This window comes from uncultured Aquimarina sp., assembly GCF_947492965.1.
GTDB lineage: Bacteria > Bacteroidota > Bacteroidia > Flavobacteriales > Flavobacteriaceae > Aquimarina.
Window position 1 is genome coordinate 692,056 of sequence record NZ_CANLOZ010000002.1, and the last position, 115,343, is coordinate 807,398.

Sequence of the window (115,343 nt, forward strand, 5' to 3'; positions counted from 1 at the left end):
AGAGACATTTTACGCTCTTCTCTATCTAAAGTTAAGATTACAGCTTCTACTTCATCACCCACTTTTACGAAATCCTGTGCTGATCTTAAGTGAGTAGACCAAGACATTTCAGAAACGTGGATTAATCCTTCAACTCCTTCTTCAACTTCGATAAACGCACCGTAATCAGCGATTACAACTACTTTACCTTTAACCTTATCTCCAACTTTCAGCTCATTATCAAGAGCTTCCCAAGGATGCGCTTTCAATTGCTTAAGACCTAATTGGATACGAGTCTTAGCCTCATCAAAGTCTAAGATTACAACGTTTAATTTCTGATCAAGTTCAACGATCTCATTTGGATGATTGATTCTAGACCAAGAAAGATCAGTAATGTGGATAAGTCCGTCAACTCCTCCAAGATCAACGAATACACCGTAAGAAGTAACATTCTTAACAGTACCTTCTAATACTTGACCTTTTTCTAACTGACCAATAATTTCTTTCTTCTGCTCTTCGATATCTGCTTCGATAAGCGCTTTGTGCGATACTACAACGTTTTTGAACTCGTGGTTGATTTTAACAACTTTAAATTCCATTGTTTTACCTACATATGCATCATAATCACGGATTGGTTTTACATCAATCTGAGAACCTGGTAAGAACGCTTCGATTCCGAATACGTCTACGATCATTCCTCCTTTAGTTCTACACTTAACAAATCCATTTACGATTTCACCAGTATCATGAGCGTTATTTACTCTATCCCAAGCCTTAATTACTCTAGCTTTACGGTGAGATAAAATTAACTGACCTGTAGCGTCTTCACGTACATCAATTAAAACCTCTACCTTATCACCTACTTTAAGATCTGGGTTGTAACGAAATTCATTTAATGAAATTACACCTTCACTCTTTGCATTGATATCAATAATAGCATCACGATCTGTAATATTAATTACTGTTCCCTCTACTACCTCATCATTTAAGGTGTCTACAAAATTTTCTGCAACTAGCTTTTCAAACTCTTCTAATTTAGAATCTGCGATTGGGTCGATACCTTCCTCGTAATTGTGCCAGTTAAAATCTTTTAAAAATTGCTCAGGATTTTCTTGTTGAGGAGAAGCCGCAGGAGCTGCCTTTGGAGCCTCTACTTCCTGAACATCTGTGTTTTTTGTTTCTTCAGACATTGAAGATAAAATTTGTATCCTGTATTTGTTTGAGAATCAACACGAAAACTTATACAGAAGCGTTAAATTAAATTATATTTATCCTTTTCTATTCTCTTAATCGTCAAAAAGGGCTGCAAAAATACAATTTAATTTATTAGGAAACAACATATTAAGATAAAGATCTAAAAACAAATTTTGAAAATTATAAGCTTGAGATTTATAGATTCTAGACCATCATAAATTTAAAGTTGCGAATAATTTCTCCATTTTCTCAGTTTCTGCAGGAGCAGGAGCATTACGATCTACTATTTTACCGTCTGGATCAATAAGAATAAAACGAGGAATACTATATGAATAAGTATCTGTTACTAGAAAATATTCTCTCATAAAATCGGATTTAGTAACATTTCCTGCGTACAATTGTATAGAATTCTCTAAGTTTTTCTTTTTGATCAAATTTTTCCATTTCGACTTATTCTTTGGTTCATCAATAGAAATTCCAACAAACTTTATTTTTTTATTCTTATACTCCCTTTTAAATTCATCTAAATAAGGAAATTGATGTATACATGGTTTACACCATGTGGCCCAAATGTCAATATAAATGTAGTTTCCTTTAAAATCAGATAGCGAAACCATTTTTCCATTATAGTGTTCATATTCAAATGAAGGAGAAGGCTTTCCTTTTTCTAATTGTTTTAGTCTTTCATATTTATTTTGGTATATTTTTTTGTGATTGGGATTAGAAGAAGTCATTAAAAGTGGAAAAATATTTTCAATTGTCTCATTAGTTTCTCCAGGATAAAGAAGTAAACCACTATGATAATACATAAAATCATCTTTTATTAGTCCATCTGGTATCTCCTTTAAAACCTCTGAAAATGATTTAAACCCAACATTTTCAAAAATCTCCTTACTATAATAATTACGTTTTATTTGCTCTAATTTTCTATTATAGTGCTCTTTAACTAAAGATTTGTAACTACCAATGGTTTCATACCTAGATGCGTCAGATAAATCTGAAACATCTAAACCTTCAAAATAATTATTAGGTAATGAATCATTAAGAACAAAACGAACGTATTTATGTAACTCAGCCAAATAATTCCATTGATTACTTCTTAGTTCCTTTTCTTTAAATTTTGGAGTTATCGTAGTAGTCCTATCCAAAATATTTTGGATAGCATTTTTCAGAACCAGACTTTGCTCTTTTACTTGTACTGGTTTATTATAATATTGAAAAAAGTTAATACTATCTTTTAAAGATTGAATTACACGATTTTTAGTGACCAAAAAGTTATTTTCATTGGCTCCTTCTCCTTCATAGTAAAACGTTTTCATTTTATTTTCTTGATCCGCATTTAAATACAGCTTATTTCCTTTTTCAAGATATAATTCTACCGTTTTTCTTCCTAGATTGAAATGAAAATAATTAATGGTATCGATTGGGATTGTATCAGAAAAAGAACCATCTGACGCAATTGGAACACTTTTTTTTAGACGATCTCCTACTACTATAAGAGTATCTATTTTTTTTGAATGCTTTATCTGTCCAGAGAAAATAGCATAATCAATAGGGCTTTCTTTTTGACAGCTAATAAAACTGATACAAATAAAGAGAATTCCATAGAATTTATTCATAGTTTGAGTTTTGTGGTTAAAAAACAAACTTACAACTAAGTTTTTAGTTAAAAATAGAATTACCAAAACATACTAATATTTAATAATCTCGAATTCACTTCTTCGGTTGATCTGATGATCTTCCTCCGAACAATTCTTTGCATTACAATCAATTAAGGGAATAGACTCTCCGAAACCTTCAAACTTCATTCTTCTCGCATTTACATAACCAACTAAGGCAAGATAATTACGTGTTGATTCTGCTCTCTTTTCGGAAAGTACCTGATTATATGAATCTGTACCCCTACTATCTGTATGTGAAGAAATTTTAATATAAACACTTTTATATTTCTCTAACTTTAAGGCAAACTCATCTAGTACCTTTTTAGAATCCGCTCTTATATTCCACTTGTCATAATCAAAATAAATAGGCGGAAGATCGAAATATAGTTTCCCATTTTTTTCTATCACTGGAGGGCCTACCTTATCATTTAACAAGGTGTTACGTAATTTTTCTCCTGTTAAGTTTTCCTTGTTGGCAACTATGTCTTTGTTAGGAGCAGTTGTATTATTTTCATCATTACCATTTTCCTCTGCTACAGAAACTATTTCTTTATCCAGATAAATCACATAAACTTCATTCTCTTTTTCCTTTACTATAATTGATTTTGTTTTGCTATTGTAGCCTTTTGCAGTAGCTGTGAAATCATATCTACCAGGAAATAAGGATATGGTAAAAAATTCTTGTTTGTCTAGCTTACCTTCATGCAATTGATTTTCTAAATTCGAAACAGATATATCCGCATCGGGTATATAGGAATCTGAAGCAAAATCTTTAACCGTGAATCTAGCTTTATATTCCTTAAGAAATATTTCTCCTATCTGAGAAAAGGAATAGATATCATCATCTGTTTTATTTTTTCTATTTGAAGCAAAAAAACCATCTGTTTCATTATAATACGTAAGAGAAAAATCATCGTACCTAGAATTAATAGGCGCTCCAAGGTTAACAGGTTTTATGAAAACATTATTTTTTCTTTCTGATACAAAGAGATCCATCATCCCTAAACCTGAATGACCATTAGAAGAAAAAAACAAATGGCCATCTTTCGATATAAACGGAAACTGTTCTCTATTATCCGTATTGATAGTGGCACCAAGATTTACAGGCTCATCATACGTACCATCTTGATTAACAAGCACTCTATAGATATCAAAATCACCATATCCACCAGGCATGTTAGACGAAAAATATAATATCTTACCATCTGAGGAAAGTGATGGATGTTCTACAGAATAGTTTGTATTATTAAAAGGAAGCTTTTCTGGAGTTTGCCAAATACCATCTATCTTGGTTGATTTATATAAGAATATTGAGTTATTTCCTATACTATCGTATTTCTTTTTGCCTTTTTCAGAATTACTTTTAGAAAAGTAAATGGTGTTGCCGTCTTTGGTAAAACAAAAATTACCTTCATGCAATTTAGAGTTAATCTCTCCCGAAATTTTTTCTATATCAGTTGTTGGTATATTTTTCTCATTCACCTGAACCTTATAAATATCTAAAAACGGACGATGAGTCCATTTATAGCTTTTATCCATAAAACCATTAGAATTCCTATCAGAGCTGAAATAAATGGCACTATCTACCTTAACTGCAGCAAACTCTGATGCATTGGAATTAATTTTTAGAGGACTAATGGTATAGTCGTCATCTTTTAGTTTAAAGGCCTCAATAACAGCTATGGCACTTTCTCTATGTAATTCTTCTGATTTGTTTTTCTTATACAAAGCCAGAAACTCAACTGCTTTTTCATATTTTCCTAAAGCAGAAAGTACTTGATACATTTTAAAATTATACGAATTATCGTAACTCTTATCTTTTGCATAAAACTTTCCAGAAGTCAAGATTTTAAGATACCGATATGCCTTTTGAAACTGAAAAGTATTATAATATGAGGTAGATATCTTTTCTAATATATCTTTTCTATACCCTTCTCTATTGAGTTCTTCCTCATATTGCAGCGCTGCATTGATATAGTCTCCTGTTTCAAAAAAACGATCTGCTCTACTCTTTCTTTGGGAAAAAATAGTTTGTCCGATCAATAGGACGAATACAAATAGTAACTTAGTTTTCATATTTTAATAAAATCTTGGAGATGTATATTTATTGCTAAGATTGAGTAAATCGAAATTATAAAGAAGAATAATTTCATGACTTCCGTTATTATACCCACTTAATTCACTAGTACTAAAATCATATGCATATCCCACTTTTAAATTTCTGGTAATATTAAATCCCGCCAGCGCAATAAAAGCATCTTCATAGCGGTAAGAAACTCCTAGTTCGAATTTATTATAGATTAAGGAATTTAAAGAAATATCAAAGGTTAATGGTGAATCCAAAACCTGTTTGATTACTAAAGACGGTTTCAGTTTTACCTCATCAACCAAATCAAAAACAAAACCAGTAACCCCATATAAATGGGTTTTTGATCTAGATACACCTACTCCATCTATATCAACGTCATTAGGTAGTAAATTTGGCGATGAAATTCCGGCATAAAAGTTATTAGAAAACAAGAATAGGCCTGCTCCCAGATTAAGTTGCAAAGAAGAGTTGTTATCGGAAAATGCAGGATCATCGGACACATCAGATCCTATGGCATTAAACTGAAAACTTGTAATACCAGCTTTTAAACCATATGATAACTTAAATTTATCAGAAATACGAGTGATATATGCAAAATCAACATTAAAATAATTATTATTGGTACGAATCGCTTCTCCAATTCTATCATTTACATAGTTTACGCTCAACTCTATCTTTTCGTTTAACGGGATATTACCAAAAACATTTGCTGTTTCGGGTGAACCTTCTATTCCAGTCCATTGTTTTCTATATAAAAGACCGGTAGAAATAAGCCCTCTTTGGTTAGTTACATAAGCTGGATTTACCGTACTCATGTTATACATATACTGGGAATATTGTGGATCCTGCTGTGCATACATCACCGAGCAGAAAACAAGTGCTATACTTAAAATTAATCGTGATCTCATGAACTATTTATCTGCTTAGGTAAAAACTTCCTTGAATTGGAAAATTATTTTCAAAATTGGGAGTAAAAATATAGAAATAGGTTCCAGAAGGAAGATCATCTCCTAATCGCAAAGAAACGTTACTTTCTCCTCTAAATTCTTCTGTATCTCTATTCCCTTCATATACTAAAGCTCCGTATCTGTTGTATATTTTTAAATCAAAATCTGGAAATGCAATTGGAATATTAAATTGATCCTCTATAAACAGATCAAAAGTGTCATTTTGGTTATTTCCATCTGGAGATACTCCATCCTGAAAATCCAACGCACATAATTCTCCATTAGAAAACCGTTCTCCCATATTTAGGATATTTATTTGTACCATTACTCGTTCTGATTCACAATTATCAGCATCAACCGTAGCTATATAAAAAACCTGATTATCGAAGAGTAAAGGGTTATCAATAATTGGCATATCACTTTCTAGACTAGCATACCAATTATAATTGAGTACATCGACCTCTATATCATCTAGCCTTTTAGCATCCAGAATACAAAACTCTTGATCAGGTACATTTGGTTCGGGCAAATCAATTATCTGCACTTCAACATTCAATGAAGATTGATCACAAGGAGCAGAATTGGGGATAACATATCTAAAATTGTATATCATGTTAACCTCATTATCCGGATTAGGAAGTAGATCAAATTCCACCACACCTTCGGGAGTTAGCGCACCGGTATTTTCAATATCCTCAAAACTTCCAATTCTAGGAGTATCATTATCTAGCAGAGTAAAAAGATTCACACGACCGTCTATTTCACAAAAAGAAGCACTACGATTATTTCCTATTTCTACAGGCTCTACTATTTCTATAGTTACTGTAGCTTGATCAGGTAACGCACAACCACCATTTCCCAGTACGGTGTAGACATACTCACCTGCACCTAGTATTGGTAAACTTGTATCGGATGCATCAAAAACTCCTAAATGATCTGGTGAGGTATATCCGAAAGGACCTGTCCATATTCCTATTGGATCTGGATTTCCCTCTAACAAATCAAAAAGAGTAATTGTCAAATTATCAGAACACAAAGTAGCATCCGTACCATTTCCTGCACCTGCATTAGCTTCTGTAAACACAGTAAATGAAAGCGTAGCTTGATCTCTACATCCATTCTCACTAATAGTACTATAAGTAAATATGAACATTTGACTAGACGAGATGTCGGGAATAGTAAATATATTATCAATCACATCTCCATCACTATTTGTCCAGATACCATTTTCGGAGACAACTTCTCCATTAGTAACCAGTAGACTACGTAGATCTAAGGTGTCCTCTGTTTCACAAAAATTTAAACCAGATGTGTCCTCTCCTGGATAATCTTTATCATAAAGCACAATAGTAACATCTGTAAAAAGACCTTCACAAGGATGAACTTCACTTTCTAAAGGAACACAGAAATCAGGAAAAATTTTCACTTCTTGCCTAACTGAAGAACACAATTTTTTGGGGTCTACTTCATATCTAAAAACATAAGTACCAGAAGGAGCTCCTCTTAAATTAACAACTCCTCTGTGTCTTTGGTCAACTGGGGTGATTTCTTCGTTTTGAAAATTCTCTCTTAATCCCAAATCCGACGGCCCACTTATTAAAGTCCATTTTACAAAATCAAACGGAACGCTTTCATCTGGATAATCATAAAGAACTCCATTCTCTTCTGTAAACTCTAGAAAACTATAAAGATCAGTTGTTGGTTCGATAATATCATCAGAACAAAATTCTGCCGGAGCATCCGATTGTTTAAAAGGTCTTAACTCTTCATAAAACGTAAAAGAAACATTTGTACTAGCATCAGAACAAGCTATAGAACGTTTATCCACATTATAAGTAAAGCTAAAACTTTGACATCCAAACCTTGGATTTGTGTTCATAAGATTGTCATACAGAGTTCTTAGATTAATTATAGAATCGTCTGGATTGGTAATTTGATCATCATCAAGTGTCCATGTACCCTCTTGATCTTCTAATGCCAAAAATCTGTCATCTCTTAAATTAATATCGCCATCAAAACTTCCATTTCTCAATTCTCCTTCACAAATATTAAGACTAGCACCAAATCCTGATGAAACCTGCCTAACCACTGAGACTTTCACATTGGTGATTTCTGCATCCGAACAAAATGGATCTAAACCAGGAACGGTATATGTAAACTCAAACTCCTCTTGATCCACCAAATCTCCTCCTGGAACATACACCACGGTAGTACCAAAATTAGAGTTTGATAATCTTACTACTTTATCAGGATCACCTACATAATTCCATTCACCATTTCTATGAGGTGAAGGCACTCCTTCTAAAGATGCTAATGCGGTAAACAGGTCAATATCAAATAGAATTTCATCTCTACAAGGATCATGAACATCACAAACCTCAATATTTACCTCATTGGGACCAGCAGGCGGCAATGCTTCTCCAGAATATGGTCCTAGGACAAAATTAATTGTAGCGGATAATTCGTTGGGACAAGAAGAATTCCTTAGGATGAAAACATAATCATTCTCCATCTCTGATGCATCATCTAAATCCCATAATCTTACATTTCCTGTAGCTTCGTCTAATACAAAATTAAAACCTGGATCAAACCAAGTGTCTCCTGGTTGTGGAACAATACCTGTTTCATTATATAAATTAATTATTCCATCGGGGTTACCATCATTATCAAAGTCAATGGTTTCCATATCACAAACAGTTATTGTCTGTGTAGTGTTACATTGAGCAAATAGTTTTTTTGTGACCCCAAAAAACAGAAATACAATCAAAAAGTGTTTTACGTAATATTTTTTCAAGATGAATTGGTTTAAGTGTAAGTATCATTTCATCACATTTTGTTACTATCAAAAGTGAAATAAAATTGATTAATATTCTAAAAGTATGTAAATATTAAAAAAAGTGATTTAAAAACACTATGATTTATATTAAGATTGATGCCTTTTTTAGTAACGAAATTTTCCCCTTCATCAAATAAGAGAGAAAAAAGGTACATAAAAGAATATACCAAACAAGATTTTCATAAATGAATTAATCATTTATGAAGTATCAAATCAATTATTCTAAAAGTTCGTTTAAAACTTATCGTAGCATCACTATGATAATTTGGAAGTAAAACACATTAAAATCAGTTAGTGTCTATCTTTTAAAACCTCAACAATATCATTTAATTTATATCCTTTTGCTTGTAACAAAATTAAATAATGAAAAAGTAGGTCTGCGCTTTCATCTAAAAACAATTTTTCATTATCATCTTTAGCTTCAATAACAACTTCTACAGCTTCTTCTCCTACTTTTTGAGCAACCTTATTGATCCCTTTTCTAAATAAAGATGCTACATAAGATTTTGAATCATCTTGATTTTCTTTTCTGTTTTGAATAACATTTTCTAACTCGGTTAAAAAGCCAAAAGTCTGTGTGTTATTTTGAGCCCAACAGGTATCATCACCTTTATGACAAGTCGGACCTACAGGATCCACTGTTATTAATAATGTGTCTTTGTCACAATCATTTTTTATATCTATCAGATTTAAAAAGTTGCCACTTTCTTCTCCTTTTGTCCATAATCGTTTTTTAGTTCTACTAAAAAAAGTAACCTTTTTTGTGTCAACTGTCTTCTGATAAGCTTCTTCATTCATGTACCCTAACATTAGTACATTTTTCGTTAAAGCATCTTGTATAATTGCTGGCACTAATCCATCATTATTTTTATCGAAATTTATTTCCATCATTAAGTTTTATAACTTCACAATTGAAGTGAAATATATTGATTGTATGTTATTTTGGTATAAGCTCTCCCGAATGTAAAAGCATAATGTAATTATAATCTAACGGGAATGTCATTCTTTTTTAATTCTTTCTTTAGATCTTCTATTTCTATTTCCTTGAAATGAAAGACACTAGCAGCCAATGCTGCATCTGATTTACCTTCCTTAAAAGTATCCACAAAATGCTTAATATTTCCTGCTCCTCCAGAAGCAATAATAGGTATATTAAGTTCTGTAGATAATCTTGCTAATGCTTCATTTGCGAAACCATCTTTAGTACCATCATTATCCATTGACGTAAACAAGATTTCTCCAGCTCCTCTTTCTTCCACTTCCTTTGCCCAATCAAAAAGATTTAATTCCGTAGGTACTTTTCCTCCAACCAAATGTACTTTCCATTCTCCATCTATTTGTTTAGCGTCTATCGCTACAGTGATACACTGACTTCCAAATTTACCGGCTAATTCATTAATCAATTGTGGATTTTTTACTGCAGAAGAATTCACTGAAACTTTATCTGCTCCATTTTTTAGCAATATATCAACATCTTCCACGGAAGAAATCCCTCCTCCTACAGTAAATGGAATATTTACTTTTTCTGCTACTTTCAGCACTAAATTTGCTAATGTTTTTCTTCTCTCTTCTGTTGCAGAAATATCTAAAAATACTAATTCATCTGCTCCTGCTTTAGAATAGATATCTGCTAATTCTACCGGATCACCTGCATCTCTTAAATCTACAAAGTTCACTCCTTTTACAGTACGCCCGTTTTTAATATCTAAACAAGGTATGATTCGTTTTGTAAGCATTACTTATCGTTGTTTTTTATATTTAAGTCCATACCGTCGTAAAAACCTAAATCTTTGTTTTTTAATTGTTTTGTCCAAAATGCAATTTGCCCAGTATGATATGATAAATGCTCTGTCACATGAATAGCAATACCAATTCCAGAAAAATTAAAACCTTGCACTTCTCTTTTTCTTTGATACTCTGCGGTTGAACAAGTATTGATGATCTTTTTAGCTTTAGTAATTGTAGCAGTTAATTTGGTTAACAATTCCGATTTGGACAATCCATCGGTAATACTAAATTCTGCATCTCGATCTCTATTATCTTCTAAATTCCCTAAAGACGAGATTGCGTATTGTGTAATATTACCACATAAATGTAAAATCAAATTACCAATACTATTCGAAGATTCATTAAACCGTTTCCATATATCCTCTTCAGAAAGTTGATCAAAGCTAATGGTAATCATTCGGACACTTTCATCTAATCTGTAGATGATTTGTTCTTTAAAATCCTGAATTATCTCTGAATCCATTGTTAGTTTATTTGAAGAATATAGTTTTCTAATTGTTTTAAGCTAATTCTGTTCTCATATATTGCTTTTCCGATGATGGTTCCTTCACATCCAATCTCTGCCAATTTAGGTAATTCATCAAACGCCGAAATTCCACCAGAGGCAATTAATTTTATATGCTCGGAATTATCCAAGATCTTTTTATAAAGATCAAATGAAGGTCCTTGTAACATACCATCCTTACTAATATCAGTACATATTACATAAGAAACTCCTTCTTTTTGGTATTCTTGAATAAATGGAATTAGTTCTTTATCGCTTTCTTCCAACCAACCACTCACTGCAATTTTCTCATGATGAGCATCTGCTCCAAGAATTATCTTATCATTACCAAACTTAGATAACCAAGATTTAAAAGTTTCAGGATTCTTCACTGCAATACTTCCACCTGTAATTTGGTTTGCACCACTTTCAAAAGCAATCTTAAGATCTTCGTCCGTTTTTAGTCCACCACCAAAATCAATTTTAAGACTTGTTTTAGATGCTATTTGTTCCAAAACTTTGTGATTGACTATATGCTTCGATTTAGCACCATCTAAATCTACCAAATGTAAATACTGAATTCCATGTGCTTCGAACTCTTTTGCTACTTCTAATGGACTTTCATTATATATTTTCTTGGTATCATAATCTCCCTTAGAAAGTCTGACACATTTTCCATCTATAATATCTATTGCTGGTATTATTCTCATTTTTCTCTTTGGTAAATAGTTATTGTTTATTAGTTGTTGGTTTAAATTTATAGCTTTAAAAAATTCTCTAAAATTTTCTCTCCAACAGTACTGCTCTTTTCAGGATGAAACTGAGTTCCATAGAAATTATCTTTTTGCAATGCTGTACTATAGGTTATTCCATAGGTAGACTCCGCAATTGTAGTTTCAGTAACGGGAGCATAATAACTATGTACTAAATAAATATATTCGTTTTCGGATATATCATTAAAAAGTGAAGATTTTAAAGATGTTATTTGATTCCATCCTATCTGGGGGACTTTTACATCCTTCTGAAATCTAATCACATCTGTATCAAAAATGCCCAAACCTTTGGTATCACCTTCTTCTGTATAATTACACATCAATTGCATTCCTAAACAAATCCCTAAAACTGGTTGTTTTAATTCTGGAATTAGTTTTTCCAAACCAGAAGCACGAAGTTTTTGCATAGCACTGCTCGCTTCTCCTACTCCTGGAAAAATAACTTTATCAGCCGCTTTAATCTCCTCTGGATCATCACTCAGAATGGCCTCATATCCTAATCGCTGAATTGCAAACTTAATGGACTGAATATTACCGGCTCCGTAATTTATAATTATTATTTTCATTTATATTGTCATTCCAGCATAGTCTGGAATCTTTTTTAATTTAAACCTTCTACTTTACTGTGGATTCCAGCCTGCGCTGGAATGACAAAAGCATTGGTTATAACATTCCTTTCGTACTTGGTAGAATCATTTTTTCAGGATCTCGCTTTACTGCCACTTTAATTGCTTTGGCAAAAGCTTTAAAAATAGCTTCAATTTTATGATGCTCGTTGGTTCCTTCTGCCTTTACATTCAAATTGGCTTTTGCACCATCGGTAAAGGACTTAAAAAAGTGATAAAACATTTCTGTTGGCATTTTACCAATCATTTCTCTTTTAAATTCTGCATCCCAAACGAGCCAGTTACGTCCTCCAAAATCTATTGCTACTTGAGCCAAGCAATCATCCATTGGCAAACAAAAACCATATCTTTCTATACCCAATTTATTGTTTAGAGCTTTACTAAAAACTTCTCCCAAAGCAATTGCTGTATCTTCAATGGTATGATGTTCATCAACTTCTAAATCTCCTTTTACTTTAATCTCTAGATCCATTTGTCCATGACGTGAAATTTGATCTAGCATATGATCAAAAAACTCCAGTCCTGTAGAAATATCACTTTTTCCAGTTCCATCCAGATTTAGCTTAATATAAATATCAGTCTCATTCGTTTTTCTAATTATTTCCGCTACTCTTTCATTTAGTTTTAAAAACTCATAAATCTCTTTCCAATCTGTTGATGTTAGCGCAATACTTTCTAAAATAGTCTTCTTATCTGTTTCTATTTCATCTGCGCCAAGTTCTGGATCTTCAGATAAGAAAATTCCTTTAGATCCCAAGTTCTTAGCTAATTCCATATCGGTAATACGATCACCCAATACAAAAGAGTTTTCTAGATCATACTTTTCTTTATCAAAGTATGCTGTTAACAAACCTGTTCTTGGTTTACGCGTATCTGCATTTTCATGAGGAAATGTCTTATCGATATGAATTGCACTAAATACAACTCCTTCCTTCTCGAATGCTGATAATACTTTATTATGTGCCGGCCAAAAAGTATCTTCTGGAAAGGAATCCGTTCCTAATCCATCCTGATTAGTGACCATTACCAATTCATAATCTAATTCACTGGCTATTTTAGCCATGTATTGAAAAACTTTTGGGTAAAACTCTAGTTTCTCCAAACTATCTAATTGATAATCTACTGGTGGTTCCAAAACAAGTGTTCCATCACGATCTATAAATAATACTTTCTTTTTCATTTTTTTGTCATTCCAGTAAAGGCTGGAATCTATTTTTAATTAAACATTTTGTTATTTATGGATTCCAGATCAAGTCCGGAATGACAATTACAAACTCTTTAATGCTTCTATTAATTTTTGGTTTTCTATTGTCGTACCCACTGTAAATCGTAAGGTATTTTCACAAAGTGGTTGTGTTGTTCGATTTCGGATCACAATTCCTTTTTCTAAAAGTTGGTTATATCTACTATTAGCATCATCTACTTTTACCAAGACAAAATTAGCATCTGATTTGTAGATCTTCTCAATAAAGCTAATTTCCTCTAAGGCAACCTTTATCTTTTCTCGTTCTTTTAAAATATTGTCTACCTCTCTTTCTACAGATGCTACATCCTCTACTCTTTCTAATGCCTTTCGCTGTGTTAGTTCATTTACATTATATGGTGGTTTAATTTTATTTAAAACCCCTATAACTTCTTTAGAAGCATAACACAATCCAAGTCTAATACCCGCCATTCCATATGCTTTAGATAATGTTTGTGTAATAATAAGATTAGGACATTCTTTGATTTTACCAATCCATGTTTCTTGAGATGAAAAATCAATATAAGCCTCATCAATAACAACCAACCCATTAAAGTTTTCTAAAATATCTACTATACTCTTTTCTGAAAAAGAATTACCAGTAGGATTATTTGGAGAACATAAGAATATCATTTTTGTTTGGTGATCAACTGTATCGAATATCTTAGCTACATTAGGCTCAAAATTATCATTTAGAAGAACTTTTCTGTTTTCTATATCATTGGTGTTTGCTAATACATTATACATCCCATAAGTTGGTGGCAATGTGATGATATTATCTACTTTTGGTTCACAAAACGCTCTAAACAAAAGATCCAAAACTTCGTCACTCCCATTTCCTAATAAAATACAATCAGTTGATATGTTTTTTTGCTCACTTAATACAGCTTTAAGACTTCTTTGTTGTGGATCAGGATATCTGTTTACCCCATTTTCATAAGGGTTTTCGTTTGCATCCAAAAAAATCATTTCCGAACCATCTGAAACATATTCATCACGAGCAGATGAATATGGCTGTAAATCTTTTACATTTTCGCGAACTAATTGGTCTATATTGAATTTTATCGTTTTCATTATTTATTGTGCTTCTTTATTTATTGAAATAACTTAAAGAGAAATACAAATGCAATTGTTATTATTATAATTAGAATGCCGAAAGCTATAGACAAAAGGATCAATACTGCTATAAACTTTAAGAACTTTAAAAAAATTTGTCCAATACTATAATCACCTAATTTTTTATAGGTATAAGAGTAATAAAAGATGACAACTAAAGAACTTACCATGTATATGTAAGGTGAAGTAATTAATCCAAGTAAAAAGAAGAGTGTTCCTGAAAATAATGCTAATCCTAATAAATAGGAGTTAATTACTAAATGTTCTCCATAATTATATTTTTTCTTTCCAAATACTAAGAATGATAATAAGGCATAAAAAGGAATCATTAGAAAGGCAATAAAGTTGAAATATTTAAGCATAAAGTTTTGAGTTCCTTTATTTATCTCATGTTGCTCTTGTTTGTATTGTAAAAACTGTTCCTGATAAGCCGTTGATTCTTTATCTAATTCAGGTTGTGTAATAGAAAATATTGTTTCATACATTGCTTCATTTTGCGCGGATAACATTAATTCGATATATTTCTCAGAAAAAAAGTTAAACGTAAATGTTGCAACTGCAGTACCAATTACCAGAAACGCAAATGGATTCATATACTTCTTTCTTGTTCCTGAAATATATTCTGAAATAACCTTTTGTGGAGAAGTAACTATACCAATCAATGTTCTAATAAAGAGATTGTCTAGCCCTAGAACATTACTGAAAAAATCACTTTTTAATCCTTTAAAAGTAATTCGTTCTCTTATCACTTTTGCGCCACAAGATTGACAGTAATCTGAATTTTCAGATATGAGATATGAACAATTTCTACAACTCACTAATTTCCAATTTTAGTTTATATTCTTTATAAAATTATTATCTAACCATTTTTCAAACTCTGTAATCGCAAGGTCACTGCATTTTTATGCGCTTGTAAACCTTCTGCTTCTGCCATAATTTCGATAGCATTTCCAATATTCTTTATGCCTTCTTTAGATAATTTCTGAAAGGTCATAGATTTCATAAAACTATCTAGGTTTACACCACTATATTGTTTAGCATATCCGTTTGTAGGTAATGTATGGTTAGTTCCTGAAGCATAGTCTCCTGCGCTCTCTGGAGTATAATTACCTATAAAAACAGAACCTGCATTGGAGATATTATTGATATAATACGCTTCATCACTTACACATACAATAAAATGCTCTGGACCATATTCATTAATCAATTCTAAAGCCTCCTTATCATCTGCAACATAAATCAATTTAGAATTTGCTATGGCAGCTTCTGCAATTTCCTTTCTTGGTAATACATCACATTGTTTCGCTACTTCTAACTCTACATGCTCTATCAAATCTTTGGAGGTAGATACTAAAATCACCTGACTATCTTTTCCATGTTCGGCCTGACTTAATAAGTCTGAAGCTACAAAAGAAGGATCTGCTGTATCATCTGCAACTACTAACAATTCGCTAGGACCTGCCGGCATATCTATTGCTACACCGAACTTAGTCGCTAACTGTTTGGCAACGGTTACAAATTGGTTTCCAGGACCGAAAATCTTATATACCTGAGGAATCGTTTCTGTCCCAAAAGTCATTCCTGCTATCGCTTGAATTCCACCTACTTTAAAAATCTTAGTTACTCCACAAAGATTTGCTGTATACAGGATAGCAGGGTTTATTTTTCCTTCTTTATCAGGAGGCGAACACAGCACAATTTCTTTACATCCTGCTATAGTTGCTGGAACTGCTAACATTAAAATTGTAGAAAATAATGGAGCTGTTCCGCCTGGAATATAAAGACCAACCTTTTGAATAGGTCTTTTCTCTTGCCAACAATTAACACCATTTGCAGTTTCAATAGAAACCTTATCCGTTTTTTGTGCTGCGTGGAAAGCTTCAATATTAGATTTGGCAATAAGAATAGCATCTTTAAGATCAGATGAGACACTGTTCTTAGCTGTTTCTATTTCTTCCTTACTAACTAAAGTAGTACTAAGAGAAACCTTATCAAACTTCTCTGTATATTTATTAATAGCAAGATCCCCATCTTCCTTTACCTCATTAAAAACATCTAAAACAACGTCCTCAATATCTGCTACCGTTTGAGTTGGTCGTTTTAAAATTTCCGACCACGTACTTTTTTCTGGATTATATATTTTATTCAAAACAATCAATACTTTTTGATCTCTATTAGTAAGAGATATTAATCATTATAATTCTTTCTGAAAATGATATGCAATTTTCTTATACCCTTGATTCTCCCAAAAATTATGTGCTTTTTCGTTACCTAAATAACAATTTAACTCAGAAGCGATGCACCCTTTAGATTTGGCATAATCAAAAATCCAATTCATCAAAAGCTCACCTATGCCTTTTCCTTGATATTCTGGAAGAATAAATACATTATCTGGCTCTACATGTCTCCCAATATAATATTTGGTAAGAAACCACAACCCAGAAATACCAATTAAAGTTTTATCATCATATACACCAACACACTCGTACCCTTGAAGAATCATTTCTGCTAACCTATTTGACAAGATTTCTCTACTGATATTAGGATTGAGTTGTTCTAAAAAAGGAACAATGATTTGGATATTTTCTTTAGGTATAAGAGTGATTGATATCATAATACCATTTTTTCAATTGGACATACCAGAATCCCTTCAGCTCCTTCTGATTTTAATTCATCCAAGATATCCCAAAACTTATTTTTCTCTACCACAGTGTGTATAGAACTCCAACCTTTTTCTGCCAGCGGTAATACTGTAGGACTTCGCATACCTGGTAAAATATCCACAATACGATCGATTTTATCATTTGGAGCATTTAGCAAAACATATTTAGAAGCTCTTGCTTTAAGTACTGCTTGTATTCTGAATTGTAACTTAGCTAATATCTCTTTGCTTTGTTCACTAATCTTAGGAGAAACCGCTAAAACTGCTTCAGAAGTAAGCATAACCTCTACTTCTTTTAGATTATTCTTGAATAGTGTGCTTCCACTAGACACTATATCACAAATTGCATCAGCTAGACCGATATTCGGCGCTATCTCTACCGAACCTGAAATCTGGTGGAGATCAGCAGAAACACCTTTCTCCTTTAAATATTCAATGACAGTATTGGGATAAGAAGTAGCAATTCTTTTTCCTTCCAAATCCTGAATAGAATTATACTCCATATCCTTTGGAACCGCAAGTGATACTTTGCACTTAGAAAAATTTAATCTCTCCGCAATATCGATATCCTTTCCTTTTTCTACCAATACATTTTCACCGATAATAGCAATATCCACTACTCCATCTCTTAAATATTGTGGAATATCTCCGTTTCTAAGAAACATAACTTCCATAGGGAAATTTCTAGTGGCTGCCTTCAATTGGTCTTTTCCATTATCTATAGAAATTCCACAATCTTTAAGGATCTGAACCGAATCTTGGTTTAATCTTCCACTTTTTTGAATAGCAATTCTAATTTTTGACATGTTTTTGTTGTTGTGTTTGGTCAGTTCAAAACAAGTTTAAATAAAAAACCCGTTTGACTTTGCTCAAACGGGTTACTATATATGATTCACTTTTACACATATCAACTTACCACGCTTGGGCGGAAATGTAAGAATGATGATGATGTAAAAGTATGTTTTTCATTTTTTCTAAATCTGCAGCGAATTTATAAAAAAAAAGTTTTACTCAAAATGTATTTCAGCTTAATTTTTTGCAATTCATCTTTTTTTGATGCATAAATCATTCTGCTTTAACAGATTAATTAAAACATTTCATAAATTTAAAAGAGTAATACTAATCATCAACCTATGAGAAATTTAATTTCCTTTTTAATTTTTATCCTATTTGCATTACTGGCCATGTGGTGGTACTATTCCTGCCCTATCTGTTTAGGAGATAGAGATAGTAATTCCACCATTGTCAAACAAATAGATCCTGAAGCAGAAGCCAAAGCAAAAAAAGCATACGAAGACAGTATTGCTTTAGCTAATGGATTATTTGCATTTGATATCGACAACAACGATATCTTCAGGTATCCTGCCAATCTTCAAATTAACAATTCTAATCTCGATGTATTCATTCCCGAAAAACTAAAAGGTTTTGAATCTAAAATAGCTGATTATATAGGACAACACCAAGATCAGGAATTAATTATATACGGTTATGAAACTTCTGCCGAAAAAGAAGCTGATAGCCTTACAGGTATTTCCAGAGCTAATTTTATTAAGAATATTTTGATTGATGCAGGAATTAATGGTGATCGCCTTGTTTCTAAAGCAAAATTACAAGAATACTCTTATGATGAAAATGGAAAATATAATGGTGGAATTCTTTTAAACTTCCATACACTAGATACATCTAGATTAGAAGAAGTAGAAAAAGGTATTGCCAATAAAACATTGTATTCAGATTTTGGGTCAAAAGAATTCAAACCGGATGCAACCCTTGCCAATTATGCGCTCGAGTTAAAAAGTTATCTTACCAAATACCCAGCTAAAAAAGTGTTGATCACTGGACATACAGACGATATTGGTGATAACAAATCCAATCAGTACTTTGGGTTAAAAAGAGCTGAAAATGTAAAAAAGTACTTCATCTCTCAAGGGATCTCTGCAGAAAAGCTTTCTTCAAAATCCAAAGGAGAAACAGACCCTATCGTTCCTAATGATAGCGAAGAAAACAGAGCAAAAAATAGAAGAATAGAAATAACTGTAAACTAAATACCAACGATAACAATGTTAGATTTTTTAAACGAAGCAAACTGGTGGTGCCTATTACTATTATTATTAATCGCTTTCCTTTTAGGATGGTTATTATCTAGGTGGTCACTTAAAAATAAATACCAAGCAGAATTAGATAAATGTCTAAAGGAAAAGGAAAAACTTAGAAATGGAAGTTATAAAAAAGCTAATACTACATTCTCTCAACCAATTCCTGTAGAAGCGCCTAAAGCAATTGAAACAACAGATATAAAAGTTGAAACGGAAGCTGTTGAAAAACCAAAATTAAATTTTGAAAGTTTCGGTAAAGCTGATGAAACTCAAAAAGATGATCTGAAAAGAATAAGTGGAGTTGGTCCTTTTATAGAGAAAAAACTAAATAGTATTGGAATATTTACTTTTGATCAAATCAGTAGGTTTACCAAAGAAGATATCGAAACAGTTACCGAACTGATTCAATTCTTCCCAGGTCGAATAGAACGGGATAATTGGACCGATCAAGCAGAAAAACTAAAAAATCAGAAGTAATATAAATTACCTCTAATCAATATTTGCCTTTAAGCGGTGAACGCTTAAAGGCATTTTTTTTGAAATAAAGAATAATAAAAAAGTGTTAGATTTACGTGATCTAATTAACTCTCTATTATATGTCATTATCTACCTTAGATTGGATTATCATTATTTCATTTTTTATTGTTTTTGCTATCATTGGTATTGCTGTTTCCAAAAAATCAGGTAAAAGTGCTAGCGAATTTTTCTTATCCGGACGTAACATGCCTTGGTGGTTATTAGGTATTTCTATGGTAGCTACCACATTTTCTGCGGATACTCCAAATTTGGTAACTGACATTGTTAGACAAAATGGAATTTCAGGAAACTGGGTTTGGTGGGCATTTTTACTTACTGGAATGCTAACTGTATTCGTATATGCTAAATTATGGAGAAGATCAGAAGTGCTAACCGATTTGGAATTTTACGAAATTAGATATAGCGGAAAAGCTGCCGCCTTTCTAAGAGGTTTTAGAGCTATTTATCTGGGTGTCTTTTTTAATATTATGATCATGGCATCTGTGTGTCTCGCAGCTATAAAAATTGGTGGTATTTTATTTGGACTAGCGCCTTGGGAATGTGTATTATATGCTTCAATCATTACTGTAATTTACAGTGCATTAGGAGGGCTAAGAGGTGTGATTTTTACAGATTTTCTTCAGTTTATTGTGGCAATGATAGGATCAATTGCAGCAGCTTATTATCTTATTAACCTTCCTGAAGTTGGAGGATTATCTAATTTGTTAGCACATGAAAATGTCAGTCCTCAGCTTAATTTTTTACCCGATTTTAATGACTCCAATTCTCTTATAACGCTATTGATAATACCATTAGCTGTCCAATGGTGGAGCGTTTGGTATCCTGGTGCAGAACCCGGTGGTGGTGGCTATATAGCGCAAAGAATGCTCTCTGCCAAGGATGAGAAAAATGCTGTCGGTGCTACCCTGCTATTTAATATTGCACACTATGCTTTACGTCCATGGCCTTGGATCCTAATTGCTTTAATTTCATTAGTGATTTTTCCAGAATTAAATTCTATACAACAAGCTTTTCCTAATGTAGACTCTGGAATCATTGGACACGACCTTGCATATCCAGCAATGCTAACCAAATTACCAGCTGGTTTATTAGGGCTAGTTGTAGCTTCGTTAATTGCTGCTTTTATGAGTACTATTTCCACCCATCTTAACTGGGGATCTTCATATATCGCTATTGATTTTTACAAACGCTTTATGAACCCCAATGCCAGTGAAAAAAAACTAGTTAATGTTGGACGTATAAGTACCATAGGCCTTATGTTATTTGCAGCATTAATTGCATTGGCTCTAGAAAGCGCATTAAGTACTTTTAAAATACTATTGCAAATTGGCGCGGGAACAGGCTTAATTTTTATTCTAAGATGGTTTTGGTGGCGTATAAATGCCTATAGCGAAATAACTGGGATGATTGTTTCATTTATTATTGCACTTTGGTTTGAATTTATCCATGAGCATATATTTGGTTCTCGTTTAGAAGGATATCAAGAATTAGTAATCGGAGTAATTTTAACAACAATAAGTTGGGTAGCCGCTACTTTACTAACCAAACCCACTAAAAATGAAACACTGATTAAATTTTATAATAAAGTAAAACCTTTCGGTAATGGATGGAATGGTTTTAAACAAAAAGTAAGAAAAGATAATATTGGGTTAGATGATAGTTCGGATAAATTTACAATTGATCTAGCCTCTATGTTATTAGGTGTATTGCTTGTATATTGCTCGCTATTTGGCACTGGATATCTTATTTATGGTAATCTCATAGGTGCCCTGATATTATTTACTATTACAGCTGTAGCAGTAATTGTTCTTTTAAAAATAAGAAGGAAATGATTATCGTTCTAAATAATAAAGTGCTTCCACATATTTATTAGAAGACTCTTCTGCGTCTTTTTTAGACGTGATTTCTTTTACTACACCCGCTATTTTCATTTGTCTTTCTGGAAGTTTCTTGAATTCTTTAGAATGCGCAATGATACAACTTGTAGAGGAATTGATATCTGATATTTCATAAACATTGTAGGTATCTATGATAGTAATCATACTAAAAGTTGTTACTTTTCCAGCTACAATGGGAACCATTATAAAACCATTAAAATTTGATTTGGAAGCAATCTTTTTGGGTATTCCCGTGATGATCACATTTGATGATAACTCGATCGACTCCATCTCCTTAGCATCTATAACTTCCCTGGTTTTATGTGAATTATAAATCAATTGTAATTCATCTGACAAATACGATATTACTCTGTTTCTATCAGAAACTTCTAATTTAGAAGTCGCTACATCCAGAAATAAAATCATTTTTTGTTTATCATTAAACAAGCCAGAAACCTTACCCAATTCGGCAGTAGAGATCACACCATCCTCTGCTTTCGTTAGTATATTGTAAAATCTTCCTCCGTTATCTAAGGATTTAATTGCTTCTTCAAAATTATCAAATGGAACTATCTTTCTCATTAAATCAACAAATTACAGATGAAGAAAGTTATATAACAACTTTCCAATAAATTCTCCAAAACAGTATAGCAAACCTACAACTATTAAAGACACATATAAAAACGTAAACAATCGTTTCTTTTTGCCATTCTTTTCATTTTCTAAAGAAAGAAAACCAGCAAAACTCAATAAAGCAAAAAACATATAGTTCATAGTATAATCTTGTTTTATTTATAAGTATCTAAATGATCCAAAATGTTACAAAATTAAAAACCCATCTTACACTTAGTTGAAAGATGGGTTTAAAAAGTTTGCAGTTACCTAACCGCAATAAATTCTGTTATGTTTTACTGGTTTCCAAGAATTAAAGGCATACCATCCTTCCCAGATCCTACTACAACAACTTTCGCATTAGGAGATTTTGCTAATTGTAATGTAGCTTCGATTCCTTTTTCCTTTAGAATTTTATCTGTTAAAGAAGCACTAAGAATCTGGTTGGCTACAGCTTTACCTTCTGCATCAATCTTTTGTCTCTCCGCCTCTTTTTTAGCTTTCTCTAATCTAAACTCATACTCCAACGCTTCTTGCTCTTGCTTTAACTTTCTTTCTATCGCTTCTTTAATTGTCGGAGGTAAAGTAACATCACGTACTAAAACTTCATTTAACTGAATATACTGATCTCCAACAATCTTTTTAGTTTCTTCGAAAATTTCTTTTTGAATCGCATCTCTTTTACTAGAGTACAACTGTTCTGGTGTGTATCTACCTACTACACTACGTGCTGCAGAACGAATTGTTGGAAGTAATACTCGCTGTACATATTCCTCTCCTTTCTGCTGATGCAACAAACCTAGTTTCCCATAATCTGGTTGAAACCAAGCAGAAGCATCTAATTTAATCTCTAGACCATTAGAAGATAATACTTGCATTTTTTCAAATACTTCTTGTTGTCTAACTTCATATACTATTACTTTATTCCATGGCGCTACTAGATGAAATCCCTCTCCTAATGGTGGTGCATCCGTTACTACTCCGCCTCCAAATGTTTTATAAAGAACTCCAGCTTCTCCAGATCCGATAGTAACTGTTGACTTCGACACAAACACAATAGTTAATACAATGATGATTAGAATAGGTAATCCTATTTTAGGTAATTTTTCCATGATAATTTTTTAGTTTTTTAATAATTAAATAAGCCCATTATATTTTCTCATAAACCACTCGATACTTAATAGCGCTATGAGTATTGCTAAGAGATATTTCCAATCTATTAAAGATACGATATTTTCCTTGCTCTTCTGAACCGCTTTGTACCTTTCATCTGCCATAAGATTTTGTATCAAAATATCATCTTGATTCATAAAATAAGCCTTTCCGTTCGTATTAGTCGCTACTTCAGTAAGTTTTGTTACATCTGCATTTAATAATTGTTGTTCGACATTATAATCCAAAATACTAAAACTCCCCGAACGGCTTATATTTTCTCCAATTACCGAAACCGTATAATCATAATTCCCGGAAGACAAACTACTTAAATCAACTTCATATGAATTATTCTTTAATAACATAGGAATTGTTTGCGATTGCTCTGTATCTTTGTTTTTTAGACTGATACTAAGATTTCCTCTATTGTCAAATTCATAGTTCTTGGTAAAATATTCCGCCTTTATTTTTATACTGGAATTTCCATAATAAAAAGATTCTGCAATCGTATTAAGTCTACTTTTTTTCTTGTTAGAAGCAAGATATTGAATTAGTTTACCCAAGAATTCATCAAAAGTTTCAAAACTCTTTGTATCCAAATAAGATTGTGCTCTCCATCTCCAAATACCTTCTCCAAACAAAACCGCTTCTCTGGTACCATTATCTTCTACAGTTGCTAGTAAGGGTTCTTCGGTACTGATATTACTTATATTTCTATGAAGTACCACATCATAAGAAGAATTCATGGCAATCTCTCCAAATGTTCCTATTAATGGTGGATAACCACCGAAACCAATATCATCTAATAAAAAAGTTCCGTAATTATTATTGAATCTTGGAAGATAATACTCTGTTTGCCTTGTAATTTCCTGCTTGTATAAATTTTGAGCTTTGTTTAAAAACACCCAATCTGTTTTAGAGCCAGTAATAGTAAAGTGATTTTTCTTAGCATCTGTAATCTTCTTATAAACACTGCTAAATCTTGTATTAGGTTGATATAAGATTATTAACTGATAATCTTCTATATCTCGAACTTCTGCTGGCTTAAGGATCGTGATACTTCTTCTCTCGTTACTTTCTACACTCTTTTTTATAGCTCCAAGATCTGGATGCGTCATATCACTAACCAAAAGAATATTCGTTTTTTGATCAATTACCTCTACTGCAAAATCTTTGTTATTATTAACAACATTCTTTTCATTTTCTAACGGCACTAATCTAGCGGTATATTGCAAAACTCCAGCTTTAGAAGCTCCTAACGTTAAATTTATAATTTCCGAATTATTATCTTTAGAAAAAGAAACTGGCTGAGAATAAATTGTATTCTGACCTGATTTTATTTCAAATTTTGTTGATACATCATCTATGCCTGAGTAAGTAAGAATCACTTCAACTGGGAATCTATTCTTCAAATAAGAATATCGATTTACGTTTAATTGTTGAATTTTAGTATCTACAACTTTTGCTGTATCTCCAACAATTACTGGAAAAACCTGTTGTTTATACGTTTTACTACTGAATTGGTAGTCTGCCCCATATGTTTGATTACCATCGGTCACCAAAACTGTTGGTGCATTGGAGTTTTTATAAATCTGATCTAAATTTCCAAGAGCATTCGAAATATTTGTTTGTTTTTTATCGAAATTCAAATTCAATGTATCTTCTAAACGATCTGAAAAAGTATAATACTTTACATTAAACCTATCTTGAAGTTCTTCCGAATTTTGAAATTTATCAACAAGTTCAATAACCGGTTTATTTTGACTCAAATGTTTTATAGAGGATGAATTATCTACCGCAATGATCAAAGAAGGTTTTTCGATATAGCTCGATTTTTTGCGAAACGTAGGGTTGATTAATAAAATCAACAGTGTAAACACACTCAAAAAACGTAATAAAGCAAAAAACAGATGCTTTTTTGTTCTGTTTTTTGCTTTATAAATATACTGAAATATAGAAATAATTAGTGCAATTATTCCTGCTGCGATAATCAATCCTATATTATGTATCTGCATTCTTTTTTGTTACAATCTTAAAATTTAAGATTTCATATTTCAAAACGAAAATTAATCAGATTTAATTTAAAAGATCTTAAACTTATTAAAAAACTGAAGATTTAGGTTAACATACCACCATCTACATTTAGTACTTGACCTGTAACATATGCACTTAAATCACTAGCTAAAAATAGACAAGCATTTGCAATATCTTCTGGAGAGCCACCTCTTTTTAGTGGGATTGCTTTTCTCCATTCATCTACCACCTTATCATCTAACTTTCCAGTCATTTCCGTTTCTATAAATCCAGGAGCAATTACATTACTTCTAATATTTCTAGATCCTAATTCTAACGCTACCGATTTCGAAAATCCAATGATACCTGCCTTAGAAGCAGCATAATTAGCCTGACCTGCATTTCCTTTTACTCCAACCACAGAACTCATATTAATAATACTTCCTTTACGTTGTTTAAGCATTGTACGCTGAACCGCTTTGGTCATATTAAAAACACTTTTAAGATTTATTTCGATTACTTTATCGAAATCCTCCTCGCTCATCCTCATCAATAAGTTATCCTTTGTAATCCCAGCATTATTAACTAACACATCAATACTTCCGAAGTTTTCTAATACATCTTTAACCAAACTTTCTGATTGTTCAAAACTTGCAGCATTACTCTGATAAGCCTTTGCTTTAACTCCTAAATCGTTTAATTCTTTTTCTAATTCTGTTGCAGCATCTACCGAAGAACTAAATGTAAATGCAACGTTAGCACCATTTTTTGCAAAAACCTGTGCAATTCCTTTGCCAATACCACGTGTAGCACCTGTGATAATAGCAGTTTTACCTTGTAAGAGATTCATTCGCTCTGTAATATTTTTTTGGTATCACATATCATATCGCTATAATATGCCTGATTTGTGTGTTCAAATATAAGAATAACTCTCAGGCATACAATAATAAAAACATTGATTTATATAGGGTTTTGAACATATAATATGATCTCTAAAACACATTAAAGCTCCAATACTTTACTTCATTCTGTTTAGAGCACTGAATATCTTGAGGTTAATAAACTTCATTGTGCAGCTCCTGAAATAAAAATAAAAAACCTTGATCTATGAAAGATCAAGGTTTTTAAAAATTATATTTGAACTTATAATCAATGATGTGCAACTGCTTCTGATCGATAAGAAGATAAATCCTTCTGAAACGTATTATAAGTTTTCATTACTCCAAAAATCTCATCTCCTACCTCTTTTGATAATCGACCAGCCTCTTTTAGTAAATCTGTGGTATTCATTAACGTTTGTGATAACTTGCGACCGTTATGATCCAATTCTAAATACTGTTGATGCATATCTGGAGTGCATGGCTCGCAACGGTAAGAGTGTAAATCAGAAAGCATAGCAGAAAGCTCTTCTTTCATTCTGCTCAACCTAAGCGTATGCTTTTGTCGATTTGGAGAGAGTGTTAAAGTAATGTCATTTTCCATAATGGTTTGGTTTTAAAAGTGAGTGTCTTAAATTTACCAATAAATATGAAAAGATCAAAGAAATCCAGCAGTATAGCTTTGTGTTTTATGTTTTTGTTAAACATTTAAACAAATTGTAGATAAATTATTACAAAATCTCTAAAAAACTACAAAAACAATAATTTATTCGAGGGAAAATCCCCGTCATAAAATCATAACATCATCGAGTTAAAAGACAATGAATTCTAACAAAATATATAATTGGGGTATCTTAGGTTGTGGTAAAATAGCACATAAATTTGCTCAAGATTTACAAAGTATTCCTAACGCAAAATTACAAGCTGTAGCTAGCAGAAATATTGAAAAAGCAAAAGATTTCGGAGATGCTTATGAAACACCAACCCACTACGGAAGTTATATTGAACTTGCCAAAGACGCTAAAATTGACATCATATATATTGCTACTCCGCATGCCTTTCATTACGAAAATACCATGATGTGTCTTAATGAGAAAAAAGCCGTTCTATGTGAAAAACCTTTCGCGATGAATAAAGTTCAAGTTTTAGAAATGATACAAATGGCTAAATCACAAAATACATTTCTGATGGAAGCACTTTGGACATACTTTTTACCACATTATGAATTTGTTTTACAAACTTTAAAAGCAAATCAGCTAGGTCAAATTAAGTCTCTGAAAGCTGATTTTGGATTTGCTAGTGCGTTTGATCCTAATAACCGAATATTCAGAAAAGAACTAGGAGGTGGCAGCTTATTAGATGTTGGGATATATCCTCTATTCGCTGCTTTAAGCATTATAGGAATTCCAGAAAAAATCGAAGCTTCTGCCAATTTTGGCGAGACTGGGATAGATGAAGATTGCAAGATAATGCTTCATTATGAAGACAATGTATCTGCTGATCTATTCTCTTCTGTTGTTCAAAAAACTGAAACAAAGGCTATTATTCAACTAGAACATGGAACGATCATAATAAATAGTCGTTTTCACGAACCATCTTCCGTCACCATTACTAAAGATGGAGATTCCAAATTATATGAATTTCCAGTAGTAACTAATGGATATAATTATGAGGCAATTCATGTACAGAATATGTTAGAAAGAGGAAATATAGAAAGTACCGTAATGTCTTTTGAAAAGAGCCTACACCTTATCGAATTACTAGATAACGTTAGAAAAGAAATCAAACTAGAATATTAGATAGAAGTAATACAATTCACAAACCCTGTAGAAACAGTTAATATTTTTTTATTAATAAAATAAAAAGCTATTAAGTAAACTTCTTCATAAAAAAATTAATAATAAATAGTAACATTTTAGTGATATCGTGAAGTATTAAAAAAGCACCGTATTAGAAGTGTTTTATTATTCTTTAATTAAAATTAAAACTATTATGTTACAAAACATCAAAAACCTAAGAGGTACAAAAACATTATCAAAAAACGAACAAAAATCGGTAAAAGGAGGAGATACACCACCTTGGTTAACAGACATCGTAAATGAATGTCTAGAAAACAATCCATACATAGATCAAAGATGTTGTGTTAATCCAAGACAATTGTTTTGCATAGAGTTTTAAAAGCCATTAAAAAAAGCGCTCTAAAATTTAGAGCGCTTTTCCATTTGTGTGAAAAAAAAGAGTGTTTATTTAGCTCCCCACTCTGCAAGGGAATCTTTATTTAGTTTTACGTAATCCGCATTATTTGCTTTCTCTGCTAATTGTAACGAAGTTTTAGCAGCTTTTATTGCCCCAGCCTTATCTCCGCTCTTAGCTAATATTAAAGAATGCTGTCTGTGATACCAGAAAGCATCAGCTCTTCCAGCCACAGCTTTTTCAATGTGTACTTTTGCTTTTGCTATATCTCCTGTTTCTTTATAAAAAACAGCCGCTTGATAATGATCATTAGCAGAAGGACCTGCCATGATCTTTTCTATACTCTCTGTAGCTTTTTTCTTTGTAGGAACCTCTAACTTTATAGCAGCTTCAGTATTCTCCCATAAAATATTAATTAAAGCACTATCCATCGTAAAATCACTTAACATAATAGTAAATGTTTCTACCTTCATAGGAATTTTAGTCGCTTTTACTTTTACAGTAGCAGCTACTTTACTATCATCCCATTGGCGTGGTGTACCCCAATTATTAGCATCGCTATAAAAAATAACTTCCCAACTCTCCTTTCCTGGTTTTGTGAAAATAGCGTAAGTACCTTTTTTAAGGTCTGCTCCTTCTACTTTTACATCATCACTAAAAGTTACCTGTGTATTCTTATTAGCACCTGTTCTCCATAATTTATCAAAAGGAACTAAGTTTCCAAAAATAGTACGTCCTTTCATGCTAGGACGAGAATATTCAATAGCTACATCAGTTAACCCAACAACTTGCTCAATTTTTGATAAAGGACTTGGCTGTGGAGTTTCTACCTGCGCTTTTACACCTAATGATAATAAAGCCACAGAAACAAATAAGACGATCTTTTTCATTGTAATTGTATTTAATTTTATTCCGTTAATTAGTATTACTGGTAACGAAAATAATAATTACACATACATTAAGAGTTAACAAAAACTTAAAATAAGGAGTGTTATATTTGCCATCATTTTCAATTGTATGATGCGTAAATATATAGCAGAGATTATAGGAACTTTCACCATGATATTTTGTGGTACGGGAGCAATGACTATTAATGAAGTAACTGGTGGTGATGTAACTCACGTAGGAATTGCTATCACCTGGGGATTGATTGTGATGGCCATGATTTATTCGTTTGGTGACATTTCTGGGGCTCATTTTAATCCTGCGGTTACTGTCGCATTTGCCTTTGCAAAAAAATTTAGTTGGAAAGAAGTTCCTAAATATATTCTAGCGCAATGTATTGGCGCTATCGCTGCCAGTAGTGTTTTATTATTTTTATTCCCGGAAAGTGAGTTTCTTGGTGGTACACTACCATCTTTCGAAGCGTATAAAGCATTTGTTTTAGAATTACTCCTTACCTATTTCTTAATGCTAGTCATTATAAATGTATCTACTGGATCTAAAGAAGTTGGTATGATGGCTGGTATTGCTATTGGTGGTGTTGTACTTTTAGAAGCTATGTTTGCAGGTCCCATGACGAATGCTTCTATGAATCCAGCTAGATCACTCGGACCAGCACTTTTATCAGGACATTGGGAACACCAATGGCTGTATATGACAGCACCAATAATAGGCGCTATTTTAGCTGTTCTAACTTGCAGATTAACAAAAGCTGATAATTGCTGCAACGACTGTTAACCTGATATATCTAAAATCCGGTCGTTTTAAAATTAACTTTATTTAACATATCTTTATTGCTTATTAATTTTTATGCAATTACAAACTACAGATTTTTGTACGATAGAGTTATATGAAAAGTTTGCTATTATAACCGTTAATAATGGAATTACGTTTACTTTGGAAAAAGCTAATATCATTAGAAAGGAACTACGTAGTTTTTATAAAGACAAAAAGTTTGTTTTAATCTCAAACAGACTCAACAATCACGAAGTATCTATTGATGTATACAAACAAGGTCAACTATCAAATATGAAAGGCCTTGCTATTGTTTCAAAAGAAAAAACAGATCGTGATAAAGCTCTTGAAGAGCAAAAACTGTTCGATAAATCATTTGTGTTTTTTGATTGTTTAGAAGAAGCTAAATCTTGGGCTATTTCTTATTTTTAATTTTGTTTAACTTTTTTAGTTAAAGAATTAAACAAAATCATTGTACCTTTATCCTAATAAAAAGGTATACAATGAAAATTTATACATTACAGACGAAACAGAATCTTCCGATCTCCTTGCAAGAAGCCTGGGATTTCTTATCTGATCCGAATAATCTAAAGACCATTACACCCGATTATATGGGTTTTGAAATCTTATCCGGAGCTGATAGAAAAATGTATGCGGGACAAATCATACAATATATAGTAACACCTATCGCAGGAATCAAAACCAAATGGGTCACAGAAATCACACATGCTATTGATAAGGAATACTTTGTGGACGAACAACGATTTGGCCCCTATGCTTTATGGCATCATAAACATTTTATTAAAGAAATTCCTGGAGGTGTAGAAATGGAAGATATTATTGATTATAAAGTCCCTTTTGGCATTTTAGGTCAATTGGTACATCCCTTTTTGGTTAAGCCAAAACTAAAAGAGATATTCGAGTATCGTGAGCAAAAGTTAATTGAACTTTTTGGAACCTTCAAGCATAACACAAAACAAGAAACAGCAACAGTTTAAGAATAAAAAATAATATGAGAAAAAATATTTTACTAATTGGTGGAAGTCACGGAATTGGTTTTGAAATTGCATTAAAGCTTTATAAAGATCATAATATATATATTGCATCTAGAACCTCTCAAAATTTAGGGAATTTAGAGGTGACACATATTCCATATGATGCTTCTACCGATGAAATTGATACTTCTTTACTTCCAGAACAATTAGATGGTTTTGTATACTGTCCAGGTAGTATCAACCTAAAACCTTTTAAAATGCTAAGTCTAGAGGCTTTTCAAGAAGATATGCAGATTAATTTTATGTTTTTAATAAAAATCATGCATGCTATTGTTCCTCATCTAAAAAAATCCGAGCAAGCAAGTATTATCTTTTTCAGTACCGTGGCGGTAAAAGTAGGTATGCCATTCCATACAAGCGTAGCAGCTGCCAAAGGAGCTATAGAAGGTTTTGCTAAAGCGCTAGCTGCCGAATATGCTCCGAAACTAAGAGTTAATGTTATTGCTCCTTCTCTAACCGATACGCCTTTAGCCGAAAGGTTATTAGGAAATGAAAAGAAAAGAGAGAAAATGGATCAACGCCACCCACTTAAAAGAGTTGGAGAAGCCGAAGATATTGCCAATATTGCTAAGTTCTTATTAAGCGATGATAGCAGCTGGATCACAGGACAAATCTTAGGTGTAGATGGAGGTATGTCTACTTTAAACGTTAATTAAAATGTCTAAAAAAGTAAACATTTTCTGGTTCAGGAGAGATCTTAGGCTTGATGATAATATTGGTTTCCTTGAAGCACTTAAAGACGAAAATCCTGTACTGCCCGTATTCATTTTTGATGACGAAATATTGGACAAACTTCCAGAAAACGATGCGAGGGTATCTTTTATATTCGAAACTTTGCAAAATATGAGAAAAGAGTTACAAGAAAATAATGATAGCTCCATTGCTTTTTTTCACGGGAAGCCTTTAGATATATTTAAAGCATTAATCAAGGATTACAAGATAGAAAAAGTATACACCAACCGAGATTATGAACCTTATGCGAAAGAAAGAGATGAAAGTATTAAAAAGTTATTAGACGATAATTCTATTAAGTTTAAGACATTTAAAGATCAAGTGATTTTTGAAATAGATGAAATTGTAAAATCCGATGGTGATCCCTATGTCGTATATACGCCTTACAAAAATAAGTGGAAAGAAGAATTTGATGAGTCAAAATTAAAAATCCATTATACCAGTCAGCATATTGATAATCTTATCAAAAACACCCGACTGCCTAATTTATCATTATCTGATATGGGATTTAATAAATCCAACATCACAGTTCCTGATTATACTGTTACGCCTACACTAATTGAAAACTATGAGGATACACGGAATTTCCCTGCTAAAGAAGATGGCACATCAAGACTAGGTCCACATTTGCGATTTGGTACGGTTAGTATTCGCAAAATGGTAAAAAAAGCTATAGCAGAAAAGAATGAGGTTTTTTGGTCTGAATTAATCTGGAGAGAATTTTTTATGCAAATTCTATGGCATTTTCCACATACAAAGGATAAGGCGTTTAGACCTAAATACGACCGAATCGAATGGCGAAATAATGAAGAAGAATTTGAGAAGTGGAAAAAAGGTGAAACAGGATATCCATTGGTAGATGCAGGTATGCGACAATTAAATGAGACCGGCTACATGCATAATAGAGTACGAATGCTTGTTGCTAGCTTTTTATGTAAACATCTTCTTATAGACTGGCGTTGGGGTGAAGCATATTTTGCAGAAAAATTATTGGATTACGACATGTCAGCCAACATTGGAAATTGGCAATGGGCTGCTGGGTCTGGAGTAGATGCTGCTCCTTATTTCCGAATTTTTAACCCAACAACACAAGTAACCAAATTCGATAAAAAACTAGAGTATATCAATACATGGGTACCAGATATTAATGAACTTACATATCCTAAACCCATGGTAGATCACAAAATGGCTAGAGAACGCTGCTTAAAAGTATATAAAGAAGCAGTTGCCTGATAACCAAATTATAACATTTCTTTAAAAATGCAGATAGCTATTTTTTGTAATTTAAGGGTCACAAATTATTAAAATTAAAACCAATGAATACACAAGAAGTAGCTAATCGTCTGGTAGAACTTTGCCGTCAAGGTGAGAATATGCAGGCATTAAAGGAATTATACGCAGATAATATTATTAGTAAAGAAATGCCTGGAGCTCCAAACCCAGTGATACAAGGTAAAGATGCTGTAACCAAAAAAAGTCAGGAATGGTATGCTACCGTAGAAGAATTTCATGGCGGAGAAATTTCTGATCCAGTGGTTGCGGACAATCATTTCTCTTGCAGAATGAAAATGGACTGTACTTTTAAAGGTCAAGGAAGGATGCAAATGGAAGAATTAGCTGTATATAGTGTAGATAATGGAAAAATAGTAGAAGAACAGTTTTTCTATTCAATGCCTTCGTAATAGATCTATATTTTCTGTAAAATCTAAAAAAAAACAAGTTTCACTTCTGATGAAGCTTGTTTTTTTATTAAAATTTATTCCAAATCTTAATCAGATTATTTTTTTAGAATTCTTTTTACCACGATCTTATCTAATGTAACATGATACATCCCTTCTTGTAAACCTCCAAGATCGATCACGTTTTGAAAACCATTATTGAGTATGGTTTTAAAAACGGTTTTACCAGTAATATCGCTAATTTCAACCAACGTATTTTTAGTGATTCCATGTACTGTAATAAGATTATCGACCGGATTTGGAGTCAGAATAACTTTAGAAGAATCCAAAGGTGCAATATCCGAAACAGACAATATGTTTGATTCTATATTTATCATTATAGGCTCCATAGTACTCCAGGGACGATCGGTCCAAGACCACACTAAAGAACCATGCCATTCATTTTCTTTTAAGACAACTCCTAAGTACTCTGCTTCTACTCCAAAAGTGTTCTCAGGATAATATTCTGCAATAACAGCTTTTTTGTCCACTTTTTCAACATAATAAAAATTATGAAATGGAGAACCATTCTCTCCTGCCCAATTGTAATAATGAATATTGTAAAAATCTAGGTAACCCCCAGATTCACCTCCAATTTCTTCAAGTTTTTGATCCGTATAATAATTTTGATATCCCAAATCAATATCTTCTACGTTTGTAAGAAAACCTAATGCTCCATTTGTTATCATAACATTAGGTTCTATTCTTCTAATCGCTGCAGATGCTTTATTAATAAATTTTTGAATATCTACAATTGAAACTTTCTCTATAAATCCCGGCCAATGAGACCCAAACTCAGTAGTCATACCTTCTGCTTCATTAAAAATTTCCCAAGCATACAAACCAGGATGATCTCCAACAGCCTGAACCAAAGGAATCAAGGCATTAGTAAGATATGCTTCCATATTCTCATCCTCAGTGAGTACTTTTTTATTAGCAACAGCGTCGACATTCCACTGATCTTTTAACATATCAAATGACCAAAGACATATTTGTACTTGTAACCCTTTAGAAGCTGCCAGATCTAGTATTTTTATAACATCCTCATGAAAAAAAGCTGGGTTATTTGTTACTTTTTGATCCATATCATAAACTGGATTCGTCGAACCATTTGTATGATACCACCAACGCAAAACATTCCCACCAGCATTAACTACCTTATCCATAACCAAACTAAAAGTATCTAAATCTGGATGGTATTCTGTTCCATATTCTGGATCTACTCCTATATCCCTACCAAATGAAACCCAAGCGATATTTATACCATTTACGAACTCCGAAATATTAGCATTAGATTGCTGTTCATAATTATTATTGATTGTAGTAGTAGATTCCTCTGGAAAATCAAAAAATTCCTTTGGATTTAAAATTTCAGGACTCTGCTTAATAGCTTTAATGACATCTTCTTTGTAATTCTCATGATTATGCCAAGGTTTTTTAGAACGTTGTGAGAAAAGTTGGCACGCGAGTAACGTGACCATTAACGTGATAATAGTTTTCATGTAAGTTGATTATTTTGTTAGTGTAATTGCCAACGAAAAAAAACAACAATAATTATACGTTCTTCATGAAATAACAATTCCTTAAAAAGAAGTGGGTTTTTAAAAAATCTAAAACAATAATTGCTTCACCTTAGCTAAAGCAGGATTACGATTATCTTCTTTCCATATTACAGACAACTCAGCTCTTTGAGAAATCCTTGGAATTTCTAAAAATTTCACTTTCAAATCAAAACCATACTGTAAAGAAGTAGGTACAATAGCCACTCCAAGACCACTTTCTACTAATTTAAAAATAGTTTGCGCATGAACAGATTTATGGGATACAATTGGTGTAAAACCTTGATCTTCGCAAATACTCATTATTTTATCATAATAAATAGAACTATAATCTGAAGAAAATAAAACAAAATGCTCCTTAGATACTTGAGCCACACTAGTAAAGTTTTCTTGATTCAAAAAATGATTTTTTGGCAGCACCAATGAAAAAGTATCGGTTTGCACCTGCTTAATACTAACTCCATCTGGAACTCTCGCTAATCTTACAAAACCGACATCCAATTGATCACTTAATATTCCATTTACCTGATCATAATTAGACATTTCTTCTAAACTAAACTGAATCTTAGGAAATTCTTTATTAACATTTATTAGAAGATTAGGAATAACAGTTTGCATGGCGGAGCCCAAAAACCCAATTCGTATCTCCCCTTCACTACCCTTATCTATTAAAGCTGTTTGCTTTACAGTAAAATCAATATGATTAAAAATGTAAGATATTTCTTTTTTCAAATACATTCCTGCAGCGGTCAAACTTACGTTACGTTTATTCCTAATAAAAAGTTCAGCTCCGATAATCTCTTCCATTTGCTTTATTTGTCTGCTTAACCCAGGCTGAGAAATAAACAGGCGCTCTGCAGCTTTTCGAAAATGTAATTCTTCAGCCACTGCTAAAAAATAAGTAAAATGTCGAAGTTCTAATTGATAACTCATAGTTATTAATTATTGATTAAATTAGTATTTATAAGTATTAAAAATACATATTATCTTTATGTACACAAATAAAGAATCGTACAAAATGTCTAAAATATCATCACACTTCCACTTTGGAGAAGACTATTTAACTGCTGGAAAAGCAATAAAAATAGCTAGAAAAGAACTAAAAGGGGTAATTTCTAATGATGCGAGAGAAAAAATAAAAAGGAGCAGACACATCGTAGAAAACATTGTTGAAACGGGAAAGCCTGTGTATGGGATCAATACAGGATTTGGACCGCTTTGTACTACGATGATTTCTAAAGAAGAAACTAAGATATTACAAACCAATATACTACAGAGTCATAGCGTGGGCGTTGGAGATCCAATTGATCAGGAAATTAGCAAACTCATGCTAATCCTGAAATTACAATCCTTAGCCAAAGGGTATTCTGGAATTGCAGAAAAAACTTTAGATCGTATTTTATGGCATCTTGATAATGATGCTATTCCGATAGTACCTTCGCAGGGATCTGTAGGAGCTTCTGGAGACCTAGCTCCCCTTTCTCATTTATTTTTACCTCTAATTGGTTTAGGAAAAGTAATCTATAAGGGTACAGAAATTAGCACATCAAAGTTATTTGAGCTTACAGGTTTACAAGCTATCGAATTAGGACCAAAAGAAGGGTTAGCTTTGATTAACGGAACGCAATTTATTGCTGCTCATGCCGTTAAAGTTATTGAAAAACTACATAATTGTCTTTCTCAAGCGGATATTATCGGAGCAATGATGATAGAAGGATTGCAAGGTTCTGTTAAACCTTTCTATAATGAATTACACGCTTTAAGACCATTCAAAGGTACCATTCATGTTGCCTCCAGAGTAAAATCTTTATTAAAAGGTTCTGAAATTATGGAAGATCATATTGATTGTGACCGTGTTCAAGATCCCTATTCTTTGCGATGTATTCCTCAGGTACATGGAGCTTCTCGAAACGCTTGGCTTCATCTTAAAGAATTATTGGAGATAGAATTAAATTCTGTAACTGATAATCCCATTATTATCAATGAAGAATTAACTATAAGTGGCGGGAGCTTTCACGGACAACCTTTAGCTATGGCAATAGATTACGCTTGTATTGCTGCATCCGAAATAGGAAATATCTCAGACAGACGTATATATCTCGCTTTAGAAGGAAATTCTCCTGGCGTTCCAAAGCTATTAATGGAAGACACAGGTATTAATTCTGGATATATGATTTTGCAATACACAACAGCGGCTTTAGCAAGTGAAAACAAAGGATTATGTTTCCCTTCTAGCGCAGATAGTATTCCAACCTCTTTAGGTCAAGAAGATCACGTAAGTATGGGATCTATTGGAGGAAGGAAAGCTATGCGAGTGATTGATAACGTAGAAAAGATACTAGCAATAGAACTTTTAACCGCTGCACAAGCATTCGAATACCGAAAACCGATGAAATCTGGTCCTATCTTAGATGAAATCCATAAAATGGTGCGTACCAAAGTTTCTTTTGCAGAAAAAGATCGGGTTTTCTCAGATGATATAGGAAAAGGAATTGATATTATTAGAAACAATAGTCTCATAAACCTAGCAAATGAAGTAACCGAAAAGAACAACTTATCCTTAGAAACCAAGTTTTCTTCCTTATTTGAAACATATTAATTATGGAAAAACATACACTTATTGGGCCTATTTCCCAAGTATTACCGATGGATAATATTCCACTAAAAGGTGCTCTAAAAAATGAAGAACTTCGTGTAATTGAAAATGCAGGAATTCTAATAGAAGATGAGTTAATTCATTCCGTTGGCGATTATCAAGCAATCAAGGAAATTGCACTTAAATTGAATGCCAAGAGCATTGAATTACATACAGATTATATTTGCATGCCTGGTATTATAGATGCGCACACGCATATCTGCTTTTCAGGTTCCAGAGCTAATGATTATGCTATGCGAAATTCGGGAAAGACCTATTTAGAAATCGCACGAGCTGGTGGAGGTATCTGGGATACGGTCACTAAAACAAGAGCCGCAAGTCAAGAAGAATTATGCCATTCGGTTATAAAAAGAGCAAATTGCTTGCTTAAAAACGGGGTTACTACCGCAGAAGTTAAAAGCGGATATGGACTTTCCATATCAGAAGAATTGAAAATGCTTAGAGCAATCAATCAAGCGAATTCAAATTCGGAATCCGATCTTATACCAACCTGTTTGGCAGCACATATGTTACCAAAAGATTATGATGGTGATCATCATACTTACCTCGCCGAAATTGCCGAAAAACTATTTCCAATTCTAAAAACTGAAAACCTAAGCAATCGAATTGATGCATTTATAGAACAAAGCGCTTTTTCTAACGAACACATCGAACCTTATTTTCATAAAGCAAAGGAAATGGGATTTGATATCACTGTGCATGCAGATCAGTTTACAACCAGCGGTAGTGAAATAGCCATAAAATTTGACGCTATTAGTGCTGATCATTTAGAAGCCAGCACAGAAAAGGAAATAGAAAAATTAGCAACAAGCAATACTATTGCAGTGGCATTACCAGGAGCATCCATAGGTTTAGGGTGTGACTTTACTCCTGCCAGAAAAATTTTGGATCAAGGAGGCGCTTTAGCAATAGCGAGTGATTGGAACCCTGGCTCTGCACCTATGGGTGATTTACTAACACAAGCTTGCATTCTAGGAACCTTTCAAAAACTTAGCAATGCAGAAGTTTTAGCCGGCATAACTTGCAGAGCTGCTGCAGCATTAAAACTAAATGATCGAGGTAGTTTAGCACCAAAAATGCTTGCAGATTTTTGTCTATTTCCGTCTCATCATTATAACGAAATATTATATCATCAAGGCAAACTCACTCCTTCACAAGTATGGAAAAGAGGTGAAACTGTGTATTCTAAATAACCAATCGATCAAAAAATCTAGTAATTAAAAGTCAATTACAATTCATTATCATGACTGCATTCAAAGAGCAAATAAAAACAGGTATCCCACAAACTCTTCCTAAAAAAAAGGAATTTAACACAACCATAAGCAGAGCTCCAAAAAGGAAACAAATATTATCAATTGATGAAAAGAAACTAGCACTTAAAAATGCTCTGAGATACTTTCCTTCAAAATGGCACGAAGAATTAGCTCCAGAGTTTCTTGAAGAACTAAATGAATATGGCAGGATTTATATGTACAGATTTATGCCCGATTATGATATGTACGCCAGACCTATACATGAATATCCTGCAAAAAGTTTACAAGCCGCTGGAATTATGCTCATGATACAAAATAATTTAGATCCTGCAGTTGCTCAACATCCTTATGAACTTATTACCTACGGAGGTAATGGCGCAGTATTTCAAAACTGGGCACAGTATTTACTAACAATGCATTATCTAGCAACAATGACTGATGAACAAACACTGCACATGTATTCTGGTCATCCAATGGGATTATTTCCTTCTTCTAAAGACGCTCCAAGAGTTGTAGTTACAAATGGAATGATGATTCCAAATTACTCAAAACCAGATGATTGGGAAAAATTCAATGCTCTTGGAGTTACTCAATACGGACAAATGACTGCTGGAAGTTATATGTATATTGGTCCTCAAGGAATTGTGCACGGTACTACAATCACAGTAATGAATGCTTTTAGAAAAACTCTCAAACCAGGAGAAACTTCTGAAGGAAAAATTTTCTTAACTGCTGGATTAGGTGGAATGAGCGGAGCACAACCAAAAGCTGGTAATATCGCTAAATGTATCACCGTATGTGCAGAAGTAAATCCTGCCGCTGCACAAAAAAGATATGAGCAAGGTTGGGTAGACGAAATTATAGACAATTTAGATCAATTAGTAAATCGTGTTAAAGAAGCAATTTCTAATACTGAAGTTGTTTCTATAGCCTATAAAGGAAATGTGGTTGATATATGGGAACAATTTTATGAGGAAAATATTTATGTCCACTTAGGATCCGATCAGACATCATTGCATAATCCATGGTCTGGAGGATATTATCCTGTAGATATGAGCTATGAACAATCTAATGAAATGATTGCCAACAATCCTGATGGTTTCAAGGTAAAAGTTCAGGAATCTCTAAAAAGACATGCTTTAGCAATAAATAAGCATACAGCCAAGGGAACTTATTTCTTTGATTATGGAAATGCATTTTTATTAGAAGCATCAAGAGCTGGTGCGGATGTAATGAGTACTAACGGAGTGGATTTTAAATACCCTTCATACGTCCAAGATATTTTGGGTCCTATGTGTTTTGACTATGGATTTGGACCCTTTAGATGGGTTTGTACATCTGGTAAGTCAGAGGATCTGGACAAAACGGATCAAATAGCCATTGCCATAATGCAAAAAATAAAAGCAGAAGCACCAGAAGAAATCCAACAACAAATGCAAGACAACATTACATGGATTGAGGAAGCAAAACAAAATAAGCTTGTTGTAGGCTCTCAAGCAAGAATTTTATACGCTGATGCAGAAGGAAGAATAAAAATCGCTGAGGCGTTTAATAAAGCTATTAAATCAGGTGATATATCTGCTCCTATTGTTTTAGGAAGAGATCATCATGACGTTAGCGGTACAGATTCTCCATATAGAGAAACGAGCAATATTTATGATGGTAGTAAATTTACCGCTGATATGGCTATCCATAATGTCATTGGTGATAGTTTTAGAGGTGCCACTTGGATATCCATTCATAATGGAGGTGGTGTTGGTTGGGGCGAAGTAATCAATGGTGGATTTGGACTTTTACTCGATGGATCTAATGAAGCTTCAATCAAATTAAAAAACATGCTCTTTTATGACGTGAATAATGGTATATCCAGAAGAAGTTGGGCAAGAAATGAAGAGGCCATTTTTGCCATAAAAAGAGAAATGAAACGTACACCAACACTTAAAGTAACGATTCCTAATAAATTAAATACTAATATTTTAGATAAAATATTTTAAAGCTTACATTCAAAATAATTATAATCAAATAGATCTAATAAATTTATAAACATGACTAGTTACGAAAAGACCTCTGATGATATATGGAAAGGAAGAACATCTGACAAGGAACTATACCTGCATGAAAAGGTGCAATGCATCGATCTTGAAAAAGAGGAATTAACTAGAAATCAAAATATTGGATTCTCCATATTAGGATATGAATGTGAAGAAGGAGTTAAAAGAAACCAAGGTCGTATAGGTACAGTAGCTGCTCCTGATATTATTAGAAAAATGATGGGGTCTTTATCAAATCACTTCAAGAATGATGTGGATATCATTGATATTGGCAATGTAAACTGTGTTGATGATGATTTAGAAAAAACTCAAAGTTTTACTTCAAATAAAATAAAACAATCACTTGAAAAAGAGTATTTTAATATAGTTTTAGGAGGTGGTCATGATTTAGGATATGCGCATTATAATGGTCTTAAAAAACATCTCCCAAAAGCCACTATCGGAATCATCAATTTGGATGCTCATTTTGATTTAAGAGTCCCTAACAAAAAAGGAAATTCCGGTACTCCATTCTACCAAATAGCAAATGAGAACGATCATTTCAAATACTTATGCTTAGGCATTCAGGAAGAAGCAAACAATAGGATTTTATTTGAAACCGCTCGTGAATTAGGTGTAAACTTCATCAAAAACACAGAATTTACTATGAGCCATATAGATCATATAGACAAAACCCTCACCAATTTCATTAATACTGTTGATTATGTGTACCTCTCTATAGATTTAGATGGCTTTTCTTCTGCATATGCTCCTGGTGTGAGTGCTCCTTCTCCATTTGGATTCTCTCCTTCTATAGCATTACACACTATCGAAAAGATTTGTAATTCTAAAAAACTTATTAGCGCTGACATTGTAGAACTTAATCCAGCTTATGATGTTGATAATTGTACCGCTAGATTAGCAGCAAGGTTAATTTATTATATCATGAAGTATATTTCTACTTTATAACATGATTCGCAATTCCTTTTCTTTATCTTTACTATTAAGAATCGGAATTACTTAAATGGAATTAACAGCTAAAACACTTATTTATATTCATGCTTTCTTTGGTAGTATTGGATTATTATCTGGATTTATAAGTTTAGTTGGAAAAAAAGGAAGATTTTACCATAAGAAAGGTGGTGTAGTTTTTTCTATAAGTATGCTTATAAGTTCATTGATTGCTATACCAATCACATTGCTACCAAATCATAAAAACTTATTATTACACCTACTTTCTATTTTTACTATCTATTTGGTTGTTTCTGGAAATCGTGTACTTAAGTTTAAAAGAAATCATACCCTAGGTAATACGGACATTATTATTACTTCAGTAATGGGTATTGTTTTTCTGGGAATGATTGCTGTGGGAGTGTATTATCTAATAAATGCGATACCTAAGAGCGCTTTATTTTTCTTTTTTGGAGGATTTGGCATTATGGCCACTATAAGAGACATAAAACTCTACAAAACCTTTAAAACAAATCCTACAGCTTATTTATCCAATCATCTTGGTAAAATGTCTGGAGCTTTTGGAGCAGCCGTAACAGCATTCCTTCTTGCCGCCTTAGACTCAAGCACTCTGTGGGTTTGGATAACCCCATCTGTAATTACTTTACTTTTTGTTACCTTTTGGAGAAGAAAAATCTCAAAGACCTAATGTTGTAACAACATTTCTAGTAAATCGTCTGATTACTAAATCTTTTCCTGTATGGCTTTTCAAAATATTATCGAACGTACGTTGCGTTATTTCGTAGCATTTTTCATTTTCGTATATGGAGCTGCAAAACCTTTACAATTTCAAAACAACAATGGATTTCCAGATAAACTTGTAAGTGAACTTACAGGAATGGAACTTATGTGGTCTTTTTTTGGATACACTCAAACACTACCTATAATTATTGGATTATTACAAGTAACAGGAGCTATATTTCTATTATTTCATAGAACAAAAATCATTGGTATTTTACTACTAATTCCAATTATGACTAATATCGTATTATTTGATATTTTTTACGAAGTAAAGACCGGTGCTACGGTTAATGCAATTGTATTTCTTGTAATTCTTTTCGTCCTTTTAATTTTTGAAAAGAATAGGATTTCCAAAGTAATACAGATAATTAGTTCCAAAAAAGAAAAGGATCCAAAGCGAATCCCTCTATTTATGATTAGTGCAGTATTTGCTGCTACCTTATTTTTTGTGTATACGTATCTTCAAAACACCATATAAATTGCTGCTATAAAACCTAAAAAGCTCTTCTTGGTAAATCTCTGTAGGTAACCGTTAAACCCTGATATTGTCCTTGCCAAGCATTATCATCACCTACCCAGCCGAAATGACTTCGAGGACCATTTACAAACTCATCCACATCGTTAATTTGGGTTCTTCCGCCTTGTACTCCAAAACATCCTGTATTATTAGCTCCTACCCAAGAAGTAGGTGTTATTGCCAACATGGTGTGTTGTAAAACTCCACCATGATCCCAAAACCCAATTACAGAGTTTTCACGAACTTGAACTTCTCCACCAACTCTAGCTGGCAAACCCATATCAGGAAAAAAGAATCGTTCTGCTTCTACAGAAGAGATATTCTGTAACGGATCTGGATAATCTCCTGTAAAATTTCCATTAGCTATTAGCCATCTGTAGACGAAAGTATGGCATATTTCAGAATCAGGACTCATTCCTAACTCTGGAACATATGTGCCTAAAAAAATCCCCATTGTTGTTTATTTAAAAGGTTCTAAAAGTTTTTATGGTTGAAATAAATATGAAAATAACATATTTAAATTCACCTTTAAAAATACAAAAAAACTCCAAATTTTGTAAAACAGCAGGTAATTAAAAAAGGGAGAAAAATCATATCTCTAAAAACTTAAATATTAAGAGGACGTATATATAAATACTTTTGTATCTTAGAACAATACATTAATTCTCTTAACGATATACACATCGATCATCTTGAAGATTTTTTAAAAACGGCACTAAAAATTTCTTTCTTTCAATGAAAGTTAGGATGATTAATTATGTTCTATGGAAGCTATTAATTTTTATCAAATATCAGTTTTTCTACTACAAGGGTTTGTTGTTTCGTCATTGGTATTGATATTGTTCCATTTTCGCAAAGTCACTGGTAATGGTTTACTTTTTACCGCACTTGGGATGTTTCAATTCATACAGGTATTCACCGCGACTACTATGTATTTCGAGATATATGATGGTATTACTGTTTCTCCTGGCTCTTCTGTACTCTTCTCTGTTACTCTATTTTCAGTTTTAATATTTTACATAAAGGAAGATGCATTACTGACCAGAAGACTTATTTATGCCTTAGTCATTGCTAATTTGATGATCGTAATTTTATTACTGTTATTCAGCATCAACTTACAAGACTCTAAGATACATCAGGTGTCTTTTAAAATGATCTCTGATTTTTTTAACACAAACATCTTTTTGTTGATTTATGGTACGGTATTATTATTTGTCGATTCTATATTACTCATTTTCATATATGAATATATCTCTAAATATATCGAAAATCTATTCTTTCGCATATTCTTAACGATGCTTACCATCCTCACTTTCGATGCGATTCTCTTTAGCGTAGTAGGCTTTTGGAACAATAGTAATATGATATCTTTTTTAATATCTGGTTTAGCTTCTAAAATTACTATGAGTTTTTATTATGGGATTATTTTTACTGTGTATTTAAAATACATACAAAAAGAAATCAACGAAAATACCTATGCCACTTTTAAAGATGTATATCATTCTCTAACCTACCGTCAAAAATTTGAAGAAGCTGAAAAAGTTATTCAGCTCAGTGAAAATAGATATCAAACTCTAACTGATATATCTCCGGTAGGAATTTTTATGACAAAAGCCAATGGAAAAACTACTTTTGTAAACGAAAAATGGTGCCAGATTTCTGGAATTTCTCAGCAAGAAGCGATGAATGATGGGTGGTTAAAAGCGGTTCACCCAGAAGATCGAAAAAAACTAAAGCAAGGATGGTATCAAGACTCTAAGAAAAAAGATTCTTCTCATGCAGAATATCGTTTTTTACGTCCTGATGGAACAATAAAATGGGTATTGGGTCAAGCAATTCCAGAATATAATGAAAAAGGAGAAGTGATCGGCTATGTTGGAACTACCACAGATATCACAGATTTAAAACTCTATGAAATAGAACTTAACAAACTAAAAGATAAAGCCGAAGAAAGTGATCGATTAAAATCTGCATTCCTTGCTAATATGAGTCATGAAATCCGTACTCCGATGAATGGGATATTAGGATTTGCCGAGTTATTAAAAGAACCAGTACTTACTGGTGATGAGCAACAACTATACATTAGTTTAATCGAAGAGAGTGGTGCTCGAATGCTAAATATTATTAGAGATATTATTGATATTTCTAAAATCGAATCCGGACAGGTAAAAGTATTCTTATCTGATTTAAATGTAAATGAACAAGTAGGTTATTTATATAATTTCTTTAAACCCGAAGCAGACAGAAAAGATCTGGAACTTTCCTTCAAAAATGGACTGCCTGATAGTGATTCTATTATTAAAACGGATAAAGAAAAGTTTAACGCAATACTTACAAATCTTGTCAAAAATGCACTTAAATACACTCCCGAAGGCTCTATTACCTTTGGTTATGAATTAGAGGATGATTTTTTACAGTTTTATGTAAAAGATACTGGTATGGGAATAGCTAAGGATAGACAAAAAGCCATTTTTGAACGTTTTGTACAAGCGGATATTGAAAATAATTATGCTATTGAAGGAGCTGGTATCGGTTTATCCATTGCTAAAGCATACAGCGAAATGTTGGGTGGTAGTATATGGCTGGATAGTACAAAGGATATCGGAAGTATATTTTATTTTACTATTCCTTACCGGAAGGAATAGTAAAATAAAGAAATGATTTATTAATTATTCTGTCGGAATTCTTTCATCTACAAATTTTAAAGGCATATCACCCATAAGATCTATCATATCTAAGATATCTCTTATCGTTTGCTCCTCTTCCATTTGTTCTTCTACAAACCATTGCAGAAAGTTTTCTGTTCCAAAATCTAGAACACTTCTACATTTAGCAACTATTTTGTATATAGACTTGGTAACACTAATTTCCTGCTCTAAGGCAGATTCGAATACTTCTTTTAAAGAGCTATATTCATGAGCATTTGATAGATTTGCCACTTCTGGAGAGTACGCAGCACCTCCAGCATCGTTGATAAACCTAAAAATTTTCATCATATGCTCTCTTTCTTCTTCAGATTGTTTGTAGAAAAAATCAGCACTTTTTAGCAAACCCTTTTGATCACACCAAGAGGCCATCGCTAAATATACAGATGATGCATGTTGCTCTTTTGCAATTTGAGCATTAAGCAAATCCATTACTTCTAAATTGATACTGATCTGTTGTCTTGCTATATTTTCCATCTTTCTGTGTGATTTGTCTATTAATTTTTATTTAAAATTAAACAAAAAAAGAAAGAGAAAATAATACCTCTATCAATTTATAAGAAGTCTAAATATAAGTAAGATTAGGCGGTAACAAGAATATCTTGCAATTCTATCATCGTAAAAGTTCCATGAATTAGCTCCACAAAATCTAACACCTGAAGTGTATCTAATAATAATACATGTTGTTTATCACAAAACGACAGAAGAGTGGTATCATTCTGATTAAGCATATATGCTATATGTTCTTTGGTAGATAATTGTTTTGCTTTGTATCGAAGACTCAATAGTTGACAAAAGGATACTTTTATTAATTTATGACCAAAATCAATATAAAAACAACGATCTTCAGCAGACTGATAAGAAGTATAATATTTTGAGGCAAATAGTAATTCCATATTCCAAGAACAAAACTAAATGTTATTTAGATCTATTCCAAATATAAATAACAATTTTATAACTTTTCATTATTTAAATAATATCATTCTTGATTCTCAAACATCAATGAAACAAATTCTGCAACACAGGCTGGTTTCCTAACACCTTCGATTTCGACAGAACAATCCCAAGTAATCTTTAATCCTTTCTTAGTATATGGCTCTATCTCTGCGATACTGCTATGCAATCGCAATCTACTATCAACAATAACAGGATGTGGGAATCTAACTTTATTTAAACCATAGTTTACACCCATTTCTAAACTTTCAACAATCACAAGATCCATTAGCATCTTGGATAAAAGTGAAATCGACAAAAAACCATGAGCAATTGGTTTTTTAAACGGTGACTCCTTTTCAATACGATCTAAATCAACATGTAACCATTGATAATCTTGAGTTGCGTCTGCAAAAGAATTAATCATTTCCTGAGTAACAGTAACCCATTCTCCTATTGGCAACTTCTCTCCTTTGTGAGTTTTAAATTCTTCAAAATTTTTACAAATAAGCTGTTCCATATATTTACGTATAGATTCATTTACCTAGAAACGCCTCCATCTATGGTCAAACAAATTCCTGACACATAAGAAGCTTCATCAGAAGCCAAATATAAATATCCATATGCAATATCCATTGGTGTTGCAGCTTTTTGTAACGGTATTTGAGATTTTATTCCATCTATATGCTCTTTGGGGATTTGATCAGTCATTTCTGTTAGCGTAAAACCTGGCGCTAAAGCATTCGCCGTAATACCATATTTTCCAAGCTCCATAGTCCATGTTTTAGACATGGCAATCACGCCTGCCTTAGTTGCCGAATAATTTGTCTGTCCAAAATTTCCTCTTAGCCCTACATTCGATGCTGCAGAAACTATTCTACCGTAGCCAGCTTCTTTCATATACTTAGAAATAACCTGAGTACAGAGAAAAACTCCTTTAAGATTTACATCTATAACGGCATCCCATTCGGCTTCGCTCATTTTATGTAATGTACGATCTTTCGTAATTCCTGCATTATTTATTAATATATTAATTTTTCCATATTTCTGATATATCCTTTCTGCTTCTATTTCAATTGCATTTTTATCAGTTACAGAAATATTTGTAAACTCGGCTACTTGACCTTGATCAGCTATTGTACTTGCTACATCCTTACCTTCCTCCAAAAGATCCCAAATAATTACTTTAGCACCTTCGCTTGCAAATAAGGTAGAAATTGCTTTTCCAATTCCTCTGGCTCCGCCTGTAATAACAGCTACTTTATCTTTTAATCTCATCTCGTTAATAATTATATCGATATTATTAAGAACACTGAATCACTACTTTCCCTTTTACTTTTCGATTCATCATCTCCACTAAGGCCTTAGCAGCATCCTTTAGCTCATATACCTTATGAATATGAGGTTTCAATTTTCCTGCTTCTAGCCATTTCATTAATTGTATCGTATTATCCATATTCATTTTAGGATTCTTCATCGCAAAACTGCCCCAAAAAACACCCACAACTGAACATCCTTTTAACAAGGGTAAATTTAGTGGGATTTTAGGAATTGGGCCAGCTGCAAAACCTACCACCAAGTAATGCCCTTCCCAAGCCATAGAACGTAATGCTAGTTCAGAATAGTCTCCTCCCACCGGATCATATACCACATCTACTCCTTTGCCATCAGTTAACTCTTTCGCTTTAGATTTAAGATCTTCTGTGGTATAATTAATAACCTCATCGGCACCATACTCCTTACATAGCTTTAATTTATCCTCAGAAGAAGCAGCTGCAATTACTTTAGCTCCCATTAGTTTCCCTAATTCAATGGCAGCAAGACCTACACCTCCTGAAGCTCCAAGAATTAACAATGTATCTCCTTCCTTTAGATTCGCTCGGTCTTTTAATGCATGGTAAGATGTCCCATATGCAATCATAAATGAAGAGGCTATTTCAAAAGACATTTTTTGAGGTTTTTTAAAACACATATTTGCTGGCATTGCTACTTCCTCCGCATATCCGCCTTTCATTACAAATCCAAAAACCTCATCATTAACCTCTAAATGTTTCACTTCACTACCCACTTCTTTAATTATTCCCGAAACATCACTTCCTGGAACAAATGGTAACTCTGGTTTAAACTGATACAACCCTTGAATAATCAAGGTATCGGGAAAATTAACTCCACAAGATTTTATCTGAATAAGAACTTCATCTTTCTTTAATTTCGGACTTTCTACATCCTCAAAAACTAAATCAGAAGGAGGTCCATAATTTTTGCACACAATAGCCTTCATAATTATTCCTCTATAACTTTTAGCACTAGTTTCCCCATTTTGTCTCCAGAAAAAAGGCGCAAAAAAGTATCATGAAAATTTTCAATTCCTTTATACACGTCTTCTTTACTTTTTAGTTTTCCTTGTGCTAGCCAACCTCCCATTTCTTTAGCTGCCTTCCCATAATCCTTTGCATAATCCATGACAACCATTCCTTGCATAGTTGCTCTATTTACTAACAAAGACAAATAATTTTTGGGGCCTTTTACATCATTCATATTATTATATTGAGAAATTGCTCCGCAAATTACTATTCTTGCATGCATTCTAAGTCTTGATAAAGCTGCATCTAAAATTTCACCTCCTACATTATCAAAATAAACATCAATTCCTTTTGGACATTCCCTTTTGATTGCATCATAAATTTCTTCAGACTTGTAATCTATAGCTCCATCAAAACCTAGTACCTCTTTTATGTATTTACATTTTTCAGTCCCTCCAGCTATACCAATTACACGACATCCTTTAATCTTAGCGATTTGCCCAACAATACTGCCAACAGCTCCTGCAGCTCCAGAAACTAAAACAGTATCTCCTTCTTTAATCTTACCAACTTCGAGAATACCAAAATACGCTGTCATTCCAGGCATACCTAGCGTTCCTATATACATTGGTAAAGGCGCTAAGCTTGGATCTACAGGATACCAATTTTCACCATTCGTTACTGTATACTGTTGAACACCTCCCCAACCTGTTAAAAAATCACCTTCTTTAAACTTTGGATGATTATTTGACTTTATCACTTTACCTATAGATCCAGCTCTCATTACATCATCTAACTCTACAGGTTCTATATATGATTTTCCTTCTCGCATCCAACCTCGCATTGCAGGATCCAATGATATGTAATGATGTTGTATTAGAACTTCACCTTCTTTTGGTTCTGGAATAGCTTTATGTTGCAATTCCCAAGTATTTTGATCTGGTAGTCCTTCTGGTCTATTTTTTAAGATGATTTGTTTATTCATGTGTATTGTTTTATTTCTCTATGAGTTTAGTTCTTTTCTGTATAAATAGTTTATCTTAAAATTTGTTTACAAAGATGTTCCTCCATCTAATGTTATGGTTTGTCCTGTTATGAACTTTGTAGCATCAGATGCTAACCACACTACCGCTTCTGCTATTTCTTCTGCTTGACCATATCGTTTCATAGGAATTACACTTTTAAGCATATCATCCATATCTGGTCTTACAGATAATAATTTATTAAGTAGTGCAGATTCTGTATATCCGGGACATACTGCATTGATTCTAATGTTTTTCGTAGCGTATTCTAATGCAGCTGACTTTGTCATTCCAACTACGGCAAACTTACTAGCACTATATGACAGGTTGTTTAATGATGCTTTTAGACCAGCCAGAGAAGCTATATTTACAATATTTCCATGACCTTGTTTCATCATTTGCTGTAGTGCTAATTTCATACAATAAAAAACTCCTGTTTGATTGACGGCAATCACATTATCCCAGTCTTGCAATGTATATTCTGCTGTTTTAGACATATTTCTAGGACCAATTCCTGCATTATTAACCATTACATCCAACTGCCCGAATTGATCAACTGTTTTCGTAATAAGAGTTTCTACCTCTTCATAACTTGCCACATTCGCTGGAATCACTGCAGCTTTTCCTCCTTCATCGAGTATTTGATCCGCTGTACGTTTTGCTTTTCCTTCTTTTATATCCGATACTATGACCGTTGCTTTGTGTTTTGCAAAATGTTTTGCGGTAGCAGCTCCAATACCAGAACCTGCTCCTGTTACGATAACTATTTTATTTTGTACTTGCATATTCGTTTACTTTTGATGAAGTTGTTTCTTAATGATTTGCGCATAAAATAAGACGAGAGTCTAATAAGGATCTGCTTCTCATTTCCCCTGGATAAGCCTTATGACTAATCATTCCCATAAATTCTTCTTTACTTTCATATTGTACAATTAATATTTTGTCCCATTCTACAGTATCTTCAGGTCCAATTAATCCATAGATCGGTTTTCCGTTGTAAACTATTTCAGCGTTTGTTGCTTTAAAAAAGGGAAGTGCTGCTTTCATATACTGAGCATATGCTTCTTCTCCAGTTATTCCCTGCTCTTCTATAATATCTTTAAATTTCAATAGATTAATCATTTGAAAAGATCCTTCGATAGGTAATTTCAAAAAATCACTTAATTGTTTTTCAGTTATACTAGTATAGGTTTTCATAAAGTTGATATTTACAATCTTATTTCTTTTAATCCTTCATACTTGTTATAAATTTCGCTGTAATGTTCTTTTATATTATTTAAAATAAAATCATATGGTACATCTTCAAAATGCCCATAATCCTCTAAATACTCCATAAAAGCACCTCCTTCATTATCAAACTCTTGAAACATGGAATCTTCTTCTCCATTAAATTCTAGTGGTGCTACATTACATTTTTTACACAACTCTTTATTAAATGCTGGAGAAGCTTTTAACCATTTTCCATTAAGAAAGACATTAATCATTCCGTGCGGTGTTAATTCATTCGTTCCAATTTTTTCAATCAATCGCTCCACACCTATGTGGTTTTTTACCTTTGCTAAGTGTATTCTTGCAGGAATTCCAAGACCTCGTAATCCTGCGATTAATATGATCGATTTATCTAAACAATGCCCACTATTTCTTTTTACTAATGCACTTGCCTTATACGCTTCTTTTTTTAAACGGATATGATAAGGATCATAACGCCACCCATCTCTAACTTTCAGATATAAACCAACCGCTTTTTCCTTTTGTGTTAGCTCTTCATTATCAAACTCCTGTATCATATTTTTAATATCAGCACTTTGATAATCGTAATAGTATGTTTCCTCTAAATAATTCATTTTTTCCAGTATTAGTCAATCTTTTTTGTTTGGATTGCCCTCCATGCCAACGAACATAACAAAGCCGATGCCTGATCCAATTGGGCAAAACGCGGGTCTGTTGTTAATCCTTTATCATACCTGTAGTAAATTTGCTGGGCAATCACTGCAATTTTAAAAAGTCCGAAAGCATAATAGAAAATCAGATTATCGACAGTATTTCCACTTTTCACTGCATATTTCTGAACAATTTCACTTCTAGTTGGATTGCCTTCCATTATGGTAGGTGAAGGAATTCCTTTTTTTACAAATTCATGATCACTCTGCATTGTCCAATATCCTAAAGATGTGCCTAAATCCATTAAAGGATCTCCTAGCGTTGCCATTTCCCAATCCAAAACAGCATTTACCTCATTCCAGTTCTCATCTTTAAAAACAATATTGTCGTATTTAAAATCATTATGAACTAAGCTGTATGTATACTCTTTTGGCTGATGTGTCTCCATCCATTCCATTACTTTTTGCGCTTCTGGAACATCTTGAGTCTTTGCGGCTACATATTGCTTACTCCAATTAGATACCTGACGCTCCACATATCCCTCTGGCCTACCAAGATCTTCTAACCCTGCTTTATTATAATCTATCGCATGTAATTGAACAAAAGTATCTAACCAAGATTCTGCTATTTTCTTAAAACTTGTATCATTAATATTTCTCTTTTTTGCTTCTTGAATGCTTAGAATAATTCCTTCCACTTTTTCCATCACATAAAACTGGCATCCCAAAATACTTTCATCATCAGTATAAGCATGCATCTTGGGAACTTTTGGAAACGCCTTATAAATACCGGACTGAACTCTAAATTCTCGTCCCATATCGTGTCCTCGTTTTATGGCACCAAATGGAGGACGTCTTAACACATACTCCTTATCTTCTATTGCTACTAAATATGTAAGATTGGAGTAGCCATGAGTATATTGCGTAACCTTCCATGGACTCTCTATACTCTGTATAAGGTCATTTTTTTGTAGAAATGATTTTAATGCTTCTTCATTAAGTTCCTCTCCTTTACGAACATCTTGCATGATACTAATCTTTAAAAAGCGTTGATTTTATATATTACTCAGCGTATTTTTTTATAATACTTTTTCCTAATTGGTACATATGCACTTCATCTGGTCCATCTGCTAACCTTAACATTCTTGCAGCAACAAAAAAATGTGCTAAAGGAGTATCTGGACCCACACCTTTTCCACCATGAATTTGCATGGCTCTATCAATTACTTTCAATGCCATTTTTGGAGCTACTACTTTAATCATAGCAATTAAATCTTTGGATAATTTATTCCCAAATTTATCCATCTTATCAGCTGCAGAAAGTGTCAATAATCTAGCCTGCTCGATATCACATTGTGATTTTGCAATTTCTTGCCGAATACTACTGTAATCTTTAAATGTTTTTCCGAAAGCTATACGTTCTGAAGCTCGTTTTGACATTAGCTCTAAAGATCTCTGAGCCATTCCGATAAGACGCATGCAATGATGAATACGTCCAGGACCTAGTCTTCCTTGTGCTATTTCAAAACCTCTTCCTTCTCCCAGAATCAAATTTTCTTTGGGAACACGAACATTTTCTAGTAAGATCTCTGCATGCCCTTCTGGTGAATCATAAAAGCCGAAAACCGATAAAGGTCTAATTATTTTTAATCCAGGTGTATTCATAGGTACTAAGACCATACTTTGTTGTTGATGCCTTGGAGCTTGTGGATCTGTTTTACCCATTACGATGGCTATTTTACAATTAGGGTTCATTCCGCCAGAAGACCACCATTTCCTTCCATTAATCACATAATCCTTTCCATCACTCACAATGGAAGTTTCGATATTTGTTGCATCCGAAGAAGCGACTTGAGGTTCTGTCATTAAAAAAGCAGAACGAATATCACCATTTAACAAAGGCGCTAACCATTGTTTTTGTTGATCTTTTGATCCATACTTTGCCAAAACTTCCATATTCCCAGTATCTGGCGCACTGCAATTAAAGATTTCTGAAGACCATAAAATACGTCCCATAATTTCTGCTAGAGGAGCATACTCCAGATTTGACAATCCTGGACTTAGATCTTCGTACGCTTTGGGTAGAAATAAATTCCATAAACCTTCCTCCTTGGCTTTCTGTTTTAATGATTCCATACCAGGCCATGGTTTCCAAAGATTATCAGGATGATACAGAAATTCATTGACCTCCTTTTCTACAGGCAGAATATACGTATCAAAAAACGAAGTAAGTCTCTCTTGAAGATCTATAATTTTTTCTGAGTAATCGAAATTCATATACTCTCTATTATTAGCTATAATTATTATTTCAAAATCTATCTCTCAAGATTAACCTGCTATCATATAACCTCCATCTGCAGTATACACTCCTCCAGTCATATAAGCTCCAGCATCTGAAGCTAGTAAACAAACAATCCCTGCCATTTCATCTGGCATTCCCATACGAGATGAGGGCAATGATTTTTCTATTTTATTAAGTAGCTTTTCATTTTGCCAAAGAACAGCACTGAATTTAGTTTTGATAAGTCCTGGACAAATTACGTTCGCTCTGATACCATATTGTCCCCATTCTTTAGCTTGATTCTTAGTTAACATCAGTAAAGCCGCTTTACTCGTACTGTATAAACCCAAACCAGCTCCTGGATGCAAAGCTTCTACAGAGGCTATATTAATTATACTACCACCTCCTCTTTCTTTCATAGAAGACAATGCCAGATTAGATAACAGCCAAGGTGCTTTTACATTTACATCCATGATCTTGTCGAATACTTCCTCTTCAGCTTCCTCAATTGGAGCATAAATAGGATTAATAGCCGCATTGTTTACCAAAATATCCACTCCACCATAATGTTCTATGGTTTTCTCTATTAGCTCTTTACGTTGATCGGCTTTACCGATGTGACAAGCAATTCCAATCGCTTCTAAACCATTGTTATTGAATTCTTCTGCGACGTTATCAACCGCTTCCTGATTTCTACTACTTATAACCACTTTGGCTCCATATTCTGCCAATCCTTGAGCGATTGATTTTCCAATTCCTTTGCTAGAACCAGTTATGATAGCTACTTTTCCTTTTAAATTGAATGATTGTTGTATACTCTTCATTAGATGTTTAATGAATTAATAATTTTTAAATTGTGGGATAAATTAATGTAAGATCTCTTTTTCAGTTGCTACTGTAAGTACTTCTTCATTCGTTAGAATTTCTGCTAATCCAGTAGTCTTTGGCAACTCGTATTTATAATAAAACCGCATTGCATGAATTTTACTTTCATAAAACTCTTCTGAATATTTTAAAGCGCCAGAAACCAATGTGCTCTTAGCAAAAGTTGCTGTTTCTAGCCAAACCCAAGCTAGGGTGATATTACTTAAAAATTCCATAAAAGGAGAAGCATCAGATAAAAACCTTTCGTAATCGCCTTTTTTAGCAAAACCGACTAAAAATCCAATTACTTTTTGAGCTAATTGAAGTTTACCACCAAGGGTATTTGCATATTTTCTTAGATCTTCGAACTTAGATGCATTTTCTATAGTTAGCATTACTTCCTTAGTAAGTAATTCTAAAGCCTTTCCATTTTCCATTAAAAGCTTTCTACCTAGTAAATCTTGAGATTGTATACCTGTAGTACCTTCGTAAATTGGAAATATTCTTATATCTCTATGATATTGCTGCAATATAAAATCCGCGCAAAACCCATATCCACCTAATACCTGTAGACCATTAGAAACAGCTTGTGCTCCCATCTCTGAAGGATATGTTTTTACCATCGGAATGATCAATTCTAACAATAAGCTATATTTTTCTTTTTCTAAAGGATCTGTAACAGTCTCTTTAAGATCATAATATTTTGAAGCTAACAATACCAAGCTTAGTGAACCTTCTGCAACTACTTTTTGCAATAAAAGCATTCTACGAACATCAGGGTGATTGATAATTAACGTCTGGCCTTGTTCAGGGTCTTTTTTTCCTGTACTTGCTAGCTTTCTTCCTTGCGGACGTTCTTTTGCATATTGTAATGAGGCATGATAAGCAGCTGTAGCAATTGCCGCTGCACCTCTTCCTACAGCGATTCTTGCACCGTTCATCATCAAAAACATATATTTCAGTCCTTGGTGTGGTTCACCAACTAACCAGCCTTTACAATCATCTGCATCGCCAAAACCTAAGTGCGTAGTACAATAACCGCGTTGACCCATTTTTTGAAAATCTGCAACCGTAGTAACATCATTACTAATAAGTCCTCCTTTACCATCAGGTCGTTTTTTAGGTACAATAAATAAGGAAATTCCTTTTGTTCCTGCTGGAGCTCCTTCAATACGTGCGAGTACCAAATGGACAAAGTTTTCTGCATATTGATGGTCTCCTCCAGAAATAAATATTTTCTGTCCTGAAATTTTATAAGAGCCGTCATCCTGTGGTGAAGCTTTTGTAACCACATCCGAGAGTGAACTACCAGCTTGGGGCTCCGTTAAACACATTGTTCCTCCCCAATCACCAGATAACATCTTAGGAACGTATGTGTCATTCAATTCTTTATTAGCAAAATGAATGATGAGTTCTGCCGCTCCTAAGGTTAAGCCTACATAACCAGGTAAGTGATTATTGGCTGCATCCTGAATAAAAGAAGAGGCTGTATAAACCATCATAGGCATTTGCAATCCTCCAGCCTCATAGTCAAAGGTTCCTGAAATGAGTCCCATTTCTCCACCTTTTTTCATCATTACTTCTACCTGTTTATGAACCACTACTCCACCATTTTTGTGATACGCAGGTTTTTCATCCATTTCCTTGAAATACGGAAATAGTTCTCTATCCGAAAATTCTTTTACCGAATCTATAAACAAATTCAACGAATCTTTATCATGATCGGCAAAACGTTCTTGCTGTAATACCTCTTCTAAATGATGAACGTCATATAAAAAGAATTTTAAAGTATCTATATCTACATATTGATTAGCCATTGTACGAAGTTTTAAGAAGTTGATTGTTGACAACTCATTAAATTTCGTGAATATTTAATACATTCTCATTAAACATGTTTAATAAATGAGAAATTTAAGATTTCCTTAGGTTTTCGATATAACAAAAACAAGCTCTATTGCTGACTAAGACGTTTTCTTATTTTTGAAAGTCCTACTGGTGTTAATCCTAGATAAGAAGCAATCATATATTGGGGAACTCGTTGAAAAAGTGAAGGCCTTTTTTCCAACAACTGAAGATATCGTTCCTGATTTGACAAATTTTTAATGCGATTAATTTTTTGAAAATTATTTATATAGGCCTTCTGCATTGACAATCGCCCAAAGCGCTCTAATGCATGAGAATGATCAAAAACTTTTAATGCATCACTTTTAGATATCGCATAAACTACTGAATCTTCTGTAAGTTCCAAATATGATTCTGAAGGTATTTCTTCTATATAAGGATATAAATCTGTAAAAAAAGTGTTCTCCGTATAAAACTCCATAACCCTTGTTACACCATCTTCTACAGTATAATAGGTGGCACAACCTTGCTTCATATAATAGAAATCCCGGATATATTGCCCTGGTTTTACGAGAAACATTCCTTTTTTATATGTTTCTTTTTTATAAAACTGAAGCCCAAATTCCATATCCGAATCGCTAACTGGTGTAAAAGACCGTATTTTTTCTTCTAAATCTTTCAATACTTATGGCTATATCAACGAAAGAACAAAATATTTATATAAAGACCAAGTATTAGGAGAGGAATGAGTTTATGGTATAAAAAAAAGGCCACTTACAAGAAGTAACCTTTTTCGACTATTTATAAACTACAACTAAACAATTTATTATTTACGGATCGCATAACTAGATGCTCCGGGAAGGTCTCTTAAAAAATCAACTGCACTTTTTAAAATAAGCTCAATAGAAGAATAAAGGTGATTCATAACTGTGTGATTTAAAGATTAAACAAGATAAATATACATAGTTATTAACAATTTAACAAAAAAATTGTTTAAATTATGTTCATAATTTGTTTATATGTACTAATATTAGGATTAAATTCAATTAAAATCATATTAAAAATTAATTTTGTAGTCTAAAACTTTCAAAAAGTGTTAATAACTATGTTAATAACTGTATTTTATGTTGAAAACAATGAAGGTAAACCTCAACTAAGTTTAAAAAACTAATGCTTTAACAGTTCATAAACCGTTGCTCATGATTAAAAGTGGAATTATTTCTAAAGAATATCAGTATGTACATTTTGATAAAAACTTGTAGTTTTTAATAATTTTTGTTCTTAAATTAGAGGTAAATTCCCCTATTATCAACACACAATCTTTATAAAAAACTGTATGTCAAATAATTAAAAATCAAACATAGACTTGATTTATGGAGCAACCAAACCTATCTTTTATTACTAAACTCTCTAATGGAGATAAAGTCTTTGAAGAAAAAATCTTTAAAGTAATTCGAAAAGAATTTCCTGAAGAAAAAGAAAAGTATTTTTTAAGTATAAAATCTAGAAATTATACAAAAGCAGCAGAAGATGTTCATAAGCTTAAACACAAGATTAGCATCTTAGGGTTAGAAAAAGGATATGATGTTGCAGAGAAATATGAAGACAATCTGAAAGAATCCTCTGAAGTACTAAAAGAGGAGTTTGAAAATATCTTAACTAATATCACTGCTTATTTAGCAGAAACTCTATAAGGTCTTGTCATATTACTTTTTTAAACTATAGTGGTATGCTATTTGACCCAACTGTCCAACAATTTTCACAGAGTCTTTCATGGATAATTTGGAACCATCAGCATGTATCCATCTTTTAAGTGGTTGTTCGCATATATATGAAATTGCTTTTTTCTTTCCGTAAAATTTTCGCATTCTCATAAAAATCTCAACGTCGAATAACCATCGAGTAATAAACTTTTCTTTAAACAACTCGTTAAAAACCTCTTTATCCATTATTTTGGCGCCACACTGAGTGTCATTAAATGACATGCCTAATATATTACGAATGATCAGATTAATAGTTTTACTAATTATTTTACGTCCTGATTCCTTGGTGATATCCGCTCCCATCCTACTCATTCTGGATCCACTTACAATTTTAAAATCAGAAGAGGCTATTGTTTTTACCAAGTCATCAAAATCCTTGAAATCTGTAGAAAGATCGGCATCTAGATATCCTATATAATCTAACTGTTTATCTTTTGCCATATGTAATACTCCTTGTCTCACTGCCTCACCTTTTCCACCATTTTTCTCGCAATTATAAACACTTATATTATCTTCTCTCCCTTTTTGTAACTCTAATAAAACATTAAGTGTATCATCTGTACTTCCATCATTAACAAAACACAAATGATATCCTAGATTACTATTCGTAAAATCAATAAATTCCTTACTTAACAATCTTTTTTCTTCATTGTAGCACGGAATTACCACTCCCACACAATTTCTTTGTAGTATTTTACCTTTGGAATCATCGCTAGGAATCCTGTCTTTCTTCACCCCTAAAATCCTACCTATTCTAACCGAAACTTCATTCAATGATAGAGGTTTTTTCATATAATCATCGATCCCTAAATCAAAACCATTAATGATGGTATCTTCATCGTTATTCCCGGAAAGTACTAATACTTTTACATCAGGTTTTTTCTCTCTTTTTACGGTTTCTATCACTTCTAAACCAGACATTCCATCCATATTAATATCCACGATGATAAGATCAGGGTCAAAAGAATCAAAAAGACGTAATCCTTCTTGTCCGCTATCCGCACATTTTACTTCATATCCTAAATCCGTAAGATGTTTCTCTAAAGATAATAGTATTAGTTGCTGATCATCAATCGCTAAAATTCTTTTCATTATATATCTAATTTAAAACTTATTATAAAATCTTAATCGAGCCTGTACTATTTGGATTTGTGGAAGTATCTGTTAGCGACAAAATCACTAAAGATATTATTAGTTGTTTTATAAATTTAGGGAATTTTCACCTAAACACACAAGTAGATAATTTTATTTTCAAAATATTTGTGTAATTCAAGTTACAGTTTTTATTCGAAAAAATCAATTAAAGATAGTTTTATAATAGTTAGAAAAACAGTAGTTAATCTTTCAGTAACCTGTACATTTGCAAAATGTCATTTACAGATCAAAACCAGCAGGTATTTTTAAAAAAACTAGGTATAGATAAGCTTAATCCTATGCAAGAAGAAGCAGGATTGGCAATTAGTTCCAGCGATAATGTCATTTTATTGTCTCCAACTGGAACAGGAAAAACTATTGCTTTTCTGTTACCTATCTTTGCCAATCTAGATGTTGATTGCCAAGAAATCCAAACGATTATAGTAGTTCCGTCTAGAGAACTTGCGATACAAATAGAAAAAGTTGCCAGAGATATGGGAACTGGATTTAAGATCAATGCCGTCTATGGAGGAAGATCGGGCTCACAAGATAAATTAGATTTAAAACATCGTCCTGCGATTCTTATTGGAACTCCCGGTAGGATTGCCGATAGACTTCGACGGGATAACATCTCAGTAGCTCATCTTACCACTATTGTTTTGGATGAATTTGATAAATCATTGGAAGTAGGTTTCGAAAAAGAAATGATAGAGATTATCAATGCATTACCCAATATCAAGAAAAAAGTACTTACTTCTGCCACGCAAGAGTCTACAATACCAGATTTTGTGAGACTTCACAATCCAATAAAAATCAATTATCTAGATCAAGCCACCTCTCAATTAACGCAAAAAAGGGTTATCTCTGAATCTAAAGACAAATTACCAGTATTAGTAAAAACAATTAAACACATTGGAAATCAGCCAGGAATTATATTCTGTAATTACAAAGATTCTATACAACGTGTCAGCGCATTTTTAAAAGAGAACAAGATAGATCATGGTTGTTTTTATGGAGGTATGGAACAAAAAGATCGAGAACGAGCCTTAATAAAATTCCGAAATGGAACACATCAAATAATCGTTGCCACAGATCTTGCTGCAAGAGGAATTGATATTCCCGAAATCAAATATATTATACATTATCATTTACCTATGAAGCGTGAGGAATTCACACATAGAAATGGTAGAACAGCAAGGATGAATGCTAATGGTACTGCTTATATCCTGCAATGGGAAGAAGAAATACTTCCTGATTTTATAGATGAAGTTGAAGTAGAAGAATTGATAGATGCTCCCATTCCGGAGAAATCTGAGTGGAAAACATTATTTATTTCTGGAGGAAGAAGAGACAAAATATCCAAAGGAGATATTGCTGGTCTTTTTATAAAACAAGGAAAGTTACACAGAGATGAATTAGGCATTATTGAAATCAAACCTGATTGTGCTTTTGCAGCCGTAAAGGCTTCTAAAGCAAAAAAAGTAATCGAACAGGTTACAAATACTCGACTAAAAAAGAAAAAAGTTAGAGTGACCATGATTTAAAGGATTAAAATAAAAAGAGGAACTAAACAGTTCCTCTTTTTGTTTTTTTCAATATAAGTATATCTTTTTTACTTATGAGTCCATTCTAATAATCTTAGCCCCTATGGCTCTCAATCGATCATCAATATTTTCATATCCTCTATCTATCTGCTCAATATTATGAATCGTAGATGTTCCTTTTGCGCTTAAAGCCGCTATTAGCAAAGAAATTCCAGCTCTAATATCTGGAGACACCATAGTGGTTGCTTTTAATGTAGATTTAAAATCATGACCAATAATAGTTGCTCTATGTGGATCACATAAAATGATCTTAGCCCCCATATCTATCAATTTATCTACAAAAAACAATCGACTTTCGAACATTTTCTGATGTACCATTACTTCTCCTCTAGCTTGTGTAGCTACAACAAGTACAATACTTAACAAATCTGGAGTAAATCCAGGCCATGGAGCATCAGCAATTGTCATAAAGGATCCATCTATATAACTTTCAATTTGATAACCATCAGTATGAGCTGGTATGTAGATATCATCTCCTACACGTTCTATAGTGATACCAAGTTTCCTAAATGTATTTGGAATAATACCAAGATTATCCCAGCTTACATCCTTGATCGTAATTTCACTTTTGGTCATAGCAGCAAGACCGATCCAAGAACCAATCTCGATCATATCAGGCAATACTCTATGTTCGCATCCACCTAAAGATTCAACTCCTTCGATAGTTAGCAAATTAGATCCAACACCTTGAATCTTACCGCCCATGGAGTTAATCATTTTACAAAGTTGTTGCAAATACGGTTCGCAAGCAGCGTTGTATATTGTTGTTTTTCCTTTAGCTAATGCTGCAGCCATTACGATATTAGCCGTTCCTGTAACAGAGGCTTCATCCAATAACATATAAGTACCTGTAAGACCTTCTGGAGCTTCCACGCCATAAAAACGTTCTTCCTTGTTATACCTAAACTCTGCTCCTAAATTGATAAATCCTTCAAAATGAGTATCTAATCTACGACGCCCAATTTTATCTCCTCCTGGTCTAGGGATGTATCCTTTTCCAAAACGGCCCAATAACGGCCCAACTATCATTATAGATCCTCTTAATCCACTTCCTTCTTGCTTAAATTGCTCACTCTCCAGATACTCTAGATTCAGCTCATCACTTTTAAAGGTATATTTACCCTTTCCAAGTTTCTGAATTTTTACTCCTAAATTTCTAAGAATCTCTATTAATTTGTTTACATCTCTAATATCTGGAATATTAGAAATCGTAACTTTTTCTGGAGTTAATAATACTGCACAAAGAATTTGTAAGGCTTCGTTTTTCGCTCCCTGAGGTGTAATTTCACCTTTGAGCTGATGCCCTCCTTCTATCTGAAAAGTACTCATAAAAGTTGATTGGTTAAGGTAATGTTTTGGTTAATAACGTTTTTTTCCTCGGTTATTACCACCGCTTCGATAATTCTTTTTTCCAGAACCTCCACGATAGTTTTTCTTTTTTCCTCTAAGTAGATCAGTAGAAGTACTTAAATCCTCACTACTATTACGAAGATCTATTTTACCATCACTTAATTCCAAAAGATGATTAAAAATTGCCTGATCATCAACCGTATCTTTATTCCAGTTGAGATAACATTTCTTCATATGATTGGCAATTGTATATGTAAGCGCAGTTTTTAAATCTCCTTCTTCCCAACTTATTGCAACATCGATCATTCTCTTGATATTATTACCGTAGTATCGATATTTTGGGAAATTCTGAGGATATTCTAAAGGCTCAGGCCTTTCTTCTAACTTTTCTTTTGTGAGTATAGGATAAGGAGCTTCTACATCCAGTTTAAAATCACTCATAATAAAAAGCTGATCCCATAGTTTATGTTGAAAATCTGGAACATCTCTTAAATGAGGTTGAAGATTTCCCATAACCGCTATAATGGCTTTTGCTACTTTATTTCTCTCTTCTCTATCTTCTATTTCAACAGCTTGATCAATCATTTTTTGAAGATGACGACCATACTCTGGAATAATCAACTTATCCCGATCGGTATTATATTCTAAATTATTTATACTCATATGATTGTTAAAGTCTATAAAATGTATAAGTAGTAGTCTTGAGCATCTACAAAAAGGAATGGTAAGTAATATATCCTGACTTTTAGGCGGCTCAATATTTGTTTGCAAAATACTAAAATAATATTAGTATGCTTAAAATGAATCTAAAAATATTCATTCTTATAGAGAAATTACACCTTCTACTCTATCCGCTACTTCTTTATACTTAGAAATAACATGGTCCGGGTTTTTCATGCGAACGTTTATAGAAACACTAGTGTATTTTCCATTTTTGGACTGTTTGGTAGTAATCACAGCGCCAAGATTATTAAAAATCTCTTCTACCTGATTCACTTTTTCAGTTTCTGTAGGAACGATAAACTTATACAAATAGTTTGTTGGCCAAAGGGCCGTATCTGCTAATTGGGCTTTTAATTTTTTATAAAATTCTTCAGATTTTGAAGGGTCACTCATCTATTACAAAATTTTTGGGCAAAGATACACCTTCTCTTTTATATATTAAGAAGTGATATATTACTCTTTTAGTCTTTTAATTAACAACCGATATTGCTCCATTGTATCCATATCATCCGTCTTATTTTTACCATCTAAGGTAATAACTTTATCCTTATATTTCTTAATAATATATCTTGCTCCAAAATCTTCTTTAAGCTCTGATAATTCTTCAAAGTAAATGCTAGAAAACATTGCTGGAACTCCTATTTTAGCTTGCATTGCTGTAGCTACAATCGCATTTGGATTTTCGGTATAATGCTGTATCAAATTATTGAAATGCGCAAGATCTATAAAAGGTTGATCAATTAAAGATATTAATACTGCTTTATATTTCTTCGTTGCACTCATTATATGTCGAACTCCTGTACTTATAGAAGTTCCCATTCCAGATTGCCAACTTTGATTGTACAAAATACGAACTGGTAAATGTTCTATTTCCTTATTAATGAGATCAAAATTAGCTCCTAATATGACATAAGTTTCTAATTGAGATAATTTTTGAACCTTTTTGATTTCAGATACTATCAAAGATTCTTCTTTCCAAGGTAACAATTGCTTTGGAGATCCCATTCTGGTAGAAGCTCCTGCTGCTAATATGATATGCGCTATTTCTTTAATGATCTTTTACTGTATTATGAGCGAGATCATTGGAATAATCACTGTGAATACCTCCTATTTTTTCGTGTAACGGAATAGGCCTCTGATTACGAACAACAGAAAGTATTTCTGCAATAATAGAAATAGCTATTTCTTGTGGAGTTTCTGCTCCTAAATTAAGTCCGGCTGGCCCATGAATACAATCCATAAACTCATCTGTAACTTCAGGAAAATATTCTATAAATGCAGACAGCAATTTTTCTCTTCTTCTAGAAGGTCCTAACAAACCTATATACACTGGACTTGTATCTTTAATTGCTTGCAGATACAAAAGATCTTTCGCAAAATTATGTGTCATCAACACAATTGCAGTTTGTTTATCTACCTTATCAATTATTAAATCTTCAGGAGATTTATTAATGATTCTATTAGATCCAGGAAAATCATCTATAGTCTTAGGATTTTTTGGAGAATTTACCACCTCTACTTCCCATCCAGTTTTATGGGCTATTTCACTCAATACTACTGCATCATGCTCAGAACCAATAATTACTAATCGAAAGCATGGTTTCATCTCTCTTTTAAAACAATGAATTCCATTAGTATCATCTATTGACATTAATTCAAAATTGTCATAGAATCTAAAGCTATGAGTAGCATCAAAAGACAAAGTAGATCCCATAAGGAGTTCCGTATTCTCTTCTTTTGCATAAAAAGAACTCATCTCAAAAGATGTTCGAGATTGTAAATATGACTCTATTTCGTCTATATTTTCGGAACTAATTAGAAAAGGTTCTATCAAAATATATAAAACACCTTCACAACCCAAACGATACCTTCCGTTATAGGTCATAACCTTAGCTCGTCCAGAATCAAAAACGGATTGAGCTTGCCTTAACACTTCTTTTTCTACACATCCGCCACTAACCGCTCCGGTCATCTGTCCATTTTCCAGAATCAACATTCCAACTCCTGGTCTACGGTAAGACGAGCCATCAATATCAACAACTGTTGCCATGACGGCTCGCATTCCTATTTTCTTTGCTTCTTTATAAGAAGCTATTATTTCTTTAAACTCATGAGTCATATTCTACCCAAGCAATTCTTTTTCCTTCATATTTTTTACAAAAGGTTGTTTTGTCATCCGAACACCTTTTGCGGCTTTTATAGCATTAGCAATTGCAGCTCCTGCTGGTGGTAATGTAGGTTCACCTAATCCTGTAGGCGCAACATCACTTTCGATAAAATGTGTTTCTACAATAGGTGTTTCATTCATTCTAATTAAACGATATGTATTAAAATTAGTATCCTGAGGTTTACCATCTTTAAAGGTGAAATCTCCATACATAGCATGCCCTATTCCATCGATAACTCCTCCTTCTATTTGGTTTTTAGCTCCTAAAGGATTTACAACAATACCACAATCAACCACACAAGTTATCTTTTTTACTACAGGTTGATCATCTTCTATGACTACATCTGCTACTTCGGCTACATGTGTATTATGACAATAATAAGAACTAAACCCTTGAAATACTCCTTCAGGTTTTTTACCCCACTCAGATTTTTCAACTGCGGTTTTGATCACTTGTTCCAATCGCTCTGGAGAATATTGAATTCTTTCATCATCATGACCTTTCACATTCTGCAATAAGTCTAGTCGCAATCGTATATTATCTACTTCCATTACTTCAGCTAGCTCATCAAAGAAACTTTGCTCTGCAAAAGCAAGAAAATTCGTGTATGGCGCTCTCCAAGCTCCTATGGTAATATTACTATCATATTTAGCAACGTCTACCTGATAATTTTCCACTGCTCCCGCAGGAAAGAAATTAGGAATTAAGCCATACATATTAGAATTCACTGCAGCTTCTTTTAAGTGATAACCTGTTAATTTACCATCTTTTATCGCAGCACTAATTCTATATTTTATTGCTGGTCTGTAAATTCCTGCAGACATATCATCTTCTCTAGAATACACCACCTTAACCGGTTTTTTGGCGATATTGGAGATTTCTGCAGCTTCTAAAGCAAAATCCCCATATAATCTTCTACCAAAACCACCACCCATTCTGGTCATATCTACGGTAACTTCTTCTGGCTTTCTATTTAATAGTTCCGCTACTCTTCTTGCCGTCCCTGCTGGTGTTTGAATAGGTCCAACCAAACGCACTTTTTCTTGGGTTACATCTGCAAAGAAATTCATAGGTTCCATGCAATTATGCGGTAGAAAAGGAGATTCATATGTTCTCTCTAAAACCTTGTCTGCATTTGCAAAAGCTTTTTTAACATCTCCGTCTGCCCTCATCGTATTAAACTCATTCCCATCCAAAAGAGCAGTTAATGCTTTATCATGATCTTCTGTATTCTCTAGTTTAGAATCATCTTTCCACTTTGCTTTCACGATCTTTTTAGCCTTCATCGCTGACCAAGTATTTTCAGCCATCACAGCAATCTTATCACCGAACTTAAATATATCGATAACACCTTTTACCGTTTTAGCTTCTGTAGCATCAAAATCTTCTAGTTTTTTACCAAATGCAGGCGGTCTCACTACACTAACGTATAGCATTCCTTCTTCCTTATAATCTAATCCATATAGAGGTTTACCAGATACGATTTTATCGATGTCTACATTTCGAATATCTTTTCCGATAATGGTAAAATCTTTAGGATCTTTTAAACTTATATCTTCAGGAATCTCCAAAGAAGCTGCTTCTTTAACAACTTCTCCGTATCCGAGTTTATCTCCGTTGCTATTGGTTATCACTCCTTCTTTAGTAGTACATGTAGAAGGATCTACTCCCCACTTTGCCGCTGCAGCATTCACTAGCATTTGCCTGGCAGTAGCTCCTGTTTTTCTTAATGGTTCCCAACCATGCCTTAAAGATTGACTTCCTCCAGCCACTTGTCTAGTAAAGTTTTTGGTATCTAATGCACCTTGCGCTACTACAACATTATCCCATGCGACATCTAACTCTTCTGCAATTAACATCGGCATCGAAGTTTTTACTCCCTGCCCAATCTCTGGATTTGGAGAAAAAATAGTGACCATTCCATTATCTGCTATTTTAATAAATGCATTAAAATCATTAAAATTCAAATCAGCAATATCTACAGGAGGTGCAGCTTCTGGTTTACAAGCCTGAAATAGGTTAAAACCAATTAACATTCCTCCACCAGCCAATGCGGATGTTCTTATAAATGACCTTCTACTAACAGAAGGTGTTGTAATACGTTTCATTTTTTTGGATTTAAATTGGTTAACTTAGCTTACTTGCAGCTTTTTCTACAGCTTTTTCTATTCTATTATAGGAAGCACATCTACACAGATTTCCACTCATAGCAGTTCTAATCTCCTCTCTATTAGGATTTGGATTCTGCTCTAAAAACGCTGCTGCAGTCATGATTTGTCCGGCCTGACAATATCCACACTGAGGAACATCTATTTCTTTCCAAGCTTGTTGAATTGGATGCGAAACGTCTTCAGATAACCCTTCTATTGTAGTTATTCCCATTTCAGCAGCTACAGATACTTGTAACAGACAACTTCTTGTAGCTACTCCATCAGCGTGTACTGTGCAAGCGCCACATTGTCCAATTCCGCAACCAAATTTGGTACCCACTAAATCAAAATGATCTCGTAGAATCCATAATAATGGTGTGTCCTTATCTGCATCAACAGAAAGTGATTTACCATTTACTTTTAGATTATAAACAGGCATGAGTTTAATTTTTAAAGATTTGTATTTAATTAGTCTAAATAAGCTAAAAATCCATTTTCGCTTTTTTAAAGTAATAAAAATAAATACTGGGCAATTCAACTTTAACAGAGCTTTATGGTATCCTTATCAATCTATTTTCAAAATCCTTTAATAATTCCGAAATTTGTAAAAAAATATTTCTTTGACGAAACACAAAATAGTAATTACAGGAGGTCCTTCTACTGGAAAAACATCCATCATAAACAAACTCGAAGATGATGGTTTCTTTTGTTTTCCAGAATTTATTAGAAGTATAACTCAAGAGGTGAAACTTAGCAACGACGCGATGGAAATCGCCTCTAATCCTATTGTATCTGTTGATGATCCTTACGATTTCAATTTACAACTTTTGCAAGGTAGAATTGATCAGTATCGGGATCCTAAGGCTAGTGATAAACAAATTTCATTTTATGATCGTGGAATTCCTGATGTTCTTGCGTACATGGATTTGTTTGATCAAACATATGATGAAACTTTTATTGATGCTTGTAAGTCGTATCGGTATAATAAGATTTTTATACTTCCTCCATGGGAAGACATTTACACTTCTGATGAAGAAAGATATGAAAGTTTTGAGGAAGCAAAACAAATCTACCTTCACTTATTAAACACTTATACAAAGTTTGGATACAATTGTATAGAAGTTCCTTTTGGAAATGTAAAAGAACGCAGTACCTTTATATTAGAACACGTTTTATAAAATAGTATTGATGATTTCCCCTATTCAACTATTAAAGGAAAATTGGAATTATGATTCTTTCAGACCTTTTCAGGAAGAGATCATCAATGCGCTCCTCCAAAATAATGATGTCTTTGGTCTACTACCTACTGGTGGAGGTAAATCCATTTGTTTTCAAATTCCAGCCCTTTTAAAACCAGGTATTTGTATTGTTATATCACCACTAATTGCTTTAATGCAAGATCAAGTACAACATTTACAACAAAAAGGTATTAAGGCAATAGCGCTTACTAGTGGAATCAAATATTCTGAACTAGATACGCTATTAGATAATTGCATCTATGGTAATTATAAGTTCCTTTATCTTTCGCCAGAGCGATTACAGCAAGATCTAGTGAAAGAACGTTTAAAAAAAATGAACATTAATCTGATTGCAGTAGATGAGGCACATTGTATATCACAATGGGGTAATGATTTTCGGCCTTCTTATAAAAAAATAAGAACTCTAAGAGAGCTAAAACCTTCTGTTCCTATAATTGCACTTACGGCCTCTGCTACTCCCGAAGTAGTAGATGATATTATAATTGAATTAGATTTATTTCAGCCAAAAGTATTCCGACAATCTTTTTACCGGAATAACCTGGGATATATCGTAACCCAAACTTTAGATAAAAATGATCAATTACTTCGGATTCTTTCTAAATATAAAGGTAGTTCTATCATTTATGTACGAAATCGAAAATCTGCCATAGAGATTAGCGATTTCCTAAACGCAAATAAACTGAAGGCAACTTACTATCATGGAGGTGTCGACGCAAAAGAAAAGACCAAACGTTTCCAACAATGGATGCAAGAGGAAATTACTATTATGGTAGCTACCAATGCTTTTGGAATGGGTATTGATAAATCGAATGTAAAAACCATTATACATTATAGCATTCCCGAAAGTATAGAAAGTTATTTTCAGGAAGCAGGAAGAGCTGGAAGAGACGGAACCAAATCATTTGCATTCTTATTAAATAGCAATAATGATATCCGCAACGTTCAAAATCAATTTATAAAAGTATTACCCGATATAGAATTTGTAAAACTGGTTTATCGTAAACTTTGCAATTATTTTCGGATATCTTATGGAGAAGGTGAACAATCTTCCCATGGTTTCAATTTTAATATATTCTGCAAAACTTATAATTTAAACACACTGATAACCTACAATGCATTACAGTTTTTAGATCGTTGTAGTGTATTAAGTTTTTCTCAACGATACTCCAAAAAGAGTACAATCCATATCACTACCACTGGAAATCATCTTTTAGGGTATCTAGAACAAAAACCCCACTTAGCATTAATTACCAAAGCAATATTGCGAACATATGGAGGTATTTTTGACGAAGAAGTAAAAGTTAATCTATCACTAATCGCTTCCAAAGTTAATTGTACAGAAACGGATGTAATCGACACATTAAAACAACTAGAGGAAGCCGAACTTCTTATTTTTAAGCATAAACTAACGGATGCTAATATTACTTTTTTAGTACCTAGAGAAGATGATCATACTATTAATAGAATAAAACCTTATATAACAGAATTGCGATTATCAAAAACCAAAAAGGTAAATGCAATGATTGATTTTGTACAAAACGAGAAAATATGCAGAAGTAGGTTTTTACTAAAGTATTTTGGAGAGCAAGATGCTGCTGATTGTGGAATATGTGATATATGCCTTGCCAAAAAAAAATCAGTTATTGATCCTGTAGCAATCAAAAAACAAATACTCACTCTTTTAACAAAACAAGACTTATCCTCCAGAGAATTGCTACATCAACTAGATTGCTCCGAAGAAGAAGGATTAAAAATACTAAGAGAATTAAACGAACATCGTATTATAAAAATAAATTCTTATAACAACTATCAACTCGTATAAATACATGAGAGACTTACGAATTCTATTTATGGGTACACCTGATTTTGCAGTAGAAACCCTTAAAACAATTATAGAAAATAAATTTAATGTTGTTGGTGTTATTACTGCTCCAGACAAACCTGCTGGAAGAGGTAGAAAACTAAGAGCGTCTGCGGTAAAAGAATATGCATTATCCCAAGGTCTAACGATATTACAACCAACGAATCTAAAAAATGAAGATTTTATAAAAGAACTAGCTTCCTTAGAAGCAAACCTAAATATCGTAGTTGCCTTTAGAATGCTACCAAAAGTAGTATGGAACATGCCCGAGTATGGCACATTTAATCTTCATGCATCTTTATTACCAGATTACCGAGGTGCTGCACCAATTAATTGGGCTATAATCAATGGAGAACAAAAAACTGGAATTACTACTTTTTTTATCGATGAAAAAATTGATACTGGTCATATCATTCTTCAAAAAGAAGTAGAAATTAAAAAACAGGACACTGCAGGAATACTTCATGATAAATTAATGACACAAGGAGCAGCTTTGGTAATTGACACCATTAAAGCCATAGAAAACGAAACGGTTACTACTACAAAACAACCAAAAGAAGAGACTTTTAAAACCGCTTATAAACTTCATAGAGAAAATACCAAGATTAATTGGGAGGACTCAATTGAAAATATTTACAACCTTATTAGAGGTTTGAGTCCTTATCCTTCTGCCTGGAGTAACCTATATAATAAAGGAGAAGAAATATCTATAAAAGTATATGAAGCTGAAATAGAACTTATAGAACATAATTTTGAGATAGGAAAAGTAATCATTGAAGATTCTAAAATCAAAGTTTCGGTAGTAAAAGGATATATTATTTTAAATAAGATTCAACTTCCGGGGAAAAAAGCTATGGAAGCTAAAGCACTCCTTAACGGGTACACTTTTTATAAAGATGCTAAAATGTGCTGAGCCCTTGCTATCAAAGGAGTAAGAAAAATCCAATAATTTATATATGTTTATTAACAATCACCTTGAGTTATCAACAAAAGCCCGTATTTACTGGGCTAATCCTTGCACGAATCATAAATCCGTATAAATTTGTAGAGCGTTTAACAAAAATTTGGTTTAACCAACAATTAATTTAAAAACAGAATTATGAACAAAACAGAATTAATCGATGCAATGGCAGCTGATGCTGGAATTACAAAAGCAGCAGCAAAGAAAGCTTTAGAGTCTTTTTTAGGAAATGTTGAAGGTTCTCTTAAAAAAGGTGACCGTGTTTCTTTAGTTGGATTCGGTTCTTGGTCAGTTTCTAAAAGAGCTGCAAGAGAAGGTAGAAACCCTCAGACAGGAAAAACTATCAAGATCGCTGCTAAAAACGTTGTAAAGTTCAAAGCTGGTGCAGATTTATCTAGTTCAGTTAACTAATTTAGTTAGTTTTTGATATTATAAAGAGCTCCTTTTTAAAGGAGCTTTTTTTATGGAGAACAGCTAAAAATCGGCTATACTTTTTGATTATTAGAAATAATTATTTAGTTTTAGTATAAACTACACCATCTATGATTTCATTACAACCAGCAAAAGGACACCTTCTGATTGCAGAACCATCGATTATTGGCGATGTTTCTTTTAATCGTTCGGTCGTACTTTTAGCAGATCATAGTAATCAGGGATCTATAGGCTTTATCATGAATAAACCATTAGATTATGTGCTTTCTGATTTAGTTCCTGAAGTAGAATCAGAATTTCAAATTTATAACGGAGGTCCTGTTGAGCAGGATAATCTGTATTTCATTCATAAAATTCCAGAGTTAATTCCTAATAGTGTAGAGATTTCTTCAGGAATTTATTGGGGTGGTGATTTTTCGGTAGTATCTAAATTAATTATCGAAAATAAAATTACACCTAATGAAATTCGTTTTTTCTTAGGGTATTCTGGATGGGATGCAAAACAATTACTACAAGAATTAGAAGCTAACTCTTGGGTGATTGTAAAAAACACTTATGAGAAGAATATTATAGGAAAATCCTATAATACTTTCTGGAAAGAAAAAATGATCGAACTTGGAGGAGAATATGTGCTGTGGTCCAACGCGCCTGCAGATCCTAGTTATAATTAATTTCCCAGTCTTATTTGTGCATTTAATACCCCAAGTAATCTTCTAGCAATATCTAAATTATACTCTTTCTTTCTAAACTTAGTAATAGGTTGAATACCATGTATTACATTAGTTATAAAAAGTTCGTCTGCTTTCTGCAATTCGAAAGGAGAAATAGAAGCTTCCTCTATTTCGTATTCTGGTAACTTTTCAATGATTCTTACTAACTGGGTACGTAATATCCCTTTAAGACAACCATCAGCAACTGGCGGAGTTTTTATCTTATTCCCTTTTATCAAAAATAAATTTCCATTTAAAGCCTCAATAACCATTTTATTGGAATTAAGTAATAAACAATTATTGTATCCATTTTCTTTAGCAAAAATACCACCAAGAATATTCACCAATTTATTATTAGATTTTAGTGTGGATAATAAATCTGTAGCAACATAATGATCTTTAAATAATGTTACTTCATAAAAATCTTCAGATAAAGTATAAAAAGACGACGTAAGTTGCTTTACCGAAATAGAATAATCAATATCATTGGTAGCTGGCGTATATAAACCTCCTTCTTTTCTATTTACAATGATCTTTACACGAACAGAAGAGTTTGACAAACCATTTTCTTCTATAAGACCTAAAATCTCTTCCTGTAAAAACTCTGGTGTAAACTTCATCGGAATTTGCATTCTTAGAATCCTCATGGAAGCCATTAATCTAAAGTAGTGGTCTTCCCAAAATAGAATAGTACCAGAATTTACTCGTATCGTTTCAAACAAGGCATCACCGTAGGCATATCCTCTGTTGGCTGTAGATAATGTAGCTTCATTATCTTTCAACAAATTTCCGTTTATATTGATCATAAAAAAAGCCCCTTATTACCAATTATCATTGGGCGGGGCAAATATACATTATAAAAATATAGGAATTAAGCAGAACCTAACACATGTTTTAAGTTACTAATCATATTCTCCCATAACATTTTATTTTCATCGATTTCATCATCATCTGAGAAATCTGTAACCATTAAGGATACATCTTTGGTAATTTCATCTACCTGAATTCGCATTTCGAAAAAATAATCACTCCCATCTTCGTCATCCGCTAACCATCTAAATTTAATTCTTTCACCACTTTTTTTACTTAAAAGCTTTGCTTCCTCTTCACTATCGTCCCATATAAATGTAAACATTTCACCTCGTGAATTTACATTATCAGAAAACCACTCAGAAAGTCCTGAAGGAGTAGAAATGTATTGATATAATAGTTGAGGAGAAGATTGTATTACAAATTCAAGCTCGTATTTTATTTTTTCAGACATATTGGAAATTGTTAGTAAGCCAATATATAGATTAATTATTGACTTTAAAAATATTTGAAAAAAATTAATTCTACTTTATTGTTTGCTACAATGGTTTTTGTTTTTATATTTGCACCCGAATTAAAATGATGTAGCATCTATTTGGCGAGGTAGCTCAGCTGGTTAGAGCGTTGGATTCATAACCCAGAGGTCGGGGGATCGTGCCCCCCTCTCGCTACATTAATTCACAAAGCCCTTAGAAATAAGGGCTTTTTTGGTTTTATGGAAGAGTTTGTAGTCTACATATTATATTCTGAAAAGTATAACAAAAGCTATACGGGATACACTGCTGATCTAATAAGTCGTTTTAGATCTCATAACAAATTAGCAACAAAAGGGTTTACCATTCGATATAGACCTTGGAAAGTTGTCTATCTGGAGTTTTTAAAAACTAAAAAAGAAGCTATTATTAGAGAAAAATTCTTGAAATCTGGAAAAGGAAGAGCTTGGGTAAAAGATAAACTAATGTTATAGCTAAAGATTCTTATCCGCCTAAGGCGGACGGGGGATCGTGCCCCCCTCTCGCTACATTAATTCACAAAACCCTTAGAAATAAGGGCTTTTTTGGTTTTATGAAAGAATTCGTAGTTTATATATTATTATCTAAAAAGTATAATAAAACTTATACTGGTTATACTTCTGACTTAATTAAACGTTTTCACTCCCACAATCAACTTGCAACAAAAGGATTCACGATAAAATATAGACCTTGGTTGGTAGCCTATATAGAGTTTTTTACAAACAAAAAGGAAGCTTTAGAAAGAGAAAAATTCCTAAAATCTGGGAAAGGAAGAGCTTGGGTAAAAGACAAACTAATATTATAGATAAGGATTCTTATCCTCCTAAGGCGGACGGGGGATCGTGCCCCCCTCTCGCTACATTAATTCACAAAGCCCTTAGAAATAAGGGCTTTTTTGGTTTTATGAAAGAATTCGTAGTTACATATTATATTATCTAAAAAGTATAACAAAACTCTTACCATCATGCACTAAATCCGTTTAAAACGTCTAAATCAAACTAAACTAATAAGAAATTGAATAACTATCGAAACAAAAAACCATCTTAAAATATCTTTTAAGATGGTTTTTGTTATTTAATAAAATGCTAATGCTACATCTGTCTGCTTAAAGCATCTATTTGTTTTGTTTTTTCCTGCATATACTTACTCATCTTTTCCATTTCCTCTGCAGGTAATGTAGAAATTAATTTCCTGTACTGTTTGGTAAGGCTAGTACTAGACTCACTCAGCTTTAGAAAAGCGTCCAAATCGGCTTTGGACTCTACAGCTTTTTTATATTTTGCCACATAAGCTTCATAATCCCTGATATACTTTCTCGCTTCCTGACTATCAAATGAAGGTGCTCCAGCAGGTAATTTTATTTCCTCAGTTTTTGGCTTCTTCTTCTTAGGTTTCTTTTTCTTCTTTACTACTGGTTTTTTTTCTTCTACAACTTCAACAACATCCGTTGAGTCAACCACCTCTTCGACAACTTCGACTTTATCTTCTTTAGGATCCTTTTTGCAGGATACCGCAAAAGATAATAAGAGACATAAAAGAGAACTCAATAAGATATTTTTCATAATTATAATTTTAGGGTAGTTAATAGTATTTGCTTTTAGTACGGTATATTTATTGGTTGTAATTTTAGCTTAAAAGTAACTTTAATTCTTCAAAATTCATAGTTTCTTGTGTTCCAGTCTTCATATTTTTAACTGTATAATTGTTATTTTCTATTTCTGAAGTTCCCGCAAGAACAACAAACGGTATTACTCTTTTATTAGCATATTTCATTTGTTTATTCATTTTTGCACTATCAGGATATAGCTCAGCAATAACACCTTCTTTTCTTAATTGAGCAACCGCTTTAAGACTATACAATCCCTCATCCGTTCCAAAATTAATAAATAAGGCTTTAGTTCCTGGTGCTACGGTATCAGGAAACAGCCCTAATTCCTCTATAACCAAATATATCCTATCCAATCCAAATGAGATACCTACTCCACTTACATCTTTAAGTCCAAAAATACCTGTAAGATCATCATAACGACCACCTCCTCCGATAGAGCCCATTTTGACTCCTTCTGGAGCTGATACTTCAAAAATTGCTCCTGTGTAGTAATTTAAACCTCGTGCTAAAGTAACATCCAAATCAAGTTCTGCAGTTTCTAACGGAATTTCCTTGATAGCATTTATGATAAACTCTAATTCATCTACTCCTTTTGTACCTTCTTCAGAGGCATTCAGAAGCTCTCTCAATTTAGTTAACTTCTCTGCAGTAGTTCCTGTAAAATTAAAAAGAGGTTGTACCTTATCTATGGCGGTTTGTTCGATACCTTTAGAAAGCATTTCTTTTTTAACACCTTCCTCTCCTATCTTATCCAGTTTATCTAATGCAACCGTAAAATCAATCAATTTATCACTAGCTCCAATCACTTCTGCAATCCCTGAAAGAATCTTACGATTATTCATTTTTATCGTAACTCCTTCTAAACCTAATTTAGAAAACACTTTATCATAAAGCTGAACAAAGTCTACTTCTTGCCATAAAGATTTACTACCTACCACATCTGCATCACACTGATAAAACTCCCTAAACCTTCCTTTCTGTGGACGATCTGCTCTCCATACAGGTTGAATCTGATACCTTTTAAACGGAAAATCAATTTCATTTTGATGCTGAACTACATATCTAGCAAATGGAACTGTTAAATCATAACGAAGCGCTTTCTCGCTGATTTTAGAGGTCATCTTACCACTATCTTTTGTAGCATACAATGTATCATCTACCTTATTTAGATAATCTCCACTATTCAATATCTTAAAAATAAGACGATCTCCTTCTTCTCCATATTTACCCATCAATGTTTCACTATTTTCAAAACTTGGAGTTTCTATGGGATGGAAACCAAACAACTGAAATTGTTCTCTAATAGTATTCATAATATAACTTCTCTTAGCTACTTCAATTGGAGAAAAATCACGTGTTCCTTTTGGTATAGAAGGTTTTTGTGCCATATATGTTTATTAAATTTTCAGCAAAAGTATACAATTCTTTATTTATACTTTTACTACTAATTCTGATTCGTTATAAAGGATGTAAAGATCTAAAAAAGCTTAAAATTTTATATTAAAAAACATAAAGAGTTTTACTTATTTAAATAAAATTTACTTTTTTGAGTAACTTTAAGGACGTTTTGTAGTCTTATACAGGAAACGATACTAATTCACTAATTATGTTTTCACTTTTTCGCGAGAATGTTCGTATTGCTTTAGATTCTATTAAGGGGCAACTTTTACGCACTATTCTTACCGTATTAATCATTGCTATTGGTATTACAGCATTAGTAGGAATATTAACTTTTTTAGGAGCTTTAGAAAACACCATTACTGGAGATTTTGCCTCTATGGGTTCTAATACTTTTAATATTCAACGTTATGAATTTACTACCAGAAGAGGTGGTAGCGGCGAAAGAGAGAAAATAAACCCTATTATTAGTTATAGAAACGTACGACAGTTTAAAGAAAAATTCCAATATCCTTTTTCTAAAACTTCAATTTCATTTACAGGAACACGAAATGCAGAAGTAAAATTTGAAAATGAAAAAACAGATCCTGAAGCTTCGGTAGTAGGAGTTAATGAAAACTATTTAGAAAATAGCGGTACTGAAGTAGAATTTGGAAGAAATTTTACTTTTTTTGATATAGAAAACAACAATCGTGTTTGTCTAATCGGACCAGATTTTAAGAAGAATATTTTTAAAGATACTGATCCTGTAAATAAAACGATTAGCATTAGAGGTGTGAAATTTAAAGTGATTGGTGTTTTAGAGAGCAAAGGTGCAACTTTCAGAAACAATCAAGATCTTAAAGTATTAATTCCTTTGCAAGTAGCACGTTCGATTTATACTTTACCAAACATTAACTATAACATCAGTGTAAAGGTAGATGATAAACAGTTTTTAGAAGGCGCGCAAGATGAAGCTATTATTACTTTTAGAAAAATACGCGGTCTCAATCCTATAGAAGAAAATAACTTTGGTCTAGAACGAAGTGATGACTTGATTAACCGTATCTCTAGCATTACTGGATATTTGTATTGGGCAGCATGGATCATTAGTATCATTACTATTTTCGGATCTTCGATTGCACTTATGAATATCATGCTCGTTTCTGTTACCGAGCGAACCAGAGAGATAGGAGTTCGAAAAGCTCTAGGAGCTAAAAAGAACATAATTTCTACCCAATTTTTTATGGAAACCGTTATTATTGGTCAAATCGGTGGCGTAGTAGGTATTATACTAGGAATAACGATTGGAGCTATTATTGTAGCTGTTTCAGGCTTTGAATTTAGTACGCCTTGGTTAGCGATTTTCGCCGCAGTAGTTACCTCATTTTTAACTGCAGTTGTTTCTGGGTCCTATCCAGCTGTAAAAGCAGCAAAACAAGATCCTATAGAATCGTTACGATATGAGTAATTTGTAAGACAAGCTTACTATTCTTTATCCCCAATAAGTTTATCAAAATATTGAAACAACTCACCTTTGGTGATATTTGCACCTTGAAGAATCAGTTTAAACTTATCCATATTTGGATCCTCTCCGTAAGCTTTATTGGCATTATAGAAAGCTACTTTATCGTCTAATAAATTATTTCGTAACCAATCATATCCTTCTTTTGTAGTGATATCAATATCTTCTACATTTACTTTTATAGCAATCAAATGCATTTCCATTTCTCCAAGATGAAACAGATGTATTAGATCTTTAGAAAAATGTTCTAAAAACTGAGCGCTATTAAGAACACCTTCCCAAACTAGGTCACTAAAAACATCTATCTCTTCCTCTGCCACTTCAGGTTTATTTGCCTTGATATCACTCCATTCTTCAGCTGTAATAGATTGTGTCGCTAAAAAATTAATAAACTCTTGATGTAATTCTTCTAATTGTTCTTTGGTGAGCCTTTTATACTTCATCTTTTCTATAAATTGGCTGCAAAAATAGTAATAATTAAAAATCCGCTCCTAATAATTAGGAACGGATTTTTTATAGTATTCTGAATACAATGGTTTTAGTTAAATATATAGCGCAAACCAACTTGTGCTTGCCATCTAGAGTCTAAACTAAAATCATTTGCGAATGTCTTTGTCTGCGAAGTGTCAAAAGAATAGGTAGGTGTATTAGTAGCATCCACAGTAACACCAATTGGCTGATCATTTACTGGTATCTGAATCACACCCCAATCAGAATTTAACAAATTTCCAAAATTTAGAATATCAACGCTTAATTGGATTGTATTCGTCTTATCACCTATTTGAAAATTATAATCCTGTAAAAGTTTTACATCCCATCTTCCTCGCCAGGGACTTAAAATTGCATACTTCTCAGCATAATTACCCCTTCTTCCTCTAAGATACTCATCCTGTTGGATATATGCTTCTAGCGCAGCTCTTTGCTCTTCTTGTTCTGCTGGAGTTCCACTAAAGTTATAAGTCCCTAATTCTGTTTGTGTTGGAATATAAATCAAATCATTCAATACCGATCCATCATTATTGATATCTCCAGAATAGGTGTAAGAGAATCTTCCTCCTTGAGCATATTCATAAAAAGCCCCTAATGATGTTCTCCATTGTTTATTCTTTCCATAGTGGAAAGATTTGTTTAATTGCCCCACAATTCTATGCCTATCCCCATATCTAGATGCAGTACTTATCGCTTGATTTACATTTCCAAGAGCTGGATTTCTATCATAAGCATCACTCGAAATTTCTGCATCAAGCGAACTCGCATCTTCAGCCTCTAAGAAGTTATAAGCAACACTGGCAAATAATCCATTCTTAAAACTCTTTTGTAATTTAAATGACCAATTAAAAGAATGTCCTACATTCGTATTTGTAAAAACATAGGCATTTGTAACCCCTCCAAACTCATTAACAGCCCTATCAGATGCCAAATATATAGGTCTACTATCAGCGCCATTTAATGTTCCGGAAGGTGTCCCTAATCCAAAATTACGAACCATTTGTGCATTGATATCTTCAGTATAAATAATATCAGTAGATGCGATCAACCCATTTTTAAACTTATAATCAATTCCTAAACTATTTCTAAATACTTGAGGGAATTGAAAATCTGGAGAAGACGTAGTGTAAAAGAAGAAATTTGGATTTGCCACTTGATTCCCTATCCATACAAAAGGAAGTCGCCCCGTAAAAATCCCTGTTCCTCCTCTTATTTGTAATGTCTTATCCCCTAGTATATCATAGTTAAATCCTAATCTAGGAGAAATTAATAATTTTTTAGAAGGTAAGTCTAAGCTATTTAAATTAGTTGGGCTTCCATTTTCATCAAAATAAGTAATTCCAGGTTGGTAATTCCCATCTGGGAACTCTCCACCCGCTGCTCTTTCGATATTTTCGACAATTTTATCTCTGGTATCAAAAAATAGTGGTTGATCCACTCTAATCCCATAAGTTAACGTAAACTTGTCACTCATTCTCCATTTATCCTGTGCATAAAAAGCCAATTGCCCAACATTTGTTTCTGCCAACGCCCAATTATCTGTCGAATTATTGGTATCGAATACATTTCTAGCATTCGCAAGCGCTTCTGTAATAAGACCGTTATTTACAGCTTGCTCAAAACTATTCGTAGAACCAGGTGTAATCCTTACACTATCAAAATCTGGCGCAAAAGTACCCACCCCACCATCGGCATTAAAATACGTATATACTCCAAGATTAAAAGAATTATCAAACTCAAATCTTTCAAAACTACCTCCTAGAGTAATTGTATGTTTACCGGTTACAATATTTAAATTATTAGTTACCTGATATACTTTTTGTTCCAATCTATTATTTATAGAAAACGGTTCATGCCCGGCAACAATATATCGAACACCATCTTGTGCAATATTAATAGGTGGAGCTGCTGCTGAAAAAGGATCTCTACTATCGTCAAACAAGGTATAACCTGCCTGAAATTTATTAGAGATATTTCCTCCAAAATTGGAATTTAATTCTACTAAAAAGGAATTAATCTTGTTATTAATTGTGTAACCAGAATTTCTAAACTGTAAAGTAGTAAGATCAGGCCCTCTTCTGCCGATTGCTTCTGGATTTGCTGGTAGATCTCTAGAAGCGTCTAAAAAGTTATAAATTAAAGCTAACCGGTGATTATCACTAATATTCCAATCTAGTTTTAGAATTCCTTTTGTTGATTCTGTATTATGCGTATATCCTTCATAAGGTCCTGTTTGATACCCTAATGAGTCTAATTTCCTTGACACAAATTCTAAATCTTCCGCAGAAACACGAGATACATTCGCACCAGTCAATCCAGGTCTGGCTGCTAAGAAATTAGAACCTAAATCTTCGCGATCATCTATCTCGAAGTTTGCGAAAACAAATAATTTGTTTTTTACAATCGGTCCTCCAATACTTAAACCATATTGTGCTTGGGTCAAATCTGGAACTATAATATCATCATCTCCGACTTTATCTCCTGTTAAATCCTGATTACGATAAAAACCATATACAGTACCTTTCCATTCATTCGTACCACTTTTGGTAACAGCATTTACCGATGCTCCGGTAAATCCAGCCTGTGTAACATCATAAGGAGCTGTAGAGACTTGAATTTGATCAATAGCATCTAAAGAAATAGGTTGCGCATTGGTCTGACCACCTGGAGTTGCAGCATCTAATCCAAAAGGGTTATTAAAAATAGAACCATCTAAACTAAAATTATTAAACTGATCATTTCTTCCTCCAAAAGAACCATTACTCGAAGCTGTTGGTTCTAAACGGTAAAAATCCGCTGCAGACCTAGTAATCGTCGGTAACGATTTTATTTCTCTATTACCAATACTGGTTTCAGCACCTGTTCTTTCGCTACTAAACGTAGCATTTTTATTCGTAGTGATTACAACCTCTTCTAATTGATTAGCGTCCTCAATCATAACCACATCAATATTGTACGTTTGCCCTAACTGAAGATACACATCATCAAATACCTTTTTCTTAAATCCAACATAGCTAATTGTTACACGATAGGGTCCTCCTACTCGTAAATTAATAAGATCAAATCTACCATCGAAATTGGTTGTTCCACCATAAGTGGTTCCAGTAGGCGAATGAACAGCAGTAATATTAGCTCCTGGTAGTAATTGATTGGCATTATCATATACCAAACCAGAAATATTGGATGTCGTTACCTGAGCATGAATAGTAATTGCCAATAAGGCAAAGACTAGATTGATAAGAGTTTTTTTCATTGATTGATCGTTTTTGTGTGAATACAATGAAAATAAACAAAAAAACCACTCCAAAGGAGCGGTTTTTATATTCTTATAAACTGGTTTATTAACCGATTTAGTATTATGCTTGCGCTATAACTTCAAACGTAAGTGGAGTAATAACAGCTCTGTGAAGACGAATTGAAGCTTCGTACTGACCAAGACGTTTTATTGTTCCACCTGGTACTGTGATGAATTTTTTCTCTAATTCAACACCTTCTTTAGCTAAAGCTTCAGAAACATCAGCACTAGAAACAGAACCAAATAATTTATCGCCTGTTCCAACTTTTGCAGCGATTTTAATTTCAAAAGCAGCTATTTTCTTCGCTAATTTCTCTGCATCTTCAATTTCTTTCTTTTCTTTAAAAGCACGTTGCTTTAACGTTTCTTCTAATACTTTCTTAGCAGATGGAGTAGCTAACACTGCATATCCTCCTGGGATTAAAAAGTTACGTCCATAACCGTTCTTCACCTCTACTACATCGTCTGCGAATCCTAGATTCTCAACGTCTTTCTTTAATATAAGTTCCATAATGTTATGACGAATTTTATTTTAATAAATCTCCAACGTATGGCATTAATGCTAAGTGTCTTGCTCTTTTTACAGCAACACTCACTTTACGTTGATATTTTAAAGATGTTCCTGTAAGACGACGAGGCAATAATTTCCCTTGTTCGTTTACAAAAGCCATTAAGAAATCAGGATCTTTATAATCAATATATTTAATTCCTGATTTTTTAAAACGACAATATTTCTTCGTTTTAGAAGTATCTATATTTAATGGAGTAAGATATCTGATCTCTCCATCTTTTTTTCCTTTAGCTTGTTGTTCTATCGATGACATAATTAAGCTTTTTGTTTGTTTCTATTTCTTCTTTTCTCAGCCCAAGCGATTGCATGCTTATCTAATTTTACAGTTAAATAACGCATCACTCTTTCATCTCTTCTGAACTCAACCTCTACAGTGTTGATAGCTTCTCCTGGTACAGTGTACTCAAATAAGTGATAAAATCCACTTTTCTTGTGCTGGATTGCATAAGCTAACTTCTTAAGACCCCAGTCTTCTTTAGATATCATCTTGGCACCGTTAGAAACAAGAATGTCTTCGTATTTCTTAACTGTTTCCTTTATCTGCTCTTCAGATAAAACGGGATTCAAGATGAAAACAGTTTCATAATGATTCATAAAAAATCTATTTTTAATTAAAATTGGCTGCAAAAGTAATACTATTTTTTAAAATATTCAATAAACTCAACAAGAGAGTAAATAAAAAGTATTATCAAAAATGTAAAAATCATCCATCTATCGTTAAAAAACACAATTCATCGATAAAATACACAAATTCATTTAAGTTTAGATAATTTTTGAGTACTATTGTAACATCCTAAATCTAATAAAATGAAAAAACCTTTAATCAAATGCGCAGTCGTAGATGATTCTAATATGCAGCGTCTTGCTATAACCCAATTAATCAGAAAACAACCCCAATTAGAACTGGTAGGTGAATGGAGCAACGCCATCGAAGCAAAGAATGGATTACTAGATGTACATACGGATGTATTATTTCTCGACATAGAAATGCCTGTACTAAATGGATTTAATCTTCTTGATTATTTAGAAGACAAGCCTCATGTTGTCATCGTTACTGGAAAATCGAAATATGCTCATAAAGCCTTTGATTATAATGCAATAGATTTTTTAAAAAAACCTTTGAAATCAAGTCGTTTTTCTATCACCATAGATAAACTTTTACAAGCCGATAATTTTCATAAAAAAATCGAAGCGGAAAAAAATAGTCCTTCGATATTCATAAAAAGCGGTTTAAAAGAATATAAGGTTTATTTACAAGACATTTTATACGTATCAGCAATGGGAGATTTTGCAAAAATTCATTTAGAAAAAAGCTCTCCTTTGGTTGTAACTGGCACGATGACTTACTTAGAATCATTATTACCAAAACAATACTTTTTTAGAGTGCATCGATCATTTATTGTAAATCTGGAAAAAATAGAACGTTTTACCTCCAGTTATTTGGAAATTAAAAACGAGGCCATTCCCATTAGTAGACAAAAGAAACAAGAATTAAGGGATATTTTAAAATCTTTTTAGTATTAATAACCATAAAAATTATTTACAAGTAACTGTGATTAAAGTGATTCTAAAAAATGACATTTAAAATAAAAAAACATCGGAATTTTTCATTTCGATGAAACACATTTTTTATCGATAAAAAGCGTAAAATGTTTGTGGAAATAATATATATTCATTAATATTGTATAGAATATTAACCTATGCAAGTGGAACAATCTCAATTAAAATGCGCAGTAGTAGACGATTCACGTCTCCAAAGACTCGCAATTGTAAAATTAATAGATGAACACTCATCACTAGAATTAGTGGCTGAGTGGAACAATGCTATTGAGACGAAAAACGGATTATTAGATACTCCGGTCGACCTATTGTTTCTAGATATCGAAATGCCAATACTCACCGGTTTTGATCTTTTAGATGATCTGGAAAACAAACCTCATATCATATTTGTTACTGGAAAAACAAAATATGCTTTTAAAGCCTTTGACTACGATGCTATCGATTATTTAAGAAAGCCCCTAAAAAAAGATCGATTTAATGCAGCTGTAGAGAAAGCACTTAGCATGTCTCGTTTAAATTCAGAACAAGCTTCTGTAGAGGATGATGATTACATCTTTGTAAAAAGTAATCTGAAAAAACGAAAAATATTTTTAAATCAATTAAAGTATGTAGAAGCTTTAGGTGATTATGTAAAGTTAATTATGGAAGATGGTGATCCTATTGTGGTTTTGGCTACGATGAAATCATTTGAGGCAGAATTACCAAGCGATCGTTTTTTAAGAATACACAAATCGTACATCGTAAATCTTGATAAAGTAGAACGTTATAACAGTCGTAACATAGAAATAGCGGATGAAAAAATACCGCTAAGTAGACATAAAAAACATTCTTTGATAGAGGCGTTAAGCGGATAAAACAAAGTATTATAAATATACAATCCCGTTACTTCTAAGTGATGGGATTTTTTATTTAATGAAACCTAATAAATAATGAGCATTAATAATTATCGACGTTGATAATTATCCGTACTCCAGAAAACTCTCTAATACTTTTAAATGAGTTCTCAATTTTTTTAATAACGTCTTTTGTTTTTTTTAGAGATTGTCCTGCTGGTATTTTAACCAATATATTTTTATTATACTGGTTTCTAATTCTGGAGATTGGAGGGAATTCGGGCCCTAAAACATGTTCTTTAAAACTCATTCTAAGAGATTTAGCAAACCAGGCTGTAGCGTCATTAACTCTATTATAATCTTTATGACGTCCTGTTATTTTAATAATCCTGTAAAATGGAGGATATTTATATTGATAACGCTCTTCCATCTGATCTTTATACATTCCTTCAAAGTCATTAATAGATACCTGCTGAAGAATTTGATGAAAAGGATTATAGGTCTGTATCAGAACTTTTCCTCTTTTACTGGTTCTACCAGCTCTACCAGCTACCTGTTGCATTAATTGAAAGCTTCTTTCATGCGCTCTAAAGTCAGGGAAGTTGAGCAAATTATCCGCATTCATGATACCCACTAAGGTTACATTTCTAAAGTCAAGTCCTTTAGTAAGCATTTGAGTTCCTACTAAAATATCAATTTCTCCATTTTCGAATTTGGTAATAATTTTTTCGTATCCATGCTTTCCTCTTGTAGTATCCTGATCCATTCGACCAATATGATGTTCTGGAAAAAGCTCTTTAAGTTCATTTTCTATCTGTTCAGTACCAAAACCTTTTGTTGTTAACTCAGGGCTATCGCAGGCAAGACATTTTTGCAACATTGCGATATGATATCCGCAATAATGACATCTCAATTGATTTCTATAATTATGATATGTTAAGCTAACATCACAATTAGGGCACTGCGGAGAATGGCCGCAAGTATTACATTCTACAACAGGAGAATACCCTCTTCTATTTTGAAATAAAATTACCTGTTCATCTTCTTTTAAAGCTTCTTCGATAGCTGTTAATAGGGTATCACTAAAGTGCCCTTTCATCTCTTTACGCTTGTACTTCGTTTTAAGATCTACCAGATTAATATCTGGCATCAATACATTACCATATCTTCTATTTAGAGTAACCAATCCGTACTTTTTTTGATTGGCATTATAATATGATTCTAAAGAAGGAGTAGCAGATCCAAGAACTACTTTACCATTAAATAGTTTGGAAAGTACAATTGCTGTATCTCTTGCATGGTATCTAGGAGCTGGATCATACTGCTTAAACGAACTTTCGTGCTCCTCATCTATAATGATTAACCCAAGGTTTGTGAATGGAAGAAAGATTGAAGATCTAGCACCAATAACTATTTGTGCTTTTGCTTTAGATTCTTTTACATTATTCCAAGCTTCTACTCTTTCATTTACCGAATATTTTGAATGGTATACGGTCAATTTTTCACCAAAGTATTCTTGCAATCTACTAATTAATTGCGTGGTCAAAGCTATTTCGGGTAACAAATACAAAACTTGTTTTCCTTTTGCAATTTGCTCTTCTATTAGTTTTACATATACTTCTGTCTTACCAGAAGAAGTAACCCCATGAAACAAACAGACATCTTTTTCCAGTAAATGTTTTTGTATTTGCTCTAATGCTTGTTTTTGAAAAGAATTCAGTTCTTTACTAGAAACACTAATATTAGACGTATACTCTACTCTATCGGTTTGTTTGTGATACTCTTCTAAAATACCTTTATCAACTAAGGTCTTAATAATACTAGTACTGCTATTAGCTACTTTAATTAGGTCCGCTACTTTAATAGCTTTATTTGTTTTGGCTTGCAACATAAACAAATGCATTAACACCTCCTTTTGCTTTGGAGCTCTTGTTAAAGAATCTAATAAATCTTGTAATGCTTCTTCAGTACTATACGCAATCTGTAATTTAACATACCGAACTAGTTTAGGTTTGTATCGCTCATAAATCTCCTCCTGAACAGTAATTACATTTTTCTCTATAAGTCTTTTTATAAGTGGAAGTACATTTTTCTTTCCCACAATATCCATTACCTCCTGTATGCGAAGTAAACTTTGATGCTGCAGTGCTTCGTATAATAAAAACTCATCATCTTTTAATTCTTGTTCATCTATTGTATGTGAATCATTCCTAAGAATAATAGTCTCACTTTCGAGTAAGAATGCACTAGGTAAGGCAGCTCTCATTACTTCTCCCTTAGAACACATATAGTATTCTGATATCCAAGACCAAAGTTGTAATTGATCATTTGTTACAATAGGAACCTCATCCAAAATATGCTCGATCTCTTTAGCTTCATAAACCTGAGGAGCTGTTTGATGAATGTTCGTTACCAATGCAGAATACACTTTACTTTTACCAAATTGTACAGCTACTCTCATTCCAGGTTTAAGGAAATGAGCCTCATTCTCATTAACACTATACGTAAACTCTTTATGAAGAGGAATTGGAAGAATTACATCTATATAATATTGCATCGACATTTTTGATTCATACAAAAATACATCTTTAGCCAAATTATAAACAACAAAAGCCAGATCAATTGACCTGGCTTTTGCTAGATTTTGGGGTAAATTTATTTTATCCGTTTTGGCCTAACATTCCTCCTTTGATTAATTTACACGCTGGCTCATCTCCCAACCAAATTTTGAATAACGCATATTTAAAATCTCTTCCTTCTATATATCCAATTTCTTCTCCATTCTTATACGTTCTTATTCCTTTTCCTTTTATGTAAACAAGATCAAAGAAATCATTGATTTGCGTACTACTACCAAATAGTTCTAAAAACTTATCGATTCTTTCATCTAAACTTTGTGTATTTCCAAACATAGCATCATCAAAACCTTTTCTAAACACTTTGATCATCCTTTTATTAGTTACTTTTTTAGAATTGATAACTAATCTAATAGACATACTCTCATCTGCATCTAAAACTTTTCTATCATCTGTATATTTATTTACGGTATATAAACCTCCGGAATATGTTTCTACGCCAAGTACTTTTCTAACTCCGGCACCATTAAGGGTAAGTTCTTCTCCTTCAAAATTTACTTTATAAGGAACTACTGCATCACCAACTCGAATTTGAGCTGTTGCCATTGTTGCAACTAGCAGTAATATAGATAGGGTAATTATTTTTTTCATGATTTAGTTTTTTAAAAATTACAAAGTCTTAGTTCTGTATTTTTTTAAAAACTAACAATCAAAAATGTTAAAATTTTGTTTAAACATTAAACCATTAAGAAACACACTATGCTTTAACCCACTGTTGAGTACGAAATAAAAAGGCAATGTAACCCCTTACATTTAAGGTGTTTGGATCATTTTCTTCTAACCAAATTTTGCATCTGTACACCTTTCCATTTTCAGGATCTAAAATTGTTCCATCTTCATATTCATTCCCATCTTTTGTTAAACCTTTTATAATAACCATACCCTCGATAGGTTTATTATAATCTTCTCCTTCACATTCTTTACATAATTGTCCTCTATCCGATTCCTTTAAAATTCGATCAATCTTTCCGTAAATTTTATCTCCCTTTTTGTAGATTTCTACGATAGATCTGGCTTCTCCAGTAGTATCATCTATTGTTTTCCATTTTCCAATAATTCCATTTTGAGCATTTACAAAACTTGATAGTAATATAAAACAGCTAATAATGATTTGATGTAATTTCATATTGAGTATTTATTTTAGAATATAATATTAAAAAAATATTGTGATACTAAAAAAGCTACCTGAGCTCAGGTAGCTTTTATGTTTATGCTATTGAAAAGTAGAATTATTGTAATCCTAACATTCCATTTTTGATATCGTCACTAGCAGGTTCATCACCTAACCATATTTTAAATAACGCATATTTAAAGTCACGTCCTTCTATCTCTCCGAGTTTTTTTCCATTTTTGAAACAGTGAACACCTTTGTCCTTTATATATACAATATCAAAAATATCATTCTTTACAATAGGCTCATTAAAGAACTTAATAAACTTATTGATTCTCTCGTCTAATGATTTTGTATTACCAAAAGTCGCTTTGTTAAATCCATCTCTAACAGCTTTGATCATTTTCTTTTGAGTAACAAATCCCGATACTATATTCAACTTTATTGCCATAGTTTCATCCGCATCCAAAATCGCTCTAGGGTCTTTACTCTTTTTTTGTAAATACAACCCTCCAGCATATAGGTCAATCCATAACATTGCGCGCATCCCCGCACCATTTAACTTAAGATCCGTATCGCCAAAATTCTCTTCATAAGGTAACACAGCCTTACCTACTCTAATTTGTGCTGTAGCTGTATTTAGAGAAATTAACGCTACAATTAATAAAGTAATATTCTTCATCTTTGTCAAAGTTTTATTTGGGGTATATTAATATCAATTTTTCCATCAAGTTTTCAAAAGTAATAAAATCTGTTATGCGCGCATAGCAATTTTCAAAAAAAAACGTTAAATTGTGTATTTCACCGCTAAAATAAGCATTTTATCCTAAAAAGCACCTAACATTTCATTTTTTAACCCTTTATCTGCTGGATTATCTCCAATCCATATCTTAAAAAGTGCTTCTTTGAAGTCTAAACCTTCTACATATCCCTTTTCTACACCATCTTTATAGATCACACTTCCCTTTCCTTTTTCATATACTATATCGTATATCTGACCTTCTTCGATCTCATCTTTTATGAAACCAATAAATGTATTAATTCTATCATCTAAAGGTGCTGTATTACCATTTGTAGATTTTTTAAATCCATCTCTTAAGGCACCAGCCATTTTACTTCTAGACATCATTCCTGATAAAATATGCAATTTAATTGCCATCGTTTCATCGGCTGCCGCTATCGTATTCCCACTAGCACTTTTCTTCTTAAGATATAAACCTCCAGCATAAATATCGAAAAAGAACTTCTCTCTTAATCCAGCTCCATTTATAGAAAGGTCTTCTCCGCTAAACGTTACTGTATTTGGAAGTGTAGCATCTCCTACCTTCACTTGAGCTTGAGTAGTTCCTACAATTGCTAAAAGAATAAATAATAAGCTTAGTTTTTTCATTTTTATTAAATTAAATGTTTGTATGATGCTAAAATATTAAAAATTCTTCTTCAATTTAATAAGAGATGCGTTTAATTCAAATCCTAATAAAAGTAAATTAGCATTGAGCCAAATGTATACCATTAGAATTAGCATTGCTCCTATAGAACCATACAATTTATTATAGTTAGAAAAATTATCTATGTAAATACCAAACAAATAGGTCGTAACCATAATTAGAATGGTGGTCATAAAAGCACCTGGAGAAAAGAATCTATTCATTTTACCTTCAGTAGTACCGAAATAAAACAAAGTAGCTACAATAAGAAAGATCATCAGTACGAATAATCCATATTTTCCAAATTGTAACCAAAAAACGGTATTGTCCATTACTCCTATTTCTTTTAGATTTTCTAACAAGTAACTAAAATATAATGTTACTATTACCGTGATAAGCAACAATGATGCCACAATTAAAGACACACCTAAGGCAACTATATATTGCTTTACAAAATTGCGGTTCAGTGTTACGTGATAGGAGTATTCGAATCCCGAAAAAACTGCATTGATCCCATTCGTCATTAAAAACAGGGATAAAACAAAAACTGTAGATAATAAACCTGTTCTTGGTGTATCGGAGATATCTTTATAAATCCCTTCAAAAAAAAGTTTTGATTGATTGGGTAAAGCAGAGGTAATAAACTCAAAGAAATTTTCCTGAAAACCATCAATCTGAATTATAGGAATTAAATTAAGTAAGAAAAGTAAAAAGGGAAACAGGGATAAGAAAAAACTCCATGATATAGAACTTGCTCTTGCCGAAAATGTACCTTTTACGATACCGATGGAATAAATTTCTACTAAATCATATAATGATAGTCCTTCGAAGCCCGGAAGAATTACTTTTTTACCGATTTTAACAAAAAGATTAATAATCGGAATTTTATGGAGTTTATCTTCGACTTCTTTAGACATATATTATACTGCTTTCAAACTCAAATCTAGATTATATACCGAATGCGTTAACGCACCGCTGCTTATATAATTAACACCACACTCTGCGTATTTACGAACTGTATTTTCATTAATACCACCACTCGATTCGGTAAGACAGGTATCACCGATAAGCTTTACTGCTGTTCTAGTATCTTCATAATTAAAGTTATCAATCAAAATTCTATAGACACCAGGTGTTTTAAGAATTTCTTGGATCTCTTCAAGGTTTCTAGCTTCTACAATTATTTTTAAATCTCTTTTGGTATCAGCTAGATATTTTTTTGTCTTTTCTATGGCTTTTGTGATTCCTCCCGCAAAATCAATATGGTTATCTTTTAGCATAATCATATCATATAAAGCAAACCTATGATTTTCACCACCACCAATTTTTACAGCCCATTTTTCTAAAGCTCTAATTCCGGGAGTTGTTTTTCTAGTATCTAAAATTTTAGTTCCCGTTCCTTCCAGAAGTTGCACGAAATGATTTGTTTTTGTAGCAATAGCACTCATTCTTTGCATTGCATTCAATACAAGTCGCTCCGCCTTAAGAATAGATTGAGAGCTTCCAGAAACATAAAAGGCAATATCTCCGTATTTTACTTTGGATCCATCTTCAATCATTACTTCGATTTCCATATTTGGATCTACATAGTTAAATACTTTCTTAGCAAAATCTACTCCTGCCAATATTCCTTCATCCTTTACGAGAAGTTTTGCTTTGCCAGTTGCTGTATCTGGAATACAAGCAAGAGAGCTATGATCTCCATCACCTACATCTTCTCTAATAGCATTAGCAATAATTAATTCAATTTCGTTGTCGAATTGAGCCTTTGTAATCATATTGAATGGTTATTTTTGCTAAAGTAGGAAAAGTAGTTGGAAGAATGAAGTAGTAACTACAAAGTGCATAAATAATCAATACGAATGACTATTAAATTAATTGCAGTTGGTAAAACAGATCATAAACAATTACAGGATCTTACTGCAGAATATATTAAAAGACTAGGTTTTTATATCAAGTTTTCTTTTGACATTATACCTGATATCAAAAATTCCAAGAATCTTAGTGAAGCACAACAAAAAGACAAAGAAGGAAAATTGATCCTGCAGAAAATAACCACTTCTGATGTGCTAGTTTTATTGGATGAGAATGGAAAGCAATATGACTCTATAGGTTTTGCTGATCTATTACAGAAACATATGAATAGTGGTATTAAACAATTAATATTTGTTATAGGAGGGCCATATGGATTTAGTCCAGAAGTCTATAATAGAGCGAACGGAAAACTTTCTTTATCCAAAATGACATTTTCTCATCAAATGATTCGCTTATTTTTTATCGAACAACTCTACAGAGGTTTTACCATCTTAAGAAATGAGCCTTATCATCACAGATAAAGCTCATCTCTAAAATCATCTCAATTTTTATAGCTATTGAGACAAAACTCATTGTATTAGTTATCCTTTATTAAGCTTCTTAGATCATCAAAAGCATCAATAAGATCTTCTACCAAATCAATAGAAACTGCATCTTTATCTAAAAAGACTGATAATTTTCCTTTTTTAAGTTTCACTTTATACCCATCTTCTCCCTTAGCCAAATAGTTCCATTCATAAGTTCCATAGCTTTTGGACATCTTTGCATCTAAATGATCTTTTAAAAACTTTTTTACTTTATCTGTTTTATCAGAAGGAAAACTTGCTTTTAATCTATAACTATCATCGGTATTGGAGACAGAAATATTGATATTATATCCTTTATCGGTATCATCACTAGAATAATTAACCGTTACTTTAGTGTTTGAATTTGTTTGCGCATGTGCTGTTGGCAGTGCCATTGTCATACATAAGATAAAAATGATTGTTTTCATATGTTTATATTTATTGTTTTTCCAAAGGTCATATGGAATCGCCATATAACATATCAGTCAACACCAATACATTGTTATGGCTTATTTCATAATTCATATTTTTGATTAATGATTCACTTTAAGTGAAAAGATTATTGATTGATTTTAATAATTACTAATACTAACTTCCTGATTCTTGGGAAGTCATTTCTTTTAATTCTTTACCGATAAGCCCAAATCTCTTTAATAATTTATCTGAAGCTAATTCTTTGTTTACGTTTATTCTTAGTTTATTTCCTTTTAGTTTTACTACGTATACCTCTTCATCTTCTAAACCTTTTGTCCAAGAATATGTATTGTCCTTTATTACCATATCCTTTTGCCCAAACTGATCGATCAAATAAGATTTTATGTGAGACTTCATGCGTTTCATAAACTTAATCTTTATACGATAGTTATCATCTGTATCGAGCGTAACAAATGATCTATAAAATGTCTTATGCTCTCCATCGGTATCATAGGTTATAGAAATACTAGAAGAAGATCCTGATGAGCTTTCATCGGTTTGTGCCTGTGTTGTTAGTAAGCCAAATACAAGACTTACAATAACAAAAATTACTGTTTTCATATTGTTCGCTTTTATGAAGAGAAATCGCTAATACGAAATCTCAACTATGTTAATGATTGATTTATATATTAATTGCTTGTAGAAGCTTACAAGCTTTTGGAGTACTCGGATCTATATTGTTTTACTTCTTTCCAAATACTTTTTACTGATTGAAGAACATCTTTATCTTCTTCCAAACCTGTATTCATAAAAAATATAGCTCCTATTTGATCATTTTTATTAAAATACATTAGTGTTAAGATTCCTGGATCCGATCCATTATGACCAATCTTTCCGGAAGTTCCTACTTCCCAAAAGAAACCATAATTATCTTTTTCATTTCCTTTATTATTTAACTGGTCTTTATCCAGTTTAGCGGACATCATTTGTTGAAAAGATGCGGTTTTTAATACAGAATCTTCTCCATAATATCCTTTCATCAATCCTTGTAAATACGCTGAAAGGTCTTTTATACTACTCCTGAATCCTCCGTCTGGATACGTAATTAAATCATACCTTGGTATTTTATTCCCATTTTCTGTGTAAATTGATGCGTAGTTTTCTGGGTTTGATGCTTCATAAGACCAACCCGAGTCGCTCATACCCAATGGGTCTAGTATATTTTGTTGTGTATATTCTGTAAATGAAGTTTCTGTGGCTATTTCAATAATATATGCTAATAGTGCCGAACCTATATTGGAATATTCATATCGGTCGCCTGGTTGATGCTTAGAGAAGTTATTTTTTCGAAACCACTCCCCTTTTGATGTCAAATGATTTTTTAGAAAAGCTTCTAGACTATACTTTTTATTGCCCTTCATCAAGATAAGGTCCTTTAACTCACTTTTGGTATAATTTTTTTCAACAAATTCCGCTTCATTTTCTAAAACATAGCTTTTTTCATAAGCATCTGTATCTAAAATCGAAGAAGTATGCGTTGCCAAATGTTTTACCGTTATTGGTGTTTCAGGATGTCTTGGATGATTTATTCTAAAAGGCAAAATATCATTAATAGGAGTGTCTACAGAAAGTTTCCCTTCTTCGACAGCTTTCATTAGTGCTACTCCTATAAAAGTTTTAGAAACCGAACCGATATTTTGTACTGTATTGATCGTATAAGGCTTTTGTGTTTCTTTATCCGCATAACCAAAACCGTTCTGATACAAAATTTGATTAGGAGTAAATACGGAAACACCAAAACCAGCAATTTTACTGGATTTATAAATATTTTCCAGCTTTTGATCTAATTGCTCTCCTTTTAATTGAGCGTTTACATATAATGATATGCAACAGAATAGTAGTACTTGTAATGTTTTCATGATGTTCGTTTTTTGATTGATGATTGATGATTGATGATTGATTTAATTTATTCTATTTGAAATGTTAGTCCCACACCTCGTACACTTTCGATTTTTATTTTACTGTCTTTTTTAAAATACTTCCTTAGTCTGCTGATAAATACATCCATACTCCTTCCTGAAAAGAAATCGTCATTTCCCCAAACATCTTTCAGTAGGTTTTCTCTTTTGATCATAGTATTTTTATGATCAAACAAATACTGAATTAATATTGTTTCTTTTTCGGTTAATTTTTGTCGATCCTCGTTCAATTTTAAACAATGATTTACAGCATCGAATTTAAAATCACCGATAGACAACACCTCTTCCTTTATTACTTGAGTTCTTTGAGATCTTTGAGATCTTTTTAAAATATTTTGAAGACGTAATACAAGAATATCTGCTTCAAAAGGTTTTACGATATAATCATCTGCACCTAATTTTAATCCTCGTATTTTATCTTCCTTCATTTTTTTTGCTGTTAAAAAAACAAAGGGAGTTTCTGGGTGTATTTCGATAACTTTTTCTGCCAATGTAAATCCATCCATTTTGGGCATCATAACATCAAAGACGCAGATATCGAATTGTTCTTGCCCAAATACTTCTAAAGCTTCTTTCCCATCTTTGGCCCATACCACTTTATATCCATGAAGCTCTAAATATTGTTTTAGAATACTTCCGAAATCAAAATCGTCCTCTGCTAATAATATATGCTTCATCTTATTCATTGATTGGTATATTGATGGTAAATGTGGTTCCTAAATCTAATTTGCTTTCCAAGCTTATATTGCCCTGATGTGCTTTTACAATTTGATTGGTAAAAAACAATCCTAAACCTAATCCTTTCACATCGTGCACATCTCCTTCGGTAATACGGTAAAATTTTTCAAAAATCCTTCGCTGTTCCTTTGGTGAAATTCCAATTCCATTATCATGTATTGATATTTCATACAAATCATCTTTTAGATAAGTTCTAAAAACAATTTCTACCTCATCTTTTCCATATTTTACCGCATTGTCCAAAATATTTAACAATGCAGTTGTAAACATAAACTTGTCTATATTTAAATTCACTTCTCTAAATTCTATTTTGGAGGTGACGGTAACATTTTTGTCTTGTACTGATAATTGAAAATCCTTTAATACATTTTTAAAATAAGTATCATCTAATACTTCTTCTTTTTTAAGAATAATCTCTTCGGATCCCAAACTATTTGTAACCACCTGATCTACTAACTTTTGCAATCTATCATTTTGTCGATCCAGTATATCTAAAGTGTTAGCAAAAGCATCTGGTGAACTTTGTATCTCAGGTTTTCTTAGGGTTTTAGAAGCTATTCCTAAAGTTGCCATTGGCGTTTTTAATTCATGAGTTATGTTATTAATAAAATCAGTTTTAATATCCGCTAATTTCTTTTGTTGAATCAAATTCCTAATGGAATAGAATAGTAGTATTACCACAAAAAGAATTAACAAAACTGAAAAAATAAACAATGATGCCATTTGCCCAAATACGATTCTTTTCCAACCAATGATATTGATATAATCTACAGTACGAACTTCTAAATCCATAGATATTTTAATTCCACCACTATTTACTTCATCTTCATACTCAAAATCTGTAAACCATCGAGCATTACTCATTACCACCTCATCTTTTTGTGGGAACTTTTCTCCGAAAGTGTATATATTTTCACCGTCTACTGCAGAAAATATACTGTCCATCCTTTCATCTTCAAAAAGGACGATACTTTTTATATCCTTTTTATATTGAATATCATACTCTAAATTGCGTTTGGCAATCTCTTTCTTATAATATTCTTTAAAAAGATCATTTAACGAATCTGTTTTAGGTCTAAACTTATCAAGAGCTTCTTTCTTTTGAATTTTGTTTTTCTTGTACTCCACTAAATTCTCACTCAGATATGTATACCATTGTTCCGCGAGAGAATCCATTTCCTTGGTATTATCTATATTGCTAATAGCTTTCTTTGTTTCTTTTATAAAGACATCTTTCTTTAATTGATATGTATTATATATCAAATACCCTTGTATACCAGATAAAGCAAGTAAAGCAATAACCGAAGTAATAATTAATAAGTTTATATTTTTCTTCATTATAGAGATGCATTAATAACTTCAATTGCCTTTTGCAACTGATCTTGGGAATCTAAGATAAAGTGTTTTGGTTTAAAATCTTCTCTAGGCTTTCCATTTATATGAAATAGTTTTTCTACAGGAATTTGAAAGCCAATTTTCGTTTCTGGCAAAGTATAATTATAGATGGCACCTAATAAATCAGCCATATCAGCACCTACGGTTTCGGATCTTTTTAATCCATCGAAACCAATCGTCATTCCTTCTCCCATACTTCCTGTCCATTTACTACAAAGAACAACTAACTTCTTACCATATATCTTTCCTCTTGGCATAACCAATTCTATCGTTTTTCTTTCTACTCCATATAATCTTTCTTCATACGTAAAGCTATGTATTTGGTAGGCTGCTTCTTTGTTGATAAATCTTCCCATAATTCCTCTTGCTACTGTGGTATTTCCGCCTCCAGGAGTATCTCTAAGGTCTAATATCATCCCATTTGTATTTTCTAAAGCGCGTAATGCTTCATCGATAGCAGCAATGGTATTATTATTTCCTAATGAGTTGTTTATTTTTATGTACCCAATATTATTATCGATGATTTTTGAGGTCACCAATTCTTCATAATTTTTGTTTCTCACCTTTTCTAATTCTAATGTTAATGAATCATTAACATTCAAAACTCTACTTTGATTATGTGTCCCTGCCAATAATAAGTTGGCTGCGTACTCATACATTTCTTTTGTATACGTGGTAACACCCTTAGGTAAAAACTTTTTAATAGCTTTTGATATTGAAACTCCATTATATGCTGTAATACACATTCCTAATTTAACTCCTGTTTTCTGTGCCGAAAAACCGTCTCTAATACCAGATACAATGAATTGTTTGTTTTTATATGAAACCCATATATCAGTTCCTGATGGGATTACTCTACTAGAAGAAGCTAAATTCCTGTTTAGACCAATATGACCATTATAAAGCTCATTATTAGTCATCTCTAACAAACGAATAAAATCATCATCATTTTGAATCGTATCTACAATAGGTTGGTAAATACTTCGCACTTTATCCCAATTCGTTTTCTGAACGTCGAAATAAGCAAAGTATTGATCCACTGTTTCCCAATAGGTGTTAAAATCCTTTTGATACTTTGTTTGGGCGAATGAACTCGATACGATTCCTAAAATGATGATGATTCTTAACATTACTATTCGTTTTTTGATTGTTGATGGTATCAAAAGTATAGAAGGCTTTCTAAGAAATCGAAAAATTACAGATCGTTAACCATGCATTAACGTTAACAAACATGAAAAACCCTTATAATATAAAGGATTGAAGAGGCTAAGTTAATACCGCTATAAAAAAGATTAATTATTACATTTGCGAACAAATCAATTCAATCAACTTATGCAATCATATCTAAAGCTCATTAAACTTGATAATCTTCTTCTTATAGCATTAGCTCAATTATGCATTAAGTACGGGCTTTTTGAACCATTCGGAATTGATATTACACTAAATGGATTCGGTATCTCATTACTAATTATAGCGACTGTTTCTCTGGTAGCGGCTCTTAATGTTATGCTATATCTAGAGGATAAAGAAAAATCGAATATTGTAATCTCTGAAAAAATAGCAAACCGACTTTTCATCATCTTTAATGTTGTTGCTGTAGGTATTGGTTTTTACCTTTCTAATATTATTGGTCGACCCAAATTGGCTGCTTTATTCATTGTCGTTTCTGGCATATTCTATATTTACACCACCTATTTAAAAGAAATCATTGTGGTCAAAAATGCACTAATGGGTATAATGATGGCTTTAGGGCTAATTGCTGTAGCCATTTTTGATTTACTTCCTGCAATCACAGAGCAGAACAAGGCATCTCAAAAAGTTATTTTCCTTATTATTGTAGACTATGCAGTGTTTGCGTTTATTATGATTACCATTAGAGAAATTGTAAAAGACCTTCTTACTGTTGATAAAGATCATAATACAGGATTACAAACCATCCCAATTGCTTTAGGAAAAGACAGAACAGCAAAGCTTATCAGTGGTCTTACTATAATTCCTATTGGTTTGATTATTTACTATGTATACACTTACTTGTTTAATAATTCGACCGCTGTTGTTATAGTCTTAGCAGTATTGGTAGCTCCTTTATTATACTTTATGTTTAGAAGTTGGGGAGCAGAAAATGACAAAGATTATAAAGTTTTAAGTATAATTTTAAAACTAGTCTTATTTGCCACTTCTTTATCTATGCTATTGTATCAATTCATATTGAAATAAGCTATGCTTAAAACTGTTTTAAAAGATTATCAACTTATTTTGGCTTCAGGTTCACCCAGAAGACAACAATTTTTTAAAGATCTAGATCTCGATTTTATCATACAAATAAGAGAAGTAAATGAGGTCTATCCCGAAGATCTAAAAGGCTCCGAAATATCAGATTATTTAGCTAATCTAAAAGCTGGAGAGTTTTCTGATTTACAACCCAATGATATTTTAGTTACAAGTGACACTATCGTTTGGCATGAGAATAAAGCATTAGGCAAACCAAAAAATCCTGAAGATGCTAAACAAATGATTGCTTCTTTATCTGGCAAGACTCATGAAGTCATCACTTCTGTGTGTTTTAAGACGATACACCAAACTAAAATTATTAACCAAACCACCAAAGTCACCTTTAAAACCTTATCGAAAGAAGAAATCGATTATTATGTTGACACGTTTTCTCCATTAGATAAAGCAGGTGCTTACGGAATACAAGAATGGATAGGATATATCGGTATAACTAATATAGAAGGTAGTTACTATAATGTTATGGGACTACCCGTACAACTTGTTTATGAAACGTTAATAGCGCTTGCTAGATCATAGCTTTGTCGTAATTTAGTTTTTTTGATCTATTATTCAAAAGGATTACTAGTAAGAAGGATTTTGAATAATCATATAGATCATAAAACTTAAAATTACCGCTATGAAAAAGTCTTTACTACTATTTTGTGTACTTGGAGTTTTAGTTATTATTGCCTGTAGTAATATCAAAGCTGATGAAAAAAACAATACGGCATTAAACAATAGTTCCAAATCAGCAGAATCTGAATTACAACCAGCAAAAGAACTTTCGGAAGATTTTAAAAAATATTGGTATGCAGGAAAAGCAGAAATCACTTCTTATACTCTAGAACAAGCAAGATATGGAGAAATAAGAGAAGGAAAAGCTGTGCTGATTTATGTAACAGAGGATTTTTTACCAAAAGAACAAGTAAAAGCTGATTACCAAAACGATACTAACGTGCCTGTTCTAAAACTCAATGCTACTAAAAAATTTAATACTGGAATCTATCCTTATTCCATTATGCAAAGTACGTTCTATCCAGTATCTGACAATAAACATGCGATTAAAGTATCCAGCTCTATGCAAGAATGGTGTGGTCATGTATACGCACAAATTAACAACAAAGAGAATTATGAGATTACGTCGCATTCTTATTTTCAAGGAGAGGCTGATCAAAACTTTACGTTAGATAAGGATATTTTGGAAAATGAACTCTGGACTAAGATTAGAATAGATCCTGAAAATCTCCCTACTGGAGATATAAAAGTAATCCCATCCCTGGAATATTGCCGATTAAAACATAAAGAAATCAAAGCTTACAACGCCAAAGCTACCATCACTAAAGAAGGTAACTATAGTAATTATAGCTTGGAATATCCCGAACTAAAGAGGAAATTGAATATTACTTTTTCAACTTCTTTTCCTTATGAAATAGAAAGTTGGACAGAAACTTTTACAAGTGATTTTGGTCCAAACACAAAGGAATTAGTAACAACAGCTACAAAATTAAAAAGCATTAAATCTGCGTATTGGGGAAAGAACAGTAATAAAGATGAAGTTCTTAGAGATGCTTTAGATTTGAAATAATACAAACCTGCACAACCTTTTCATAACTTACTGAAAACCAAACAAAAAATCTTATTTCTTGAGATATATTTGTTAAGTGATATTAGGAAAACTAAGCATTTATTAAGAAATTGCTACTACCAAAGAATTAAACTTAACAAATCTACTTAATTATGAAAAAACTCATGTTATGCATATGGTTACTCATGTGCAAATGCGAAATGCAAGCACAGTCGTTAACGAATCATATTGTTATTGATCAATTTGGATATAGACCAAACTCTGACAAAATCGCGGTAATTAGAGATCCACAAACAGGTTTTGATTCTAGCGAATCTTTTAATCCAGGAAATACATACGCGTTAGTAAATGCTTCCAACGATCAACAGGTATTTACAGGAACTCCTGTAACCTGGAATGCTGGTGCAGAAGACACATCATCAGGAGATAAAGCTTGGTGGTTTGATTTTAGTAGTCATACAAATCCTGGAACTTATTATATTCTAGATACTACTAATAATGTTCGCTCTTTTGAATTCGAAATTCGAGAGGATATCTACAATGAAATACTCAAACAAGCTGTTCGAACATTTTATTATCAGCGTGTAGGGTTTGCAAAAGAGACTCCTTACGCAGAACCTAATTGGGCAGATGGTGCCAGTCATATGGGCGCTTTACAAGATACGCAATGCAGAAGTTACGATGCTCCAAACGATGCTAGTACAGAAAAGGATGTAAGTGGTGGTTGGTATGATGCTGGTGATTACAACAAATACACCAACTGGACTTCTAACTATATTTACGAAATGTTGTTGGCTTATGAGGAATCACCTGATGTTTGGGGAGATAATTATAATATTCCAGAATCGGGTAATGCCATTCCAGATATTATTGATGAAGTCAAATGGGGAATGGATCATTTACTACGATTACAAAATAATGATGGTAGTATGATTGCCGTAGTATCCGAAAGTCATGCAAGTCCTCCTTCTGCTGCAACAGGACCAAGTTTGTATGGAGCCGTTAATACAAGTAGCACTTGGAATTCTGCTAGTACTTTTGCTTATGGAGCCAAAATATTTGCCTCTTTAGGAATGACTGCTTATGCAAACACCCTAGAACAGGCAGCTACAAGTGCATGGAATTGGGCAACGGCAAATCCTAATGTAGTCTGGAGAAATAATGATGCGGCTAATGGATCGCAAGGTATTGGTGCTGGGCAACAAGAAGTAGATGATTACGGAAGAGCCATGTACAAACTGCGTGCTGCAGCACATTTGTATGAAATTACAAATCAAGATAGCTATAAAACATTTTTTGAAAGTAACTATACAGAAACTCATATGATCGCTTGGAACTTTGTTTTTCCTTACGAAGCTAGAGAACAAGAAACTTTATTGTATTATACTAGAATTCCTGGAGTTTCTACCAATGTTAAGGATAATATTGTGAACACGTATAACGGTTCGATGAATTCTAATGCTATTAACTTTATGTCATTTGATAAAAAGGTTGATCCTTACATGGCTCATTTAGACACCTACACTTGGGGAAGTAATAACACGAAAGCTAAGAAAGGGCTAACATTTTATAGTATTAAAGAATATGCACTTAACAATGCCAGAGAAGTAGATGCAGAAAAAGCGGCAGAAAACTACATTCATTATATGCATGGAGTAAACCCTTTGAATATGGTATACCTAACCAATATGTATTCTTATGGAGGTGATCGCTGTGCTAATCAAATATACCACACTTGGTTTCAGGATGGAACGGATTGGGACGAAACAGGTGTTTCTTTATATGGTCCTGCTCCCGGTTTTGTTCCTGGAGGACCTAATCCAAGCTATGATAGAGATCAATGCTGTAACAGTAGCTGTGGAAGTACCGCAAATGATGCTTTGTGTAATGCTATTTCCGTCAATCCTCCTAAAGGACAACCTGATCAGAAATCTTATCTAGATTTTAATAACAACTGGCCATTGAATTCATGGTCAATTTCTGAAAATAGTTGTGGATATCAGATAGCATATATTAGACTTTTATCAAAATTTGTTTCAGATTCTAATAATACTTTGTCGATAAACACGCCCAACACTCAGAACTCAAAGTTAGTGGTATATCCTAACCCTGCTAAAAATCAAATAAAAATTAAATTCCCGAATGATATAGATACTTCAGACTATACAGTAACTATTTCTTCTCTAGTTGGAAAAAAATTAATTGAAACCAAAATTAAAGATTACATAAATGTTTCTAAATTAAACCAAGGAATGTATATATTAACTGCCGAAAATAAAACGAAAACTTTTAGTCAAAAAATTATTATTCAATAAAATAAAATTATACCAAATGAAACTTTCAGAAACTGAAATTACGGATCGTCTTAAAACTATGGACGGATGGGAATATGAAGATAATGCTCTACATACATCTTTTGAATTTGAAAACTTTAAAGATGCTTTCTCTGCGATGTCCAGAATAGCTTTTGAAGCGGAAGCATTAAATCATCATCCAGATTGGTCTAATGTATATAATGTAGTAAATATATCCTTGTCTACACATGACGCTGATGGAGTAACGGATAAAGACTTTGAGCTTGCAAAGGCAATTGACGGCATCGTAGAAGAAGAATAAAAATATGCTGTAGAATCAAACATCTATTTGTGAAACTTTTGGTTTCTACTTATGTTTGTAATTAGATTTTAAATTTAGATTATGGGAAGAGCTTTTGAGTTCAGAAAGGCACGTAAAATGAAACGTTGGTCTGCAATGGCCAAAGCATTTACTAGAATTGGTAAAGATATTGTAATGGCTGTGAAAGAAGGAGGACCAGATCCTGATTCTAATTCACGTTTAAGAGCGGTTATACAGAATGCTAAGTCTGTAAATATGCCAAAGGACAATATCGAGCGTGCGATCAAAAGAGCTTCTGATAAAACACAAGGAGATTATAAAGAAGTTCTTTTCGAAGGATATGCTCCTCATGGCATTGCTATTCTTGTAGAAACTGCTACCGATAATAATAATAGAACCGTTGCCAATATTAGATCTTATTTTAATAAATGCGATGGAAATTTAGGAACTTCGGGATCTGTAGAATTTATGTTTGATCACACTTGCAATTTTAGAATTAACGGAGAAGGTCTAGATCCAGAAGAATTAGAACTAGAATTTATTGATTTTGGTGCTGAAGAGGTGTTTCAGGATGAAGATGGAATTTTAATCTATGCTCCTTTTGGTAGTTTTGGAACTATCCAAAAAGAATTAGAAAGTCGCGAAATTGAAATTCTTTCTTCTGGTTTTGAGCGAATCCCACAAGTAACTAAAGAATTAACTCCAGAGCAAGCAGCGGATGTAGAAAAGCTTTTAGAAAAAATTGAAGAAGATGATGATGTGCAAAATGTATATCATACTATGCAAGAATCTTCTTCTGAAGCATAATTAAAAGTATAACAATACTTTATGAAAAGACTGTCTATAAAAGGCAGTCTTTTTTGTTATGTTTAAATAATTTTTTCGACTTACATCAAAACAACATACAATGAAACAATGGATATTTTTGATTTTATTATCGTTTGGTGTAAGCGTTACAGCCCAACAAATGAATAATGAAACACTAGGAGAAATAATTACCCAAAAAGCTGATACGATAAATGGAATCACTGGTAATTGGCAATTTATTTATAAAGAAATCCCAATGTTGTGTGTTACCGATGAAAGGAATAACCGAATGAGAATCATTGCTCCAATAACAGACTCCAGTAATCTAGATAAAGATTTATTACTAGATTCTATGACTGCGAATTTTCATTCTGCCTTAGATGTAAAATACGCCATTTCTAATGGAATCCTATGGTCTGCTTATGTGCACCCGTTAAAAGAACTTACCACGGAACAAGTCGAAAGCGCTTTATCACAGGTTTATCTTGCTGCCAAAACCTTTGGGACTACATTTTCTAGTACAGAATTACTTTTTGGAGCCAGTGCTTTAGAAGAAGAAAAAAAGGAAGAACCTAAAAAAGAAGTGATTAAAAAAGAGAGTACGCGAAAATTTTAATTATTTCGATTCTTAAATTCAGTATATCCTTCTTTTCCAATAATTTCATATATATCAGAATCAAGCTGTTCCATTTCAGTATTGTTATCTTTATATTGTTTACATAAGACGTCCAGATATAAAGACAAACGTTCTTTCTCCTTAAGTTCTTGTAATAAAAATAGAATACACCTTACTATTTCCTCCTGATATTCTCCAATGAACTTATCCTGAATATCTTTTGCCAATTGAGCAATTTTTAGCGTTTCTAACAGCCCATCCTTTTTATCATGGATCTTACTTAGATGTAGTGCTTTCATTTTTTGATAATTAATCAATGAATAAAACTTCATATAATTACCCTCTTCAAATAAAAACTCTTTACTAGCATCAAGAGAAACACCCATATCATGTAACCTTACTATTTCTTGATCTAATACTTTTTCAAATCTAGAGAACAACTTATGATAAAAACTACTTTTATCCAATTGACTAAGGTATGCATGGATTTGTTCCATTTTAGCATAAAAATTGACTAAGTACTTGGGTTGATCAGGAGTTAGTAGAGTACTTTCCTCAAGAAGTGTAATTACTTGATTATATAGAACGTCTTCTATGTTTTTATAATCAATAACACTTACATGTTCAAAAACAGAATTACAATATGAGCAAGTATATAGATTTGGTTTATTCTCTTTAAAAGAGTCATTTGCTCCACAACTAGGACACTGTAATCGATTACTATTCATAACATTAACACTGTTCTTTTATGGTATGATTGAAAAGATTTAAGGATCAAAACTATATTTGGGAACTTTTCCCTTAACACCTTTAAAAAAGCTGTACATATGCTGTAAATCCTTATCCAAATCACCAGTTGGATGAAAAGCTTTAGAAATCACTACTCGCTTTTTTCCAAAATCAAAGGCTACCATGATTATTGGAACATTTGCTGCCATTGCGATATAATAAAATCCTGTTTTCCAAGATTCCACTTTTTTTCTGGTACCTTCTGGAGCTAGGGTAATTCTTAATTCATCACGCTTTTCAAATTCTTTAGCAATCGCTTCTACTTTATTCTGCCCAGGTGTCCTATCAAGTGCAATCCCTCCCACCTTTCTAAAATACCATCCAAAAGGCCATTTAAAAAGCTCTTTTTTTCCCATGAAGCTAATTTTAACACCTGCTAATTGTCTAATTAACAGCCCTATATAAAAGTCGTGCCAACTAGTATGAGGGACAGCAATGACCACACACTTTTTTACATTATCAGCATCGAAATCACCTATCATCTCCCAGCCCATAATTTTATGAAATATAAAAGATGATAGCTTTCTCATGAGTTATTAAATATTATAAAGAGAAGTTACAAAGAGCGATAAATACCTTTTAACTTATCTGCATTGATATGTTCCTTCCAATTTTTACCCAGCGCATTTTCCCATAAAGGAACCAATCCAAGAGCCACAGAGACCATAGTATCTAATTGATCTTCTGAAACATTAGCACATATACCTTGTGGTATATGTATATTGTGTAGCTCTTTCATTTGTTTAAAAATCGCTACGCCTTCAGGATAGTACTCACCTAATTTATCGAATACGATGCAATTACCAATACCATGTTTTGTTCCTAAAACGTATGCCAATCCATAACTCATAGCATGAGCAATACCAACTTGAGAATAAGCTATGCTCATTCCTCCATGCCATGAAGCCATCATTAATTTAGCATCAGCTTCTTCTTTGTGTAAAGTATTATCTAAAAATATTTCCTTACAAAGATCATACGCCTTTTCGCCATAACTTTGACTAAATGCATTAAGATAAGTACCTTTTAGAGATTCTATACAATGTATATAGCAATCCATACCTGTATAAAACCACTGATCTTTTGGTACGTCTTTTATAAGTTCTGGATCTAGTATTACCTGATCAAACGGAGTGAAATCAGAATTAATACCTAATTTTTTTTCAGGACCTGTCAATACTGTTGTTCTCGACACCTCTGCTCCAGTTCCAGATATTGTGGGAATACCAACATGGTACACTGCTTTGTGATGCACCAGATCCCATCCTTGATACTCAGTAGCACTTCCAGAATTATTCATCATAATAGCAACCGCTTTAGCAAGATCCATGATAGATCCTCCTCCAATTCCTATAATTCCGCTTGGAGTAAAGCCAAATTCTTGCTTTAATTCCGTTACAAGTTGATCTACTTGAGAAGTTTTAGGTTCTTCTTTTGTAGAAACATATATAATCTTGTCTGTACCTGATAATTCAATCCTATCTTCGATAAATGTTTTATTGTTCTCAAAGACATCATCAATAAGATAGATGAATGGGGCTCCATTCTTTCGTTCTGCAGAGAGGATTTGTCCTAGTTGATTAAAGGATCCTTTACCAAAAACCACTCTTGGCACCATAGGAAAATTCTTATGGAAAGATTCTTTTACTTTAGGAGTAACCGTAGATGTAATGTTCAAAAGATTTTGTTTGTTAATTAAATTTCTTGCTTTTTCTAAATCTTCTGGGGTATCTATTTCCACACCTTCATGGTGTGTCTCTATCATTTTTATATTCTTACCATATTCTAAATATCGTATGCATTCAATTTTCTCTGAAGCTTCTAGCGTTCTCATCGGTAGGCGATAAAAATCTAAAATTGCTTGCTTTCTGAATGCATAGATCCCTTTATGTTTAAAATAGGTATGACTTACTTGTTTATCACGTGGGTAAGGTATGGGAGCACGAGAAAAATATAATGCGTAATCATTCTCATCTACGATTACCTTTACACTATTAGGATTTACGATATCATCCCAATCGGTCATTGGGGTCATCAAACTTGCCAAATCGATCTTATCTGCATCTTCTCCCTGAAAAACCTCTAAGACTTTTTCAAGACTTTCTCTTTCTGTAAATGGCTCATCTCCCTGAACATTAACCACGATATCGATATCCATATCTGCTACAGCTTCAGCAATTCTATCGCTTCCGCAGTCATGTTCTTTTTTACTCATAATAGCTTTACCACCATGAGATGTAATTTCATCAAATATAATTTCGCTATCGGTAACTACATATACCTCGCTAAATAATGATGTTTTTACCGCGGCTTCGTATGTTCTCAATATAACGGATTTTCCCTCAAGATCTTGCATAAGTTTCCCTGGAAATCGGGATGCAGCGTATCTCGCAGGAATCATTGCGATAGTTTTTAGTTCAGTTTTGTTCAAAATTGCTTGCTTTTGCGGGTCAAAAATAGGTTTTTTAAATCGATTTTCAAGAAGAGCGCCTGAATAGTTTTTTATAAACTTTTCTTAAACCAAAAAACAACACTATTACCAAAATAATAGCTACCAATGGAAGAAATACAGATAATATCGATATAACAGTTGCAGTTCCCGTTTCTACTGTAGCTATTATCGGATTTGCCAATCCTCCAGTCGTAGCAGAAGATGTTAACCGCGATGCTCCCATGGTACTTTTTACAGTAGCCGCCGTTCCTCCACCAGCAATAATTGCAAGTGCCCAAGTAACTACAGGACTCAAATTAGCGACGGTAGAAACCATCACTGCTGTTCCTGCAATGGCTGCAAGTGGAATTGCTATGGTGTCGAGCAAATTATCAAACCAAGGAATATAGTAAGCCAATATCTCTACTACCGTTGCTATAGATAAAACGATTAACGCAGTATTGCTCCCTACCCACTCCCATTCAGAATTTAAAGGAATAACTCCATAATGACCTGCTATACTGATTGCTAGCAAGGGTAAAAAAACTCTAAATCCTACGGAAGCAGCCAAACCAACTCCTAAACATATACTCAAAATAGTCTCTTGCATATACTTTTACTTTAATTTTCGATAAAAAATTCATCTTTAAAACCTATAAGATATAATTTTTCTTTCGCTCGGGTCACTGCAGTATACAGCCATCGTAGATAGTCTTTATTAATTCCATCAGGAAGATAAGGTTGTTCTATAAAAACTGTATCCCACTGTCCTCCTTGCGATTTATGGCAAGTAATCCCATATGAAAATTTAACTTGAAGTCCATTAAAAAACTTGTTGTTTTTTACCCCTAAAAACTTCTTATACTTAGATTTTTCATCTTCGAAATCCTTTAAAACCTCTTGATATAATTTATTCGAATCCTCATAGGACAATGATGGGCTCTCCGAAGTTAAGGTGTCAAGAATTAATACTGTTTCTAATGGTTTTTGATCAGGATAATCCACCATCATTATTTTTACTTCTGCAAAACGAAAACCATATAATTCTTTAATTGCATAAATTTCAAGAATTTTAATGATATCTCCATTTGCAATAAAACCTGCTTCACTTTTATTATCTAACCAAAAATAGTTATTCTTTACCACCATTAGATAATCTCCAGAAGATAACTCTTCTTCCTGAAATAAGATTCTGGATCGAATCTGTTGATTATAGATATTAGCTCTTTTATTAGAACGTAGTATAATAACAGACTCTTCGTGTCCTGAGCTGGCATAAGAATCATTTAAAGCATCCATGATATCATGACCATCCACTAATCGAATAATATCTGGATATCCCTGAATATCGAACTGAAAAGAATCATAAAAACCACCATTTAATAATTCCCTAAGATTAGTGGCATTCATGAGTATACCACTATCTTCGGCTTGTCTTACTACTTCATCCAATTCTATTTGAGTTACCTCTTTATTAAATCCCATTGATAAGGTGTCAGGATCTAAAGCGGGACTAACTTCCAGTTTTACTGGCGGCAGCTGTGCAGTATCTCCTATAAACAAGATCTTACAATTATGACCAGAATAAACAAACATCATTAGATCATCTAGTAATGAACCATTCTCAAACAGTTTACTGTCACTTGGAGTATCTGGTATCATGGAAGCTTCATCCACGATAAAAATGGTATTTCTTTTCTTGTTTTGTTTTAGTTGAAAAGCTAGACCACCACTATTGGTTTTTTTAGGATAGTAAATATTCCTATGAATGGTTTGTGCTTGTCGTCCAGAATAATTACTAATTACCTTTGCAGCTCGACCTGTTGGCGCTAATAAAACAGAGCTTAACTTTGCTTTCCATAGGTTTTTTACCAAAGTACCTATTAAAGTAGTTTTTCCTGTTCCGGCATACCCTTTTAGTAAAAAAAGATCATCTTTTTTACTTGATAAAATAAAAGCTGAAAGTTTTTGAAGTACAACATCCTGTTTTAGAGTGGGTTCAAAAGGAAAATCATCTTTTAATAATTGATAAAACTCTATTTCCCTCATGAAAAATTCTTGTTCCGTAAATCCATAATCTGTTAATAAATCAAAGATAGTAATGATTTTTTGGCTATAAACTTTTACGATTAAAAAAAAATTGTAGATTTGCGTATACACTAATGTCTAAAAGCTAAATTATAAAATGAAAATTGTTCTTCAATTAGTTCTATGGGTAGTTATCGGAGTTTTAGGATACCTGGTATTTAATTCTGTAATGGGTCCTGTAAGGTTCAATAAAATTAAAGAAGCGCGTTACGCAAAAGCCATTGAAAACTTAAGAGATATCCGACAAGCAGAATTAGCTCATAAAACCGTGGTTGGTAGATTCGAAAAAGATCCAACTAAATTAATTGCTTTTATAGATACTGCTAAATTTACCCTTACACAGCGTAGAGATTCAAGTTTTGTAAGATTTAATAAAATATTACAAATTGATGAGCCAAAAGATACTGTTGTAGTAGATACTCTTGGTTATGCTTCTGTAAAAGATTCGTTATTTAAAGGAAGTGATCGTTATAAGAATATGATGAAAGTTCCTGTAGAAGGTAAAGAAGCTAATTTTGAATTAGATGCTGGATTCATTGATAAAAATGGTATTCGTGTAAGTGTTTTCGAAGCAAGAGTAGCGAAAGAAGTTTTATTACACGACCTTGATAAAGATCTATTATTTCAGGAAAAGCAAGTTGTTTCTGTTGAAGAGGTAAACGGACCATTCTTGTCAGTAGGTTCTATGCAGGAAGTTAATACTAAAGGAAACTGGCCAAAACTTTATGACACCAACGTTACAACCACAGAAGAGTAACACCTCTGGTAATAAAAAACATACATTGTCCATTCAGGTTAGCCTGAATGGACTTTCTTTTTGTATCGCAAATTCAGAAAAAGAAATCATTGCCTTAGAGCAAGATAATTTCGGGATCCACTTGTCTCCAGAACAGGTACTGGATAAAATCAAATATGTATTTGATCACCATCCTAAGTTCAACAATGATTTCGAAAGTGTAGAAGTTATTTATCAGAATGACTTATATACTTGTGTTCCCAAAGCCTTGTTTGATGAGGAACAGCTCAAAGAATACTTAAAATACAATATCAAGGTATTAGAAAATGATTTTATTGCTTATGACGAATTACACCAGCATGATATCATCATAGTATATGTACCCTATGCAAACATCAATAATTTCTTTTTCGACACCTTTGGTACTTTTACCTATAGACATGCCGCTACAATGTTAGTGGACACTTTATTAGCTAAAGAAAAAAATAGCGATAGTACTAAAATATATGCTCATATGAATGCTGCATCTTTTGATTTAGTCATTACATCAAAAGGTAAACTATTATTAACCAACTCGTATCTGTACGCAAACGAAGAAGACTTTTTATATTATGTAATGTTTGCAGCAGAACAACTTCGGTTAAACCCAGAAGAGTTTGAACTTATCTTTTTAGGAGACATTACGGAAAGAAGTAGTTGCTACACTATTGCATATACTTATATTAGACATATAAGTTTTGGAAAAAGAAGTAATCTTATCAATCTTTCAGAAGAAATCTCAACCATTCATGAACATGAACACTATTTGTTATTAAGTCATTTTTAATATGCGAATTATCTCAGGAAAATATAAAGGAAAACGGTTACAAGCACCTAAAAAACTACCTGTACGTCCTACAACCGATATGGCAAAAGAGGGATTATTTAACATTCTTAATCATCATTATGCTTTTTCTGAAGTTACGTTGTTAGACCTTTTTGCCGGTACGGGAAATATCAGCTATGAATTTGCATCTCGTGGAACCGAACATATTACTGCAGTAGATGCTCATTATGGATGCGTAGGATATATAAAAAGTATAGCTAAAGAGCTTGATTTTTCCATAGATACTATCAAAAGTGATGTATATAACTATCTAGAGAAAGTGAAAAGGACGTCTGATATTATTTTTGCTGATCCTCCTTATGATTTTACGGTAGAAGAGTTTGCCAAAATACCAGCGTTAGTATTTGAAAACGAATTACTCAATGATGATGGCGTGTTAATTATAGAACATTCTAAGCACACATCCTTAGAAGACCTTCCTAACTTTAGGAATTCGAGAAAGTATGGAGGTTCTGTTTTTAGCTTTTTTGAAAATGCTTCAGTTGAGGACGATAATCAAGATTGAAAAACATTCTCCTCTATCCTACTTCAAAGGAGAAAATTCTAATTATCCATAAATATCCTAATACGTGTTTAAAAGTGTGATTTGTCTTGGAAAGATCGTATCGATATAAAAATCCTTGTTCTCGATACAATTTTTCTCCATTCTCATTGCGAAAAATAACTCGAACTGACGTTTTGATAAATATATACCATAATAAAATACCACTTAATGATGTCATGGACAGATCAATCGAGAATTATTTAAAAACGAAAACGCACGTCGGTCAGAGTGATTTTTGACAAAAAATTGTATCGAAGACAAGTTAGTTTTCTTATCCTCTTTTTATAGTATTAAATGAAGCTCATCAAAATTGTATATCACAAAAACTTACTTCCTTTTCTTTTTATTAGATACTCCAAACTGTCTACGTGCTTTGATCTTATTGTATAGTAGAATGACAACAACAATCAACGCCAAAATAGCAAACCCTCCTCTACCCAATAGGTAATCGATAATGTCCATACAAATACTTTTGCTCTAAAGTCGGCAAATATAATCGATACTTACACTAGTAAAAAGAAAACGAAATTGAATCTGAAACTATTACCTTAAGCAGACATTACGCTGGTGCGTATAGAATACTCATCGATACTCGACAGATTGCTTAATGAATGTATCTGATCCGAAGTATTACTAATAATATCTTCATAATACGCTAGTGTTTTGGCATCAAAACCAGGAGTATCTTCTGCGGTAATCTTGAAAATATCCATCTGATAGATAAAATTATTTAAGATATGATGGCTAGAAGATAGCATGGCTTTATAAATTTGAAGTTTTGCATTTTCTAATTTTATTTTTTTGATACGCCTGCGTGCATCTAGTGCTAAGAAAATTCCAAAAATTAAGAAAGGAAGAATTAATTCATCGAATCGCAACTGTTCTATCTTAGAAAGTGCGATTAGGATATATTTAAAAATGTCTAATTCTAAAAAAACTGAGGTAAAATAAACGAAGATGGACAGTGCCAATCCAATAATCGTGAGCTTGTAGTTGTTCATTATAGGGGTAAGCAGTTTAAATTAATGACGATTCATGACTTGTTTTTACCGTATGATTCATTCATTTCTGAAATATAATCATATAAAGATCAAATGTTAAGCAGGCTAAATGTACAAAAAAAATAATACAAAATAATTTTATGCACAATTTATTAACAATGCATGCATAGTTATTCACAATTAAGTAAGTTCTGCCAATACCTTTTTCTATGACGTAAACCTAGAACATACATTATCTATAAAACTTGGAATTTGCTATTGATACAGATATGGTGTATTTTTACATCAAAATAAAATTATGGCTAGGCAAAGTATATCATTCACAAAACCAAATGACGAATGGTTAAAATCTCAGGTAGACAATAAGGAATACTCTAGTAAAAGTGAATTGGTAAATGACTTGATAAGACAAGCGCGGAAACAACAAGTTCAAGTTGATTGGATTCGTACTAAATTAGAAAAAGCTGAAAAAAGTGGATTTACTAATGACAGTAAGGAGGCTATTTTAGCACAGTCTAAGTCTTTACTGAATGACTAAATATCGATTAAGTAATGAAGCTAAAAACGACTTAATTCGTATTCATCATTACGGAGTGCATAAATTTGGAATAACTCAAGCGGGCAAATATTTTGATTCGTTTTTTGAGTATTTTGATATGAT

The 115,343-nt window shown here is 32.9% G+C and carries 120 protein-coding genes, 1 tRNA gene and 1 pseudogene (2 of these 122 only partly in view); 44 read left to right on the forward strand and 78 right to left on the reverse strand.

Annotated elements, in window-relative coordinates:
* From rpsA to hisG, 16 genes are all read right to left on the reverse strand, one after another.
* Positions 1–1,169, reverse strand: the 5' portion of a protein-coding gene (gene rpsA / locus Q1B37_RS07535) for a 30S ribosomal protein S1 (protein WP_299600890.1). 658 nt of this gene lie to the left of the window's left edge; the window shows 1,169 of its 1,827 coding nt (coding positions 1–1,169); the start codon lies at positions 1,167–1,169; the stop codon falls past the left edge of the window.
* Between the two features lie 216 nt (positions 1,170–1,385).
* Complete coding sequence (locus tag Q1B37_RS07540; protein WP_299897374.1) at positions 1,386–2,792, reverse strand: TlpA disulfide reductase family protein; 1,407 nt, start codon at positions 2,790–2,792, stop codon at positions 1,386–1,388.
* A gap of 72 nt (positions 2,793–2,864) precedes the next feature.
* The gene (locus tag Q1B37_RS07545; RefSeq protein ID WP_299897377.1) at positions 2,865–4,910 is read right to left on the reverse strand and encodes an OmpA family protein; all 2,046 of its coding nucleotides are present in this window, start codon (positions 4,908–4,910) and stop codon (positions 2,865–2,867) included.
* 3 nt (positions 4,911–4,913) lie between these two features.
* Positions 4,914–5,831, reverse strand: coding sequence for a type IX secretion system membrane protein PorP/SprF (locus Q1B37_RS07550; protein WP_299600884.1), 918 nt, complete (start codon positions 5,829–5,831; stop codon positions 4,914–4,916).
* A 7-nt stretch (positions 5,832–5,838) separates the two neighbouring features.
* Positions 5,839–8,664 carry a gliding motility-associated C-terminal domain-containing protein gene (locus tag Q1B37_RS07555; RefSeq protein ID WP_299897380.1) on the reverse strand — a complete coding sequence of 942 codons (2,826 nt, stop codon included), beginning with the start codon at positions 8,662–8,664 and terminating at the stop codon, positions 5,839–5,841.
* Between the two features lie 333 nt (positions 8,665–8,997).
* Positions 8,998–9,594, reverse strand: a complete 597-nt coding sequence (hisIE, locus tag Q1B37_RS07560; protein WP_299600878.1) for a bifunctional phosphoribosyl-AMP cyclohydrolase/phosphoribosyl-ATP diphosphatase HisIE — start codon at positions 9,592–9,594, stop codon at positions 8,998–9,000.
* 92 nt (positions 9,595–9,686) lie between these two features.
* Positions 9,687–10,442: an imidazole glycerol phosphate synthase subunit HisF gene (hisF, locus tag Q1B37_RS07565; RefSeq protein WP_299600875.1), complete on the reverse strand. Its 756-nt coding sequence runs from the start codon at positions 10,440–10,442 to the stop codon at positions 9,687–9,689.
* Complete coding sequence (locus Q1B37_RS07570; protein ID WP_299600873.1) at positions 10,442–10,957, reverse strand: DinB family protein; 516 nt, start codon at positions 10,955–10,957, stop codon at positions 10,442–10,444. Before Q1B37_RS07570 ends, hisF begins: the two co-directional genes overlap by 1 nt.
* A gap of 2 nt (positions 10,958–10,959) precedes the next feature.
* Positions 10,960–11,688, reverse strand: coding sequence for a 1-(5-phosphoribosyl)-5-[(5-phosphoribosylamino)methylideneamino]imidazole-4-carboxamide isomerase (hisA, locus tag Q1B37_RS07575; protein ID WP_299897382.1), 729 nt, complete (start codon positions 11,686–11,688; stop codon positions 10,960–10,962).
* Positions 11,689–11,735: 47 nt separating this feature from the next.
* Positions 11,736–12,317, reverse strand: a complete 582-nt coding sequence (hisH, locus tag Q1B37_RS07580) for an imidazole glycerol phosphate synthase subunit HisH (RefSeq protein WP_299600869.1) — start codon at positions 12,315–12,317, stop codon at positions 11,736–11,738.
* Between the two features lie 97 nt (positions 12,318–12,414).
* The gene (gene hisB / locus Q1B37_RS07585) at positions 12,415–13,557 is read right to left on the reverse strand and encodes a bifunctional histidinol-phosphatase/imidazoleglycerol-phosphate dehydratase HisB (RefSeq protein WP_299600867.1); all 1,143 of its coding nucleotides are present in this window, start codon (positions 13,555–13,557) and stop codon (positions 12,415–12,417) included.
* Between the two features lie 87 nt (positions 13,558–13,644).
* Entirely contained in the window at positions 13,645–14,694 is a 1,050-nt protein-coding gene (gene hisC / locus Q1B37_RS07590; protein WP_299897386.1) for a histidinol-phosphate transaminase, read from the reverse strand.
* A 20-nt stretch (positions 14,695–14,714) separates the two neighbouring features.
* Positions 14,715–15,554, reverse strand: a complete 840-nt coding sequence (locus Q1B37_RS07595) for a DUF3667 domain-containing protein (RefSeq protein WP_299897388.1) — start codon at positions 15,552–15,554, stop codon at positions 14,715–14,717.
* A gap of 41 nt (positions 15,555–15,595) precedes the next feature.
* Positions 15,596–16,885, reverse strand: a complete 1,290-nt coding sequence (gene hisD / locus Q1B37_RS07600) for a histidinol dehydrogenase (protein WP_299897390.1) — start codon at positions 16,883–16,885, stop codon at positions 15,596–15,598.
* Between the two features lie 45 nt (positions 16,886–16,930).
* Positions 16,931–17,350 (reverse strand): GNAT family N-acetyltransferase, encoded by a 420-nt coding sequence (locus Q1B37_RS07605; protein ID WP_299897393.1) that lies wholly within the window; start codon positions 17,348–17,350, stop codon positions 16,931–16,933.
* A complete protein-coding gene (hisG, locus tag Q1B37_RS07610) occupies positions 17,347–18,204 on the reverse strand; it encodes an ATP phosphoribosyltransferase (protein WP_299897396.1) in 858 nt (285 codons plus the stop codon). Before hisG ends, Q1B37_RS07605 begins: the two co-directional genes overlap by 4 nt.
* Before the next feature lie 327 nt (positions 18,205–18,531).
* On the opposite strand from hisG, the gene Q1B37_RS07615 reads away from it, so the two are divergent.
* The 3 genes from Q1B37_RS07615 to Q1B37_RS07625 all read left to right on the forward strand — a co-directional run bounded on the left by Q1B37_RS07615 (position 18,532) and on the right by Q1B37_RS07625 (position 21,863).
* Entirely contained in the window at positions 18,532–19,443 is a 912-nt protein-coding gene (locus Q1B37_RS07615) for an OmpA family protein (RefSeq protein WP_299897398.1), read from the forward strand.
* A gap of 15 nt (positions 19,444–19,458) precedes the next feature.
* Positions 19,459–19,971, forward strand: coding sequence for a hypothetical protein (locus tag Q1B37_RS07620; RefSeq protein ID WP_299897401.1), 513 nt, complete (start codon positions 19,459–19,461; stop codon positions 19,969–19,971).
* A 119-nt stretch (positions 19,972–20,090) separates the two neighbouring features.
* A complete protein-coding gene (locus tag Q1B37_RS07625) occupies positions 20,091–21,863 on the forward strand; it encodes a sodium:solute symporter family protein (RefSeq protein ID WP_299897404.1) in 1,773 nt (590 codons plus the stop codon).
* Here the strand turns inward: Q1B37_RS07625 and Q1B37_RS07630 are convergent, their stop codons facing one another.
* The 6 genes from Q1B37_RS07630 to Q1B37_RS07655 form a co-directional block, all read right to left on the reverse strand.
* Positions 21,864–22,490 (reverse strand): hypothetical protein, encoded by a 627-nt coding sequence (locus Q1B37_RS07630; RefSeq protein ID WP_299897407.1) that lies wholly within the window; start codon positions 22,488–22,490, stop codon positions 21,864–21,866.
* Positions 22,491–22,502: 12 nt separating this feature from the next.
* The gene (locus Q1B37_RS07635; RefSeq protein ID WP_299897409.1) at positions 22,503–22,682 is read right to left on the reverse strand and encodes a hypothetical protein; all 180 of its coding nucleotides are present in this window, start codon (positions 22,680–22,682) and stop codon (positions 22,503–22,505) included.
* Positions 22,683–22,816: 134 nt separating this feature from the next.
* Positions 22,817–23,632, reverse strand: coding sequence for a prohibitin family protein (locus tag Q1B37_RS07640; protein WP_299600846.1), 816 nt, complete (start codon positions 23,630–23,632; stop codon positions 22,817–22,819).
* Positions 23,633–23,656: 24 nt separating this feature from the next.
* Positions 23,657–25,687: a VWA domain-containing protein gene (locus tag Q1B37_RS07645; protein ID WP_299897411.1), complete on the reverse strand. Its 2,031-nt coding sequence runs from the start codon at positions 25,685–25,687 to the stop codon at positions 23,657–23,659.
* Between the two features lie 101 nt (positions 25,688–25,788).
* Positions 25,789–26,535: a 3-oxoacyl-[acyl-carrier-protein] reductase gene (fabG, locus tag Q1B37_RS07650; RefSeq protein ID WP_299600842.1), complete on the reverse strand. Its 747-nt coding sequence runs from the start codon at positions 26,533–26,535 to the stop codon at positions 25,789–25,791.
* Positions 26,536–26,834: 299 nt separating this feature from the next.
* Positions 26,835–27,167 (reverse strand): hypothetical protein, encoded by a 333-nt coding sequence (locus Q1B37_RS07655; protein ID WP_299897414.1) that lies wholly within the window; start codon positions 27,165–27,167, stop codon positions 26,835–26,837.
* 217 nt (positions 27,168–27,384) lie between these two features.
* Here Q1B37_RS07655 and Q1B37_RS07660 point away from each other — a divergent pair, with 217 nt between their 5' ends.
* The gene (locus Q1B37_RS07660; RefSeq protein ID WP_299897417.1) at positions 27,385–28,362 is read left to right on the forward strand and encodes a Gfo/Idh/MocA family oxidoreductase; all 978 of its coding nucleotides are present in this window, start codon (positions 27,385–27,387) and stop codon (positions 28,360–28,362) included.
* 193 nt (positions 28,363–28,555) lie between these two features.
* A complete protein-coding gene (locus tag Q1B37_RS07665; RefSeq protein ID WP_299897419.1) occupies positions 28,556–28,741 on the forward strand; it encodes a hypothetical protein in 186 nt (61 codons plus the stop codon).
* 65 nt (positions 28,742–28,806) lie between these two features.
* Here Q1B37_RS07665 and Q1B37_RS07670 read toward each other — a convergent pair whose 3' ends face one another.
* Positions 28,807–29,646: a DUF2911 domain-containing protein gene (locus tag Q1B37_RS07670; RefSeq protein WP_299897422.1), complete on the reverse strand. Its 840-nt coding sequence runs from the start codon at positions 29,644–29,646 to the stop codon at positions 28,807–28,809.
* Between the two features lie 127 nt (positions 29,647–29,773).
* Between Q1B37_RS07670 and Q1B37_RS07675 the strand changes: the two genes are divergently transcribed.
* The 6 genes from Q1B37_RS07675 (at position 29,774) to Q1B37_RS07700 (ending at position 33,902) form a co-directional block, all read left to right on the forward strand.
* Positions 29,774–30,436 (forward strand): MIP/aquaporin family protein, encoded by a 663-nt coding sequence (locus Q1B37_RS07675; protein WP_299897425.1) that lies wholly within the window; start codon positions 29,774–29,776, stop codon positions 30,434–30,436.
* A 72-nt stretch (positions 30,437–30,508) separates the two neighbouring features.
* The gene (locus Q1B37_RS07680; protein ID WP_299600829.1) at positions 30,509–30,865 is read left to right on the forward strand and encodes a hypothetical protein; all 357 of its coding nucleotides are present in this window, start codon (positions 30,509–30,511) and stop codon (positions 30,863–30,865) included.
* Between the two features lie 71 nt (positions 30,866–30,936).
* Positions 30,937–31,431 (forward strand): SRPBCC family protein, encoded by a 495-nt coding sequence (locus Q1B37_RS07685; protein ID WP_299600828.1) that lies wholly within the window; start codon positions 30,937–30,939, stop codon positions 31,429–31,431.
* A 14-nt stretch (positions 31,432–31,445) separates the two neighbouring features.
* Positions 31,446–32,144 (forward strand): SDR family oxidoreductase, encoded by a 699-nt coding sequence (locus Q1B37_RS07690; protein WP_299600825.1) that lies wholly within the window; start codon positions 31,446–31,448, stop codon positions 32,142–32,144.
* A 1-nt stretch (position 32,145) separates the two neighbouring features.
* Positions 32,146–33,453 carry a deoxyribodipyrimidine photo-lyase gene (locus Q1B37_RS07695; RefSeq protein ID WP_299897428.1) on the forward strand — a complete coding sequence of 436 codons (1,308 nt, stop codon included), beginning with the start codon at positions 32,146–32,148 and terminating at the stop codon, positions 33,451–33,453.
* Positions 33,454–33,536: 83 nt separating this feature from the next.
* Positions 33,537–33,902, forward strand: coding sequence for a SnoaL-like domain-containing protein (locus tag Q1B37_RS07700; RefSeq protein WP_299600819.1), 366 nt, complete (start codon positions 33,537–33,539; stop codon positions 33,900–33,902).
* Positions 33,903–33,997: 95 nt separating this feature from the next.
* Here Q1B37_RS07700 and Q1B37_RS07705 read toward each other — a convergent pair whose 3' ends face one another.
* Positions 33,998–35,440 (reverse strand): T9SS type A sorting domain-containing protein, encoded by a 1,443-nt coding sequence (locus tag Q1B37_RS07705; protein ID WP_299897431.1) that lies wholly within the window; start codon positions 35,438–35,440, stop codon positions 33,998–34,000.
* A 108-nt stretch (positions 35,441–35,548) separates the two neighbouring features.
* Complete coding sequence (locus tag Q1B37_RS07710; RefSeq protein WP_299897433.1) at positions 35,549–36,430, reverse strand: LysR family transcriptional regulator; 882 nt, start codon at positions 36,428–36,430, stop codon at positions 35,549–35,551.
* Positions 36,431–36,515: 85 nt separating this feature from the next.
* Between Q1B37_RS07710 and hutH the strand changes: the two genes are divergently transcribed.
* The 6 genes from hutH to Q1B37_RS07740 are packed head-to-tail and all read left to right on the forward strand — an operon-like array spanning position 36,516 to position 43,666.
* Positions 36,516–38,096 carry a histidine ammonia-lyase gene (gene hutH / locus Q1B37_RS07715; protein WP_299897436.1) on the forward strand — a complete coding sequence of 527 codons (1,581 nt, stop codon included), beginning with the start codon at positions 36,516–36,518 and terminating at the stop codon, positions 38,094–38,096.
* A 2-nt stretch (positions 38,097–38,098) separates the two neighbouring features.
* Entirely contained in the window at positions 38,099–39,346 is a 1,248-nt protein-coding gene (hutI, locus tag Q1B37_RS07720; protein ID WP_299897439.1) for an imidazolonepropionase, read from the forward strand.
* A gap of 50 nt (positions 39,347–39,396) precedes the next feature.
* The gene (locus Q1B37_RS07725; RefSeq protein ID WP_299897443.1) at positions 39,397–41,400 is read left to right on the forward strand and encodes a urocanate hydratase; all 2,004 of its coding nucleotides are present in this window, start codon (positions 39,397–39,399) and stop codon (positions 41,398–41,400) included.
* Between the two features lie 51 nt (positions 41,401–41,451).
* Positions 41,452–42,405, forward strand: a complete 954-nt coding sequence (gene hutG, locus Q1B37_RS07730) for a formimidoylglutamase (RefSeq protein ID WP_299897446.1) — start codon at positions 41,452–41,454, stop codon at positions 42,403–42,405.
* Positions 42,406–42,460: 55 nt separating this feature from the next.
* The gene (locus Q1B37_RS07735) at positions 42,461–43,096 is read left to right on the forward strand and encodes a hypothetical protein (protein WP_299897449.1); all 636 of its coding nucleotides are present in this window, start codon (positions 42,461–42,463) and stop codon (positions 43,094–43,096) included.
* A 51-nt stretch (positions 43,097–43,147) separates the two neighbouring features.
* Positions 43,148–43,666 carry a hypothetical protein gene (locus Q1B37_RS07740; protein WP_299897452.1) on the forward strand — a complete coding sequence of 173 codons (519 nt, stop codon included), beginning with the start codon at positions 43,148–43,150 and terminating at the stop codon, positions 43,664–43,666.
* Between the two features lie 16 nt (positions 43,667–43,682).
* Here the strand turns inward: Q1B37_RS07740 and Q1B37_RS07745 are convergent, their stop codons facing one another.
* The gene (locus Q1B37_RS07745) at positions 43,683–44,159 is read right to left on the reverse strand and encodes a hypothetical protein (RefSeq protein WP_299897455.1); all 477 of its coding nucleotides are present in this window, start codon (positions 44,157–44,159) and stop codon (positions 43,683–43,685) included.
* Between the two features lie 310 nt (positions 44,160–44,469).
* Between Q1B37_RS07745 and Q1B37_RS07750 the strand changes: the two genes are divergently transcribed.
* Positions 44,470–46,350 (forward strand): PAS domain-containing hybrid sensor histidine kinase/response regulator, encoded by a 1,881-nt coding sequence (locus Q1B37_RS07750; RefSeq protein ID WP_299600798.1) that lies wholly within the window; start codon positions 44,470–44,472, stop codon positions 46,348–46,350.
* 24 nt (positions 46,351–46,374) lie between these two features.
* Here the strand turns inward: Q1B37_RS07750 and Q1B37_RS07755 are convergent, their stop codons facing one another.
* The 14 genes from Q1B37_RS07755 to Q1B37_RS07820 all read right to left on the reverse strand — a co-directional run bounded on the left by Q1B37_RS07755 (position 46,375) and on the right by Q1B37_RS07820 (position 58,217).
* A complete protein-coding gene (locus tag Q1B37_RS07755) occupies positions 46,375–46,887 on the reverse strand; it encodes a ferritin (protein ID WP_299897457.1) in 513 nt (170 codons plus the stop codon).
* 104 nt (positions 46,888–46,991) lie between these two features.
* Positions 46,992–47,306 carry a hypothetical protein gene (locus tag Q1B37_RS07760; protein WP_299897460.1) on the reverse strand — a complete coding sequence of 105 codons (315 nt, stop codon included), beginning with the start codon at positions 47,304–47,306 and terminating at the stop codon, positions 46,992–46,994.
* Between the two features lie 83 nt (positions 47,307–47,389).
* Positions 47,390–47,863 (reverse strand): MaoC family dehydratase, encoded by a 474-nt coding sequence (locus Q1B37_RS07765; RefSeq protein WP_299600790.1) that lies wholly within the window; start codon positions 47,861–47,863, stop codon positions 47,390–47,392.
* Positions 47,864–47,883: 20 nt separating this feature from the next.
* The gene (fabG, locus tag Q1B37_RS07770; protein WP_299897462.1) at positions 47,884–48,621 is read right to left on the reverse strand and encodes a 3-oxoacyl-ACP reductase FabG; all 738 of its coding nucleotides are present in this window, start codon (positions 48,619–48,621) and stop codon (positions 47,884–47,886) included.
* Positions 48,622–48,646: 25 nt separating this feature from the next.
* Positions 48,647–49,624 carry an NADPH:quinone oxidoreductase family protein gene (locus Q1B37_RS07775; protein ID WP_299897465.1) on the reverse strand — a complete coding sequence of 326 codons (978 nt, stop codon included), beginning with the start codon at positions 49,622–49,624 and terminating at the stop codon, positions 48,647–48,649.
* Between the two features lie 2 nt (positions 49,625–49,626).
* A complete protein-coding gene (locus Q1B37_RS07780) occupies positions 49,627–50,631 on the reverse strand; it encodes an NADP-dependent oxidoreductase (protein WP_299897468.1) in 1,005 nt (334 codons plus the stop codon).
* 66 nt (positions 50,632–50,697) lie between these two features.
* The gene (locus Q1B37_RS07785; protein ID WP_299897471.1) at positions 50,698–51,453 is read right to left on the reverse strand and encodes an SDR family NAD(P)-dependent oxidoreductase; all 756 of its coding nucleotides are present in this window, start codon (positions 51,451–51,453) and stop codon (positions 50,698–50,700) included.
* Between the two features lie 28 nt (positions 51,454–51,481).
* On the reverse strand, positions 51,482–51,865 hold the full coding sequence (locus Q1B37_RS07790) for a hypothetical protein (protein ID WP_299897474.1): 384 nt from the start codon (positions 51,863–51,865) through the stop codon (positions 51,482–51,484).
* Positions 51,866–51,876: 11 nt separating this feature from the next.
* A complete protein-coding gene (locus Q1B37_RS07795; protein WP_299897477.1) occupies positions 51,877–52,512 on the reverse strand; it encodes a transglutaminase family protein in 636 nt (211 codons plus the stop codon).
* Between the two features lie 11 nt (positions 52,513–52,523).
* Positions 52,524–53,576, reverse strand: coding sequence for a phosphotransferase family protein (locus tag Q1B37_RS07800; protein ID WP_299897480.1), 1,053 nt, complete (start codon positions 53,574–53,576; stop codon positions 52,524–52,526).
* A 34-nt stretch (positions 53,577–53,610) separates the two neighbouring features.
* Positions 53,611–54,825, reverse strand: coding sequence for an acyl-CoA dehydrogenase family protein (locus tag Q1B37_RS07805; protein ID WP_299897482.1), 1,215 nt, complete (start codon positions 54,823–54,825; stop codon positions 53,611–53,613).
* Between the two features lie 51 nt (positions 54,826–54,876).
* Positions 54,877–55,653: a glucose 1-dehydrogenase gene (locus Q1B37_RS07810; RefSeq protein WP_299897485.1), complete on the reverse strand. Its 777-nt coding sequence runs from the start codon at positions 55,651–55,653 to the stop codon at positions 54,877–54,879.
* A gap of 42 nt (positions 55,654–55,695) precedes the next feature.
* Positions 55,696–57,510 (reverse strand): acyl-CoA dehydrogenase, encoded by a 1,815-nt coding sequence (locus Q1B37_RS07815; protein ID WP_299897488.1) that lies wholly within the window; start codon positions 57,508–57,510, stop codon positions 55,696–55,698.
* A 134-nt stretch (positions 57,511–57,644) separates the two neighbouring features.
* Positions 57,645–58,217, reverse strand: coding sequence for a Crp/Fnr family transcriptional regulator (locus Q1B37_RS07820; RefSeq protein ID WP_299600767.1), 573 nt, complete (start codon positions 58,215–58,217; stop codon positions 57,645–57,647).
* Positions 58,218–58,908: 691 nt separating this feature from the next.
* Between Q1B37_RS07820 and Q1B37_RS07825 the strand changes: the two genes are divergently transcribed.
* Entirely contained in the window at positions 58,909–59,229 is a 321-nt protein-coding gene (locus Q1B37_RS07825) for an Hpt domain-containing protein (protein ID WP_299897491.1), read from the forward strand.
* Between the two features lie 12 nt (positions 59,230–59,241).
* Here the strand turns inward: Q1B37_RS07825 and Q1B37_RS07830 are convergent, their stop codons facing one another.
* Positions 59,242–60,390: a response regulator gene (locus Q1B37_RS07830; protein WP_299897494.1), complete on the reverse strand. Its 1,149-nt coding sequence runs from the start codon at positions 60,388–60,390 to the stop codon at positions 59,242–59,244.
* A 275-nt stretch (positions 60,391–60,665) separates the two neighbouring features.
* Here Q1B37_RS07830 and Q1B37_RS07835 point away from each other — a divergent pair, with 275 nt between their 5' ends.
* Complete coding sequence (locus Q1B37_RS07835) at positions 60,666–61,976, forward strand: DEAD/DEAH box helicase (RefSeq protein ID WP_299897497.1); 1,311 nt, start codon at positions 60,666–60,668, stop codon at positions 61,974–61,976.
* Between the two features lie 72 nt (positions 61,977–62,048).
* Here Q1B37_RS07835 and murA read toward each other — a convergent pair whose 3' ends face one another.
* The 7 genes from murA to Q1B37_RS07870 form a co-directional block, all read right to left on the reverse strand.
* On the reverse strand, positions 62,049–63,365 hold the full coding sequence (gene murA, locus Q1B37_RS07840) for a UDP-N-acetylglucosamine 1-carboxyvinyltransferase (protein WP_299897499.1): 1,317 nt from the start codon (positions 63,363–63,365) through the stop codon (positions 62,049–62,051).
* Positions 63,366–63,395: 30 nt separating this feature from the next.
* Positions 63,396–64,049 (reverse strand): DUF4290 domain-containing protein, encoded by a 654-nt coding sequence (locus Q1B37_RS07845; protein ID WP_299897502.1) that lies wholly within the window; start codon positions 64,047–64,049, stop codon positions 63,396–63,398.
* A gap of 159 nt (positions 64,050–64,208) precedes the next feature.
* Positions 64,209–64,502, reverse strand: a complete 294-nt coding sequence (locus Q1B37_RS07850; protein ID WP_299897504.1) for a DUF493 family protein — start codon at positions 64,500–64,502, stop codon at positions 64,209–64,211.
* A gap of 60 nt (positions 64,503–64,562) precedes the next feature.
* The gene (locus Q1B37_RS07855) at positions 64,563–65,165 is read right to left on the reverse strand and encodes a nucleotidyltransferase family protein (protein ID WP_366944308.1); all 603 of its coding nucleotides are present in this window, start codon (positions 65,163–65,165) and stop codon (positions 64,563–64,565) included.
* Entirely contained in the window at positions 65,158–66,228 is a 1,071-nt protein-coding gene (locus tag Q1B37_RS07860) for an XdhC family protein (RefSeq protein WP_299897507.1), read from the reverse strand. Before Q1B37_RS07860 ends, Q1B37_RS07855 begins: the two co-directional genes overlap by 8 nt.
* Before the next feature lie 3 nt (positions 66,229–66,231).
* Positions 66,232–68,385, reverse strand: a complete 2,154-nt coding sequence (locus Q1B37_RS07865; protein ID WP_299897510.1) for a molybdopterin cofactor-binding domain-containing protein — start codon at positions 68,383–68,385, stop codon at positions 66,232–66,234.
* 19 nt (positions 68,386–68,404) lie between these two features.
* Positions 68,405–68,866 carry a (2Fe-2S)-binding protein gene (locus Q1B37_RS07870; RefSeq protein WP_299897513.1) on the reverse strand — a complete coding sequence of 154 codons (462 nt, stop codon included), beginning with the start codon at positions 68,864–68,866 and terminating at the stop codon, positions 68,405–68,407.
* A 181-nt stretch (positions 68,867–69,047) separates the two neighbouring features.
* Between Q1B37_RS07870 and Q1B37_RS07875 the strand changes: the two genes are divergently transcribed.
* The 5 genes from Q1B37_RS07875 to Q1B37_RS07895 all read left to right on the forward strand — a co-directional run bounded on the left by Q1B37_RS07875 (position 69,048) and on the right by Q1B37_RS07895 (position 73,611).
* Positions 69,048–69,605: an ATP-binding protein gene (locus Q1B37_RS07875; RefSeq protein ID WP_299897516.1), complete on the forward strand. Its 558-nt coding sequence runs from the start codon at positions 69,048–69,050 to the stop codon at positions 69,603–69,605.
* Between the two features lie 10 nt (positions 69,606–69,615).
* The gene (locus Q1B37_RS07880; protein WP_299897519.1) at positions 69,616–71,508 is read left to right on the forward strand and encodes an ATP-dependent DNA helicase RecQ; all 1,893 of its coding nucleotides are present in this window, start codon (positions 69,616–69,618) and stop codon (positions 71,506–71,508) included.
* A 4-nt stretch (positions 71,509–71,512) separates the two neighbouring features.
* Positions 71,513–72,460, forward strand: a complete 948-nt coding sequence (fmt, locus tag Q1B37_RS07885; RefSeq protein ID WP_299897522.1) for a methionyl-tRNA formyltransferase — start codon at positions 71,513–71,515, stop codon at positions 72,458–72,460.
* 186 nt (positions 72,461–72,646) lie between these two features.
* Positions 72,647–72,919 (forward strand): HU family DNA-binding protein, encoded by a 273-nt coding sequence (locus Q1B37_RS07890; protein ID WP_027391128.1) that lies wholly within the window; start codon positions 72,647–72,649, stop codon positions 72,917–72,919.
* Positions 72,920–73,050: 131 nt separating this feature from the next.
* A complete protein-coding gene (locus tag Q1B37_RS07895) occupies positions 73,051–73,611 on the forward strand; it encodes a YqgE/AlgH family protein (RefSeq protein ID WP_299600733.1) in 561 nt (186 codons plus the stop codon).
* On the opposite strand, the gene Q1B37_RS07900 is transcribed toward Q1B37_RS07895, so the two are convergent.
* Both Q1B37_RS07900 and Q1B37_RS07905 read right to left on the reverse strand, forming a co-directional pair.
* Positions 73,608–74,456, reverse strand: a complete 849-nt coding sequence (locus tag Q1B37_RS07900; protein ID WP_299897525.1) for an aminotransferase class IV — start codon at positions 74,454–74,456, stop codon at positions 73,608–73,610. The two genes, Q1B37_RS07895 and Q1B37_RS07900, sit on opposite strands and share 4 nt — an antisense overlap.
* Before the next feature lie 65 nt (positions 74,457–74,521).
* Positions 74,522–74,914, reverse strand: coding sequence for an START-like domain-containing protein (locus Q1B37_RS07905; RefSeq protein WP_299600729.1), 393 nt, complete (start codon positions 74,912–74,914; stop codon positions 74,522–74,524).
* A 143-nt stretch (positions 74,915–75,057) separates the two neighbouring features.
* Between Q1B37_RS07905 and Q1B37_RS07910 the strand changes: the two genes are divergently transcribed.
* The 3 genes from Q1B37_RS07910 (at position 75,058) to Q1B37_RS07920 (ending at position 75,777) form a co-directional block, all read left to right on the forward strand.
* A tRNA-Met gene (locus Q1B37_RS07910) sits at positions 75,058–75,131 on the forward strand.
* Between the two features lie 44 nt (positions 75,132–75,175).
* Complete coding sequence (locus Q1B37_RS07915; RefSeq protein ID WP_299897528.1) at positions 75,176–75,427, forward strand: GIY-YIG nuclease family protein; 252 nt, start codon at positions 75,176–75,178, stop codon at positions 75,425–75,427.
* A gap of 98 nt (positions 75,428–75,525) precedes the next feature.
* Positions 75,526–75,777: a GIY-YIG nuclease family protein gene (locus tag Q1B37_RS07920; protein ID WP_299897531.1), complete on the forward strand. Its 252-nt coding sequence runs from the start codon at positions 75,526–75,528 to the stop codon at positions 75,775–75,777.
* Between the two features lie 286 nt (positions 75,778–76,063).
* Here the strand turns inward: Q1B37_RS07920 and Q1B37_RS07925 are convergent, their stop codons facing one another.
* On the reverse strand, positions 76,064–76,534 hold the full coding sequence (locus tag Q1B37_RS07925; RefSeq protein ID WP_299897534.1) for a hypothetical protein: 471 nt from the start codon (positions 76,532–76,534) through the stop codon (positions 76,064–76,066).
* Positions 76,535–76,598: 64 nt separating this feature from the next.
* Positions 76,599–77,969 carry a histidine--tRNA ligase gene (gene hisS / locus Q1B37_RS07930; RefSeq protein ID WP_299897536.1) on the reverse strand — a complete coding sequence of 457 codons (1,371 nt, stop codon included), beginning with the start codon at positions 77,967–77,969 and terminating at the stop codon, positions 76,599–76,601.
* Positions 77,970–78,187: 218 nt separating this feature from the next.
* On the opposite strand from hisS, the gene Q1B37_RS07935 reads away from it, so the two are divergent.
* Complete coding sequence (locus tag Q1B37_RS07935; protein ID WP_299897539.1) at positions 78,188–79,429, forward strand: ABC transporter permease; 1,242 nt, start codon at positions 78,188–78,190, stop codon at positions 79,427–79,429.
* Positions 79,430–79,446: 17 nt separating this feature from the next.
* Here Q1B37_RS07935 and Q1B37_RS07940 read toward each other — a convergent pair whose 3' ends face one another.
* The 5 genes from Q1B37_RS07940 to rpsF form a co-directional block, all read right to left on the reverse strand.
* Positions 79,447–79,926 carry a DUF6495 family protein gene (locus Q1B37_RS07940; RefSeq protein WP_299897542.1) on the reverse strand — a complete coding sequence of 160 codons (480 nt, stop codon included), beginning with the start codon at positions 79,924–79,926 and terminating at the stop codon, positions 79,447–79,449.
* Positions 79,927–80,021: 95 nt separating this feature from the next.
* Positions 80,022–83,225: a TonB-dependent receptor gene (locus tag Q1B37_RS07945; RefSeq protein ID WP_299897544.1), complete on the reverse strand. Its 3,204-nt coding sequence runs from the start codon at positions 83,223–83,225 to the stop codon at positions 80,022–80,024.
* Between the two features lie 103 nt (positions 83,226–83,328).
* On the reverse strand, positions 83,329–83,778 hold the full coding sequence (rplI, locus tag Q1B37_RS07950) for a 50S ribosomal protein L9 (protein WP_299897547.1): 450 nt from the start codon (positions 83,776–83,778) through the stop codon (positions 83,329–83,331).
* Positions 83,779–83,794: 16 nt separating this feature from the next.
* Positions 83,795–84,094, reverse strand: a complete 300-nt coding sequence (rpsR, locus tag Q1B37_RS07955; RefSeq protein WP_174412104.1) for a 30S ribosomal protein S18 — start codon at positions 84,092–84,094, stop codon at positions 83,795–83,797.
* Positions 84,094–84,432 (reverse strand): 30S ribosomal protein S6, encoded by a 339-nt coding sequence (gene rpsF, locus Q1B37_RS07960; RefSeq protein WP_299600709.1) that lies wholly within the window; start codon positions 84,430–84,432, stop codon positions 84,094–84,096. Before rpsF ends, rpsR begins: the two co-directional genes overlap by 1 nt.
* A 213-nt stretch (positions 84,433–84,645) precedes the next feature.
* On the opposite strand from rpsF, the gene Q1B37_RS07965 reads away from it, so the two are divergent.
* Complete coding sequence (locus Q1B37_RS07965) at positions 84,646–85,356, forward strand: LytTR family DNA-binding domain-containing protein (protein WP_299897550.1); 711 nt, start codon at positions 84,646–84,648, stop codon at positions 85,354–85,356.
* Positions 85,357–85,538: 182 nt separating this feature from the next.
* Complete coding sequence (locus Q1B37_RS07970; protein WP_299600705.1) at positions 85,539–86,252, forward strand: LytTR family DNA-binding domain-containing protein; 714 nt, start codon at positions 85,539–85,541, stop codon at positions 86,250–86,252.
* Between the two features lie 82 nt (positions 86,253–86,334).
* On the opposite strand, the gene priA is transcribed toward Q1B37_RS07970, so the two are convergent.
* The 7 genes from priA to nadC form a co-directional block, all read right to left on the reverse strand.
* Entirely contained in the window at positions 86,335–88,788 is a 2,454-nt protein-coding gene (priA, locus tag Q1B37_RS07975; protein ID WP_299897554.1) for a primosomal protein N', read from the reverse strand.
* Between the two features lie 103 nt (positions 88,789–88,891).
* Positions 88,892–89,458, reverse strand: coding sequence for a chalcone isomerase family protein (locus Q1B37_RS07980; RefSeq protein WP_299600701.1), 567 nt, complete (start codon positions 89,456–89,458; stop codon positions 88,892–88,894).
* Between the two features lie 106 nt (positions 89,459–89,564).
* Positions 89,565–89,993, reverse strand: a complete 429-nt coding sequence (locus Q1B37_RS07985; protein ID WP_299897557.1) for a DUF2147 domain-containing protein — start codon at positions 89,991–89,993, stop codon at positions 89,565–89,567.
* Between the two features lie 103 nt (positions 89,994–90,096).
* On the reverse strand, positions 90,097–90,660 hold the full coding sequence (locus Q1B37_RS07990) for a chalcone isomerase family protein (RefSeq protein ID WP_299897560.1): 564 nt from the start codon (positions 90,658–90,660) through the stop codon (positions 90,097–90,099).
* Positions 90,661–90,804: 144 nt separating this feature from the next.
* Positions 90,805–91,368, reverse strand: coding sequence for a chalcone isomerase family protein (locus tag Q1B37_RS07995; protein ID WP_299600695.1), 564 nt, complete (start codon positions 91,366–91,368; stop codon positions 90,805–90,807).
* A gap of 36 nt (positions 91,369–91,404) precedes the next feature.
* The gene (locus Q1B37_RS08000) at positions 91,405–92,322 is read right to left on the reverse strand and encodes a YihY/virulence factor BrkB family protein (RefSeq protein ID WP_299600693.1); all 918 of its coding nucleotides are present in this window, start codon (positions 92,320–92,322) and stop codon (positions 91,405–91,407) included.
* A 3-nt stretch (positions 92,323–92,325) separates the two neighbouring features.
* Positions 92,326–93,183 (reverse strand): carboxylating nicotinate-nucleotide diphosphorylase, encoded by an 858-nt coding sequence (nadC, locus tag Q1B37_RS08005; protein ID WP_299897563.1) that lies wholly within the window; start codon positions 93,181–93,183, stop codon positions 92,326–92,328.
* An 84-nt stretch (positions 93,184–93,267) separates the two neighbouring features.
* Here nadC and rlmH point away from each other — a divergent pair, with 84 nt between their 5' ends.
* Complete coding sequence (rlmH, locus tag Q1B37_RS08010; RefSeq protein WP_299897566.1) at positions 93,268–93,741, forward strand: 23S rRNA (pseudouridine(1915)-N(3))-methyltransferase RlmH; 474 nt, start codon at positions 93,268–93,270, stop codon at positions 93,739–93,741.
* Positions 93,742–93,797: 56 nt separating this feature from the next.
* Here rlmH and Q1B37_RS08015 read toward each other — a convergent pair whose 3' ends face one another.
* The 6 genes from Q1B37_RS08015 to Q1B37_RS08040 all read right to left on the reverse strand — a co-directional run bounded on the left by Q1B37_RS08015 (position 93,798) and on the right by Q1B37_RS08040 (position 99,442).
* Positions 93,798–94,214: a hypothetical protein gene (locus tag Q1B37_RS08015; RefSeq protein ID WP_299897569.1), complete on the reverse strand. Its 417-nt coding sequence runs from the start codon at positions 94,212–94,214 to the stop codon at positions 93,798–93,800.
* Between the two features lie 160 nt (positions 94,215–94,374).
* Complete coding sequence (locus Q1B37_RS08020) at positions 94,375–94,821, reverse strand: hypothetical protein (RefSeq protein WP_299897572.1); 447 nt, start codon at positions 94,819–94,821, stop codon at positions 94,375–94,377.
* A gap of 86 nt (positions 94,822–94,907) precedes the next feature.
* Positions 94,908–96,119 carry a serine hydrolase gene (locus Q1B37_RS08025; protein ID WP_299897575.1) on the reverse strand — a complete coding sequence of 404 codons (1,212 nt, stop codon included), beginning with the start codon at positions 96,117–96,119 and terminating at the stop codon, positions 94,908–94,910.
* 47 nt (positions 96,120–96,166) lie between these two features.
* Positions 96,167–96,856, reverse strand: coding sequence for a response regulator transcription factor (locus tag Q1B37_RS08030; RefSeq protein ID WP_299897578.1), 690 nt, complete (start codon positions 96,854–96,856; stop codon positions 96,167–96,169).
* A gap of 1 nt (position 96,857) precedes the next feature.
* Entirely contained in the window at positions 96,858–98,255 is a 1,398-nt protein-coding gene (locus Q1B37_RS08035) for a HAMP domain-containing sensor histidine kinase (protein ID WP_299897581.1), read from the reverse strand.
* A complete protein-coding gene (locus Q1B37_RS08040; protein ID WP_299897584.1) occupies positions 98,255–99,442 on the reverse strand; it encodes a S41 family peptidase in 1,188 nt (395 codons plus the stop codon). The genes Q1B37_RS08035 and Q1B37_RS08040 overlap by 1 nt, the downstream gene beginning before the upstream one ends.
* A gap of 202 nt (positions 99,443–99,644) precedes the next feature.
* Here Q1B37_RS08040 and Q1B37_RS08045 point away from each other — a divergent pair, with 202 nt between their 5' ends.
* The 7 genes from Q1B37_RS08045 (at position 99,645) to Q1B37_RS08075 (ending at position 106,207) form a co-directional block, all read left to right on the forward strand.
* Positions 99,645–100,529: a geranylgeranylglycerol-phosphate geranylgeranyltransferase gene (locus Q1B37_RS08045; RefSeq protein ID WP_299897593.1), complete on the forward strand. Its 885-nt coding sequence runs from the start codon at positions 99,645–99,647 to the stop codon at positions 100,527–100,529.
* 3 nt (positions 100,530–100,532) lie between these two features.
* Positions 100,533–101,120: a Maf-like protein gene (locus tag Q1B37_RS08050; RefSeq protein WP_299897596.1), complete on the forward strand. Its 588-nt coding sequence runs from the start codon at positions 100,533–100,535 to the stop codon at positions 101,118–101,120.
* Positions 101,121–101,220: 100 nt separating this feature from the next.
* Positions 101,221–102,168, forward strand: coding sequence for a septum formation inhibitor Maf (locus Q1B37_RS08055; RefSeq protein WP_299897599.1), 948 nt, complete (start codon positions 101,221–101,223; stop codon positions 102,166–102,168).
* Between the two features lie 152 nt (positions 102,169–102,320).
* Entirely contained in the window at positions 102,321–104,483 is a 2,163-nt protein-coding gene (locus Q1B37_RS08060; protein ID WP_299897602.1) for a glycoside hydrolase family 9 protein, read from the forward strand.
* A 16-nt stretch (positions 104,484–104,499) separates the two neighbouring features.
* A complete protein-coding gene (locus Q1B37_RS08065) occupies positions 104,500–104,784 on the forward strand; it encodes a 4a-hydroxytetrahydrobiopterin dehydratase (RefSeq protein ID WP_299897605.1) in 285 nt (94 codons plus the stop codon).
* An 81-nt stretch (positions 104,785–104,865) separates the two neighbouring features.
* Positions 104,866–105,591 carry a YebC/PmpR family DNA-binding transcriptional regulator gene (locus Q1B37_RS08070; RefSeq protein WP_299897607.1) on the forward strand — a complete coding sequence of 242 codons (726 nt, stop codon included), beginning with the start codon at positions 104,866–104,868 and terminating at the stop codon, positions 105,589–105,591.
* 100 nt (positions 105,592–105,691) lie between these two features.
* Entirely contained in the window at positions 105,692–106,207 is a 516-nt protein-coding gene (locus Q1B37_RS08075; protein ID WP_299897610.1) for a hypothetical protein, read from the forward strand.
* On the opposite strand, the gene Q1B37_RS08080 is transcribed toward Q1B37_RS08075, so the two are convergent.
* From Q1B37_RS08080 to Q1B37_RS08100, 6 genes and pseudogenes are all read right to left on the reverse strand, one after another.
* Positions 106,204–106,935, reverse strand: coding sequence for a hypothetical protein (locus tag Q1B37_RS08080; protein ID WP_299897612.1), 732 nt, complete (start codon positions 106,933–106,935; stop codon positions 106,204–106,206). The two genes, Q1B37_RS08075 and Q1B37_RS08080, sit on opposite strands and share 4 nt — an antisense overlap.
* Positions 106,936–106,974: 39 nt before the next feature.
* On the reverse strand, positions 106,975–107,526 hold the full coding sequence (locus Q1B37_RS08085; protein WP_299897614.1) for a 1-acyl-sn-glycerol-3-phosphate acyltransferase: 552 nt from the start codon (positions 107,524–107,526) through the stop codon (positions 106,975–106,977).
* A gap of 26 nt (positions 107,527–107,552) precedes the next feature.
* Positions 107,553–108,614 (reverse strand): iron-containing alcohol dehydrogenase family protein, encoded by a 1,062-nt coding sequence (locus tag Q1B37_RS24225; RefSeq protein WP_366944309.1) that lies wholly within the window; start codon positions 108,612–108,614, stop codon positions 107,553–107,555.
* A 78-nt stretch (positions 108,615–108,692) separates the two neighbouring features.
* Positions 108,693–109,397: pseudogene (gene kdsB, locus Q1B37_RS24230) on the reverse strand (3-deoxy-manno-octulosonate cytidylyltransferase); the annotation flags it as partial.
* Positions 109,398–109,473: 76 nt separating this feature from the next.
* Positions 109,474–110,037 (reverse strand): DUF4126 domain-containing protein, encoded by a 564-nt coding sequence (locus Q1B37_RS08095; RefSeq protein ID WP_299897617.1) that lies wholly within the window; start codon positions 110,035–110,037, stop codon positions 109,474–109,476.
* Between the two features lie 11 nt (positions 110,038–110,048).
* The gene (locus Q1B37_RS08100) at positions 110,049–111,476 is read right to left on the reverse strand and encodes an AAA family ATPase (protein WP_299600654.1); all 1,428 of its coding nucleotides are present in this window, start codon (positions 111,474–111,476) and stop codon (positions 110,049–110,051) included.
* Positions 111,477–111,612: 136 nt separating this feature from the next.
* Here Q1B37_RS08100 and Q1B37_RS08105 point away from each other — a divergent pair, with 136 nt between their 5' ends.
* The 3 genes from Q1B37_RS08105 to Q1B37_RS08115 are packed head-to-tail and all read left to right on the forward strand — an operon-like array spanning position 111,613 to position 113,642.
* Positions 111,613–112,272: a hypothetical protein gene (locus tag Q1B37_RS08105; protein ID WP_299897623.1), complete on the forward strand. Its 660-nt coding sequence runs from the start codon at positions 111,613–111,615 to the stop codon at positions 112,270–112,272.
* Positions 112,241–113,077 (forward strand): DUF3822 family protein, encoded by an 837-nt coding sequence (locus Q1B37_RS08110; protein WP_299897626.1) that lies wholly within the window; start codon positions 112,241–112,243, stop codon positions 113,075–113,077. Before Q1B37_RS08105 ends, Q1B37_RS08110 begins: the two co-directional genes overlap by 32 nt.
* A 1-nt stretch (position 113,078) precedes the next feature.
* Positions 113,079–113,642 (forward strand): RsmD family RNA methyltransferase, encoded by a 564-nt coding sequence (locus Q1B37_RS08115; RefSeq protein WP_299897629.1) that lies wholly within the window; start codon positions 113,079–113,081, stop codon positions 113,640–113,642.
* 366 nt (positions 113,643–114,008) lie between these two features.
* Here Q1B37_RS08115 and Q1B37_RS08120 read toward each other — a convergent pair whose 3' ends face one another.
* Together Q1B37_RS08120 and Q1B37_RS08125 are read right to left on the reverse strand one after the other, a co-directional pair.
* Entirely contained in the window at positions 114,009–114,143 is a 135-nt protein-coding gene (locus Q1B37_RS08120; protein WP_299897631.1) for a hypothetical protein, read from the reverse strand.
* A gap of 86 nt (positions 114,144–114,229) precedes the next feature.
* A complete protein-coding gene (locus tag Q1B37_RS08125; protein ID WP_299897634.1) occupies positions 114,230–114,682 on the reverse strand; it encodes a hypothetical protein in 453 nt (150 codons plus the stop codon).
* A gap of 298 nt (positions 114,683–114,980) precedes the next feature.
* Here Q1B37_RS08125 and Q1B37_RS08130 point away from each other — a divergent pair, with 298 nt between their 5' ends.
* Complete coding sequence (locus Q1B37_RS08130; RefSeq protein ID WP_299897637.1) at positions 114,981–115,220, forward strand: type II toxin-antitoxin system ParD family antitoxin; 240 nt, start codon at positions 114,981–114,983, stop codon at positions 115,218–115,220.
* A protein-coding gene (locus Q1B37_RS08135) for a type II toxin-antitoxin system RelE/ParE family toxin (protein WP_299897640.1) crosses the window boundary here: on the forward strand, positions 115,213–115,343 show its 5' portion. The gene runs 154 nt beyond the window's last position; 131 of the gene's 285 nt are visible here — the first part of the coding sequence; its start codon is at positions 115,213–115,215; its stop codon lies off the right edge, out of view. The genes Q1B37_RS08130 and Q1B37_RS08135 overlap by 8 nt, the downstream gene beginning before the upstream one ends.

Coding starts and splice junctions, on each gene's coding strand:
- Q1B37_RS07685 (WP_299600828.1), top strand. CDS start 30,937: ATGAAAATTTATACATTACAGACGAAACAGAATCTTCCGATCTCCTTG.
- hutI (WP_299897439.1), top strand. CDS start 38,099: ATGGAAAAACATACACTTATTGGGCCTATTTCCCAAGTATTACCGATG.
- Q1B37_RS07825 (WP_299897491.1), top strand. CDS start 58,909: ATGGAGCAACCAAACCTATCTTTTATTACTAAACTCTCTAATGGAGAT.
- Q1B37_RS07890 (WP_027391128.1), top strand. CDS start 72,647: ATGAACAAAACAGAATTAATCGATGCAATGGCAGCTGATGCTGGAATT.
- hisIE (WP_299600878.1), bottom strand. CDS start 9,594: ATGGAAATAAATTTCGATAAAAATAATGATGGATTAGTGCCAGCAATT.
- Q1B37_RS07995 (WP_299600695.1), bottom strand. CDS start 91,368: ATGAAAAAACTAAGCTTATTATTTATTCTTTTAGCAATTGTAGGAACT.
- Q1B37_RS07780 (WP_299897468.1), bottom strand. CDS start 50,631: ATGAATAAACAAATCATCTTAAAAAATAGACCAGAAGGACTACCAGAT.
- Q1B37_RS07545 (WP_299897377.1), bottom strand. CDS start 4,910: ATGAAAACTAAGTTACTATTTGTATTCGTCCTATTGATCGGACAAACT.
- hisG (WP_299897396.1), bottom strand. CDS start 18,204: ATGTCAAAAATTAGAATTGCTATTCAAAAAAGTGGAAGATTAAACCAA.
- Q1B37_RS08060 (WP_299897602.1), top strand. CDS start 102,321: ATGAAAAAACTCATGTTATGCATATGGTTACTCATGTGCAAATGCGAA.
- Q1B37_RS07990 (WP_299897560.1), bottom strand. CDS start 90,660: ATGAAGAATATTACTTTATTAATTGTAGCGTTAATTTCTCTAAATACA.
- murA (WP_299897499.1), bottom strand. CDS start 63,365: ATGAGTACTTTTCAGATAGAAGGAGGGCATCAGCTCAAAGGTGAAATT.
- rplI (WP_299897547.1), bottom strand. CDS start 83,778: ATGGAACTTATATTAAAGAAAGACGTTGAGAATCTAGGATTCGCAGAC.
- Q1B37_RS08050 (WP_299897596.1), top strand. CDS start 100,533: ATGCTTAAAACTGTTTTAAAAGATTATCAACTTATTTTGGCTTCAGGT.
- Q1B37_RS07680 (WP_299600829.1), top strand. CDS start 30,509: ATGCAATTACAAACTACAGATTTTTGTACGATAGAGTTATATGAAAAG.
- Q1B37_RS08120 (WP_299897631.1), bottom strand. CDS start 114,143: ATGGACATTATCGATTACCTATTGGGTAGAGGAGGGTTTGCTATTTTG.
- Q1B37_RS07935 (WP_299897539.1), top strand. CDS start 78,188: ATGTTTTCACTTTTTCGCGAGAATGTTCGTATTGCTTTAGATTCTATT.
- Q1B37_RS07845 (WP_299897502.1), bottom strand. CDS start 64,049: ATGAGTATAAATAATTTAGAATATAATACCGATCGGGATAAGTTGATT.
- Q1B37_RS08105 (WP_299897623.1), top strand. CDS start 111,613: ATGAAAATTGTTCTTCAATTAGTTCTATGGGTAGTTATCGGAGTTTTA.
- Q1B37_RS07630 (WP_299897407.1), bottom strand. CDS start 22,490: ATGAGAAAGATAGTTCCATTTGATAATTTTGAAGAAGCAATTAAATCC.
- nadC (WP_299897563.1), bottom strand. CDS start 93,183: ATGATTACAAAGGCTCAATTCGACAACGAAATTGAATTAATTATTGCT.
- Q1B37_RS08055 (WP_299897599.1), top strand. CDS start 101,221: ATGAAAAAGTCTTTACTACTATTTTGTGTACTTGGAGTTTTAGTTATT.
- Q1B37_RS07900 (WP_299897525.1), bottom strand. CDS start 74,456: ATGATCAATATAAACGGAAATTTGTTGAAAGATAATGAAGCTACATTA.
- Q1B37_RS07795 (WP_299897477.1), bottom strand. CDS start 52,512: ATGAATTATTTAGAGGAAACATACTATTACGATTATCAAAGTGCTGAT.
- Q1B37_RS07835 (WP_299897497.1), top strand. CDS start 60,666: ATGTCATTTACAGATCAAAACCAGCAGGTATTTTTAAAAAAACTAGGT.
- Q1B37_RS07865 (WP_299897510.1), bottom strand. CDS start 68,385: ATGAAACGTATTACAACACCTTCTGTTAGTAGAAGGTCATTTATAAGA.
- Q1B37_RS08000 (WP_299600693.1), bottom strand. CDS start 92,322: ATGTCTAAAGAAGTCGAAGATAAACTCCATAAAATTCCGATTATTAAT.
- Q1B37_RS07655 (WP_299897414.1), bottom strand. CDS start 27,167: ATGGAAAATGACATTACTTTAACACTCTCTCCAAATCGACAAAAGCAT.
- Q1B37_RS07665 (WP_299897419.1), top strand. CDS start 28,556: ATGTTACAAAACATCAAAAACCTAAGAGGTACAAAAACATTATCAAAA.
- Q1B37_RS08070 (WP_299897607.1), top strand. CDS start 104,866: ATGGGAAGAGCTTTTGAGTTCAGAAAGGCACGTAAAATGAAACGTTGG.
- Q1B37_RS08075 (WP_299897610.1), top strand. CDS start 105,692: ATGAAACAATGGATATTTTTGATTTTATTATCGTTTGGTGTAAGCGTT.
- hutG (WP_299897446.1), top strand. CDS start 41,452: ATGACTAGTTACGAAAAGACCTCTGATGATATATGGAAAGGAAGAACA.
- Q1B37_RS07670 (WP_299897422.1), bottom strand. CDS start 29,646: ATGAAAAAGATCGTCTTATTTGTTTCTGTGGCTTTATTATCATTAGGT.
- Q1B37_RS07970 (WP_299600705.1), top strand. CDS start 85,539: ATGCAAGTGGAACAATCTCAATTAAAATGCGCAGTAGTAGACGATTCA.
- Q1B37_RS07945 (WP_299897544.1), bottom strand. CDS start 83,225: ATGAAAAAAACTCTTATCAATCTAGTCTTTGCCTTATTGGCAATTACT.
- Q1B37_RS08020 (WP_299897572.1), bottom strand. CDS start 94,821: ATGAAAACAGTAATTTTTGTTATTGTAAGTCTTGTATTTGGCTTACTA.
- Q1B37_RS08045 (WP_299897593.1), top strand. CDS start 99,645: ATGCAATCATATCTAAAGCTCATTAAACTTGATAATCTTCTTCTTATA.
- Q1B37_RS07635 (WP_299897409.1), bottom strand. CDS start 22,682: ATGAACTATATGTTTTTTGCTTTATTGAGTTTTGCTGGTTTTCTTTCT.
- hisH (WP_299600869.1), bottom strand. CDS start 12,317: ATGAAAATAATAATTATAAATTACGGAGCCGGTAATATTCAGTCCATT.
- Q1B37_RS07735 (WP_299897449.1), top strand. CDS start 42,461: ATGGAATTAACAGCTAAAACACTTATTTATATTCATGCTTTCTTTGGT.
- Q1B37_RS07540 (WP_299897374.1), bottom strand. CDS start 2,792: ATGAATAAATTCTATGGAATTCTCTTTATTTGTATCAGTTTTATTAGC.
- Q1B37_RS24225 (WP_366944309.1), bottom strand. CDS start 108,614: ATGGTGCCAAGAGTGGTTTTTGGTAAAGGATCCTTTAATCAACTAGGA.
- Q1B37_RS07675 (WP_299897425.1), top strand. CDS start 29,774: ATGATGCGTAAATATATAGCAGAGATTATAGGAACTTTCACCATGATA.
- Q1B37_RS07705 (WP_299897431.1), bottom strand. CDS start 35,440: ATGAAAACTATTATCACGTTAATGGTCACGTTACTCGCGTGCCAACTT.
- Q1B37_RS08100 (WP_299600654.1), bottom strand. CDS start 111,476: ATGAGGGAAATAGAGTTTTATCAATTATTAAAAGATGATTTTCCTTTT.
- hutH (WP_299897436.1), top strand. CDS start 36,516: ATGTCTAAAATATCATCACACTTCCACTTTGGAGAAGACTATTTAACT.
- Q1B37_RS07765 (WP_299600790.1), bottom strand. CDS start 47,863: ATGGAACAGCTTATTTGTAAAAATTTTGAAGAATTTAAAACTCACAAA.
- Q1B37_RS07645 (WP_299897411.1), bottom strand. CDS start 25,687: ATGCAGATACATAATATAGGATTGATTATCGCAGCAGGAATAATTGCA.
- Q1B37_RS07745 (WP_299897455.1), bottom strand. CDS start 44,159: ATGGGGATTTTTTTAGGCACATATGTTCCAGAGTTAGGAATGAGTCCT.
- Q1B37_RS08125 (WP_299897634.1), bottom strand. CDS start 114,682: ATGAACAACTACAAGCTCACGATTATTGGATTGGCACTGTCCATCTTC.
- Q1B37_RS08115 (WP_299897629.1), top strand. CDS start 113,079: ATGCGAATTATCTCAGGAAAATATAAAGGAAAACGGTTACAAGCACCT.
- Q1B37_RS07615 (WP_299897398.1), top strand. CDS start 18,532: ATGAGAAATTTAATTTCCTTTTTAATTTTTATCCTATTTGCATTACTG.
- Q1B37_RS07620 (WP_299897401.1), top strand. CDS start 19,459: ATGTTAGATTTTTTAAACGAAGCAAACTGGTGGTGCCTATTACTATTA.
- Q1B37_RS08030 (WP_299897578.1), bottom strand. CDS start 96,856: ATGAAGCATATATTATTAGCAGAGGACGATTTTGATTTCGGAAGTATT.
- hisA (WP_299897382.1), bottom strand. CDS start 11,688: ATGAGAATAATACCAGCAATAGATATTATAGATGGAAAATGTGTCAGA.
- fabG (WP_299600842.1), bottom strand. CDS start 26,535: ATGAATCTCTTACAAGGTAAAACTGCTATTATCACAGGTGCTACACGT.
- Q1B37_RS07810 (WP_299897485.1), bottom strand. CDS start 55,653: ATGAAGAGTATACAACAATCATTCAATTTAAAAGGAAAAGTAGCTATC.
- Q1B37_RS08095 (WP_299897617.1), bottom strand. CDS start 110,037: ATGCAAGAGACTATTTTGAGTATATGTTTAGGAGTTGGTTTGGCTGCT.
- Q1B37_RS07570 (WP_299600873.1), bottom strand. CDS start 10,957: ATGGATTCAGAGATAATTCAGGATTTTAAAGAACAAATCATCTACAGA.
- Q1B37_RS07750 (WP_299600798.1), top strand. CDS start 44,470: ATGGAAGCTATTAATTTTTATCAAATATCAGTTTTTCTACTACAAGGG.
- Q1B37_RS07790 (WP_299897474.1), bottom strand. CDS start 51,865: ATGAAAACCTATACTAGTATAACTGAAAAACAATTAAGTGATTTTTTG.
- Q1B37_RS07740 (WP_299897452.1), top strand. CDS start 43,148: ATGGCTTTTCAAAATATTATCGAACGTACGTTGCGTTATTTCGTAGCA.
- Q1B37_RS07895 (WP_299600733.1), top strand. CDS start 73,051: ATGATTTCATTACAACCAGCAAAAGGACACCTTCTGATTGCAGAACCA.
- Q1B37_RS07785 (WP_299897471.1), bottom strand. CDS start 51,453: ATGCAAGTACAAAATAAAATAGTTATCGTAACAGGAGCAGGTTCTGGT.
- priA (WP_299897554.1), bottom strand. CDS start 88,788: ATGCAATATTATATAGATGTAATTCTTCCAATTCCTCTTCATAAAGAG.
- Q1B37_RS07605 (WP_299897393.1), bottom strand. CDS start 17,350: ATGATATCAATCACTCTTATACCTAAAGAAAATATCCAAATCATTGTT.
- Q1B37_RS08015 (WP_299897569.1), bottom strand. CDS start 94,214: ATGAAAACAATCATTTTTATCTTATGTATGACAATGGCACTGCCAACA.
- Q1B37_RS07640 (WP_299600846.1), bottom strand. CDS start 23,632: ATGGAAAAATTACCTAAAATAGGATTACCTATTCTAATCATCATTGTA.
- Q1B37_RS07805 (WP_299897482.1), bottom strand. CDS start 54,825: ATGAATTTCGATTACTCAGAAAAAATTATAGATCTTCAAGAGAGACTT.
- rpsF (WP_299600709.1), bottom strand. CDS start 84,432: ATGAATCATTATGAAACTGTTTTCATCTTGAATCCCGTTTTATCTGAA.
- Q1B37_RS08040 (WP_299897584.1), bottom strand. CDS start 99,442: ATGTTAAGAATCATCATCATTTTAGGAATCGTATCGAGTTCATTCGCC.
- Q1B37_RS08110 (WP_299897626.1), top strand. CDS start 112,241: ATGACACCAACGTTACAACCACAGAAGAGTAACACCTCTGGTAATAAA.
- Q1B37_RS08065 (WP_299897605.1), top strand. CDS start 104,500: ATGAAACTTTCAGAAACTGAAATTACGGATCGTCTTAAAACTATGGAC.
- Q1B37_RS07880 (WP_299897519.1), top strand. CDS start 69,616: ATGATTTCCCCTATTCAACTATTAAAGGAAAATTGGAATTATGATTCT.
- Q1B37_RS07905 (WP_299600729.1), bottom strand. CDS start 74,914: ATGTCTGAAAAAATAAAATACGAGCTTGAATTTGTAATACAATCTTCT.
- Q1B37_RS07870 (WP_299897513.1), bottom strand. CDS start 68,866: ATGCCTGTTTATAATCTAAAAGTAAATGGTAAATCACTTTCTGTTGAT.
- Q1B37_RS07980 (WP_299600701.1), bottom strand. CDS start 89,458: ATGAAAAAAATAATTACCCTATCTATATTACTGCTAGTTGCAACAATG.
- Q1B37_RS07775 (WP_299897465.1), bottom strand. CDS start 49,624: ATGAAGGCTATTGTGTGCAAAAATTATGGACCTCCTTCTGATTTAGTT.
- Q1B37_RS07550 (WP_299600884.1), bottom strand. CDS start 5,831: ATGAGATCACGATTAATTTTAAGTATAGCACTTGTTTTCTGCTCGGTG.
- Q1B37_RS07985 (WP_299897557.1), bottom strand. CDS start 89,993: ATGAAATTACATCAAATCATTATTAGCTGTTTTATATTACTATCAAGT.
- Q1B37_RS08035 (WP_299897581.1), bottom strand. CDS start 98,255: ATGAAGAAAAATATAAACTTATTAATTATTACTTCGGTTATTGCTTTA.
- hisS (WP_299897536.1), bottom strand. CDS start 77,969: ATGGCACAAAAACCTTCTATACCAAAAGGAACACGTGATTTTTCTCCA.
- Q1B37_RS07760 (WP_299897460.1), bottom strand. CDS start 47,306: ATGGAATTACTATTTGCCTCAAAATATTATACTTCTTATCAGTCTGCT.
- Q1B37_RS08025 (WP_299897575.1), bottom strand. CDS start 96,119: ATGAAAACATTACAAGTACTACTATTCTGTTGCATATCATTATATGTA.
- Q1B37_RS07755 (WP_299897457.1), bottom strand. CDS start 46,887: ATGGAAAATATAGCAAGACAACAGATCAGTATCAATTTAGAAGTAATG.
- hisB (WP_299600867.1), bottom strand. CDS start 13,557: ATGAAAAAGAAAGTATTATTTATAGATCGTGATGGAACACTTGTTTTG.
- Q1B37_RS07925 (WP_299897534.1), bottom strand. CDS start 76,534: ATGAAAAATATCTTATTGAGTTCTCTTTTATGTCTCTTATTATCTTTT.
- Q1B37_RS07800 (WP_299897480.1), bottom strand. CDS start 53,576: ATGCAAGATGTTCGTAAAGGAGAGGAACTTAATGAAGAAGCATTAAAA.
- Q1B37_RS07940 (WP_299897542.1), bottom strand. CDS start 79,926: ATGAAGTATAAAAGGCTCACCAAAGAACAATTAGAAGAATTACATCAA.
- Q1B37_RS07815 (WP_299897488.1), bottom strand. CDS start 57,510: ATGGCTAATCAATATGTAGATATAGATACTTTAAAATTCTTTTTATAT.
- Q1B37_RS07830 (WP_299897494.1), bottom strand. CDS start 60,390: ATGAAAAGAATTTTAGCGATTGATGATCAGCAACTAATACTATTATCT.
- Q1B37_RS07965 (WP_299897550.1), top strand. CDS start 84,646: ATGAAAAAACCTTTAATCAAATGCGCAGTCGTAGATGATTCTAATATG.
- Q1B37_RS08130 (WP_299897637.1), top strand. CDS start 114,981: ATGGCTAGGCAAAGTATATCATTCACAAAACCAAATGACGAATGGTTA.
- Q1B37_RS07915 (WP_299897528.1), top strand. CDS start 75,176: ATGGAAGAGTTTGTAGTCTACATATTATATTCTGAAAAGTATAACAAA.
- Q1B37_RS07695 (WP_299897428.1), top strand. CDS start 32,146: ATGTCTAAAAAAGTAAACATTTTCTGGTTCAGGAGAGATCTTAGGCTT.
- rlmH (WP_299897566.1), top strand. CDS start 93,268: ATGACTATTAAATTAATTGCAGTTGGTAAAACAGATCATAAACAATTA.
- Q1B37_RS07850 (WP_299897504.1), bottom strand. CDS start 64,502: ATGAGTGACCCTTCAAAATCTGAAGAATTTTATAAAAAATTAAAAGCC.
- hisC (WP_299897386.1), bottom strand. CDS start 14,694: ATGAAAACGATAAAATTCAATATAGACCAATTAGTTCGCGAAAATGTA.
- Q1B37_RS07860 (WP_299897507.1), bottom strand. CDS start 66,228: ATGACTCATGAGTTTAAAGAAATAATAGCTTCTTATAAAGAAGCAAAG.
- Q1B37_RS07690 (WP_299600825.1), top strand. CDS start 31,446: ATGAGAAAAAATATTTTACTAATTGGTGGAAGTCACGGAATTGGTTTT.
- Q1B37_RS07625 (WP_299897404.1), top strand. CDS start 20,091: ATGTCATTATCTACCTTAGATTGGATTATCATTATTTCATTTTTTATT.
- fmt (WP_299897522.1), top strand. CDS start 71,513: ATGAGAGACTTACGAATTCTATTTATGGGTACACCTGATTTTGCAGTA.
- Q1B37_RS07660 (WP_299897417.1), top strand. CDS start 27,385: ATGAATTCTAACAAAATATATAATTGGGGTATCTTAGGTTGTGGTAAA.
- Q1B37_RS07710 (WP_299897433.1), bottom strand. CDS start 36,430: ATGAGTTATCAATTAGAACTTCGACATTTTACTTATTTTTTAGCAGTG.
- Q1B37_RS07700 (WP_299600819.1), top strand. CDS start 33,537: ATGAATACACAAGAAGTAGCTAATCGTCTGGTAGAACTTTGCCGTCAA.
- Q1B37_RS08080 (WP_299897612.1), bottom strand. CDS start 106,935: ATGAATAGTAATCGATTACAGTGTCCTAGTTGTGGAGCAAATGACTCT.
- Q1B37_RS07725 (WP_299897443.1), top strand. CDS start 39,397: ATGACTGCATTCAAAGAGCAAATAAAAACAGGTATCCCACAAACTCTT.
- fabG (WP_299897462.1), bottom strand. CDS start 48,621: ATGAGATTAAAAGATAAAGTAGCTGTTATTACAGGCGGAGCCAGAGGA.
- Q1B37_RS08085 (WP_299897614.1), bottom strand. CDS start 107,526: ATGAGAAAGCTATCATCTTTTATATTTCATAAAATTATGGGCTGGGAG.
- hisF (WP_299600875.1), bottom strand. CDS start 10,442: ATGCTTACAAAACGAATCATACCTTGTTTAGATATTAAAAACGGGCGT.
- Q1B37_RS07920 (WP_299897531.1), top strand. CDS start 75,526: ATGAAAGAATTCGTAGTTTATATATTATTATCTAAAAAGTATAATAAA.